The sequence below is a fragment of the Bacteroidota bacterium genome, assembly GCA_018816945.1.
GTDB lineage: Bacteria > Bacteroidota > Bacteroidia > Bacteroidales.
The window spans coordinates 1-115,343 of the sequence record JAHIVC010000010.1 but is presented as its reverse complement, the minus strand read 5'-3'; the positions used below and the strand labels follow the sequence as shown (position 1 = coordinate 115,343).

At 36.1% G+C, this 115,343-nt stretch carries 99 protein-coding genes and 1 tRNA gene (1 of these 100 running past the window's edge); 46 read left to right on the top strand and 54 right to left on the bottom strand.

Going from position 1 to position 115,343, the window contains the following annotated elements:
• Positions 1-1,133, bottom strand: partial view of a HAMP domain-containing histidine kinase gene (locus tag KKG99_01865; protein MBU1011727.1) — the 5' portion only. It extends 187 nt beyond the left edge of the window; 1,133 of the gene's 1,320 nt are visible here — the first part of the coding sequence; it begins with the start codon at positions 1,131-1,133; its stop codon lies off the left edge, out of view.
• Between the two features lie 212 nt (positions 1,134-1,345).
• Between KKG99_01865 and KKG99_01860 the strand changes: the two genes are divergently transcribed.
• The 3 genes from KKG99_01860 (at position 1,346) to KKG99_01850 (ending at position 2,471) form a co-directional block, all read left to right on the top strand.
• On the top strand, positions 1,346-1,573 hold the full coding sequence (locus tag KKG99_01860) for a hypothetical protein (protein ID MBU1011726.1): 228 nt from the start codon (positions 1,346-1,348) through the stop codon (positions 1,571-1,573).
• Positions 1,574-1,678: 105 nt separating this feature from the next.
• On the top strand, positions 1,679-2,086 hold the full coding sequence (locus KKG99_01855; GenBank protein MBU1011725.1) for an OsmC family protein: 408 nt from the start codon (positions 1,679-1,681) through the stop codon (positions 2,084-2,086).
• A 1-nt stretch (position 2,087) separates the two neighbouring features.
• Entirely contained in the window at positions 2,088-2,471 is a 384-nt protein-coding gene (locus KKG99_01850; protein ID MBU1011724.1) for a thioesterase family protein, read from the top strand.
• A gap of 381 nt (positions 2,472-2,852) precedes the next feature.
• On the opposite strand, the gene KKG99_01845 is transcribed toward KKG99_01850, so the two are convergent.
• The 3 genes from KKG99_01845 to dtd all read right to left on the bottom strand — a co-directional run bounded on the left by KKG99_01845 (position 2,853) and on the right by dtd (position 4,260).
• On the bottom strand, positions 2,853-3,338 hold the full coding sequence (locus tag KKG99_01845; protein MBU1011723.1) for a peptide deformylase: 486 nt from the start codon (positions 3,336-3,338) through the stop codon (positions 2,853-2,855).
• The gene (locus KKG99_01840) at positions 3,338-3,745 is read right to left on the bottom strand and encodes a bacteriohemerythrin (GenBank protein MBU1011722.1); all 408 of its coding nucleotides are present in this window, start codon (positions 3,743-3,745) and stop codon (positions 3,338-3,340) included. Before KKG99_01840 ends, KKG99_01845 begins: the two co-directional genes overlap by 1 nt.
• 62 nt (positions 3,746-3,807) lie before the next feature.
• Positions 3,808-4,260 carry a D-tyrosyl-tRNA(Tyr) deacylase gene (gene dtd / locus KKG99_01835; protein ID MBU1011721.1) on the bottom strand — a complete coding sequence of 151 codons (453 nt, stop codon included), beginning with the start codon at positions 4,258-4,260 and terminating at the stop codon, positions 3,808-3,810.
• Between the two features lie 138 nt (positions 4,261-4,398).
• On the opposite strand from dtd, the gene KKG99_01830 reads away from it, so the two are divergent.
• Together KKG99_01830 and KKG99_01825 are read left to right on the top strand one after the other, a co-directional pair.
• A complete protein-coding gene (locus KKG99_01830) occupies positions 4,399-5,121 on the top strand; it encodes a pyridoxine 5'-phosphate synthase (GenBank protein MBU1011720.1) in 723 nt (240 codons plus the stop codon).
• Positions 5,122-5,165: 44 nt separating this feature from the next.
• Positions 5,166-5,942: an alpha/beta fold hydrolase gene (locus KKG99_01825; protein ID MBU1011719.1), complete on the top strand. Its 777-nt coding sequence runs from the start codon at positions 5,166-5,168 to the stop codon at positions 5,940-5,942.
• A gap of 16 nt (positions 5,943-5,958) precedes the next feature.
• Here the strand turns inward: KKG99_01825 and tatC are convergent, their stop codons facing one another.
• The 5 genes from tatC to KKG99_01800 all read right to left on the bottom strand — a co-directional run bounded on the left by tatC (position 5,959) and on the right by KKG99_01800 (position 9,794).
• Positions 5,959-6,750: a twin-arginine translocase subunit TatC gene (gene tatC, locus KKG99_01820; GenBank protein ID MBU1011718.1), complete on the bottom strand. Its 792-nt coding sequence runs from the start codon at positions 6,748-6,750 to the stop codon at positions 5,959-5,961.
• 244 nt (positions 6,751-6,994) lie between these two features.
• Complete coding sequence (locus KKG99_01815; protein MBU1011717.1) at positions 6,995-7,498, bottom strand: DsrE/DsrF/DrsH-like family protein; 504 nt, start codon at positions 7,496-7,498, stop codon at positions 6,995-6,997.
• Between the two features lie 25 nt (positions 7,499-7,523).
• Positions 7,524-7,835: a TusE/DsrC/DsvC family sulfur relay protein gene (locus KKG99_01810; protein ID MBU1011716.1), complete on the bottom strand. Its 312-nt coding sequence runs from the start codon at positions 7,833-7,835 to the stop codon at positions 7,524-7,526.
• A gap of 19 nt (positions 7,836-7,854) precedes the next feature.
• On the bottom strand, positions 7,855-8,523 hold the full coding sequence (locus tag KKG99_01805) for a DUF1641 domain-containing protein (protein MBU1011715.1): 669 nt from the start codon (positions 8,521-8,523) through the stop codon (positions 7,855-7,857).
• A 41-nt stretch (positions 8,524-8,564) separates the two neighbouring features.
• The gene (locus KKG99_01800) at positions 8,565-9,794 is read right to left on the bottom strand and encodes an NAD(P)/FAD-dependent oxidoreductase (GenBank protein ID MBU1011714.1); all 1,230 of its coding nucleotides are present in this window, start codon (positions 9,792-9,794) and stop codon (positions 8,565-8,567) included.
• 170 nt (positions 9,795-9,964) lie between these two features.
• Between KKG99_01800 and KKG99_01795 the strand changes: the two genes are divergently transcribed.
• A complete protein-coding gene (locus tag KKG99_01795) occupies positions 9,965-10,660 on the top strand; it encodes a Crp/Fnr family transcriptional regulator (protein MBU1011713.1) in 696 nt (231 codons plus the stop codon).
• A gap of 64 nt (positions 10,661-10,724) precedes the next feature.
• Here KKG99_01795 and KKG99_01790 read toward each other — a convergent pair whose 3' ends face one another.
• The 5 genes from KKG99_01790 to KKG99_01770 form a co-directional block, all read right to left on the bottom strand.
• Complete coding sequence (locus KKG99_01790) at positions 10,725-11,270, bottom strand: hypothetical protein (protein MBU1011712.1); 546 nt, start codon at positions 11,268-11,270, stop codon at positions 10,725-10,727.
• Entirely contained in the window at positions 11,263-11,865 is a 603-nt protein-coding gene (locus tag KKG99_01785) for a molybdenum cofactor guanylyltransferase (GenBank protein MBU1011711.1), read from the bottom strand. The genes KKG99_01790 and KKG99_01785 overlap by 8 nt, the downstream gene beginning before the upstream one ends.
• A gap of 104 nt (positions 11,866-11,969) precedes the next feature.
• Complete coding sequence (locus KKG99_01780) at positions 11,970-12,668, bottom strand: hypothetical protein (protein ID MBU1011710.1); 699 nt, start codon at positions 12,666-12,668, stop codon at positions 11,970-11,972.
• Between the two features lie 126 nt (positions 12,669-12,794).
• Positions 12,795-14,231: an MATE family efflux transporter gene (locus KKG99_01775; GenBank protein MBU1011709.1), complete on the bottom strand. Its 1,437-nt coding sequence runs from the start codon at positions 14,229-14,231 to the stop codon at positions 12,795-12,797.
• A 325-nt stretch (positions 14,232-14,556) separates the two neighbouring features.
• Positions 14,557-15,783 (bottom strand): S-adenosylmethionine:tRNA ribosyltransferase-isomerase, encoded by a 1,227-nt coding sequence (locus KKG99_01770; GenBank protein MBU1011708.1) that lies wholly within the window; start codon positions 15,781-15,783, stop codon positions 14,557-14,559.
• A 273-nt stretch (positions 15,784-16,056) separates the two neighbouring features.
• Between KKG99_01770 and pssA the strand changes: the two genes are divergently transcribed.
• Complete coding sequence (gene pssA / locus KKG99_01765; GenBank protein MBU1011707.1) at positions 16,057-16,767, top strand: CDP-diacylglycerol--serine O-phosphatidyltransferase; 711 nt, start codon at positions 16,057-16,059, stop codon at positions 16,765-16,767.
• Positions 16,768-16,982: 215 nt separating this feature from the next.
• Here the strand turns inward: pssA and lptB are convergent, their stop codons facing one another.
• The 3 genes from lptB to KKG99_01750 all read right to left on the bottom strand — a co-directional run bounded on the left by lptB (position 16,983) and on the right by KKG99_01750 (position 21,283).
• Positions 16,983-17,708: an LPS export ABC transporter ATP-binding protein gene (gene lptB, locus KKG99_01760; GenBank protein MBU1011706.1), complete on the bottom strand. Its 726-nt coding sequence runs from the start codon at positions 17,706-17,708 to the stop codon at positions 16,983-16,985.
• A gap of 27 nt (positions 17,709-17,735) precedes the next feature.
• Positions 17,736-20,216, bottom strand: coding sequence for a DUF5686 and carboxypeptidase regulatory-like domain-containing protein (locus KKG99_01755; protein MBU1011705.1), 2,481 nt, complete (start codon positions 20,214-20,216; stop codon positions 17,736-17,738).
• A 101-nt stretch (positions 20,217-20,317) separates the two neighbouring features.
• Complete coding sequence (locus KKG99_01750; protein MBU1011704.1) at positions 20,318-21,283, bottom strand: KpsF/GutQ family sugar-phosphate isomerase; 966 nt, start codon at positions 21,281-21,283, stop codon at positions 20,318-20,320.
• A 144-nt stretch (positions 21,284-21,427) separates the two neighbouring features.
• On the opposite strand from KKG99_01750, the gene recQ reads away from it, so the two are divergent.
• Both recQ and KKG99_01740 read left to right on the top strand, forming a co-directional pair.
• The gene (gene recQ / locus KKG99_01745) at positions 21,428-23,629 is read left to right on the top strand and encodes a DNA helicase RecQ (GenBank protein MBU1011703.1); all 2,202 of its coding nucleotides are present in this window, start codon (positions 21,428-21,430) and stop codon (positions 23,627-23,629) included.
• Between the two features lie 35 nt (positions 23,630-23,664).
• Complete coding sequence (locus KKG99_01740; protein ID MBU1011702.1) at positions 23,665-24,012, top strand: DUF4296 domain-containing protein; 348 nt, start codon at positions 23,665-23,667, stop codon at positions 24,010-24,012.
• Between the two features lie 73 nt (positions 24,013-24,085).
• Here KKG99_01740 and KKG99_01735 read toward each other — a convergent pair whose 3' ends face one another.
• On the bottom strand, positions 24,086-24,496 hold the full coding sequence (locus KKG99_01735) for a hypothetical protein (GenBank protein MBU1011701.1): 411 nt from the start codon (positions 24,494-24,496) through the stop codon (positions 24,086-24,088).
• A 132-nt stretch (positions 24,497-24,628) separates the two neighbouring features.
• The gene (deoC, locus tag KKG99_01730) at positions 24,629-25,477 is read right to left on the bottom strand and encodes a deoxyribose-phosphate aldolase (protein ID MBU1011700.1); all 849 of its coding nucleotides are present in this window, start codon (positions 25,475-25,477) and stop codon (positions 24,629-24,631) included.
• A 102-nt stretch (positions 25,478-25,579) separates the two neighbouring features.
• Here deoC and KKG99_01725 point away from each other — a divergent pair, with 102 nt between their 5' ends.
• The gene (locus tag KKG99_01725) at positions 25,580-26,500 is read left to right on the top strand and encodes a glycosyltransferase family 2 protein (GenBank protein ID MBU1011699.1); all 921 of its coding nucleotides are present in this window, start codon (positions 25,580-25,582) and stop codon (positions 26,498-26,500) included.
• Between the two features lie 807 nt (positions 26,501-27,307).
• Here KKG99_01725 and KKG99_01720 read toward each other — a convergent pair.
• Both KKG99_01720 and KKG99_01715 read right to left on the bottom strand, forming a co-directional pair.
• Positions 27,308-28,435 (bottom strand): Fic family protein, encoded by a 1,128-nt coding sequence (locus KKG99_01720; protein MBU1011698.1) that lies wholly within the window; start codon positions 28,433-28,435, stop codon positions 27,308-27,310.
• 315 nt (positions 28,436-28,750) lie between these two features.
• Positions 28,751-28,822, bottom strand: a tRNA-Met gene (locus KKG99_01715).
• 97 nt (positions 28,823-28,919) lie between these two features.
• Between KKG99_01715 and era the strand changes: the two genes are divergently transcribed.
• Genes era through KKG99_01695 form a run of 4 tightly spaced genes read left to right on the top strand, consistent with a single transcriptional unit; the run spans position 28,920 to position 32,559 of the window.
• Complete coding sequence (gene era / locus KKG99_01710) at positions 28,920-29,795, top strand: GTPase Era (GenBank protein MBU1011697.1); 876 nt, start codon at positions 28,920-28,922, stop codon at positions 29,793-29,795.
• A 14-nt stretch (positions 29,796-29,809) separates the two neighbouring features.
• Positions 29,810-31,123, top strand: a complete 1,314-nt coding sequence (gene der / locus KKG99_01705; protein MBU1011696.1) for a ribosome biogenesis GTPase Der — start codon at positions 29,810-29,812, stop codon at positions 31,121-31,123.
• A gap of 2 nt (positions 31,124-31,125) precedes the next feature.
• Positions 31,126-31,506, top strand: a complete 381-nt coding sequence (locus KKG99_01700) for an RNA-binding S4 domain-containing protein (GenBank protein MBU1011695.1) — start codon at positions 31,126-31,128, stop codon at positions 31,504-31,506.
• Between the two features lie 24 nt (positions 31,507-31,530).
• Positions 31,531-32,559: an endonuclease/exonuclease/phosphatase family protein gene (locus KKG99_01695; protein ID MBU1011694.1), complete on the top strand. Its 1,029-nt coding sequence runs from the start codon at positions 31,531-31,533 to the stop codon at positions 32,557-32,559.
• Between the two features lie 253 nt (positions 32,560-32,812).
• On the opposite strand, the gene KKG99_01690 is transcribed toward KKG99_01695, so the two are convergent.
• From KKG99_01690 to mfd, 4 genes are all read right to left on the bottom strand, one after another.
• The gene (locus tag KKG99_01690) at positions 32,813-33,238 is read right to left on the bottom strand and encodes a hypothetical protein (GenBank protein MBU1011693.1); all 426 of its coding nucleotides are present in this window, start codon (positions 33,236-33,238) and stop codon (positions 32,813-32,815) included.
• 1 nt (position 33,239) lies between these two features.
• Positions 33,240-34,586 carry a dihydroorotase gene (locus tag KKG99_01685; protein ID MBU1011692.1) on the bottom strand — a complete coding sequence of 449 codons (1,347 nt, stop codon included), beginning with the start codon at positions 34,584-34,586 and terminating at the stop codon, positions 33,240-33,242.
• A 194-nt stretch (positions 34,587-34,780) separates the two neighbouring features.
• The gene (locus KKG99_01680; GenBank protein ID MBU1011691.1) at positions 34,781-35,518 is read right to left on the bottom strand and encodes a polyprenol monophosphomannose synthase; all 738 of its coding nucleotides are present in this window, start codon (positions 35,516-35,518) and stop codon (positions 34,781-34,783) included.
• A 379-nt stretch (positions 35,519-35,897) separates the two neighbouring features.
• A complete protein-coding gene (gene mfd, locus KKG99_01675) occupies positions 35,898-39,188 on the bottom strand; it encodes a transcription-repair coupling factor (GenBank protein ID MBU1011690.1) in 3,291 nt (1,096 codons plus the stop codon).
• 353 nt (positions 39,189-39,541) lie between these two features.
• On the opposite strand from mfd, the gene KKG99_01670 reads away from it, so the two are divergent.
• Entirely contained in the window at positions 39,542-40,759 is a 1,218-nt protein-coding gene (locus KKG99_01670) for a 6-phosphofructokinase (GenBank protein MBU1011689.1), read from the top strand.
• Here KKG99_01670 and KKG99_01665 read toward each other — a convergent pair whose 3' ends face one another.
• A complete protein-coding gene (locus KKG99_01665; protein MBU1011688.1) occupies positions 40,760-41,683 on the bottom strand; it encodes a hypothetical protein in 924 nt (307 codons plus the stop codon).
• Positions 41,684-41,950: 267 nt separating this feature from the next.
• Here KKG99_01665 and KKG99_01660 point away from each other — a divergent pair, with 267 nt between their 5' ends.
• The 3 genes from KKG99_01660 to KKG99_01650 all read left to right on the top strand — a co-directional run bounded on the left by KKG99_01660 (position 41,951) and on the right by KKG99_01650 (position 46,384).
• Positions 41,951-44,353 carry an MMPL family transporter gene (locus tag KKG99_01660; protein MBU1011687.1) on the top strand — a complete coding sequence of 801 codons (2,403 nt, stop codon included), beginning with the start codon at positions 41,951-41,953 and terminating at the stop codon, positions 44,351-44,353.
• Between the two features lie 177 nt (positions 44,354-44,530).
• The gene (gene rfbA / locus KKG99_01655) at positions 44,531-45,400 is read left to right on the top strand and encodes a glucose-1-phosphate thymidylyltransferase RfbA (protein ID MBU1011686.1); all 870 of its coding nucleotides are present in this window, start codon (positions 44,531-44,533) and stop codon (positions 45,398-45,400) included.
• Between the two features lie 9 nt (positions 45,401-45,409).
• Complete coding sequence (locus KKG99_01650; protein ID MBU1011685.1) at positions 45,410-46,384, top strand: polyprenyl synthetase family protein; 975 nt, start codon at positions 45,410-45,412, stop codon at positions 46,382-46,384.
• On the opposite strand, the gene KKG99_01645 is transcribed toward KKG99_01650, so the two are convergent.
• Positions 46,381-48,333, bottom strand: coding sequence for an ABC-F family ATP-binding cassette domain-containing protein (locus KKG99_01645; GenBank protein ID MBU1011684.1), 1,953 nt, complete (start codon positions 48,331-48,333; stop codon positions 46,381-46,383). The genes KKG99_01650 and KKG99_01645 overlap by 4 nt on opposite strands.
• A 108-nt stretch (positions 48,334-48,441) precedes the next feature.
• Between KKG99_01645 and KKG99_01640 the strand changes: the two genes are divergently transcribed.
• From KKG99_01640 to rsmA, 5 genes are all read left to right on the top strand, one after another.
• Positions 48,442-49,347, top strand: coding sequence for a DMT family transporter (locus KKG99_01640; GenBank protein MBU1011683.1), 906 nt, complete (start codon positions 48,442-48,444; stop codon positions 49,345-49,347).
• A gap of 96 nt (positions 49,348-49,443) precedes the next feature.
• The gene (rplU, locus tag KKG99_01635; GenBank protein MBU1011682.1) at positions 49,444-49,929 is read left to right on the top strand and encodes a 50S ribosomal protein L21; all 486 of its coding nucleotides are present in this window, start codon (positions 49,444-49,446) and stop codon (positions 49,927-49,929) included.
• An 18-nt stretch (positions 49,930-49,947) separates the two neighbouring features.
• Positions 49,948-50,226 (top strand): 50S ribosomal protein L27, encoded by a 279-nt coding sequence (gene rpmA / locus KKG99_01630; GenBank protein MBU1011681.1) that lies wholly within the window; start codon positions 49,948-49,950, stop codon positions 50,224-50,226.
• A gap of 102 nt (positions 50,227-50,328) precedes the next feature.
• A complete protein-coding gene (gene serS, locus KKG99_01625; protein ID MBU1011680.1) occupies positions 50,329-51,600 on the top strand; it encodes a serine--tRNA ligase in 1,272 nt (423 codons plus the stop codon).
• Position 51,601: 1 nt separating this feature from the next.
• Entirely contained in the window at positions 51,602-52,378 is a 777-nt protein-coding gene (rsmA, locus tag KKG99_01620) for a 16S rRNA (adenine(1518)-N(6)/adenine(1519)-N(6))-dimethyltransferase RsmA (GenBank protein MBU1011679.1), read from the top strand.
• A gap of 121 nt (positions 52,379-52,499) precedes the next feature.
• On the opposite strand, the gene KKG99_01615 is transcribed toward rsmA, so the two are convergent.
• The 3 genes from KKG99_01615 to KKG99_01605 form a co-directional block, all read right to left on the bottom strand.
• Positions 52,500-53,264 carry a hypothetical protein gene (locus KKG99_01615; GenBank protein ID MBU1011678.1) on the bottom strand — a complete coding sequence of 255 codons (765 nt, stop codon included), beginning with the start codon at positions 53,262-53,264 and terminating at the stop codon, positions 52,500-52,502.
• A gap of 267 nt (positions 53,265-53,531) precedes the next feature.
• Positions 53,532-56,825 carry a glycosyl hydrolase gene (locus tag KKG99_01610; protein MBU1011677.1) on the bottom strand — a complete coding sequence of 1,098 codons (3,294 nt, stop codon included), beginning with the start codon at positions 56,823-56,825 and terminating at the stop codon, positions 53,532-53,534.
• A 63-nt stretch (positions 56,826-56,888) separates the two neighbouring features.
• Entirely contained in the window at positions 56,889-58,136 is a 1,248-nt protein-coding gene (locus KKG99_01605) for an NAD(P)/FAD-dependent oxidoreductase (GenBank protein ID MBU1011676.1), read from the bottom strand.
• 331 nt (positions 58,137-58,467) lie between these two features.
• Between KKG99_01605 and KKG99_01600 the strand changes: the two genes are divergently transcribed.
• Both KKG99_01600 and KKG99_01595 read left to right on the top strand, forming a co-directional pair.
• A complete protein-coding gene (locus KKG99_01600; protein MBU1011675.1) occupies positions 58,468-59,655 on the top strand; it encodes a hypothetical protein in 1,188 nt (395 codons plus the stop codon).
• A 200-nt stretch (positions 59,656-59,855) separates the two neighbouring features.
• Entirely contained in the window at positions 59,856-60,431 is a 576-nt protein-coding gene (locus KKG99_01595) for a hypothetical protein (GenBank protein ID MBU1011674.1), read from the top strand.
• A gap of 285 nt (positions 60,432-60,716) precedes the next feature.
• On the opposite strand, the gene KKG99_01590 is transcribed toward KKG99_01595, so the two are convergent.
• The 5 genes from KKG99_01590 to KKG99_01570 form a co-directional block, all read right to left on the bottom strand.
• Positions 60,717-62,567, bottom strand: coding sequence for a YgiQ family radical SAM protein (locus tag KKG99_01590; protein MBU1011673.1), 1,851 nt, complete (start codon positions 62,565-62,567; stop codon positions 60,717-60,719).
• 61 nt (positions 62,568-62,628) lie between these two features.
• Positions 62,629-63,675: an S-methyl-5-thioribose-1-phosphate isomerase gene (gene mtnA, locus KKG99_01585; protein ID MBU1011672.1), complete on the bottom strand. Its 1,047-nt coding sequence runs from the start codon at positions 63,673-63,675 to the stop codon at positions 62,629-62,631.
• A 51-nt stretch (positions 63,676-63,726) separates the two neighbouring features.
• On the bottom strand, positions 63,727-64,200 hold the full coding sequence (locus KKG99_01580; protein MBU1011671.1) for a hypothetical protein: 474 nt from the start codon (positions 64,198-64,200) through the stop codon (positions 63,727-63,729).
• Positions 64,201-64,234: 34 nt separating this feature from the next.
• Positions 64,235-65,428 (bottom strand): amidohydrolase, encoded by a 1,194-nt coding sequence (locus KKG99_01575; GenBank protein MBU1011670.1) that lies wholly within the window; start codon positions 65,426-65,428, stop codon positions 64,235-64,237.
• Positions 65,429-65,526: 98 nt separating this feature from the next.
• On the bottom strand, positions 65,527-67,407 hold the full coding sequence (locus KKG99_01570; protein MBU1011669.1) for an ABC transporter ATP-binding protein/permease: 1,881 nt from the start codon (positions 67,405-67,407) through the stop codon (positions 65,527-65,529).
• A gap of 81 nt (positions 67,408-67,488) precedes the next feature.
• Between KKG99_01570 and rbfA the strand changes: the two genes are divergently transcribed.
• Complete coding sequence (rbfA, locus tag KKG99_01565; protein MBU1011668.1) at positions 67,489-67,833, top strand: 30S ribosome-binding factor RbfA; 345 nt, start codon at positions 67,489-67,491, stop codon at positions 67,831-67,833.
• Positions 67,834-67,836: 3 nt separating this feature from the next.
• Positions 67,837-69,069: an FtsX-like permease family protein gene (locus KKG99_01560; protein MBU1011667.1), complete on the top strand. Its 1,233-nt coding sequence runs from the start codon at positions 67,837-67,839 to the stop codon at positions 69,067-69,069.
• Between the two features lie 15 nt (positions 69,070-69,084).
• Here KKG99_01560 and KKG99_01555 read toward each other — a convergent pair whose 3' ends face one another.
• The 3 genes from KKG99_01555 to KKG99_01545 all read right to left on the bottom strand — a co-directional run bounded on the left by KKG99_01555 (position 69,085) and on the right by KKG99_01545 (position 72,510).
• Complete coding sequence (locus KKG99_01555) at positions 69,085-69,999, bottom strand: hypothetical protein (protein MBU1011666.1); 915 nt, start codon at positions 69,997-69,999, stop codon at positions 69,085-69,087.
• A gap of 4 nt (positions 70,000-70,003) precedes the next feature.
• Entirely contained in the window at positions 70,004-71,383 is a 1,380-nt protein-coding gene (nhaA, locus tag KKG99_01550; protein ID MBU1011665.1) for a Na+/H+ antiporter NhaA, read from the bottom strand.
• A gap of 140 nt (positions 71,384-71,523) precedes the next feature.
• Positions 71,524-72,510, bottom strand: a complete 987-nt coding sequence (locus tag KKG99_01545) for a class I mannose-6-phosphate isomerase (GenBank protein MBU1011664.1) — start codon at positions 72,508-72,510, stop codon at positions 71,524-71,526.
• Between the two features lie 43 nt (positions 72,511-72,553).
• On the opposite strand from KKG99_01545, the gene KKG99_01540 reads away from it, so the two are divergent.
• The 7 genes from KKG99_01540 to KKG99_01510 all read left to right on the top strand — a co-directional run bounded on the left by KKG99_01540 (position 72,554) and on the right by KKG99_01510 (position 79,491).
• Positions 72,554-73,144, top strand: a complete 591-nt coding sequence (locus KKG99_01540) for a TIGR00730 family Rossman fold protein (GenBank protein ID MBU1011663.1) — start codon at positions 72,554-72,556, stop codon at positions 73,142-73,144.
• A gap of 158 nt (positions 73,145-73,302) precedes the next feature.
• Positions 73,303-74,316, top strand: coding sequence for an AmmeMemoRadiSam system radical SAM enzyme (gene amrS, locus KKG99_01535; protein ID MBU1011662.1), 1,014 nt, complete (start codon positions 73,303-73,305; stop codon positions 74,314-74,316).
• Positions 74,313-75,143, top strand: a complete 831-nt coding sequence (gene amrB, locus KKG99_01530; protein ID MBU1011661.1) for an AmmeMemoRadiSam system protein B — start codon at positions 74,313-74,315, stop codon at positions 75,141-75,143. The genes amrS and amrB overlap by 4 nt, the downstream gene beginning before the upstream one ends.
• Positions 75,144-75,474: 331 nt before the next feature.
• Complete coding sequence (locus tag KKG99_01525; protein ID MBU1011660.1) at positions 75,475-76,029, top strand: AAA family ATPase; 555 nt, start codon at positions 75,475-75,477, stop codon at positions 76,027-76,029.
• 10 nt (positions 76,030-76,039) lie between these two features.
• Complete coding sequence (locus KKG99_01520) at positions 76,040-76,537, top strand: cytidine/deoxycytidylate deaminase family protein (GenBank protein ID MBU1011659.1); 498 nt, start codon at positions 76,040-76,042, stop codon at positions 76,535-76,537.
• 200 nt (positions 76,538-76,737) lie between these two features.
• The gene (locus tag KKG99_01515) at positions 76,738-78,687 is read left to right on the top strand and encodes a Na+/H+ antiporter NhaC family protein (protein ID MBU1011658.1); all 1,950 of its coding nucleotides are present in this window, start codon (positions 76,738-76,740) and stop codon (positions 78,685-78,687) included.
• A gap of 15 nt (positions 78,688-78,702) precedes the next feature.
• Positions 78,703-79,491: a sulfite exporter TauE/SafE family protein gene (locus tag KKG99_01510; GenBank protein MBU1011657.1), complete on the top strand. Its 789-nt coding sequence runs from the start codon at positions 78,703-78,705 to the stop codon at positions 79,489-79,491.
• Positions 79,492-79,539: 48 nt separating this feature from the next.
• On the opposite strand, the gene dxs is transcribed toward KKG99_01510, so the two are convergent.
• From dxs to sufB, 7 genes are all read right to left on the bottom strand, one after another.
• Positions 79,540-81,438: a 1-deoxy-D-xylulose-5-phosphate synthase gene (dxs, locus tag KKG99_01505; GenBank protein MBU1011656.1), complete on the bottom strand. Its 1,899-nt coding sequence runs from the start codon at positions 81,436-81,438 to the stop codon at positions 79,540-79,542.
• A gap of 64 nt (positions 81,439-81,502) precedes the next feature.
• Positions 81,503-81,826, bottom strand: coding sequence for an SUF system Fe-S cluster assembly protein (locus KKG99_01500; GenBank protein ID MBU1011655.1), 324 nt, complete (start codon positions 81,824-81,826; stop codon positions 81,503-81,505).
• Positions 81,827-81,850: 24 nt separating this feature from the next.
• On the bottom strand, positions 81,851-82,285 hold the full coding sequence (locus KKG99_01495; protein MBU1011654.1) for a SufE family protein: 435 nt from the start codon (positions 82,283-82,285) through the stop codon (positions 81,851-81,853).
• 17 nt (positions 82,286-82,302) lie between these two features.
• Positions 82,303-83,526, bottom strand: a complete 1,224-nt coding sequence (locus KKG99_01490) for a cysteine desulfurase (GenBank protein MBU1011653.1) — start codon at positions 83,524-83,526, stop codon at positions 82,303-82,305.
• A gap of 16 nt (positions 83,527-83,542) precedes the next feature.
• Positions 83,543-84,955, bottom strand: a complete 1,413-nt coding sequence (sufD, locus tag KKG99_01485; GenBank protein ID MBU1011652.1) for a Fe-S cluster assembly protein SufD — start codon at positions 84,953-84,955, stop codon at positions 83,543-83,545.
• A gap of 19 nt (positions 84,956-84,974) precedes the next feature.
• Positions 84,975-85,730, bottom strand: a complete 756-nt coding sequence (gene sufC, locus KKG99_01480) for a Fe-S cluster assembly ATPase SufC (protein MBU1011651.1) — start codon at positions 85,728-85,730, stop codon at positions 84,975-84,977.
• 17 nt (positions 85,731-85,747) lie between these two features.
• Positions 85,748-87,196 (bottom strand): Fe-S cluster assembly protein SufB, encoded by a 1,449-nt coding sequence (gene sufB / locus KKG99_01475; protein MBU1011650.1) that lies wholly within the window; start codon positions 87,194-87,196, stop codon positions 85,748-85,750.
• Between the two features lie 180 nt (positions 87,197-87,376).
• On the opposite strand from sufB, the gene thiL reads away from it, so the two are divergent.
• Both thiL and uvrC read left to right on the top strand, forming a co-directional pair.
• Positions 87,377-88,429, top strand: a complete 1,053-nt coding sequence (gene thiL / locus KKG99_01470; GenBank protein ID MBU1011649.1) for a thiamine-phosphate kinase — start codon at positions 87,377-87,379, stop codon at positions 88,427-88,429.
• 38 nt (positions 88,430-88,467) lie between these two features.
• Entirely contained in the window at positions 88,468-90,264 is a 1,797-nt protein-coding gene (gene uvrC / locus KKG99_01465) for an excinuclease ABC subunit UvrC (GenBank protein ID MBU1011648.1), read from the top strand.
• Positions 90,265-90,318: 54 nt separating this feature from the next.
• Here uvrC and KKG99_01460 read toward each other — a convergent pair whose 3' ends face one another.
• The 5 genes from KKG99_01460 to ruvA all read right to left on the bottom strand — a co-directional run bounded on the left by KKG99_01460 (position 90,319) and on the right by ruvA (position 100,009).
• Positions 90,319-90,999, bottom strand: coding sequence for an energy transducer TonB (locus KKG99_01460; GenBank protein MBU1011647.1), 681 nt, complete (start codon positions 90,997-90,999; stop codon positions 90,319-90,321).
• Positions 91,000-91,069: 70 nt separating this feature from the next.
• Complete coding sequence (locus KKG99_01455; GenBank protein MBU1011646.1) at positions 91,070-91,408, bottom strand: VanZ family protein; 339 nt, start codon at positions 91,406-91,408, stop codon at positions 91,070-91,072.
• A gap of 103 nt (positions 91,409-91,511) precedes the next feature.
• Positions 91,512-91,892, bottom strand: a complete 381-nt coding sequence (gene gcvH / locus KKG99_01450; protein MBU1011645.1) for a glycine cleavage system protein GcvH — start codon at positions 91,890-91,892, stop codon at positions 91,512-91,514.
• A 100-nt stretch (positions 91,893-91,992) separates the two neighbouring features.
• The gene (sprA, locus tag KKG99_01445) at positions 91,993-99,282 is read right to left on the bottom strand and encodes a cell surface protein SprA (protein ID MBU1011644.1); all 7,290 of its coding nucleotides are present in this window, start codon (positions 99,280-99,282) and stop codon (positions 91,993-91,995) included.
• A gap of 142 nt (positions 99,283-99,424) precedes the next feature.
• Positions 99,425-100,009 (bottom strand): Holliday junction branch migration protein RuvA, encoded by a 585-nt coding sequence (gene ruvA / locus KKG99_01440; protein ID MBU1011643.1) that lies wholly within the window; start codon positions 100,007-100,009, stop codon positions 99,425-99,427.
• A 240-nt stretch (positions 100,010-100,249) separates the two neighbouring features.
• Between ruvA and KKG99_01435 the strand changes: the two genes are divergently transcribed.
• From KKG99_01435 to fumC, 10 genes are all read left to right on the top strand, one after another.
• Entirely contained in the window at positions 100,250-102,541 is a 2,292-nt protein-coding gene (locus KKG99_01435) for an NADP-dependent malic enzyme (protein ID MBU1011642.1), read from the top strand.
• Positions 102,542-102,796: 255 nt separating this feature from the next.
• Positions 102,797-103,735 carry a malate dehydrogenase gene (mdh, locus tag KKG99_01430; protein ID MBU1011641.1) on the top strand — a complete coding sequence of 313 codons (939 nt, stop codon included), beginning with the start codon at positions 102,797-102,799 and terminating at the stop codon, positions 103,733-103,735.
• A gap of 101 nt (positions 103,736-103,836) precedes the next feature.
• Positions 103,837-104,523, top strand: coding sequence for an NAD-dependent deacylase (locus tag KKG99_01425; protein MBU1011640.1), 687 nt, complete (start codon positions 103,837-103,839; stop codon positions 104,521-104,523).
• A 5-nt stretch (positions 104,524-104,528) separates the two neighbouring features.
• Positions 104,529-104,963 (top strand): arsenate reductase ArsC, encoded by a 435-nt coding sequence (locus KKG99_01420; GenBank protein ID MBU1011639.1) that lies wholly within the window; start codon positions 104,529-104,531, stop codon positions 104,961-104,963.
• A complete protein-coding gene (locus KKG99_01415) occupies positions 104,956-105,417 on the top strand; it encodes a RecX family transcriptional regulator (GenBank protein MBU1011638.1) in 462 nt (153 codons plus the stop codon). Before KKG99_01420 ends, KKG99_01415 begins: the two co-directional genes overlap by 8 nt.
• 331 nt (positions 105,418-105,748) lie before the next feature.
• Positions 105,749-106,838, top strand: a protein-coding gene (gene prfB, locus KKG99_01410) for a peptide chain release factor 2 (protein ID MBU1011637.1) whose coding sequence is annotated in 2 segments (ribosomal slippage) — positions 105,749-105,811 and positions 105,813-106,838 — 1,089 coding nt in all. Because the reading frame shifts where the segments join, the coding sequence is not laid out codon by codon here.
• An 11-nt stretch (positions 106,839-106,849) separates the two neighbouring features.
• Positions 106,850-107,188 (top strand): arsenate reductase (glutaredoxin), encoded by a 339-nt coding sequence (gene arsC / locus KKG99_01405; protein MBU1011636.1) that lies wholly within the window; start codon positions 106,850-106,852, stop codon positions 107,186-107,188.
• Between the two features lie 28 nt (positions 107,189-107,216).
• Positions 107,217-107,603: a four helix bundle protein gene (locus KKG99_01400; GenBank protein ID MBU1011635.1), complete on the top strand. Its 387-nt coding sequence runs from the start codon at positions 107,217-107,219 to the stop codon at positions 107,601-107,603.
• Positions 107,604-107,732: 129 nt separating this feature from the next.
• Complete coding sequence (locus KKG99_01395; GenBank protein ID MBU1011634.1) at positions 107,733-109,352, top strand: fumarate hydratase; 1,620 nt, start codon at positions 107,733-107,735, stop codon at positions 109,350-109,352.
• 341 nt (positions 109,353-109,693) lie between these two features.
• On the top strand, positions 109,694-111,082 hold the full coding sequence (fumC, locus tag KKG99_01390) for a class II fumarate hydratase (protein MBU1011633.1): 1,389 nt from the start codon (positions 109,694-109,696) through the stop codon (positions 111,080-111,082).
• 550 nt (positions 111,083-111,632) lie between these two features.
• On the opposite strand, the gene KKG99_01385 is transcribed toward fumC, so the two are convergent.
• The 4 genes from KKG99_01385 to KKG99_01370 form a co-directional block, all read right to left on the bottom strand.
• On the bottom strand, positions 111,633-112,457 hold the full coding sequence (locus tag KKG99_01385; GenBank protein ID MBU1011632.1) for a hypothetical protein: 825 nt from the start codon (positions 112,455-112,457) through the stop codon (positions 111,633-111,635).
• A gap of 198 nt (positions 112,458-112,655) precedes the next feature.
• Positions 112,656-113,291 (bottom strand): tetratricopeptide repeat protein, encoded by a 636-nt coding sequence (locus KKG99_01380; protein ID MBU1011631.1) that lies wholly within the window; start codon positions 113,289-113,291, stop codon positions 112,656-112,658.
• Complete coding sequence (locus tag KKG99_01375) at positions 113,279-114,646, bottom strand: hypothetical protein (GenBank protein MBU1011630.1); 1,368 nt, start codon at positions 114,644-114,646, stop codon at positions 113,279-113,281. Before KKG99_01375 ends, KKG99_01380 begins: the two co-directional genes overlap by 13 nt.
• Positions 114,627-115,343 (bottom strand): hypothetical protein (locus KKG99_01370; GenBank protein ID MBU1011629.1); only part of this gene is annotated, 717 nt, incomplete at its 5' end. The genes KKG99_01375 and KKG99_01370, both read right to left, overlap by 20 nt.

Sequence of the window (115,343 nt, the reverse complement as noted above, 5' to 3'; positions counted from 1 at the left end):
TTTTTAAATATCTGTTTTTGGTTTTCGCTACTGATACCGATGCCATTATCCTGAATATCAATCAGTATTCCATCTTTGGCATTTTTTGTAGATATCAATATCTCAGGATTGCGATCTGTGTATTTTTTGGCATTATCGAGCAAATTGGAAATTACGTTTACTATATGAACCCGATCGGCCAAAATAATTGGATTTTTGGCATTTAATTCAATCTTGATTTTCCCATTCCTCTTTTTTAACCCTAATTTGAAATGATCCACAACCTTATTAATAATATGGTGGATGTCAATTTCTTTGGGCCTGATTTTCATATCTCCTTTATCCAGTATTGAAATTTGCAAAACCCTTTCAACTTGATTCTCGAGTCGCGTATTTTCATCAAAAATAATACTGGCATATTTCTGCGTTTTCTCGGCCGACTCATAAACATTGGGTCTTAACAACATTTCACTTGCCAGCGAAATCGTAGAAATTGGCGTCTTAAACTCATGGGTCATATTGTTTACGAAATCCGATTTCATTTCTGAAAGTCTCTTTTGCCTGAACATACTGACTACCGTATACCAAAAACTGATGATGACTATGATGATAAAGAAAGCCGAAAGCATTAGCCATCCAATCATATTAAGCAATATTTGGCTTGTTTGGTGTGGAAAATAAATCCCCAGAAAATACTGATCCGAATCACAGAGACAACTCAATGATACATTATGTTGTGAGTTCATGATTTCCTTTTCATAATTCAAATAAGAACCCATTAAAAAAATCCCGGTCCTACGATCGTAAACGCCATACTCGTAATTGTTATTAATCTGCAAACAATCAAGCTCAGTTTTAACTAGCTTAAAAAGCGTATTTTTATCAATAATATCCGTTAATTTAGTCTTCAGCACTATGCAATTGGGGTTGGCTTTCATCATGACTAAAGTTGAGTCGGTATGGTCATTTAAAAGTTGATTAACGACCGTTTTCATTGCAATGAGTACCCCATTATTAAATTGTTCTTCCTTAAAATCAACTGCTTTTTTCACCCAATATAATTGAGTAAACATAATGCCAACCATCGAAATTGAAGCAATGACAACAATGAACCTGAAAAATTCTTTCTTCAATCGTTCACTAATTTTTGTCATGGCACATCAAATTATTTAAAACTCCGGAATTCTTAAGTCTGTCATTTTGTAGGCGTTAATTCAAAATTAACAACACAAATATACAACGATCAAATCATCCTCAATTTTTAATTAACAATTCATTAACAGTTTTTAACAGCCACTTAACAAAAATGGATCATATTAAAACTAAATTTGTGTAAAGAAATAATTATAACTCTAAAAAGAACTATATGAAAAAAATAATTTTAGGCATAGCAGTTGTTGCTTTTATTGCTATAGGAACTATATCAGTTAATGCACAAGATCCACAAAAGAAGGAAGTTAAAAAAACTACTACAGAAGTTACTACAAAAACAGCAGAAACAAAAGAATGTGATGCTGCTGCCAAAAAAGCATGTTGCGAAACTTCAAAAGCTTGTGATACAACAAAGAAAACCGAAAAAAAGAAAAAGAAATAATACTTTTAAAATAAGTTATGGAAGCCTCAATTTGTTGAGGCTTTTTTTTATCCTTTCTTCATCACAAATTTCTTAATGATTACCTTTGAAATAAAACTTTGATTTATGATAACTACAAAGACAAAATACATTGGAGGATTAAGGACAGAAGCACAGCATCAACAATCCGGTATCAAAATTATTACGGATGCACCCATCGATAATCAGGGAAAAGGGGAAGCTTTTTCGCCGACTGATTTAGTAGCTACTGCACTTGGAAGTTGCATGATAACGATTGTTGGAATTGCTGCCAACAACCATCATTTCAATATTGACGGTACTCAAATAGAAATCACCAAAGTGATGGCTTCTGATCCCAGAAGGATTTCTGAAGTAATTATTGATTTTACTTTTCCACCAAATAACTATACTGAAAAACAGAAAAAAATTATTGAAGTCTCTGCATTGACATGCCCCGTTGCAAAAAGTTTACATCCCGATTTAAAACAAAGCGTAAATTTTAAATATTGCTAGTATGTTTGATGATATAAAAGTTGGATTATCATTTGAAACAGAAAAAATAGTGAGCCTTCAAGATTCGGCTACTAACTATGGTTCGGGGATGGTTGATGTTTTTGCCACACCTGCTATGATTGCCTTAATGGAAAAAACTGCACTCGAATGTGTAAATCATCTTTTGCCTGTAGGATATACAACGGTGGGTACCGAACTTCATATTCAGCATGTAAAAGCAACCCCTATTGGGAAAAAAGTAAACTGTAAGTCAATCGTGACTGAAGTTGACCGTAAAAAAATTATTTTTGAGGTTAGCGCTAACGATGAAAATGGTAAAATTGGATTTGGAATTCATACCCGGTTTATTATCGATCAGGCCGAATTTATGGGGAAATTACAGTAAGTTTCTTTCGGGAAAACCGCTCTCTTATAGAGTTATTTTTAATCGATATTCCTTATTGGCTAGTATTGAGAATACAGTAGACAGTAGTCAGTAGACAGTAGTTTTTGTTTGGGGCGGCTTTTTAAGAGCATGGTATTTAAGTTGATTCATAAAGATTTATATAAAATTTGGGATTGAGATTAAGTATGGCTCAGATTTTTTTATACACGTTAACAATTAAACACAAAAACACTTTTTTTATGATTGACATTCGGTGGATATCAGTCAGTAGACAGTAGACAGAATACAGAAGTCAGTAGACAAAAACATATTAAACAAAACCTTTGATTTTTACCTACGAAATACTAACTACTGTCTACTGTATTCTTAATTCCGGCACATTTAGCTTCCAATCATTTTAAACGACTTATTATCTATAGCTCTTTGTGTAGCTAAAATACCATCAAGGTGGTCGTATTCATGTTGAATAAGCTCCGAAAGATCATCTTCAAGTTGCCAGGTATATTCCTCCCAATTCATATCACGAAAAGTCATCTTTACCTTTTTGGCCCGTTCAACTTTTACAAATAGATTTGGGAATGAAAAACAATCATCCCAAAGAATGATTTTTTCTTCACTAAAATCGAATAAAACCGGATTAATGATCACAATTGGCTTATCAATATTGACATAAATAAACCGTTTCATGACCCCAATCTGCGGAGCTGCGATAGCCCTGCCGGCTTTGTATTTTTCCTTGTATTCCATTAAAGCCCTATGTAGGATGTCAATAGCGTATTTAATTTCATCCAATTCTTCTTTTTTTACAGCTACTGATAGCTCATACAATCTGGGATCCCCTAAAAGTAAAATATTTTTCAAACTCATTATTTTATTCCTGCTTTATTTAACATCATGCCTAATTGCTTATCTGTTCCACTAATGTGGTTAATAAGCCACTCTTTTAAAAATCGCATTAACTCAATGCTGAGCCCAACTTTTTTTGCCTCAAAATCAAGTTTAAATTGTGATACCTTTTCTATCAGTTTACGGTGTTCCAGAAGATGATCTTCAGCTTGAGGATAATTTATCCGAGAAAAATATATTTCTTCATCCCCAAAGTGATAAAGAGTATAATCTATCAATTCATTTAAGGTAGTTTCCAGAACGAGATTTCCTTTGCCGCTCGACATTGCGGAAGCAAGGTTATTTAATAATTCTACCAATTTCTGGTGCTGCGCATCAATCGAATCAACATGCACAGAATATTTATCCATCCAGGGAAATATAAACATTGCTTTATCTTTTTGTTAAATATAAAAAATTAACCCAATTATTTATAATGACTGTTCCGAACTTATTCTTTATTCTTTGAATCTAGAATAATGGTAACAGGGCCATCATTTGTCAAAGTAACTTCCATTTCGGCCCCAAACATACCGGTTTGAATTTTTTTTCCAATTTCTTTTTCAAATTGACTAACAAACTGTTCGTAAAGTGGAACAGCCACATCAGGTTTTGCAGCACAAATATAAGAAGGACGATTGCCTTTTTTGGTGCTGGCATGCAAGGTAAATTGACTCACTACAATTACTTCTCCGCCAATTTCTTTCACATCCAGATTCATCACTCCATTGGCATCATCAAAAATTCGCAATTGCGATATTTTGCGACATAGCCATTCAATATCTTCAAATGAATCTGCATTTTCGATGCCCAGCAAAATCAATAAGCCTTTTTTAATTTCGGCCTTTACCTTTTTATCAATGCTAACCGAAGCCTCCGAAACTCTTTGTATTACAACTCTCATTCTATCGAAATTAAAACCCTAATTTACGATAATTGAATAAAAGTCCGACAATGAAGTATCAATATTCGAGACTCAAGACTCAAGATAGGGGACTCAAGATGAGAATTATTACTAATTTTGTGTAAATACATAATCAAAATGACCAAACTCAGCGTTAATATCAATAAAATTGCCACCATCCGAAATGCCCGAGGTGGCAACTATCCCAATGTTTTAAAAGCGGCAATCGATTGCGAAAGATTCGGTGCTCAGGGAATCACGGTGCATCCGCGCCCCGACGAGCGACATATCCGCTATCAGGATGCAAGGGATATCAAACCTAAAATCGGGGTTGAATTTAACATTGAGGGAAACCCTGTTCCTAAATTTATTGATTTGGTATTGGAAGTAAAACCACATCAAGTTACTTTGGTTCCCGACTCTCCGGATGCAATCACTTCTAATGCCGGATGGGATACGATTAAAAATGAATCCTTCCTGAAAGAAGTGATTTCTGAATTCAAAAGAAATGGAATACGGACTTCCATTTTTATTGAAACAGATGAAAAAATGATCCGGAATGCATTGAAAACAGGTGCCGACAGAATAGAGTTATATACTGAAAGCTATGCCGACCATTTTCATAAAGATAGAGTTGCAGCCATTGCCCCATTTATTGCAGCCGCGAAAGTTGCCAACGAAATTGGTTTGGGTATCAATGCCGGTCACGATTTGGATTTACATAATCTTAGATATTTCGCAGAAAACATTCCCGGTTTATTGGAAGTTTCGATCGGCCACGCACTCATTAGTGATGCCTTGTACCTTGGGTTGGAAAACACGGTACAGTTGTATTTAAGGGAATTGAAAACATGGAAATAACATTTGATTTTAAAAAATCTATTCTCTGGCGTTAATTTTAAAAGATGAAATTATTTTATCGAACATTTGGCGAAGGTCCTGCTGTGATAATTCTTCATGGACTGTTTGGCATTTCCGATAATTGGGTAAGTTTTGGAAAAAACCTGGCAGATCAGGGTTATCAGGTTTACATTCCCGATCAACGAAATCACGGTCAATCGCCTCATAGTCCTGTTTTTAATTATCTGGCACTAACTGACGACCTTAACGAATTTATTGAAGATCAAGAAATAGAAAATCCGGTGATCATAGGCCATTCAATGGGTGGCAAAGTATGTGCCCGTTTTGCCCTTGAAAATTCGGAATTAATTAAAAAGGTGGTAATAGTAGATATCAGCCTTAGAGCTTATCCAAGCCGAAATTCCCATGCCAAAATTATTGATGGGATGCGCCGGATTAATTTCGACATGGTAAATTCGCGCATAGAGGTCGATATGTTGCTTACAGAGCGTATTCCCGATTTTCGGATCCGTCAATTTATTCTGAAAAATTTATACTGGAAAGAAAAAGATAAGCTCGCATGGAGAATTAATTTTGAGGCCATCTGTGAAAATTTAAATGAGCTTTTTGATGGGATCGATACCATTGACCGTTTTAATAAACCTGCCTTATTTATCAGGGGCGGATTATCGGATTATATCCTGCCCGAAGATTATCCAGCAATTAAATATAATTTCCCGAATGCTGAAATTGTAACTATTGAAAATACTTCGCATTGGGTCCATGCCGAAGCACCTGAAAAATTTACCGAATTGGTGTTTGATTTTTTAAAGAAAAACTGATTTATCGGATAGAGAACTAATCCTCCATTTCAATCACCCGCTTTTTATAAACCCTTTTTGAAAGGCTGATACTTAATTCATAAAGCCCATATAAAGGAATAACAACCAGAATTTGGCTAAAGACATCGGGTGGGGTTATAATCGCCGAAATGATCAACAGGATTACCAACATGTACTTCCTGTTTTTTTTCATAAAAGAGGGAGTGATGATACCGATTTTTGTCAGAAAATAAACTAAGATGGGCAACTCAAATACAAGACCAACTGCAAAGGTCACCGAAACCACGGTACTGATATATGAATCTAACGAAATACTGTTTTCAACAACATCACTTACCTGATAGGTGCCAAAAAAGTTAATCGTTAATGGGACTATTATGAAATAGCTGAACAATACGCCCAGTATAAAAAGCAAGGAACTTGCAATCACAGCCCCACCCGAGTATTTTTTTTCTTTCGAATGCAGAGCCGGATTTATAAAACTCCAGATTTGATAAATGACGTATGGGAATGCAGCAACCAAACCAACGATCATCGAAATGTACATATGGGTCATAAACTGTCCCGACATGCTGATATTAATTATTTTTAAGGACATTTCTCCGATACATAGTCCTGAGATTGATAGATAATCAGCAATTTGACAGAGAATACGATTGGTAATAAAGTTTGAATCCTTGGGGGCCAGAATGACCACATCAAATATTATTTCTCGATTTAGAAATGCTATAATGGCAAAAATCACGATAGCAATTACTGACCTGACGATGTGCCAGCGAAGCTCTTCAAGATGCTCCCAGAAACTCATTTCTTTCTCCGGGCTTTTTTCCTTTTTTTTATTCGAATTAACTTCAACCATCAGCTTTTACGATTTTTCAAAATGCTAATACAAAGATGGTAAAAATATTGGGATTTCAAACCGTAAACTAATGAAAAGGGATGGCGTCCCGACTTTGTCGGGACGCCATCCCAAAGCATCACAACCCTGCGAGAGTTTAAAACCCTCGCAGGTTAGTATCAATTCCATTGGAAAATTAAACCTCAGTCAAATTTTAGGTAAAGATTACCTGCGTATTTTCACCACCACACATTCCGTAAAAATCACCAATGGTGATGATATCCTTAACGTTTTCGTTAAAATCTTCCTTTTTAAGTTTGAACATTTCAACAGCTAATTTACATGCATAAATTTCGCCGCCCCCTGCGGTAATCATATCCAAAAATTCGTCAACCGGAGGCATATCCAAAGCTTCCATTTGCTTTTTCATCATTGCTGATACACCGGCTTCTACACCCGGTAACATCCCAAGAATGCTTGGGAAGGGCAAACCACCCGGCATTCGCATTGCAGGATTTCCAAGCGTTGAGGTATGCAATTTTTTCATTTGCTTTTTTGTAATGGCATCAAGGCCGAAAAAAGTAAAGAAAATTTTGGTTTCAATGCCTTCCATTACTGCGCCATTACCCATCACCAAGGTTGCATAAACATCTTCAATACTTCCTTTTGCGCAAATAAGGCATACTTTTTTTAATGGAGTTTCAGTTTTGTTTTCCATGATTTTAGTGCTTTAGTTTTTATGATTAGATACAACTAGCCGGTTTTGGTACGCCCGAAATTTTGGTTGCTTTTTTCAGTGGTGCGCCCGGGAATAATTGGTAAAATTCTTTGATATCAACAATGCCTGATTTCCCAATTCCACGAATAGTTAAGGCTTCGCCACTCATTACTTTGGTTCTGATCCAATTGATTAATTCAAAATGTTTATCGGTTAAATCAATCCCTTCTTCTTTTGCAATTTCTGTAGCTATTTCTTTTGTCCATTGTGATGGATCGTTCATATAACCTTCACCTGATACGTCTACAGATACTCCTGCTATTGTTTTTGTTGCCATAATGCTATGTTTTAAAATGTTATTTATTTTCTTTTACTATATTTTTTAAGAATGTAATCATGAAACCCATTCCTTTTTTCATCTCCGGGGTGTTTATTTCTCTCATAATTTTCCAGAGCGAATATTCGGGAATGTTTTCGGTATTTAAGCTTTTATATACGTTTACCCCATTCGTAAATGCCTGTAACATTTCTGGCTGAGTAAGGCTCTTAACCAGTTCGAGCATCGGTACGATATTGTCTGAAAGTTTTTTAACATCCTCGGCACCAAAATGGGTAACAACATTATCGATCATTCGGCCAAGTTCTGCAATAAACTCAAAATATCCTTTTTGTTCGAGTTCATTCATTTTTTTAATACTGTCAAGCCCAACCTGATGAATGATAGGCGTTACATCCTTGATCAAGTCGTTGGCGCTTTCAAGCATTCCGAATAGTTCGTTAAAGGTATCTATATTTCTTATGAATTTAAATGCCAGTTGTTTCAGGGCCTCCCCGTCAACCTCTATTCCTGCATTGTCGAGTTCAACAACAGTAGCTTTAAATATATCGGTACCAATTAGCGAAACATCAGTCACAAGGTCTTCAACGGTTTGGCGCGATTGCTTTTGAGCAAGAACTTCTTCCAAAACCATGTCAAGTTTCCTGTTTATATCATCGAATTTTGATTGAATTTCTATGTCTGTCATTTTCGTTTTATTTTTTATACAGTCGGTAAAAATGACTTGGTTTATAATTTTTTTCCTGCCATTTGCATCTCCGAATCGATAGGCATTTCTTTTCCTTTTAAAAGGATGTGCCAATAAATCCAACGGAAAATTAATTTGCCATAATGGTTCATCCGCGTAACTTTCAGAAGTCCGAATGGTCCAATTCCCGGAAATGGGAATGATCCTGCAAGCGGTTCAGTATCATAATTAAAATCGATCAAGGTCCCTTTTCCATAACCGGTTTCGATATAACAATTTGCATGCCCGTCGAATTTCGCAGTAAAGGGTCGTCCTTCAATTGCACACAATAAATTTTCCTGAAGGATATCAGCTTCGAAGTGAACTACTGATCCGGCCTTAGAAGTCGGCACATTTGCAGCATCACCGATCACGAATATATTTTCGGCTTTTTGCGATTGCAAGGTATATTTATCGGTAGGAACAAAGTTAAGTTCGTCCCCCATTCCGCTTCGTTCGATCATCGGATCGCCCATATTGGTTGGTACCGAAACTAAACAATCGAAAGGTACCTCAACACCTGCATAGTCAATAATTTTTTTATTTACATTATCAACTTCTGCAATATTAAAATCAGGAATAATGTTGATATTCTTATCCTTTAAAAGTTCACCCAACATTTTGGTAGCCCTTGGCTTAGTAAAGGCACCAGGTAATGGAGTAACATAAGTGATTTCTACTTTGTCACGCAGTCCCCTTTCTGTAAAAAAAGCATCGGCAAAAAATACAAACTCGAGCGGTGCTACAGGGCATTTAAAAGGAAGTTCAGCAATATTTACAACCAATTTGCCGCCTTTCCAAGTTTTAAAATAATCTGCAAGTGCAACAGCTCCTTCAATGGTATAAAAGTCGAAAATATCCTTATACCACAAATCGCCTTTCAAACCGGGAGTTTCTTCAGGAGCTGTTCGCGTTCCTGTGGCAATGATTAAATAATCGTAATTTAAAACTACCCCTTCCTCAAGTAAAACCCTGTTATTTTCCGGCTCGATTTTATCAATCTTGCTGTAAATTACATTCAATCCTATAGGGAAAAAATCACTTTTAGGCTTAATTACATCGTTCTTTTTGTACATTCCAAAAGGAATAAACAAAAATCCCGGTTGATAATAATGCATCTTAAACTGGTCAACAATCGTGATATCCCACTCATCCCTTTCAAGAACTTTTCTCATTTTGTTGGCCATAATAGTTCCACCTGTACCTGCTCCTAAGATTAATAGTTTCTTCATCTGATGTTATATTTTATAATATTTGTATGTTTGTATATAAGTATTTATCTGAATTCAATATAAATTTGTTACAAAATTAACAACGGTCAAGAACCTATACAAGTTTCTAGATATGATATATATCATAGTATTTATATTTATAGATATGTTTATGTAAAATCTTAGTGAATATGCCTGAGATCATCAAATCAAATCACTGTAAGACATGTATTTACAACCGACTGTTATTCGGCGGACTAAATGATAATGAGCTGAATTTACTTAATAGAAATAAAAAGGAAATGTTATTCAAAAAAGGCGAGATCATCAGTACCGAAGGTCAGGATATCGCTTCTTTCCTTTACTTAAAGCAAGGCTTGGTAAAACTTTACAAACAATCTCCTAATAATAAGGATCAAATCATAAGCATCGCAAAACCACGTGATTTTATATCGCTATTAAGCATGTTTTCTCTTTCAACTTACAAATATTCCATTTCCGCGCTTGAAGATAGCGTTGTTTGCTCAGTTGAGATGGATGCTTTAAAAGAGGTGATCAAAAATAACGGAACATTCGCCATCGACATCATGAAAAAAATGAGCAAGATGTATGATGACATTATTGAGAATAGATTTGAAATCAACAAAAAGCATTTAAGGGGGAGAATCGCATATATCCTTATATTTTTCTCTACACACATTTATCAAAGTGATGAATTTGAGCTTCCGGTATCAAGACGTGAGATCGCTGAATTAATTGAAATGACAACCGAAAACGTGATCCGGATTTTATCCGAATTCCGTAAGGATAAAATAATTCAAATTGATGGGAAAAGGATTAAATTGCTGGATCCTGAACGATTAGAAAGTGTCTGTAGGCTTGGATAACCTTTAGAATGTGTTTTAATTCCCAATCAGGGTTCTGTTATTTTTTTACGAATGAAAATTAAACTCAAAGAGCTTCAATGATTGACCATTTATGATTTTCAAATTTGACCCTTGATAAATCAAAACCGTTTTCCTGAAATAATATAAATTGATCAACTTTTGGCTCAAGCACATTTAAATGAGGCTTTATTTCAGGTTGATCTGCAGATCGACAAACCATAAACAATCCAGGTTCAATAAAATGCCTGAGGCCTCCCGATTCGCAAATAACGGCCGTATCATCAAACCAAAATTGTTGAAGCTCCTTCATCACTTCAATCAAGGCAATATCACTTTTGGTCTGCACATAAAACACCCTCGATGCACCTGCTTTCAACATTCTGGAACTATCCTTATTCCCATCTGAATTTAATTCTTCAATTATTTCAAAGTTTTCGGACTTAATAATTGGTTTTTCTGTTGGAGATATTTGATGAAAATGAGGGGAAATCTTCACTCCTATTACTTTATGAGAAATTGAGGTTTGATCAATTAATGCACAAGCGAGGCTTGTTTTACCGACATTGCGGCCCGTTCCGGCTATGAGCAAAAGATTGGGTTGGCTAATCATGATCTGACTTTAATTTTCCTTGTAAAACGAAAAATTCTTCCTGAGAATTAACATTAAAAAAAAGATCTGTTGAATAATAATGGAGGTTTGTATTAATCTCAAATTTTTTGGTTTTCAATCGATCAAAAGCATCGGGAATTTTATAGTTTTTTTGCAAAATAAAAATACGAAATGTCGGTTCCACATTTTTTCGATAAAAGGCACATATGGGTTCGAATTGTTGTTCGCCATGCCATGGTACAACGATATCAAACCCATCTGAATTTTCAATTAAATCTGCTAAAAGCTGAGATTTGATAAATGGCATATCGCAGGAAAGCACCAGATTTTGATCCGTTTTTGAAGCTTTTAAGCAGGAATAAATCCCTCCCATCGGGCCGCTATTCGGAAACTCATCAGTTATTTTTTGATAAGGCAGAAAATCATAAAAATGTGAGTTGGTACTAATTAAAATGGTTTCGCAAATTGGCTCAAGCGCATCAATGGCATACTGAATTAACGGCTTGGAATTTAATTCGATCAAACCCTTTTCATTGCCCATGCGACGGCTTTTGCCACCTGCTAAAACAATTCCGGTAATGCCACTTAAACTCATGATGCAAAAGTAGCAGTTTTCTAATAAAAATAGGTTGCTATATTATTTTAGCATAAAATGTGCTTCTTTTTAGAGATAAAAATGATGATAGCTTTATTCTACTCTTATTTATTCTCAGCCATGGCATTTTTCGTTGTTACTTTGCAAACGCCATAAATACCTTCGATGCCATAGAAAGGCAGTGTTAATCCAATATCCACAATTTCAATTGACTTTATATTTATTGGTTTAACATGTTTTAGTCCCCAAATTCCCTGAATCTTTACCCCATCAACAATATATAAGCCGGAACGACTAACAACGAAAATATTTGGACTCATTTCTTTATCCAATAATTCCTCAAAACTTATATATTTATAAGGGTTTATTTTTCGCCCATTAAAATCCACAGCATCAATCGAATTTTCATATACGATATCTTCGTTATAACCACGTGCGATCAATTCTTTACTCCTGTTTTTTTGATCTTCAGCATAATTATAATCGGAAGCATTGGGGAGTACAAAATCGAGGTTTGGCTCACCGGTATATTTCTTTTCCAAATACCCATTTAAAGTTGTGAGAGCCATCACTTTTTCTGTTGATGCTTCTATTTTCATTTTAAAATGACCCTTTTTATTTGTTCTTTTTGCATGTTTGGAACCAGGAACAATCAGCGTTGCATTTTTTATAGGATGATTGTCTGTATCCATAACAGACCCTTTTAGAGTAACCTTTTTGGTCCTTGTATTATCTTGAGCGAATGATCCCTGCACAATAAAAGCAGAAAACAAGATCAGCCATAAAATTTTCTTTTTCATCATGTCAATTATTTGGAGGTTAAACATTTAATATTATACCAAAACCTTACAATAATTAAGCCAAATTGAGAGAGACAGAATGAGGGGGAGGAAAAAAATACACCCCCCTCACTTAACTAATAAATGGTATTAAACTTTCATCAATTTCCACTTTCCCTGCCTGAAAAAATAAAAGGCCATGAGTGTTAGTATTGTTTCGGAAATTACAATCGATATAAATACGCCGTTTTCTCTTAGATTCAATCCTATTGCCAAAAAATAAGCCAAAGGAATTTCAATGATCCAAAAGGCAATCAGATTGATAAGGGTTGGCGTACGGGTATCTCCTGCTCCGTTAAACGAATTAATCAACACCATTCCCATTGCATAGGCAATAAATCCATAGCTCATAATCCGCAAAGAAATACTTCCTACCTCAACTACTTTTATATCCGAAATAAATACACCTATGAATACTTCAGGCATCACGATAAAAAAGATGCTGATCAGACCCATAACAATCATATTAATTCGGCCTGTTAACCATACGGATCGTTCTGCCCGATCGGGTTGGTTGGCTCCCAAATTTTGCCCTACCAAAGTTGCAGCAGCATTGCTTAAACCCCAGGATGGCATCAAAGTAAAAACCATTACCCGAATGGCAATGGTATAGGCTGCAACAACTTCACTTCCATAAATTGAAACGATGCGCACCAATCCAATCCAGCTTGAAGTTGCAATGATATTTTGACCTATCCCTCCCAATGAGAGTTTGATCAACCGCCAAATAAGATTGATTTCAATTTTAAGGTTATCCATTCCTAATTTTATCCGCCGTTTACCTCTGAACAATATATAAAACTGATAAACAACTGCAGAACCCCTACCAATATTGGTTGCGATAGCAGCACCTGCAATCCCTAATTCCGGAAATGGACCGAGTCCGAAAATCAAGCAGGGATCCAATATAATATTGATAATATTTGCAAACCACAATACACGCATCGAAATGGCCGCATCACCGGCACTTCGAAATACGGCATTAATGATGAAAAGCAACATGATTACAACGTTCCCTCCCAACATTATTCTGGTATATCCTGATAAATTGTAAACCATGTTGTGTGAAGCTCCCATTAGGCGAATGATATCCTCGGCAAAAATATAGCCCGGAATCGCAATCAACAATGAAATGAAAATCCCGGTAATAATAGCCTGAAAGGCTGTAGTGGCGGCTTCTTTTGGTTTATGCTCTCCAATTCGACGGGAGACCATTGCAGTGGTTGCCATGGCCAGGCCGAAACCGATGGCATACACCAAAGTCATTACCGCTTCGGTAATCCCAACGGTGGCAACGGCATCTGCACCCAGTCTTGATACAAAGAAGATGTCGACAACTGCGAATACCGATTCCATGATCATCTCCAGAACCATTGGCACGGAGAGCAGAAAGATAGCACGAGGCAGGCTTCCTTTAGTGAAATCCTGATCTGTACCGGCAATTGCTTCTTTGATGTTATTCCAAATATTGCTTAATTTCAATTTTTTAAAATAAATATAATTTGATTTTATATCGTTAATTCCCATTTTAATCTGTGTTTAACTGGTTTATCTAATGTTTTTTCTTTCATAATTTGTCTGTTTTTATGGCTTATGTTAAGCTCAATTCCGACAATATCCAATACTGGCAGTAAATTTGTTTTCATGATGGTTCCTCCTAAAAATTTGTTTGATTAAATAATAAAATGATAATTGCGTGGTGGTAAACCACAATAATTGAAAGTCCGGGAAATTAACAGATGGTTAATTCAGAACTTAGACTCGGGGATATGTGACCGTGATTTTCATAAGAAGCAAATTTAAAAAGAAAAACAATCCAAAAAAGAAATATTGGGGGAAAATGGAAATCTCCTTATTTTTCACTAAAAAACAAACATGAATCACCGTAGCTCAAAAAGCGAAACTCGTTGTCCATGGCATATTGATAGGCCTTCTTCCAATCTTCCCCAATAAAAGCAGAAACCAGCAAGAGCAAGGTACTTTTGGGTTGATGAAAATTTGTTATGAGAATATCCGCTATCTTGATTTGATATCCCGGCGCGATCATCAACTGAGTTTCTCCGTGCAGTTCACTCAAATCATTTTGATCCATATATTCGACGATCTTTACTAAGACTTCAATTGTAGAATTTTCAAGTTGATACTTTTCCTGATAAGGATCCCATTGGAGAATACGGAATACAGGAGGTTCATTAATCATTAATTTCGCGCCAAACCAATACAAACTTTCCAGGGTACGCAAGGTTGTTGTTCCAACCACAATGATCTTTTCACCTTGCTTTTCAATCAATTTTTTAATGGTTGATTTTTGAATGATGATTTTTTCGGTATGCATTTCGTGTGCTTCAATACTGTCGGTAGATACTGGTTTAAAAGTCCCGGCCCCAACGTGCAAGATCACCTTATCCGAATGAATATTCTTTTCTTTAAGCTTTTCAAAAACCTCATCGGTAAAATGCAAACCTGCGGTTGGAGCAGCCACCGATCCATTATATTGGGCATAAATGGTTTGGTAACGTTCTTTATCCTCCTTTTCAGCCTCTCGGTTTAAATAAGGCGGTAATGGAACCAATCCGGTAGATTCGAGAAGTTGTGAAAAGTTAAAAAGTGAAGGGTTCCAGCTAAATTCAACCAAATAAGTTTCTACTTCTTTTCCAATCTTTTTTGCAAAAAATTCGACTTCCTGCTGATCAATTTTGATCCTTTTTTTTATACTCACTTCCTTCCATCTTTTTGCATTCCCAATTAAGCATTTCCATACAACCGGACTGCTTTGCTGAAAAGCAAGCTGGATTTCGGAAGTAGGCTGTTTTGGCTCCAGACAAAATATTTCGATTTTACCTCCTGATTCTCTCCGGAACTGAAGCCTTGCCTGTATAACTTTGGTTTCATTAAAGAAGACTAAACTATTTTCAGGAAGGTGTTGAGCTATATTGTAAAAAAAATCTTTATGAATTCCCCCAGCGTTATATATCAATAATTTTGATTGATCTCTTTGTGCCATCGGGAATTTAGCAATCCGCTCCTGCGGAAGCAAATAATCAAAATCATGAATTAAAATTGAATTAGGAGTATTCATTTATAAAATAATAAAACATAAATCAGTATTCAAGCGAACAATCATGGTTGATGACCATAAATGATGAAGGCAAATATATTAAATCAATGCAAGACTATTTAAATATAGAGACGATTTAAAATCGAGGTCATCAATGAAGAAATTCAACCATATGATGAAATATCCCATTTGTTTCGTATTTTTGATTTCATTATTTACAAATATGTATTACGGGAGCTTCCTAAAGAATATCATTAACCTTTTCAAAACACTTGGAAGATAGAACTTCATTTCATGAAAAAAAACATCCCCAATTATATCACCTTATTAAACCTGCTTTGTGGTATTTTATCAATTGTATCACTCTATAATGGATCCGTTGAATGGTCGGTATATTTTATTGCATTTGCAGCAATTTTAGATTTTATGGACGGGGCAGTGGCACGTATTTTTAAACTCCAAAGTGAGCTAGGCAAACAATTAGATTCGTTAGCCGACGTAGTTTCGTTTGGATTAGCACCGGGCTTTATCATGCTTTTTCTGTTAAGGATAAGTGAGCCACTGCCTGAAGTGTTTTTTAATGGGAATAATTTAGTGCCATTCATAGGTTTTCTCATTCCACTTTTTTCTGCCTGGCGACTTGCTAAATTCAATATTGATACCCGACAGGAAGAACAATTTATTGGAATCCCAACACCGGCATGCGCTTTAATGATTGTAGCATTAGCGCTGATAAATCAAAACACATTTAGTGCTTCATCATGGATGGCTGAATTGACAGGAAATAGTTATTTTCTTATATCAGCTACCATAATTTTATCCATACTCCTTGTAGCTGAAATTCCTTTACTTTCGCTAAAATTCAAAAATTTTAAATGGAAGGGAAACCAAAAAAGATTTATTCTTATCATTTTATCAATAGCACTCATTGCAGCTTTTCAGGTCAGTGCAATACCAATTATCTTTCTTAGTTATATTATTATTTCGATCATCTTTAAGAAATAATCTTTAATTTATTCGTGAAACTCAGATTTCAAAAACGTAGTGCATTGAAATCTGTAAGATGAACGCCTGCCTGCCTAAACAGCAGTACAGGCAGGAATCCCGATAGCGCAGCGTATCGGGATAAATGAGTTTAATACTCCAATGCTTGCATCGTCAATAAAAAGAATTTCCAAATTGATATCTCGTAAGCTTGCTGCGAAGTAGTTAATTTTGATTTATCTGCGAAGTTCAAAATTCTGACCCAGATAAACTTTTCTGACATGTTCATCGTCGGCTAATTCTTCAGAAGTGCCGTCCTTCAGAATTGATCCTTCAAACAATAAATAGGATCGATCGGTGATACTTAATGTTTCGTGAACATTATGATCGGTAATGAGAACACCAATATTTCTATCTTTCAGTTTTGAGACAATAAGTTGAATGTCTTCAACAGCAATAGGATCAACTCCGGCAAATGGCTCATCGAGCAAAACAAACTTTGGATCAACTGCCAGAGCGCGTGCTATTTCAGTTCTTCTTCGCTCTCCTCCCGACAAGGTGATCCCTAAGCTTTTCCGGATATGGCTGAGTCCAAATTCTGCCAACAATGATTCCAGTCTCTCCTGCTGTTCTTCTTTATTAAAAAGTGAAAACTCCAAAACTGCTTTCAAATTATCTTCCACACTTAAATGTCGGAACACAGATGCTTCCTGTGCCAAATATCCAATCCCAAGTTGCGAACGACGGTACATAGGTTCTTTGGTGATGTCTTTTCCATCCAAAAACACTTTCCCTGATAAGGGTTTGATTAAGCCTACCATCACATAAAATGAGGTAGTTTTCCCGGCTCCATTTGGGCCAAGAAGTCCAACAATTTCGCCTTGTTCAACCTTTATCGAAACGTCATTAACAACAGCTCGTTTTCGATATTTCTTTACAATATTTTCAGTATATAGTATCATAATTCGGGTCAAAAATAAGGATATATTTTAAAAGACGAACTGGAAAGAGAAGAATATTCCAAACTTATTAATATTATCATGATCAAGATGCGATAAACGCCAAATTGCATCGACCCTTATTACCTTAAAAATATTTTCAATTCCCAAACCTGCTTCCCAATAAGGTTCCTCAAGTGTGTTGGTTGTTGCCGGGAATGTAGAGTAGGTTTTATTGTTCTGGCTCAGGTTTCCCGTTACCCCTTTTATAAAAGCAACTTCCCTCCACTTTAGTTTTCGCATAAGCGGAATACGGTTTAAAAATAACCCATCAAAATGATGAATATAATTAACACTGATGTATTGATCGCTCACAAATTCATAATAATTCATCAAGTTGTAGGATAATTCATCGTAAAAATAGGTCTCGTTTCCTTCTTGAATTTTCAATAATGGATATGGAAGTTTCCCCCAAATCCGACCTGCCTCTACAATATATTTTGACCAACCCAAAGTACCAACATTAAACCATTGCTTCAAATTCAGTTGAACTCTATGGTATGAATAATCACTGTTGAACAGATTAGGAATTCCGTAACTATAAGTTGCTTCAAAAACCGGATAGGTTGTACCCAAACTCACCCTTTCAAATTCACCCATCAAAAACTTTTCATTATACGCGAATCTCATATTGAGGCTTATTTCACTTGTTCTTATTGAAGGTATTTCTATTTCTGAATCATCCTCATGTATTATAAAATTTTCTCCTGAAATGGGAAACACTTCCCTATGGGTAAACACTAATGAATTTGAGAATCCACCAAACCATTCGTGTTCATAAAAGGACTTATACTCCTTCACCATCGAGAGTTTATTAATTGCATTTTTACTAAGAAAAGAATTAAAGAAATTATCTTCGCTGTATGCATTCTTGCTTTGGCCCAATTGTTCAGTGTCAATTTTATAATTCATCCCATAAGTTCGCCTTGGATTTTTTGAATTAATCTTTAAAAAGCCCCCTCCGTACTTAAATTTTTCATCTGTTTGTCCATATGCAAAATAAGCATCAAACATCCACTTTGTGCTAAACTTATTACTGGTTCTTCCACCAAATCTGAAACGGGCACCTTCCCGTTCGTTGAAGCTCAGCATTTTATAATAGGGCCCTATTTCAAACATTCCATCAATATAATAGCCATTTGTGATGGTATAAATCACATCTACGTATGTTTTGAAAATCGGCACATTTTTAACGGAATCAATCATCGAGTAAATGGCTTTTTCTTTTACTGTCAGTGTATCGTGCCGGAAATCTTTCCACCTTTCATCCGCATACTGTATGGCACTATCTTTAAGAATTATGTTAGCGGGGTATCCGTATATTTCCTTTTCAGCTTGTTGATTAAACACAAACTTATTGTAAGAAGTAGAACGATGTCCATAAAAGCCTAATGTCTTCTTTGCATCATCAATAACATTGAAATCGGCAATCATATAATCTTTGGTTAACATCCAGTATTTGCCTTCTAATAACTGATAAACCTGTCGAATATCCATAGCATTAATAAAATTGATATTTGCATCATCAATGATACGCATGTCCACTTTTTTAATTGCATAAGTGGTGTCATTGATCCAAATATTCCCGGTAAAGGTTAACTCTTGTTTTCGCCTTGGTTTAAACATGATTTGGTAACACCATTGGTTATCGATATATGAACTGTCGACTAAATAATATTTATAATAAGCGAACCCAAAATTTGCAACAGGGCTTACAAAATTCTTTTCAAATAATACAATATGGTTATCATAAATATTCGCGGTTTGGTAAATATCACCCATGATCTGTGAAAAACTTTCATTCTCAAACCCAGAAACTTTTGAAGCCTTAATCACCTCTTTTTTCGTACGTGGATTTTTTCTATAATAAACGTCGGATAAGGTTTCTGTTAAAAATACCGGAAGAAATGCTTTTCCGTTAACGGTAGAAGTATCGATATGATTAAAAATAAAGCTGAAAGGCTGTAAGATTTTTCTGGTCTTAAATTTTTCGGAAAAGTTATTGGCATCAAACTGGATTTTATTGTACATCTCATACTGATAAAAGTCAAAATTCTTATTGCTGTTCTGATCTTTAGCAGCTATTACTTTGCGTAATAATATATCCGCAGGATTTTCACCGGCAACAATTACAACCTCGTTCAAAGTATAACTATTGGGTGATAATTCGAAATCGACCGTTTGAAAACGATTTTTAAAAATCACTTTTACTTGTGGGTTATACCCAATTGATGAGGCAGTAAGTGAATCGCCTGCATGCATCGTTTCAAGTGCATATTCACCGTTAAAATCCGAAATCGAACCAATACTGGTTCCCTTAAAATAAATACTTACAAAAGGAACCGGTTCTTTGGTTTCCGAATCGATTACCTTCCCCATTATCTTCGTTAGCTGCGCTTTTGCAGAATAAACGCTAAAAATTATCAGAAATACGACAAGCACGATACTGCTAATCCTTTGTTTTGTTATCATCCCGGAAAATTAAATCCTTTGTTAGACATGAAATACCAACTCAAAGTTACACTCCAATTGTTTTGTATAAATTTAGATGAGACTTAAATAATGTTAAATTATTACAAGATCCCCTCCCTGAGAATATCATGTAAATGAATTATTCCTTTGTAAACCTGATTTTCACTTACAACCAGTTGCGTAATATTGTTCTTCCTCATCAAATCAAGGGCATCAATAACCAGCATATCTTCGTTGATTTGCCGTGGGTTTACCGACATTACATCTTTAGCTTTTAGGTTCGTTATATCGCTGGTTTGATGTAACATCCTTCGTAAATCACCATCGGTAATAATACCCAAAAGTTTCCCATTTTCGACTACTGCAGTGGTTCCAAGCCTTTTTGAAGAGATTTCCAAAATTACTTCATTAATGCCAGTTTCGGGCGAAACCTGTGGCTTTTCATTATTGATATAAAGATTTGCAACTCTTAAATACAGTTTTTTACCTAAGGCTCCCCCAGGATGATATTTGGCGAAATCATTCGCAGTAAATCCTTTACACTCCAGCAAGCAAACAGCCAACGCATCACCCATCACAAGCTGTGCAGTTGTACTGGCAGTTGGGGCCAAATTATTCGGACAAGCTTCTTTTTTAACAGCGGTACATAGTATCATATCTGCCTGCTTCGCCAAATACGAATCTGTGTTTCCCACCATGGCAATCAAAGTATTTCCCATATTTTTTAATAATGGTGCCAAAATCTTTATTTCCGGGGTTTCTCCACTCTTTGAAATACAAATTACCACATCATCATTACGAATAATTCCCAAATCACCATGTATTGCATCAGCAGCATGCATAAATATCGAAGGTGTTCCTGTTGAATTTAAGGTAGATACAATCTTTGCTGCAATATGTGCACTCTTCCCTATCCCCGTAATAATTACCCTTCCCTTTGATTTGTGAATTAGGTTTATACAATGAATAAAGTCCTCATCGATGAAGTTCTTTAAATTATTAATTGCTTGCGATTCAATTAAAATAGTCTCAATGGCTATTTGCTTGATTTCTTCCTTTGTCTTCAATACTGCGAAATTTAATTATTATCACACAAAAAATTTATTTTTATGTTATATTTGTAATAGACACGTTATCAATTAAAAAACTTAACACTCAAATACTAACAATATTTTTACAAATATAATGTAATCTTAGGATGCTGAAAGACCATGACTGATATTGATGATAAAAAATTATATGAGTTCTTAAAGAAATACTTTGGCTTTACCAGTTTTAAAGGTAACCAAAAGGAAATCATCAGAAGCGTATTATCAGGTCGGGACACATTCGTGATCATGCCAACCGGTGGTGGCAAATCAATGTGTTATCAGTTTCCGGCATTGGTAAGCGAAGGCACTGCTATTATCGTTTCTCCCCTGATTGCATTAATGAAAAACCAGGTTGATGCCATCCGAAATTATGGATCGGAAGACGGTATTGCTCACTTCTTAAACTCTTCATTATCAAAAATTGAAATTAATAAAGTAAAAGAAGATTTGCTGAGCAAAAAAACCAAGCTATTGTATGTAGCTCCCGAATCATTAACAAAAGCAGAGAATATTGAACTTTTAAAATTGATCAATATATCATTTTATGCCATTGATGAGGCTCATTGTATCTCAGAATGGGGCCATGATTTCAGACCGGAATACAGAAGATTAAGGCCAATTATACAAGAAATTGGAAAAGAAGTCCCCGTAATTGCACTTACAGCTACAGCTACTCCAAAAGTGCAGCAAGACATCATGAAAAACCTTGGGATGATGTCATCAAATATCTTTAAGTCCTCATTTAACCGACCCAATTTATATTATGAGGTCAGGCCAAAAGATAAAAACATAAAGCGGGAGATTATCAGATATGTTAAGAATAACACCGGAAAGTCTGGAATTATTTATTGTTTAAGCCGCAAAATGGTTGAAGAAATTGCTGAAACCCTTCAGGTGAACGGTATAAAGGCGCTACCCTATCATGCAGGTTTGGATGCATCAACCCGAAGGCAAAATCAGGATAAATTCTTGATGGAAGAGTCGGATGTGATCGTTGCTACGATTGCGTTTGGTATGGGAATCGATAAACCAGACGTCCGTTACGTTATCCATCATGACATCCCCAAAAGCTTAGAAGGCTATTATCAGGAAACAGGTCGTGGCGGACGTGACGACGGCGAGGGAAGATGTATCACTTTTTATAGTTACGACGACATCCAAAAGCTGGAAAAATTTGTAAAGGGCAAACCTGTTGCAGAACAAGAAATAGCCAAACAATTGCTATTCGAAACTGTAGCTTATGCCGAATCTTCAGTTTGCCGCAGAAAACAATTATTGCATTATTTTGGAGAAGTATACGAAGAAGACAATTGTGGTAATTGTGATAATTGTTTGAATCCAAAAACCAGTTTTGAAGGCACGGAATATGTTCAAATGGTTATTGAGACAGTATTAGCTGTAAAGCAGCTCTTTAAAGCCAATCATATTATCAACATTCTTGTCGGTAAAAATACCGCAACTGTTAAACAATCCAAACATCATAAGTTAGAAATGTTTGGAAAAGGCGAAGAAAAAGGGGAGAAATTCTGGAATGCGGTAATCCGTCAAAGTTTAATTGCCCGCTTACTTCTCAAGGATATTGAAAATTATGGGCTATTGAAGGTAGGTGCTGATGGTCTGAAATATTTGGATCATCCATACTCGATCATGCTGACCATGGATCATGATTACGACAATCCTGAAGATGATGAATTCCTTACTGCCAATTCACCTAAAATAAGCACTACCGATAAAGAATTATTTTCTTTATTAAAAGATTTGCGTAAAGAGATTTCGAAAAAGGAGAAACTTCCTCCTTTTGTAATTTTTCAGGATCCTTCACTCGAAGATATGGCGATTCAATATCCCATTACGATGGATGAACTACAGCAAATTACTGGCGTTGGGGCAGGAAAAGCAAGTAAGTACGGTCAACCATTTCTTGACTTTATTAAAGCTTATGTTGAAGAAAATGAAATTATGCGCCCCAATGATTTGGTAGTAAAATCGGTGGTGAATAAATCTGGTTTAAAAGTTTATATTATTCACAATATTGATCGTAAATTGCCGCTCGAAGATATTGCATCGGCCAAAAGCCTTACTTTACCTGAATTACTTACTGAAATTGAACACATTGTAGCCTCAGGCACAAAGATTGACATCAATTATTATATTGATGAGACTATTGATGAATATCATCAGGAAGAAATCTTTGACTATTTTAGGGAAGATGCCTCGTCAGATTCAATCGAAGATGCTATTAAGGAACTTGGTGAAGATGAATATACTGAAGAAGAAATTAGAATGATGAGAATTAAATTTATGTCAGAAATAGGCAATTAACACAAAAAGAGCATATCCAGTAAACGTAAACAAGAATGAAAATCAGCTATTTAATTATCCCCCTTTTTTTACTTATTTCCTGCACCCAAAATCAAAAAAAAGATGCGAAATTGGTTATTTCGGAAGAAAAAATGATTGATATATTATTTGATGTGCAACTCTCTGAAGCTTATCTGGCTAATAATCGTGATTTAGGTGAAGGTGAAAATAAATCTTTGTCTGCCAAATATTATAAGGACATTTTTGAGAAACATCAAATTTCGAGACAACAATTTGATGAAAGCCTCAAATTTTATCAAAATAATCTCCCAAAATTGAGAATTCTTTACGATAGTGTGGCAAAAAGGATAGAATATCTGAAGGAACAAAATAAATCGAATTAACTATCTGGCACGCGAACGGGAATATCACAAATTAAACTTGTTTTTTCTTTAAATTCATGAGCAAATTATTGGCTTACCGGATATATTCAGAGGTACAGCTAAAATTATTCCCCGCAATAATTAGTGAATAGCTCCAGAGAATAGTACGTGCATCTTGTAAAGTACCTGTTCCATTCACTTTCCATCCATCACCTATAGTTTGAGTGGAAATATAAATCTTGTTTCCGGCAACAATACCTACGGCAGGACTATAATTTGATCCCGGATTTCCAAAATTAGCCAACAGTACCTGAGCTGAGTTAGACGGATCAATCGTAATCTTAACGGTATAATTTGCTTTAAAACACGACTCACTGACACTCCAGGTGCTTACGAATTTATCTCTATCATCGCCGGGATCAATAATATCTTCTTCTAAATTACAGGATAAAAACCCAAGGATTATTAGTAATATCAATCCTTTTACATTTCTTAATTTTTGCATATCGACGGAATAATTGGAGGAACGCATTCAATAGTAATTAACTACAAAATTACAAATAACACAGCACGAAGGAAAGAAGTTGAATTATATTTATTGGTTGAATAAGGAAAATGTAGTTTTAATCAATGTTCATTAATCTTTAATTATGTCCAAAATTTTTGAAGCCAATCTGCTTGCTCCGAATCTGAAAAGTTGAGGATTCAGCCATTCTTCACCTAAAACATCCTTAACTAATAAATAATATTGAATCGCCTGTTCAGGTTCCGAAATACCTCCTGCCGGTTTGATTCCTATTTTTTTGTTCGTTTTTTGATAATGCTCTTTTATCGCATCCAACATAACAAGAAATGCCTCGGTGGTTGCAGCTGGTTGTATTTTTCCGGTTGAAGTTTTAATAAAATCGGCTCCGGCAGAAATCGCAATTACACTTGCTCTTTTAATATTTTTGAGGGTTTCCAATTCACCGGTTTCAAGAATCACTTTTAGATGAACATCCTTGCAAACCTCACTGATTGCTGCAATTTCATCATAAACAGTTTGATAATCGCCTTCTAAAAATTTACCACGGGAAATAACCATATCAATTTCGTCTGCACCTTGCTCAATCGCATAAGAAATCTCCGCCAGTTTAACTTTTATTGGAGATTGACCGCTTGGAAATGCACCTGCTACAGACGCAATCTGAATGTTTGAACCGCTTAACCGACTTTTTGCCAATGCAACAAAAGGAGGGTAAACACAAATTGCTGCAACATCCGGAATATTTTTGCCTGCTAAATGAAAACTTTGGGCCATTTCACATAGCTTGGTTATTTTTTTATTAGTGTCAGAGCCCTCAAGTGCTGTCAAATCAATCATCCCGAGAATTTGGCGATAGATTTCCAACTTTTCATCTGAACTATTCTTTTGATTCAGGATTTTATTAAGTCGGCTTTTAATTTCGTCCTCATTAATATGATATGATTTATTAAAATAGTTCATGATATTTTTCTTTCAAAATTAAGAATAAATGAGAATCAATGATTTTAAACTATATCAAATTCATTTATCTTTTTATATTTGCTTTTATCTAATACATCGATAATGGCCGATTACCCACTCGTATCAATTATTGCAATCAATTTCAACCAATTACGGGTTACCATTGAATTTCTTCAATCAGTAAGCAAAATCTCCTATCCTAATTATGAGGTAATCATTGTTGATAATGCTTCGAAGGAAGATACAAGTGCAGTTTTAAAACAACAATTTCCTGAATTTATTTTTATCAGAAGTGAAGTAAACCTTGGATTTGCAGGTGGCAATAATTTAGGAATCCGGAATGCCAAAGGCGAATACTTTATGTTGCTTAATAATGATACAGAAGTTGAAGCCGGGTTTTTAGAGCCATTGGTTGAAGCGATGCAAGCCAATCAAAAAATAGGGATGGTGGGTTCGAAAGTTCGGTTTTATGATAGCCCTGAAACCATTCAGTTTGCAGGAGCAACTCCCATGACAAAATATACCGCAACCAGTCATTTCATAGGACATAACCAAAAAGATGTGGGACAGTATGATCAGCAAACCATTACTCCATTCGCCTCAGGAGCCGCCATGATGACTTCACGTTCAGTTTGTAAAAAAGTAGGTTTGATGGCTGAATTCTTCTTTTTATATTATGAAGAGCTCGACTGGCAGGAAAGAATCCGAAAAGCGGGTTACGAAATTCATTATATCCCCCAATCGCTTGTTTATCATAAGGAGAGCATTTCAGTTGGTAAAAATAGCCCCTTACAAGCTTACTGGAAATCACGAAATCGGCTGCTTTTAATCCGACGGAATTATACTCAATTTAATATCTTTATCAGTTTTCTGTTTCTTACTTTTGTTTCATATCCTTATCATTTGTTAAAATATATTGCACGAAGGGACCTGGTTTCTATTAAGGTTCACAGCATTGCACTTGGCTGGCATTATTTCAATGCTTTTAATATGAAACGTATCCATCAAAACGATTACCTTTAATACTATCCGATAACGTAAATACCCTCCGCTTTCGTAAATATTTAAAAAACACTTAATTGTCTGTAAATACAATTATTCCAGGGCATTTCAAGTATCTGCTTTAAATCAAGTTTAGGTTTCCATTTTTTTGATTTTTTGATCATTGCTTATAACACTCTGTAATTCTGCTTAATACAACATTTGGCACAGCTATTGCATACTTAAAATCAAAAATCAATATAATACTTTTACAATGAAATTCGGGTTAAAATTAAAGAGCACAAAAAAAACTCCTAAGTATCACAAATATTATAAATGCGATAGATGCGGGTATATTTCAATGGTTAAAAACTCCATTTGCCCTATATGCGAAAAGGATGGCTATAAGCTAAAACTTAAATAATATTTTTTGAAACTTAAATCGACATGAGTGAGTTTTTGAATGAAATCAATTATTAGTAAGGTCTGGTAAGGGATTGTCAGAGCAAAAATCATGTTAAAAAACCAATAAATAGCGTTCATTTTTCTTGATATAGAAGACGATCCGCCTAATTTTGAGTTAAACAGAAATTAAAAACCTTCTCGATTGAGGAGGTTTTTGCTTTTAGGGCTTCTTCAAAAAAAACAGAAAAAAAAAGCCCGGACATCGTCCAGGCATTCGTAGTAGACAAAAGGATTCGAATAATCATTCAAAAAAAATAATTAATCTTTAAGAATTGATCTAACACAAAAACCTAAAATAAAAAATTATTAATTTTATTTAAACAGGTGAGATTATGTTTATTATTTCTTTGAAAAAGATTATTGAAGGCCGCCATAAACCTTATTTTACCTTTGGAATAACCCCAAATACTCATGCAATTCATATAAGCGATTCCTTGAAAATCCGGTTCGCTCTATTAACATTCCCGTTTTTTCCATTTCTTTTAATAAACGGTTTGCCGTGGCAGGAGTTATTTTCAATACCTGTTCAACATCCCGGGGGCTGATTATGGGATTGGAATAAAGGTGTTGTAATAATTGATTCGCCAGTTTAGCCCGTTTTCCTAATTGTAGCACGGATTTTTGGTATTTTTCCCTTAATTTGCCAATACTCACAAAAGTCTCTTTTCCTTCTTTGGCAGTTTGGATAATTCCGGTCATAAAAAACCGGAGCCACTGGCCTATATTGTTTGAAGTTGAAACGTGCAGCAAAGAGTCCGAATATTCCCCTCTATGTTGTTCAAAAAAGGCAGATAAATAAAGTACCGGTTTAGTCAGCAATCCATAATGCAGAAGTTGCAGGGTAATTAATAGTCGTCCAATTCTGCCATTTCCATCTAAAAAAGGGTGGATTGTTTCAAATTGATAATGACCAATCGCAATACGGATCAGATGGGGCAGCGTAATTTTTTCATCATGCCAAAATAGTTCTAAATTGCCCAAAAGTTCAGGCAGTTCACTTGGATGTGGGGGAACAAAAACAGCACTGTCAATTGATGCTCCACCAATCCAATTCTGGCTTGCCCTTATTTCACCGGGCGTTTTATGCTCACCTCTTACCCCTGAAAGTAAGATAGCATGAATTTCTTTAAGCAGTCGAATAGAAAGAGGAAACTTATCCAAGCGGTCAATGGCATAATTTAAAGCTTCAATGTAATTTCTTACTTCTTGCCAGTCATCTCTTTTTTCAGGGGCAATGTTTGTTTTTTTCAGGACAGCTTCTCCAATATTTGTTCGTGTCCCCTCAATACGTGTAGAATTTGTTGCTTCCTTAACTTTATGCATTTCGATAAAGAAATTGACATCAGGAACTAACTCGGAATACACATTAAGTTCCCCGAGCATGGTATTAGCTTCTGATAACAATTTTATTACTACATCATTTTCCCATTCAAAAGGAAATTCGAGCAAGGATGGCTTAAACCCCTTGTATCCGTATCGTTTTGTAAATATTCCAGCCTTAAATTTTTTCATGACGAGTTAAAATATAAAAATCCATATTTTAAGTTTAGCATCAAAGTTAAAATAAAACACATTATATTTCAAGAAAAGATGAATTTTTAATTACTGTTAAAATCGTTTATTTTTATCCATTACCAATAGCGAATTCACTAATTTGTTGTAACTATGTTATACCCACAATAAAAATCCGACCTACTCAGATCGGAGTTCCCATGGTACTCTTAGTAGGGGGACTGTATTAATTTTATTAATCCGGGAATGTGGTGCATTATTAAAAAATCTTTATAAAAACACAAAACCTCACACAATTGTGTGAGGTTTTCTTAGTAGCGGGGACCGGATTCGAACCGATGACCTTTGGGTTATGAGCCCAACGAGCTACCACTGCTCCACCCCGCAATATATTTTTATGTTTTGTATATCGCTAAAATAGGAGTGCAAAGATATATTTTGTTTCTTTGTTATCCAAATAATAAAAAACTAATTGGAGAAAAAAATTCATAAATCAGGCTTCGTAAACATCATCGGAAACCCCAATGTTGGCAAATCAACTTTGTTAAATGCATTGGTTGGCGAAAAGCTTGCCATCATCACTTCGAAGGCCCAAACAACCCGTCATCGCTTGATGGGGATCGTGAATGGAGAAGATTTTCAAATCGTTTATTCCGATACGCCAGGCATTGTCGACCCTCATTATAAGCTTCATGAATACATGATGAAGTTTATCGATTCGGCTTTGATCGATGCCGATATTTTTCTGCTTGTGATTGAGGTAAACGACAAGTTTAACCATCCGGAGGTACTGGATAAGATAAAAAACTCCGGTTTACCGATCATTCTTTTGATCAATAAAATCGATTTAAGCGATCAGGAAACCGTTGTTCAACAAATAAGTGAGTGGCAAATCAAGTTGCCAACGGCAGAGATAATTCCTATTTCAGCTTTAAATCATTTCAACCTTGAGCAGGTTTTTAATACCTTATTGGAGAAACTACCCGAAAATCCACCTTATTTCCCGAAAGATGAGCTTACGGATAAATCAGAGCGGTTTTTTGTGTCAGAAATCATTCGTGAAAAAATACTTTTATTCTATAAAAAAGAGATTCCGTATAGCGTTGAAGTTGTGGTTGAATCATTTAAAGAATCAGATAAAATTATTAAGATATTTGCGCTTATCTTTGTAGCCCGTGAATCACAAAAAGCAATTATTATTGGTCATGGGGGTTTAGCCTTAAAAAAAGTAGGTACCGAAGCACGAAAAGACATCGAAGATTTCGTTGGAAAACAAGTGTTTTTGGAGCTTACTGTTAAGGTAAATAAAGATTGGAGAGATAAGGACCTCCAGCTTAAGAGGTTTGGATATCAACAATAATTAAACAAAAAATCATGGGCAATATACTGGGAATAGTAGGCAGACCTAATGTAGGCAAGTCGACCTTGTTCAACAGACTTACTGAATCGAGAGAAGCAATTGTTGAAGAAACAAGCGGCGTTACACGTGATCGCCATTACGGGCAATCGAATTGGAACGGCGTTAAATTTTCAGTTATCGATACAGGCGGATATGTTATCGGATCAGATGATATTTTTGAAGAAGAAATACGCAAACAGGTTGATCTGGCCATTAATGAATCGGATGTTATTGTCTTTTTGGTTGATATCATGGATGGGGTAATGCCCATGGATGAAGATGTGGCCAATTTATTGCGCAAATCAAAGAAAAAAGTAATCTTAGTTGCCAACAAAGTAGATAATCATCAAAGAGCTCAACAAGCTCACGACTTTTATCAGTTAGGATTGGGTGAGGTATTTTGTATTTCATCGATCAATGGAAGTGGAACGGGGGACCTATTAGATGCCATCGTTTCGGCATTTCCTGAAAAAACAACGGAAGATGAAATTGAGCATGAAATCCCCTGGTATGCAGTTATCGGGCGACCGAATGTTGGGAAATCCTCATTTATTAATGCTCTTATTGGTGTTGATCGAAATATTGTCACCCCTATTGCAGGTACTACGCGCGATACAATTAATACACGATACAGCAGTTTTGGATTCGACTTTATGTTTGTAGATACTGCAGGACTCCGTAAAAAAGCGAAAGTAACCGAGAACATTGAGTTTTACTCGGTGATGCGTTCTATCCGCGCCATTGAAAAAAGTGATGTTTGTTTATTGATGCTGGATGCAAAAGAAGGCATAGAGGGTCAGGATCTGAATATTTTTCATCTAGCCGAAAAAAATCACAAAGGCATTGTAATCATTGTGAATAAATGGGATTTAGTAGAAAAGGAATCGAATACACATCTTGAGTTTGAAAAGAAAATCCGTGAGAAAATTGCTCCCTTTAATGATGTTCCAATCATTTTCACTTCGGTGCTGAGTAAACAACGAATTTTTAAAGCCCTTGAACTAGCTCACAAAGTTTATAAAAACAAATCGACAAAGATTACGACTTCAAAACTGAACGATTTATTTTTACCCCTCATTGAGGCTACCCCTCCTCCAACGGGCTCGAGAGGAAAATATATCAAGTTTAAATACGTAACCCAATTACCTACTAACTTCCCGGCATTTGCGTTTTTCTGCAATTTCCCGTCTGAGGTAAAAGAATCGTATCGAAGGTTTTTAGAAAATAAACTCCGTGAAAATTTTGATTTCAAAGGAGTGCCAATTGAAGTTTATTTTAGACAGAAATAAAATTGGATTCGATCAGGATTGACAAATGGCTATGGACAGTGCGGATTTTTAAAAGCCGCACTATGGCATCCGATGCATGCAAAGGATCGAAAATTCGCATTGCCAGTCAAATAGTGAAACCTTCACGAGAAGTAAAAGTTGGAGAAATCGTTACCATTCAACAAAATCCAATTATAAAAACAGTTAAAGTAAAACAAATTCTTAAAAACCGTGTTTCTGCTACCCTAGCAGCAGAAGCAATGGAAGACCTCACCCCTGCCGAAGAATACGAAAAATTAAAATTTAACCGTGAGCTTAATCACGAGTGGCGGGATCATGGCGTTGGAAGACCGACCAAAAAAGATCGAAGAGATATCGATCGATTAAAAGATGTTGATTTATAAAAAACGATTATTAAAACTAATCTGATGAAAAAGCTTTTTCCCTTTCTATTTCTCGCATTAATAATTCTGAGTGCTTGTAATGTTAAAAAATCGGACAAGCCTGAAATGGCACAAATTGCTTTCTACAATGTTGAAAATTTGTTTGATACCGTTGATGATCCAAATGTGAATGATGAAGAATTTACCCCTGAAGGTCGTCAAAACTGGAACAGTGAAAAATACGCTACAAAACTTGACCATATTTCACAGGTATTTCTTTCAATGGATAGCACGCAAGCAACTGCCCTTATTGGGATGGCAGAAGTTGAGAACAGACAGGTTTTAACGGATTTGATCCGGAAATCGCACCTCAACGATTTTAAGTATGAAATTATTCATCAGGAAAGTCCTGATTTCAGAGGGATTGACGTAGCCTTAATTTACAAACCCGATATTTATTCCCCTATTATTAATCAATGGTATGCGATACATTTTCCTTTTGATTCTGCTTATACTACCCGTGATATTCTTTATTCGAAAGGAAATATTTTTGGAGACAAAGTTTTGCACATTTTTGTAAATCACTGGACCTCACGTTCCGGCGGACAAGAAATAACCGATGCGAAACGAATTTTTATAGCCTCTTTTCTTAAAACAAAAACAGATTCAATTTTAAGTGTTGAACCGGATGCAAATATCATTATTATGGGTGATTTGAACGACAATCCCACAGATGTCAGTATCACCGAATCGCTGAATGCTCTTCCGGTTTCCGAACAAGTTTCAAAAAACAATCTTTACAACTTATCGCTCAATAAATTTCAAAATGGTGAAGGAACACTTTATTATAATTCCTGGGATTTGTTTGATCAGATTATTGTTTCAGGAAGTCTTTTAATTGGGAATTCTTCAATAATTACCGACCCGTCAAGTTTTGAAATTTATAAACCCGACTGGATTGTTTTTGAGGATAATAAAGGAATTAAACGTCCAAACAGAACTGCTTCAGGAAATAGATATTACGGTGGATACAGTGATCATTTACCGGTTTATATCACCATTAAAAAGAATTAATTTTACATCAATTGAACCTGAATATATTGCCTGAAAAACATTTCAACACGTCTAATATTTAGCAGTTTAAGCAAGTAAGACAATAGATACCAGATGTTAGATCAAAAACAAAATCCTTCTTGAATCTTGTGTCTTGAATCTTGAATCCCTGCCTGCGGCCGGCAGGTCGTGTCTAATGCCTAACGTTTAAACTCTAGCGCTTTTATCTTTATTTATAAAAACGCAAAATAATAGCATAATATGAAAACAATTATTAGTCGTAATTAACCTCTTTTATGAGTTCTCCATTTTCATGATAGAAATACCAAATGCCTGTACGTAAGCCTTCTTTGTAATTTCCCTTAAAGTCAAGCTTTCCATTTGGGTGAAAGCTTTCATGAAAACCATCCATTTTACCTTTTATAAAATCGCCCTTGCTCCATATTATCCCATTTTCATAATAATAAATCCATTTGCCATGTTTTTCACCCTTTTCAAAAAGCCCTTCAATTCTGAGTTGATGATTAGCATAATAGACTTCCTGTTTATAAAGCACATTGGGTTCATTTTTCAAATAATAACTCACAACTTTGGGGCTACCATCTTCATATACCTGTTCAACTTTCTTTATTAAGGCCGGGGTACAATAGGTGAACAGGTGGAGGATACAAAAAATTGATATAATTTTAAATGTTCGCATTTTATCTGTTAAAACTTAACCGTTTTCCCTTTATTTTTTCATTGAATTGCCCATTCTCATAAACGAGATTTCCACCCACAAAAGTATGTGTTACCTTGGCATTGAATCGTTTTCCTTCAAGAGGTGACCAGTTACATTTGTATAATAAATTCTCTTTACTCACGATCCAAGGACTATTTGTATTTACAATTACCAAATCAGCATGATAATTTTCCCTGATAAAACCTCTTTTTTCAATTTGAAAACAAATGGCCGGTGCATGGCACATTTTTTCCACAACTTTTTCAAGGCTAATTTTTTTATCCTGAACAAATTCGAGCATGATATTTAACGAATGTTGGACCAATGGCCCTCCGGATGGTGCTTTTAAATAGGGATTGTTTTTTTCATTAAGCGTATGAGGTGCATGATCTGTAGCTATAACATCCAGTCTGTTGTCGATCAAAGCATGGAAAAGGGTTTCCTGATCATCCCTGCTTTTAATGGAAGGATTCCATTTGATCAGAGTCCCAAGTCTTTCATAATCCGATTCATTAAAGTACAAATGATGAACACAAACTTCAGCCGTAATCCTTTTCTTTTCCAAGGGAGTTTTATAATCAAACAACTTCATCTCACTAGCTGTGGATAAATGCAAAATATGCAAACGGGTATTGTGTTTTTTTGCAAGTTCTACAGCGTAGGCAGAAGATTTAAAACAGGATTCGGTACTCCTGATGATCGGATGATATATAATTGGAATGTTCTCCCCATATTTAGCAGTATATTCAGCTAAATTATGCTGAATGATGTTTTCATCTTCACAATGAACGGCCACCAATAATTTTGAATGTTGAAAAATATCATTTAGTGCCTTGGGATTATCAACCAGCATATTCCCTGTTGAAGCCCCCATAAAAACTTTTATTCCACACACCGTTTTAGGATCTGTTTTTAAAATCTCATCCAAATTATTGTTGGAAGCACCCATATAGAATGAGTAATTTGCCAGAGATACTTCTGCGGCATGTTTATACTTCTGTTCCAACAAATCTTGTGTCAACGTATTCGGAATGGTATTGGGCATATCCATGTAGGAAGTCACTCCACCTGCTACAGCGGCTTTACTTTCGGTATAAATGTCAGCTTTATTTGTCATTCCGGGATCACGAAAATGGACCTGATCATCAATCACTCCGGGGATTAAATAATTTCCCTCAGCATCAATGATTTGATAACCTTGAAATGACTCAATTTCGCACAAATCACTTTCGATCACCCGTGAAATAATCCCACCGTCAATTAAAACACTTCCTGAGAAAATTCTTCCTTCATTTACGATTCGAGCATTAATTATCTGGTATTTCATCCATTTAGGTTTTAGATTCAACCTGCCTGCCGCAGGCAGGATATCAAGATTTATCAAATATAAGTATTGAATTAGAGATTTTTCAAATTATGTTACTTTATTTATCCCATTAAGTTCTGATATGCTGAGTTCGGACATTAAAAAAGGTACAGGGAAAAACCTATACCTTAGCAATATACGAAATAATTTATGACTTAACTAACCCTTTTTATGCGATTAAACATCCCACGAATCCGTAAGTCGATTACGCCAAAGATTGCTTCCTTAAAAATGCTGGAATTCATCTTAGAAGTTCCTTCAACACGATCAGTAAAGATAATGGGAACTTCAACTACGTTAAACCCAAGTTTCCAACTCACATATTTCATTTCAATCTGAAAAGCATAACCCAAGAACTTAATTTTATCTAAATCGATGGCTTGTAAAACCTCCTTTCGATAACACTTAAATCCTGCGGTTGTATCCCTTATTTTCATTCGGGTAATGAGGCGAACATAAGCTGATGCATAATACGACATCAATACACGGCCAATTGGCCAATTAACCACATTTACACCTGTAACATAACGCGATCCAATGGCAACATCGCCACCTTCATTTGCACAGGCATGACGTAAACGTATTAAATCTTCGGGATTATGTGAAAAATCAGCATCCATCTCAAAGGTATAATCGTAACCATGTTTCAGGCTCCATCTAAAACCATGAATATAAGCCGTTCCTAAACCCAGTTTTCCTTTTCGTTCTTCAATATGAAGCCGACCGGGGAATTCTTTCATCAGCTTTTTTACGATATCCGCGGTACCATCGGGTGAATTATCCTCAATAATAAGGATATGAAAATCTACTTCAAGCGAAAAAACCTTACGAATAATATTCTCAATATTTTCTTTTTCGTTATAGGTTGGAATAATTACTAAACTATCTGCCACTTTTTTAATTTTTAGATGACGAAAATACGCCAATGTTTTTTAAGAAAAAAATTATTTACTCAAGTTTCGCGGTTAAACCTACTTAGTGAAAATCAGATAATTAATTTTTATTAAATATAAATACCATTAATAAACAGTAAATTACAGATTACATTCCTATTCAAAATTCTCTTCGTGTATCTCTGTGACTTCTTTGAGCAGCTCTGTGTAACAATTTATTAGCTATGCCACTAAGAACCACAAAGAAGCCACAAAGTGACACAAAGGTTAAAATTAAATTATATTTCATTGACTATCAAATATAAGGGCTTGGAAAATTAAATGCAAAACCTGAGTTAGTTAAGATTAATTAACTTCATTTTATTGATTTAAAACTTACCTATTCTGACTGATTATCAACTACATTTGTCATTTCTTGTAAAGTCAGGAGTGCCATATTAACTTTTGAAATATTTTCAAAAGTCAGGGTCAGTTTACCATTTTTTTCACGCATTTTGCATTTCTCCGAATGGTTTTGAACAAATTTCAACACATTACTGAAAATTTTTGATTGATAGAACACCGATTCTTCGTTCCCAATAAAATAACCTGTCATGCGTTTATTTTTCAGGATCAATCTTTCAAATCCTATTTTTTTTGCCAACCATCGTAACTGAACAGCATTGATCAATTCCTGTGTTTGTTTAGGTAAAGGCCCAAATCGGTCAATTAATTTTTCGCAGAAATCGTTTAAGGTCTTTTCATCCTTTGCATTATCAAGCTCTTTGTATAAACTCAAACGTTCGGTGATATTGCTGATATACCGATCAGGGATCAGGATTTCCATGTCGGTTTCAATCTGACAATCCTTTACAAATTCTTTTTCTTCCAAATCGGTTTTGAAAATATCTTTAAACTCATTTTCTTTCAATTCCAAAATAGCCTCGTCCAAAATCTGATTATACATTTCAAATCCAATTTCCGAAATAAATCCGCTTTGTTCTCCCCCCAACATATTACCTGTTCCACGAATATCCATATCGCGCATGGCGATATTGAATCCACTACCCAAATCTGCAAAATCTTCAATTGCTTTTAGCCTCTTTCGGGCTTCATCGGTAAGAACCGAAAGTGGCGGAGCCAATAAATAACAGAATGCTTTTTTGTTGCTACGACCAACCCTCCCGCGCAATTGATGCAAATCACTTAATCCATAATTCTGGGCATCATTAATAAAAATGGTATTTACGTTTGGAATATCAAGCCCAGATTCGATAATGGTTGTAGCCAACAATACATCATAATCGCCATTAATAAATTCAAGCATCCTTCTTTCGAGGGTTTTCCCGTCCATTTGGCCATGAACCACTCCTACGCTCACACCGGGGCAAAACCGTTCGATCATAACTTTAACATCCTGAATATTTTGCACACGATTATTCACAAAAAACACTTGTCCTCCCCTCGAAACTTCATATAAAATCCCATCGCGAATAATCTCCTCCGAAAAAAGCCGGATTTCAGTTTGAACCGGATAACGGTTAGGGGGAGGTGTATTGATGATGGAAAGATCGCGAGCGCCCATTAATGAAAACTGGAGCGTTCTTGGTATCGGGGTAGCGGTTAATGTCAAGGTATCAACATTAATTTTTAGTTGTTTGAGTTTTTCTTTGGCAGCAACCCCAAATTTTTGTTCTTCATCAATGATTAACAAACCCAAATCCTTAAAATCGATGTCTTTTCCGGCCAGACGATGAGTGCCAATTAAAATATCAATTTTCCCGGCTTTTAAATCTTTCAAAATTTCCTTTTGCTGTTTTATACTTTTAAAGCGATTGATGTATTCGACTTTACATGGGAAATCTTTTAAGCGGTCGCTAAAAGTTTTATAATGTTGCAAGGCCAGAATGGTGGTTGGAACAAGTATAGCTACCTGTTTACTATCTGTCACAACTTTGAATGCTGCTCGAATGGCAATTTCTGTTTTACCGAATCCAACATCACCGCAAACCAAGCGGTCCATCGGGTGCGGTTGTTCCAAATCTCTTTTTACATCAATCGTAGCTTTAAGCTGATCGGGCGTATCTTCATAAATAAAAGATGCCTCCAGCTCATGTTGCAAATAAGTATCGGACATAAATTGGTAACCTTCAGCCGATTTACGTTCGGCATACAATTTAATCAAATCCTTCGCAATGTCTTTTACCCTTTGCTTTGTGCGGTTTTTAAGCGTATTCCAGGCATTAGTGCCTAGTTTATTCAATACCGGTTGACTTCCATCCTTACCAACAAATTTAGAAATGCGGTGAAGGGAATGAATGCTGATATAAAGCAAATCGTTGTTTTTATAACTGATACGGATGGCTTCTTGCTCAATGCCATTGTTTTCAATTTTTTCGAGCCCTTCAAATCGTCCGATTCCATGGTCAACGTGGGTCACGAAATCGCCTGGGGTTAAATCATAAAGCTCTTTAAGTGTGATGGCATCCTTGCTCTTGTATCCGCTTTTTAAATGAAACCTATGATAGCGGTCAAAAAGCTGATGGTCGGTATAACAGGCAATTTTCAGATCATCATCAATAAAGCCTTCATGAAGGGCAAGCACGATGGTGTCAATCTTAACCTTACCTTCATCCTCTAAGTTAAACTGCATGTCCTCAAAAATGGAATAGAGGCGGTCAATTTGCTTCGGATTATCCGATAAAATGATATTTTCGAAACCCTTACGACTATTTTCTTTTAGATCAGAAATGAGTAGATCAAATTTTTTATTGAAGGATGGTTGGGGTCGGGTATTGAACTTTAACGAAAAATCGGCGTGTTTTGCATTACCGTTAAATTCAATAACCGTAAATTGATTTAAAGACTGATTAAAATCAGATTTCTGGATGAAGAGTTCTTCGGGTTTTAAACGCTTAATTAAGCTTTCCAACTTATCAAAACTCTCATTCGCTTTTTTGTATTCCTGCTCGATTTTATCGGCAGTAAACTCGATGTTTTCAATCCAGAGGATTGAATTTTTATGCAAATAATCCAGAAACGACTCTCGTGATTCGTTAATCATTCGATCCTGCACATTAGGGACGATGGTAATTCTGCTCAACTTATCTTTTGAAAGCTGGTCAATGGGATCAAAAGTTCTGATCGATTCAATTTCTTCACCTGAAAATTCGATGCGATACGGGAAATCATCAGCAAAAGAGAACACGTCGATGATTCCTCCACGAACTGAAAACTGGCCGGGTTCAACTACAAAATCAGATCGTTCAAACCCATATTCCATTAAAATATCGATCATAAAATCAATCGATACCTGTTCATCAATTTTTAATTTCAGGGTGTTTTTCGCCAGATAATTTTTACTTACTACTTTTTCGGCAAGTGCTTCAGGATAAGTTACAATGGCCGATTTTCGGGTAGAATTACTTAGTCGTTCAAGCACCTCCGTTCTTAACTGCAAATTGACATTATCCGTAGCTTCGATCTCGTAAGTATGCTTGTAAGAAGTCGGGAAAAATAAAATTTTCTTTTTGGTAAAAGTGGAGAATTTTTCTTCAAAAATACCTTCCAGGTCGTTTGCAAAATATGCAGCTGACTCCTTATCAGGCAATACAAAAACATGAATATCTGCAAGCTCAGAAATACTGTTTGCCGCAAATAATGGCAAAGACGACCCTACCAATCCTTTCAGGTTGATTTTGCAATTTTCAGTCTTTAAATGATCCTTGAACTGCTGAAAATGGGGACTTTTTTTATAAGTGACTAATAGGTTTTTTAAATTCAAGATGTTCTATCAAATTATTGAATCAGATGCAAAACTACAAAAATAAATGCCTGAAAACTGCCTCGGCTTTAAATTGAATGTTACACCATTTTGTTTATATTTGTTTCATTATTATTGACAGTAGACAGTAGTAAGTAGTAAGTAGTAAATAATCGCTGTCTGCGGTAACCAAAATTAGTCTTGATACTTAAGTCTTGAATCTTGAGTCTTAATACCCTGCCTGCGGAAGGCAGGTTGAATCTTAAATCTAATTTCAAACAATGAAAAAAGCAATTGCAATTTTATGTGGAGGAGGCCCTGCACCGGGGATAAATTCGGTAATCAGTTCCGTTTCAAAAGTGTTTTTAAAAGATGGATACCGGGTAATTGGACTTAATAAAGGCTATCAAAGCTTGTTCACAGAAAATCCACTGATGGTTGAGATTGGATTTAAATACGCTGATGATATTTTAAAAACTGGTGGATCGGCCTTACAAATGAGCCGGCACAAGCCAAAGGATGAAGAATTTACGACCGATTTTTTTACAAAAAACAATGTGAAGCTTTTGGTTACCATTGGCGGAGATGACACTGCATCAACTGCCAACCGTATTTCAAAATACATGGCCGAACATGGGGTGAGTATTCAAAATATTCACGTACCGAAAACCATTGATAATGATCTTCCATTACCTGAAGGAAGTCCAACATTTGGTTATCAATCGGCCAAAGAAGAAGGTGTTAGAATAGCTTCGACAGTTTATGAAGATGCACGTACCAGCGGTAATTGGTTTTTGGTTTCGGCCATGGGCCGCGAAGCCGGACATTTGGCTTTTGGAATTGGTGGGGCCTGCCATTATCCTATGATTGTGATTCCTGAAATGTTTAATAAAACCAAGGTAACTTTTGAGAAAATAATCAAGCTATTAGTTTCGTCTATTGTTAAGCGCAAAATTTTAGGTGTCGATTATGGTGTTGCGATTATCAGTGAAGGCGTTTTTCATTTCATGATCGATGAAGAAATAAAATCAACCGACATCAATTTTACCTATGATGACCATGGACATCCTGAACTGGGCAATGTGAGCAAAGCTCATATTTTCAACATGCTCCTGGCAAGAAAACTTAAAGAGTTGAATATTAAAGTAAAAAGCAGGCCTGTTGAGCTTGGTTACGAAATTCGCTGTGTAAAACCTACCGCCTTTGATCTGATGTATTGCAATTTATTAGGAATGGGTGTGAAGTATTTATTTGATCAGGGGATTACCGGTTGCATGGTCACTTCCGATCCGAAGGGTGATATTGCGCCACTTTATTTGAAGGATGTTGAGGATAAAAACGGGAAAATAAAACCCCGCATGGTGAACATGAACTCTCAAAAAGCAAAATTGGTTTTCAACCATAGTTTGCAGTATTTGGAAGAAGCCGATTATGATGCAGCAAAAGCCTATTTAATCAATCCTGAAGAATATGATTTCAGGAAGATTTTGGAATGGTAACTACAGGATAGCCTTTATCTTCTCAAACAAAACCGTCGCCAGTTTATAATAGGATTCATCGGTCCATCCGGCAACGTGGGGAGTAAAGACTACATTTTTTGCAGTACTTAAATATTGGAAATCCTCCGGTAGGTCTTCCAGCTTTTCGAAAGCATGTTTTTCATATTCCAACACATCCAAACCTGCAGCCAGTACTTTTCCTGTTTTTAAATGTTTTACCAAATCAGCAGTTCTTACCACTTCGCCCCGTGAAGTGTTCAGTAAAAAAATATTTTTTTTAAAGCTTCGCAGAAAAACATCATCAACCATATAATGTGTTTCTTCAGTAATTGGAACATGTAAGCTTAAGATATCAGCTCTTTCAAAAACGGTTTTTAAGTCTGTTTCCGTCACAAACCGATCGGAATAATTAAATTTATATTTATCGTAAGCAATAACCTCGGCATTAAATCCACTGATTTTTTGGGCAAAACTGCTGCCCATATTTCCATACCCAATAATGCCGATTGTTTTACCCTTGATTTCTGTACCCCAATTTCCGTTTCGGTTCCAAATCCCCTTTCTTACCTCTGCATCGGCCGAAACAATTTTATTCAGTACAGCCAATAACAAAGCTACTGTATGCTCACCAACAGCATCGCGACTACCTTCGGGAGCATTAAAACATTTTATCCCTCTTTGTTCGGCAAAATCAACATCAATATTTTCCATTCCTGCACCAACCCTTCCTATAAACTTAAGGCTGGTAGCTTGCAGCATCACATTTCTATCTATTTTTTTACTCCTGACAATAATCCCCAAATAAGTACTTAAATCATCCCCTCTTTTTAATATTGCCGGATTATAATCACACAGATATCCAAGTTTTTCAAAACTTTCGATCAAAACAGGATGGGTTTCATCAACAAACAGAATTTTTTTCATTATCCCCTTTCTATTATTGCAAAGATATAAAATGAATGACGTTATTTGGCTTAGATATTTCTTTATCGACAAAAGTAACTTACCTATGTAACTGACCTGATCTCCCACAAGTTTATACTAAAATCAATATTTAACAAAGATCAATTCCCTTTAATTTTTCTATTCCAGATAATTTTGCTAATTTCGGCGTCCCTGAAAATCAGATTTAAAAAACAGCAAGCAAATAAGGGTCAGCGGATTAAATCAATTATTTGAGAATTTAAAAGCATGTGGAAATATATTGTTAGAATTATTCTTCGAAATCGATTGGCAAATCTGATCATAATTGGGTTGATCACCGTTTTTATGGGTTATCAGGCCACTAAAGTTCAACTTACCTATGAAATGGCAAAAATGCTTCCTGCTTCAGATTCGGCAAGTGTTGATTATGAAAATTTCAGGGCGAAATTTGGAGAAGACGGAAGTGTTTTTTTCGTTGGTGTTCAAGATGAAAAACTTTTTCAACTGGAGGAGTTCAACGATTGGTATGATTTAACTCATAAATTAAAAGAAATAGATGGCGTTGAAGAAGTCGTTTCTTTGGCTAAACTTTATCAATTAACCAGAAATGATGAATTAAAGAAATTTGATTTTACACCTGTTTTTAAATCCAAACCTAAAACTCAATCAGAGCTTGACAGCTTAAGGGACGTGATTTATTCCCTTCCTTTTTATGATGGCCTTCTTTATAATAAAGAAAGTAATGTCACCATGATGATGATCACCCTCGACAAAGAAAAATTAAATACCAAAAGCAGGGTCGGACTCATTTACGACATAAAAGAAACAGTTGAAACTTTTAGTTTAAAGCATCATATCCCAATCCAATACTCAGGTCTACCATATATACGTACTGTCACTTCAAAAATGGTAGAGGACGAATTAAATTTTTTCATTTATGGGGCGCTCATTATTGCTTCTATCCTATTATTATTATTTTTCCGATCGATCAAAGTCGTTTTTTTTACCATCCTAATTGTAGTCATCAATGTGGTTTGGGTATTGGGAAGCATTTCTTTATTGGGATATAAAATCACAATACTTACCGGCATATTGCCTCCGCTTCTCATTGTAATCGTGGTTGAAAATTGCATCTTTCTGCTCAATAAATACCACAATGAGTATCTTAATCATGGCAATAAAGTCAAAGCATTATCCAGGGTTGTTCAGCGCATCGGAAATGCAAATTTGCTTACCAATGCAACTACAGCAGCCGGTTTCGCGGCTTTCATCGTTACAGGTAACAAAATATTGGTTGAATTTGGGATCGTAGCATCAATTAACATTTTATTTGCTTTCGTTCTTACCTTATTCTTAATTCCGATATTTTTCAGTTATTTGCCTCCGCCTTCTAAACGTCATACCAAACATTTGGATGAAAGTATTGTTAGTAAATTAATTGAATGGGTTATAAGGATTGTATTGCATCGACGTTTGGTTGTTTACATCTTAACAGTTGTTGTCCTGATATTTGGATTTATCGGGATTACTATGCTAAAAACGACGGGTAATATTGTGGATGATATATCAAAAAAAGATCAACTTTATAAAGACTTGATATTTTTTGAAAAACATTTTAAGGGTGTAATGCCACTTGAAATTACCATAGATACACGAACAAAAAAGGGAGTCATGCGTTTATCAAATATTGAAAAAATTGATGAACTTCAACAAGTGCTGGCCAAATATCCTGAATTATCAAAACCTTTGTCGATCGCCGAAGTCGTGAAATTTGCAAAACAAGCATTTTATAAAGGCAATAACAAAATGTATGCATTGCCCAATAGTCAGGAAAAAAACTTTATCCTCTCCTATGTCCCTGATATTGAAAGCGACAAAAAGACCATTCTTAATTCATTTGTAGACTCCGATTTACAGACAACAAGAGTAAGTGTTCAGATGGCAAATATTGGAACAAAAGAGATCAAGATCCTTATGGATAAATTGCTTCCGGAGATTGACAAGATTTTTCCTCCCGATAAGTATGATGTTAAGGTCACAGGAACAAGTGTAGTCTTTCTGAAAGGAACTAACTATTTGGTGAAAAACTTAATGGCAAGCTTATTATTGGCACTCGTAATTATTTCAGCACTCATGGCTTTATTGTTTACTTCAGCGCGAATGATTGGGATTTCATTAATCCCGAATTTAATTCCTCAATTAATGACTGCAGGAATGATGGGGGTTTTTGCAATTTCAATTAAACCATCGACCATACTTATTTTTAGTATCGCGCTTGGAATATCAGTTGATAATGCCATCCACTTTTTATCAAGGTATCGGTTACAATTAAAGATTAATAACTGGGATATAAAAGAATCAGTAATTGCGGCTCTTCGCGAAACAGGGTATAGTATGGTTTATTCGTCGGTAGTTCTGTTTTTTGGGTTTGCAATCTTTACATTATCAAGTTTTGGCGGTACTGAGGCTTTAGGTTATTTAATATCGTTCACTTTGATCGTGGCTTTGCTTTCAAATTTATTTATTCTGCCTTCACTTTTATTATCTTTAGATAGGTTTATCACAACGAAAAAGTTCAAAGAACCTTTATTGATCATATTCGACGAAGAAGATGATATTGAAATTGACAGTTTGGAAATCGAAGATCTTGATACCAGAGGATCTGCGTAAAACCAGATTATAGATATTAGAATTTAGATTATCTTAAAGTATACAATTAATGGTATAAATTATTAGTCAAAACATAACATACAATATCAAGAAGAGCAAATAAAAAATTGGACAAAGGATTTCAGATTAACTTAATATATATCTAATATCTAAGTTCTAACATCTAACATCTAAAACATGAAAGGAATTATTTTAGCAGGAGGATCCGGAACCCGTTTACATCCGCTTACATTAGCCGTCAGTAAACAGCTTATGCCTATTTACGACAAACCTATGATCTATTATCCGCTATCCATTCTGATGATGGCAAACATCAATGAAATCCTAATTATTTCTACTCCTGAAGATTTGCCAAATTTCAGAAAATTGTTGGGCGATGGTTCACAATTAGGATGTAAATTCTCATATGTTGAACAAAAAATTCCAAATGGTTTGGCTCAGGCCTTTGTGCTGGGTGAAGAATTTATTGGAAAAGATAGTGTTTCGCTCATCTTGGGGGATAATATCTTTTATGGCAGCGGAATGCAAAATCTGTTATGGGAAAGTGCAAAAGATCCTGATGGAGGTGTTGTTTTTGCTTATCATGTAAATGATCCTGAAAGGTATGGAGTTATTGAGTTTGATGAAAATTTTAAGGCCCTTTCAATAGAAGAAAAACCAAAAAATCCTAAATCAAATTATGCAGTACCTGGTTTATATTTCTATGATAACTCTGTTGTTGAAGTTGCCAAAAACCTGAAGCCAAGTGCCCGAGGCGAATATGAAATTACAGATGTGAACAAACATTATTTGAATGCCGGAAAACTTAAAGTTGGAATTATTAGCCGTGGAACGGCATGGCTTGATACGGGTACATTCACTTCTTTGCTGCAGGCCAGTCAATATGTTGAAGTAATTGAAAGCCGACAGGGATTAAAGGTTGGCTGTATTGAAGAGGTGGCATACCGCAGAAAATTTATTGATGCTGTTCAATTGGAAAAACTTGCCCAACCATTGCTTAAAAGCGGTTACGGAGATTATTTAATGAATTTGCTTAAAGGGAAATAGGAAGAAGAGATGCAGAAATATGAATACCATTATCAAAAATTCAATGAATTCATAAAATATCAGAATTTTAATTTCGAGCCACATGAGTTGTATGACCCAATAGCTTATACTTTAGCCTTGGGAGGTAAACGAATCAGACCGGTCATTGCTTTATTGGCTTGTAATATTTTTAGCGGGAAGTTTGAGAACATCATCAGCCCTGCTATGGGAATTGAAGTCTTTCATAATTTTACTTTGCTACACGATGATATCATGGACGATGCTCCAATCAGGCGTGGAAAAGAAACTGTATATCGCAAATGGAATCAGAATATCGCTATCTTATCGGGCGATACCATGTTTGCATTGGCTTATAAATACATCACCAAAACGGACCCAAAGTATTTACCGGACATTTTAGAAGTTTTCAATAAAACAGCCATTGAAGTTTGTGAGGGACAACAACTGGACATGAACTATGAAGAACAGCCCCAGATTACCATTCAGGACTATTTGAACATGATCAGGCTAAAAACCGCAGTTTTTATTGGAGCAAGTTTAAAAATTGGAGCCATTATCGGTGATACTACTCAGGAAAACATTGATAATATTTATAGTTTCGGTGAACATTTGGGGATGGCGTTTCAATTACAAGATGACTTGCTGGATGTATTCGGCGACGAAAAAAAATTCGGCAAGCAAATAGGTGGAGATATTATTACCAACAAAAAAACTTTTCTTTACATAAAAGCTTTTGAGCTTGCTTCAGGAGCATCACTGGCATCGTTAAAACAGCATTTCATCACTAACCATCCCGATCATCAACTAAAAGTTCAACAAATTAAAAAGGTTTATTCAGATTTAAAAGTTGATAAATATGTACGGGATGAAATATACAGATACTATAACCAGTCATTAATTTATTTGGAGAAGATTCAGGTTGAAGAAGAAGGCAGGAATGAATTAAAAATGCTGGCCGAAAGATTGATTAAGCGGGATTATTAAGTTGATTCAAGGTTCGATTGGACAACTTCCAATTCATACTGAAGTTCTTCCCATCTCTTCATTTCCTGGTTCAGCTTTTTCTTAAGTATATCATAATTTTTATACAATTCACCCGAATTGATTTCCTCCTGATACTGATCGGGAGATGCCAACTTTTGATCCATCGTTTCTATTTCTTTTTCAATCAATTCAATGCTTGATTCACTTTTGGTGATCTGGGTGTTTATCTTCCTTATTTCACGTTCAAATTCTTTCTTCTGTTCATACTTAAGCTTATTGTCGGAGAGTGTTTTTTCTTTCAATTGTGTATTTTTTGAAGCTTCATTCAGCTGCGACAAATCCTCTAGTTTTTTCTTCTCCAAAAAATAATAGATATCTCCCAAATACTCTTTGATGGTTTTATTCTTGAATTCGATCACACGAGTTGTCAATCCCTGCAAAAAATCCCGGTCATGCGACACGATGATCAACGCGCCCTCATACATCAACAACGCATTTTTAAGGATGTCCTTTGATCGCATATCCAGATGATTGGTTGGCTCATCCAATATCAACAAATTAACCGGGGATAAAAGCAGTTTAGCTAACGACAATCTCGATTTTTCGCCCCCTGATAAAACTTTTACTTTTTTGTCAATCGCTTCGCCACTAAATAAAAAACTACCGAGCAAGGTTCTTAAACGGGCTCTGATATCGCCAATGGCCACCTCATCTACCGTTTCAAAAACGGTAAGCTCAGGATTAAGCATTTCCCATTGATTCTGGGCATAATAGCCCATTGTAACATTATAACCTGCTTTAAGCTCTCCTTCGTAATCAAGGGTATTACCAATAATTTTTGCAAAAGTGGTCTTCCCTTCCCCGTTTTTTCCGACAAAGGCAATTTTTTCCCCGCTTAATGCCATGAAATTGATTTTATCAAGCACCATTTTTGAGCCATAATGTTTTGATAAATTCCTTGCTTCAACTACAATTTTTCCTGCAGCAGGGGCCGGAGGAAATCGAAAATGGATGGAAGACTTATCAATTTCTTCAATCTCGATTTTATCCATTTTATCCAAAGACTTAATCCTCGACTGAACCTGTTTGGATTTGGTACTTTTATATCGAAAGCGCTCGATAAACTTTTCAACTTCCTTAATTTGCTTTTGCTGGTTATTATAGGTTGATGTTTGCTGATCCAAACGCTCCTCTCTCAATCTCACATAATCAGAATAGGAAGCTTTATAATCGTAAATTTTACCTTGATTAATTTCGATGGTACGCTTTGTTACATTATCCAAAAATGCCCGATCGTGCGACACCAGCATCAAAGCTCCGGGATAATTTATCAAATAATCTTCAAGCCATTGAATAGATTCAATATCCAAATGATTGGTAGGCTCATCGAGCAACAGGCATGCAGGTTGGCGCAATAAAATTTTTGCCAATTCAACCCTCATTTGCCAGCCATTGCTAAACTCTGTAATTGATCGGGTTAAATCATTCTGACTAAATCCCAACCCTTTAAGCACCTTTTCAACATCGGCCTGTGCCGAAGAACCACCATGGATTTGATAATTTTCATTCTCATGCGCTAAATTATCAATGAGCTCAAGATATTTGGGGCTATCAAAATCGGTACGATTTTCAATTTGTGAAGTCAGGTTTTTAATATTTTTTTCGATCTGTCGGATCTCACTAAAAGTGGTAAGCGTTTCATCCAGAATTGAACGGGAACTAACGATCTTCATTTCCTGAGGCAAATAGCCGTATGCCATTCCTGAGGGTGTTACAATCTCTCCTGAATTCGCGGCCAATTTGCCGGCAATAATTTTTAAAATTGTAGTTTTACCGGCACCATTCTTACCAACCAATCCGATGCGATCGCTTATATTGATCAAAAAACTAATATTCTCAAACAATACATTACCCGAAAAACTCAATCCTATATTATTAACCGAAATCATTGTTCTTTTCTTTGAGGTGCAAAGATATCAAATTGATTTTAGTAGAAAAAAATATAGTAAGCCAAGAGAATAATTAAATTATATCTTTGTGGATTCTGCAAAATAACGATGAAAATAGCTAAAACAACTATAGTATCCTGGCTCATACTACTTTCTCTAATGCTGACTTGGGGCAGTTCCTTTATCTTAATCAAAAAAGGATTGACCGTTTTCTCAAGTTCACAAATTGGATGCCTGAGGTTAGGAATCACCTTTTTGATATTATTGCCTTTTGCATTTAAACGTTTAAAAAAACTTAACCGTAAACATTGGATAGCTTTGCTTTTTATTGGGATTGGAAGTTCCGCACCCGCTTTTCTTTTCCCGATGGCTCAAAAAGGGATAGATAGTGCCACTGCAGGAGTATTGAACTCTCTGTCACCCTTATTCACTTTGCTTCTTGGATTGGCTTTTTTTAAAATAAAAGTTAAGTGGATTAATGTACTTGGGGTATTGATTGGCTTAACTGGTGCGATTGGCTTAATTTCTGTTTCTGGTAATGCCAGTTTTGAATTTAATTTTGGATATGCCGCATACATCATATTAGCAACTATTTTTTATGCGCTTAATGCCAACATGATCAAATCTTTTTTACAGGATCTTGATTCATTTACGGTGACCATTTTTTCTTTTTTCATTTTCGGATTACCGGCATTAATCTATTTGTTTGTTTCAACTCCATTCATAAACCAACTGAATCAGGATCCGAATTTTTGGCTCGGGCTGGCCTATGTTTCAACTCTGGCAATAGTCGGAACCGCAGTCGCCTTGATTTTCTTCAATTACCTGATCAAAATAAATACCGCAATTTTTGCCTCCTCGGTTACTTATTTAATTCCAATTGTTGCCTTACTTTGGGGGGTTTTTGATGGAGAGCATTTCAGCGTGGTTTATATCCTATGGATTTTGATGATTTTAGTTGGGGTCTTCCTTGTTAATGCCAAGCACTTGAAAGTCTTTGATTTTAAAAAGTGAATTCGTTTAAAAAATTATCATTAAATGCTTTGTGCATAAAATAATTTTACTAATTTTGCACTTCCAAAAAATAACGGAATTTTAAAAAAAATTGAGATGTACGCAATTGTTGATATAGCCGGACAGCAGTTTAAGGTGGAAAAAGATCAAGAGATTTTTGTTCATCGCCTGGAAGGAGAAGAAGGTTCAGAAGTGAAATTTAGCGATGTAATGTTGTTAGATGTTGATGGCAAAGTAAGTGTTGGTACTCCTTTTGTAAAAGGTGCCAGTATTTCTGCTAAAATTCTTTCTCATGAAAAAGGTGACAAAGTTACTGTATTCCACAAAAAAAGAAGAAAAGGTTATCAGAAAGCCAATGGCCACCGCCAGTATTTTAGCAAAATTCAAATTGAGTTAATTGCTGAAAATGAAGCTGCCGCCAAAAAAGAAACTGCAAAAGCCGCTGTAAAAACTGTAGAACCAAAAGCAGAAGCCGTTGTTGAGAAAATCGAAACTGTAAAAAAAGCTGCTGCCCCAAAAGCAAAAAAAGAAGCTACAGCTCCTAAAGCAAAAGTTGCAAAAAAGAAAACTGATAAAGAATAACATTAAAAATATACAATTATGGCTCATAAAAAAGGTGCCGGTAGTTCAAATAACGGTCGTGAATCACTTAGTAAACGTTTAGGTGTGAAAATTTATGGTGGTCAGTTTGCACAAGCTGGTAATATCATCATCCGTCAAAGAGGAACTGTTCACAATGCAGGTGAAAATGTAGGTATGGGAAAAGACCACACCCTATTCGCTTTAAAAACAGGAACTGTTGAATTCAGGAAGAAAAAAAATAACAAATCATACGTTTCAGTAGTACCTTTTGAGGAAGTTACCGTCGCTGCAAACTAATAAATATTAAAATATTAAAAAAATCCTCTCGTTTATGACGAGAGGATTTTTTTTGTTCAATTATCTTTTTAAACCCTTACTTTTGTATAAAATTTTACCAAAATGTTGCAAATCAGTTTTATTAGAGAAAACACAGAAGAAGCGATTCGCCTTTTATCCATTAAAAATTTCAATGCATCCGAGCTTATTGAGGAGGTTATTCAGCTCGATGATAAACGAAAAGCTACCCAAAAATTATTAGATGATCAATTATCAGAATCAAATAAATTGGCGAAACTAATTGGCGATTTATATAAAAGCGGAGAAACTGCGAAGGCAAATGAGTTTAAGCAGAAAACGGCCGATTTAAAACTATCTTCAAAAGTATTAGCTGATGACCTGGCACTTATTTCAAAAAATCTCTCTGATAAACTGATTGAATTTCCTAATATTCCGCATTCAAGTGTCCCTGCCGGGAAATCGGCTGAGGATAACGAAATCATTTTTGAAGAAGGCGAATTCCCAAATTTGTACGATGGAGCAAAACCTCATTGGGAACTGATCAAGCAATATGATATCATCGATTTTGATCTTGGCAATAAAGTTACAGGAGCCGGATTTCCATTTTATAAAGCTGCCGGTGCCCGTTTACAACGTGCATTAATCAACTTTTTTTTGGATGAAGCCATCAAATCAGGTTATACCGAATTTCAGCCACCTTTATTTGTAAACGAAGATTCTGCCTATGGTACCGGACAATTGCCCGACAAGGAAGGTCAGATGTATTTTATTGGTGAAGACAATTTTTACCTGATCCCAACCGCTGAAGTTCCGATTACCAATATTTACCGAAATGTTATTTTAAAAGAAGATGATTTCCCGGTTAAGAACGTAGCTTATTCAAACTGCTTCCGTCGTGAAGCCGGTTCGTATGGGAAAGATGTTCGGGGCTTAAACCGCTTGCATCAATTTGATAAAGTGGAGATCGTTCAGATTCAACATCCCGATAAATCATACGAAACCATAGAAGCAATGAAAGATTATGTTGCCTCTTTACTTCGAAAACTTGAACTTCCGTTCCGCATTTTACGACTTTGTGGTGGAGATATGAGCTTCACCTCAGCCTTGACTTATGATTTCGAGGTTTTTTCGGCCGCACAAAAAATGTGGCTGGAAGTAAGTTCGGTTTCAAACTTTGGAAGTTTTCAGGCCAATCGCTTGAAATTAAGGTTTAAAGACAAAGACGGCAAAATAAATCTGGCTCATACTTTAAACGGAAGTGCTTTGGCATTGCCCCGTATTGTTGCTGCTTTACTCGAAAACAACCAAACGCAGGAAGGAATTAAAATCCCAAAAGCATTACAATCTTACACCGGATTTGATTTAATCAGTTAAAATGGTACGACCCAAAAAATCACTCGGTCAGCATTTTTTAACAGATTTGCATATTGCTCAAAAAATTGTAAGCAGTATCAGCGACGACGCTGTGAACGTTGTTGAAATTGGCCCGGGAAAAGGAGTTCTGAGCCAGTATTTTCTTCAGAATAAAAAACTCAATATGCGCTATATTGAAACCGACAGAGAATCGGTTGAATATCTAAACATAAAATTTCCTGAAATTACGCCCAATCTGATTCTTGCCGATTTTTTAAAATATGATTTAAAAGCACTTTTTGGGGAGGAAAAATTTTGCATCGTAGGCAATTTCCCTTACAACATTTCTTCTCAGATATTTTTCAAAACACTCGATAATAAAAACCAGGTTCACGAAGTGGTTGGGATGGTTCAAAAAGAAGTGGCAGAGCGGATTGCAGCTCCTCCGGGAAGTAAAACTTATGGTATTTTAAGTGTATTGCTTCAAGCTTATTATACCATCGAATATTTATTTACAGTTAAAGAGGGCGTCTTTTTTCCACCACCTAAAGTAAAATCGGCAATTATCCGTTTAAAAAGAAATGAAGTAAGCTCATTGGAATGCAGTGACAGTGATTTTAAAGCCATTGTAAAAACAGCCTTTAATCAGCGGCGCAAAACGTTAAGGAATGCCCTTAGCACCTTTTCATTTGATATGACAGAGGAAATCGCCCACTTACTTACAAAGCGTGCTGAGCAGCTCTCAGTTGCCGAATTTGTGATTCTTACCAAAGCAACAGGCTATCATTTATCTGAATAAAATAATGAAGGTTTTTGATAAATAATCTCTAAGATTATGAACTAACTTGCAAAAAATGACTAGTCAAAAAATTAAAGCTTTCAGATTAAAAAGTGAGTTTTATTTTACTTGTTTACACACATTATTCCTCAAGAGATTTAGCCAACATTATGCCCCAATCTCCTCCTGCCTTCTTCATCATAATTTTCATCAATTCTATCTTCGAAGTAGATTCCAATTGAATACATTCATCTAGACTTTGATCTTGAATATATGCATTGTTTTTAGGATTCCTAATAAAATCCTGAACAATGACTTTCCCGATTTTCTGAAATTCGTGATAATAACAATAATTAAAGCCAAAATTAATTCGAAATGATCCTATAAAATGAACTGTTCCAGATGGCACTATTGAAGAAATATTTGTATTCAAACAGCTTTTACATTCTACTGGATTAGTAAAAAATGTTTCCTCTTTCCGTGTTTGTAATTTGGTAATTTTAAAAAATCCGGCAGGAACATTTGTAAATGCAATAATGTATCCATCATTGTGCCCAATTATTTGCATTTTAACATTTTCATCTGCACCTGATTTAGGAGTTGTATACTCAAAAAATGCTCCCAAAATTTCCACAAAATCTTCTCGTAAAACATATGAACTATCCTGACCAACGAAATATTTTTTGACCCCATTTTTATCCATAACATTAACAATGCAGTATCCTTTCTCCTTTTTTTTATTAAGATCAATAATCCTTCCGTAAAGTTCAACATAACAAAATACTATCGATCTGGAATCATCTGTTTTAGTAATCTTCAAAGCAGTTTGACCATGAATACTCTGAATGAATAACAGATTAAGAATTATAAAAAAGACCAAGTTGAAAATTAAAAAATGCCTTTTCATGTTGTATGATATTTCTCTGTTTTGACAAACTAACCATACGCAATTATACAAATATAATCAAACTTTTATCAGATTCAAGTTATCATAAGAATATAATAAAGATAATTGTTAATGCCCTAATAATAAACAAACTAACGTTAACCACTGTAATAATTAGAAACATCATTGTACGTCTTTTTTTCCCTTAAGTTAATTGTATATTTTGTTCGATAAAAAAGAGATGATCCCAACCGGAACCATCTCTTTAAAATTGTTACTGAACAATTATTATTTCACCCAAGCAGGCAAGCGACCCGGTGTAAATGGAACACCATATTTGTCTAACTCAGCTTCGAGTTTTAAGATATCAACTTCCAATATCACTTTAATTCTGTCGTAAACAGGTTTCAAAGCTTCTTTTGCAAGTTGCATTTGTTCTTTCATGGTTTGCGTAGGACCGGTAGTCGATCTGAATGTACCATAAGCTGCTACACCTAAATATTCATTTATTGAAGGAGGTGCAGGCCAGTTTTCTTCCTGACTGGCTTTCGCTTGCTGACCATTAAATTTCCATATTATATCATTCAGTTCTTTTTCTAAAACCGATGCTTTGGACATCAATTCATAAGGAACATTTGGCATATTGTTAACTGCTTGCTTCACATATTGAACCCTGGTCATTAATTCGTTGGTTATAGATTGTGTTCCATTAGCCAAATTTGACAATTGTGCTACCTCATTTTGGAAGGCCAATAATTCAGCAGGATCACCGGAAATGGTCACATTATTTAACCTCTTTGTATTGAATGAAACAGGATTAACCAATGAAGTGGTTTTCCCGTCAAAAATCATATCCAAAGACACGGTGTATACAGCCGGCATTACAAGGGCTCCTCCTCCGCCTCCAAATCGTGATCGGCCATCACCACCGGCAACAGGTGTGAATTTATTTCCCGTCAATCTGATGGCTCCGGGTGAAGCGTATCTCAGGTCCCAATTAATCCGATTAATTCCTTTGCCCGGACGTTGGTTTATGGTTCTAACAATGTTGCCTTTTGCATCTCTAACGGTGAATACCAGATAAGGAGCAATTTGATGTTCCTCAGCTCTTAAATCATCCATTGTAGGAGTTGGAATTGGCTTTTTATCTTTGAAAAGTTTTTTCTCCTCATCAGCCCGTTTTTGTTTCAAAGTTTGTGGAACATCCTTTAAATAATAAGTAAACGTAGCACCGTATGAAGGATTTGGAGCAACATAAACATTTGATCCCTGACCAACGTTTTTATTACTTGTTTGAAGATACATTAACGCATCTTTAATTGGGAAAACATGGGCGTTTTTCTTTAAAAGTTCAGGATTTAACTCTCTTAATGGAGAATAATCATCTAAAATGTAGAAACCACGACCGAAAGTTGCCAAAACAAGATCGTTCTCCCTTTCTTGGATCGCGATATCCCTTACCGAAATTGAAGGCAAACCTGAAGCCAGTTTTGTCCAGCTTTCACCACCATTGATGGTAAAATAACAACTGAATTCCGTTCCTACAAAAAGTAGGTCTGGATTAACGAAATCCTGCTCAATTGAATGAACGGTTTCGTTCTCAGGCAAATTGCCGGCAATTGATTTCCAAGTTCTTCCTTTATCTGTGCTTTTTTGAACATAAGGTTTGAAATCATCCCTTAAAATATTGTCAAAAGTGGCAAATACGATGTTAGCATCAAATTTTGAAGGCATGATATCACTAACGTATGTATATTCAGGTACACCAGGAAAACTCTTTACCTGGAACCATTCTTTTCCATCTTGTTCGGATACAGAGATTACTCCATCATCCGTACCAACATAAATCAGGTTTTCCTGCACTTTTGATTCAGCCAAAGAAACACCCATACCAAACAAAGAGGTGGACAAATCTTTTGCAACAGCATCAATGCTCCAGTATTGATCCATTACCGGCCAGGTATTGCGATCAGTTTTTGAGGTAATATCGTCACTTATTACTTTCCATGTATTTCCGCGATCATCACTTCTGAAAACTTTATTGGCAGTCATGTATAAACGGGTAGGAGAATGATGACTGATAAAGAACGGGGCATTCCAGTTCCATTTATAAGTATCTTCCCCTTTTTTTGGAGCAGGTCTTACACTAATTGATTCACCACTCTTTTTATCAAATCGGCCGATATTGCCGTATTGTGATTCAGAATAGACAATATCCGGGTTCCCTGGTTCAATCGCTTGCCAGAAACCATCGCCACCTTGTGTAACAACCCATTCGTCTTGGGTAACTCCCTGTCGGCTGGTATTTTGAGTAGGTCCTCCAAAACTATTGTTATCCTGAGTTCCTCCAAATACCCAATAGAAAGGATAGGTATTATCTGTAGCTACTCTATAAAACTGTGTAACCGGGAGATTAGATTTAAAGATCCATGTAGCGGCATCATCAAAAGTTTCATAAATACCACCATCGCCACCAATCATATAATGCTTGGTATCATTTGGATCAATCCATATGGCATGATCATCCACATGCCGTCCACCATTATTCGATACGGTAGTCCATGTTTTACCCCCATCGAGTGTGACCTTTGTACGGGTCTCAACAGAATAAACTTTATCAACATCTACCGGGTCGCAAAAAATTTCATTATAATATTGCCCACTTGAATGATAAGCGCTCATTTTACTCCATGATTCGCCCCTATTGGTTGAACGGAAGAACCCGCCGGATTCTCCTTCGGCTTCAATAATCGCATAAATCACATCAGGGTTAACCGGGGAAATGGCAAGGCCCATTCCACCCATGTCACCACGCGGTAATCCTGAAGTAAGCTTGCGCCAGGTTTCGCCACCATCGGTTGATTTGTATATTGCCGTTTCGGGGCCACCACCAACTTTGGTATGAACATGACGTCTGCGTTGTTCGGAGCTTGCATACAAGGTATTTGGATCACGAGGATCCATGATCACATTGTTTATCCCGGTATTTACAGAGACATCAATCACTTTTTTCCAGGTTTGTCCACCATCCGTTGTTTTGTATAAACCACGGTCACCGCCCGGTCCCCAGACTGATCCTTCAGCTGCTACAAAAACGATGTCGGAATTTTTTGGATTGATCACGATTCCGCCGATCTGACGCGAATCTTTCAGTCCCATATTTTTCCAGCTTTTCCCACCATCCAATGATTTATAAACCCCGTCGCCATATCCAAGCGCACGTTGATGGTTATTTTCACCGGTACCTACCCAAATTACATTCGAGTTGTTCGGATCCATTACGACCACTCCTATTGAGTATGATCTTTCACTATCAAAAACAGGTGTAAAGGTTGTCCCGTTATTTTCTGTTTTCCAGACATGGCCGCTTGAAACCGCTACATAGTATTCACTATGATTGGCAGGGTTTACGGCAAAGTCAGAAATACGGCCTGAGGTAAATGCAGGGCCAATGCTTCTGAACTTTAATCCGGAAACAGTACTTGATTTTATTTCATCTTTAGAAGCCGGAGGAGTTTCCCCTTTTTTCTTTTGAGCCATCATCGGCCCCGATAAAAGCAGTCCTATCATTATAAATATCATAGGAATTGCTTTGAAATTGATAAAGTTTGATTTTTTCATTTTGTTTGTTTTAATTATTTTGATTTATTGTTTTAATATTTCCTGAGCCATTAAATGGCCATGGGCAGTAGCATATATAATCGAACGGGTATAACCTGAGCAATCACCGATAAACTTCAGATGAGGGAAGAGCTCATTATTTAATGTATTTGAATAAAACTTAATTTCGGGTGCATAAACCAGATTATCTGCATTTGAAATTCCCGGTACAACTTCATTCAAATTCTCGATAAAATCAATAATACTTTCAATTACCCTCCTCGGATACGCAAGGTTAATATCTCCCAAAATAAAATTGTTAGGATTTAAGGTTGGTTGTACCCGATATAAATTTTTTGTTCTTTTTGAATCGACAAAATGACTATAGGTTTGCAGGATTACTTTATTGCCTGCCAAAAGATTCGTTAACTTGGCAATATGTGAACCATAACCGATTGGATCGTTAAAGGGTTCTGTCAATTGAACAGTAGTCAGGATAGCAAAATTGGTATTTTTGCTTTTTTCCTTAAGTTTTGAATGCCCGTTAACGGTTTTGAAATCCCCATAATTTTCGGTTACCACATAACCTGACGGATTATTGCAGAAAGTCCTGACCATATAACCGGTACGGCTCTTAATCTTTACTTTAAATTCATACATCTCACGATTCAGGTCTTCCACAATATGGTTGGGAAGCTCGAAACGAATACCTAAATCCACTTTCGTGTCATCAACTACCAATTCCGGATTTGTTGAAATTATTTGTTTGATCAGTTTATGCCCGCTTCTTCCCACGGAAACAACAACCTTTTCAAATTCATATTCCTGATTGATAATTACCGTATTTGGCTGAATTTTTAAGGATTTTACTTCATAATTAAAATGAAAATGAATGTTTTTAGCTGCGGTATACTCTTCGAAAATATTATACAAAACTTCTTTTAACTGATCCGTTCCCAAATGATAAAAATCGGAATGAATGGGGAGAAATCCTTTGCTATAAAAGGCTTTATAATATTCTGGATCGGAAAAGGATTTACCTGTTTCAACCCCGTTGTTTTTTGTTTTACTGATCCAGAAATCGACCAATTGCTTTTGAAGGTGAGCATCTACATCAAGTTCTCCTCCCATCTCCTTCGAAACGAACAATTTTCCATCCGCTCTGATTCCTGAAATACTGGAGGAATAAATGTCTTTGCTTTTTTCAAACACATGAATTTCGATATCATGCGTTTTCATCTGTTCGATAAAACCGATTGCAGCTGCTCCAAAACCGATAATGGCTATTTTCACTTTGGTATTATGTTTTATCCAAAGTTATTAAAAATAGCTTCAAGTTATCCAATCCCTAAATCAAATCGACATTCGATTAAAATCTTAATACCAATGCCTGATTGTTAATATTTTTTACAATTAATTACAAAAAGAATTTGGTATTATTTCAAAGTGGTTATATTTTAAATTTTCACATGCTTTACAAAAGCATGCAAGTTGTTTTCTCCTAGGATTTATTCGATTTTTAAAAAAATTATCCAAAGAGGGTTACCTTTTCTTCTTTTCTGCAATTAATCAATAACCCCCCACATAATAATTTATTTATTTATTAACCTAAACATTTAAAATTATGAGAAAAAAATGGAAGTTAATGATTGGTGCTATAATAATTACAATCATTATGTGTAACTGCAAGAAAAACGGTACAGATTATTTAAATAATGATAACATTCTACTTGAAGGGATTATTTTATTCACTCAAAATGAATTGCAAAAAGCACAATTAAATAGGGGAGAGAGAGAAATGAGTCTGGGTTCTTTTGATTTTGAAAATTTGCATCTAATCGATGATAATATCATCATTTTAAATATTAAAGAAGATGGATTTAAAAATACATTAAATGAAAACAAAAAAGTAATTTATTACATAAAAGAAGGAATTATTATTGGTGGTAGTATAGTTAATTTTAAATCAAATCATTCTATAGAATATATTGAAACTATATTGAGTGATATTATTTCTGTCAAATTAATGGAGTTTCTTTATAATGACAAGAAAGATCACACTCTTGATATTAGGAAGGAATTTTCATTTAGAAAAAGCAATTATTCTGGGGAAATAATTTTTACGAAGTTAAATAACAAATTACAACTTGCACTCGAATTAAAAACTGGTGATATTCTATCATCAAAATCACGACAAGGAATAAAAAAATTCAAATCTAATAATTTGAAAGATATTCCGGGTGGACTTCTTCCTGGAGAATGTATTGATTGGTATTTAGTTACAACTTATCATTATGCCGATGGTTCATCGAGAACAACAGAATGGTATTTATATAGTGAGTGTTTCGGTGACGAGAATGAAAGTGGCAACGGTAGTAGTGCAACGAGTAATTTTTTTGATGACGTAAAAGATAAAATAAATATTAATGGTCCTAATGTCTTTAAAGAAATAGTATGTCTAATTAGAAATTTAAGAGAAAGTGGTCAAAAACAATTTGTTACAGATTTGGTGGAAGGTTATTCTGGAAGCTTAAGTTCATATAACATTGCCCAGGTGGAGACATCATATAATAATCATAATGTCGAAATCACTGTTGTTTATGATGACAATCATTTAACAAACCAAATTGGGATACATACGGAAACTCATCTGGGTCAAGTCATGTATCATGAAATTTCAGTTACTGCTGGTATGGATTACACTGGATCTAAACCAAACTTAATATTATTACGATTTGAACCTGAAGATGATGATTTTGCTATGTCTGTATGGCATCATATTACTGGGTTAATATCATTATGGAGTTGTTAGAGGTCAAAATAAAACAAAAGAAAATATATTATATCTAGACTCTTAAATTAATTTAATTAAATTGATTTTTAGCCCTTACAGATATGTTTGATATTAATTAATATTACATTGCTAAAATCTTTACATTAATCTTATTTTTGCTATAGGTTAAATTTCAATCTTTATATGCGAGTGGATTCCATGTCAAAATCTATGCTATCATGAAAAAAATTAGTATTATAATAATTTCAATATTTCTAATCTTTTCCTGTCAAAATATTGATAGTAAAGCTAATGAAAGTAGGATCATCCAATTCGAAAAATTCTTAGGTAATAATAAAGCAAACGCGTTGACTCTAAAAGTAGTTGATTTTGAAAAGTTTTTGCAAACAAATTTATCTGGGATATCAATTGAGAAATCATATGCAAAATATCTTGAAATTATAAAAAGTGGTGAATACGATGAATATAGTTGGAATTACAATGCAACGGAAAAAAAACAAATTAACAAATTATTCGAAAGCAGTGGCTTAAAACAGGAGATTTGGAATTATAATTCTTCATTAACTAATGAAGAATTCCCATTAAAGACATTTAATAAATTCGGGAAATATTTGAAAGGACTGGAGTTGATTCAAGAATCGGATTCAACCATTATAAATTATATTAAAATAAAAAAGGCTATTGGTGATGTCTCAAAGAACATTTTGGCAGACGGACTTCTGAAAAGTAATGCTGATTTTTCAGATTATTTTATTAAGAGAATTATTGTGGTAGAATTTTACCCTGCAAACTAGATATTTAATCCACTGTCACTCTTGCAAATTAGCAATTAGAATTCTTGGGGGTGATACCCTAATGGCATATACGTTCAACGAATCGTAAAAAAATTTAAGTTTATAGAATTCTATTAATTCTTATGGGGTGATACCCTAAGGGTATCACCCCATAAGAACAGCCTTTTGGTCATTGAGAAATTACTTCAAAATTATTTTTTATTCGACTAAAGCTTGGTCGCTAAATCGGGTTGGTTCAATTTATCAAATTAGGGGTGACACCCTAAGGGTGTCACCCCTAATAATTTATTTTTTATTCGATAAAAGCTTAGTAGCCAAATCGGGTCGGTTCAATTTGTCCAAGGTATTTCGAATCCACTGCCAATTCTCACGTTTGTACCAAAAGAAGAATTTCTTTTGGTTCAATTTTTCATCTTTGGTGCGCGCCGTATATACCTCTTTCATGGTATAAGGATCGATCCCCGAATAGTAAATTACGGTTGCAAGAGTCATAGGGGTTGGGGTAAAATCCTGCACCTGCTCCAGTTGGAACCCCAGTTCTTTGGTGTCGACAGCCAATTCGGCCATTTCAACGTTTGTGCTTGCAGGGTGGCTCGATATAAAATAAGGAATCAATTGCTGCTTTAATCCCGCTTTCGCATTTGCCTGATCAAATATTTTTTTGAACGAATGAAAATGGGTAAATGATGGTTTCCGCATTTGTTTTAAAACCGGCTCGGAAGTATGTTCGGGTGCTACTTTCAATCGGCCCGAAACATGATTTTTCACTACCTGATCGATGTATTCGTTATAGCCGTTCTTTTTGGTCTCTTCTGCAGGGCGATCAACCAGCATATCATATCGGATACCACTTCCAACAAAGGCTTTTTTAACTTTCGGATGAGCGGCTGCCTTTCGGTAAATATCGTTCATGGGATGATGATCCGTATCCAGATTCGGACAGATTTTGGGGAAAATACAACTGGGCCGCAAACAACTATCACAAATCCCCTGATGAATCCCCTTCATCTTGTACATGTTTGCCGAAGGCCCACCCATATCGCTGATATAGCCTTTAAAATCGGGCATTTGCGTAACAGCTTCCACTTCTTTCAAGATCGATTTTTCGGATCGGCTGGCCACAAATTTTCCCTGATGGGCCGAAATGGTACAAAAGCTACAACCGCCAAAACATCCCCGATGTGTATTGATCGAATGCCTGATCATTTCGTAAGCCGGAATCGGACCTCGTTTTTTGTATTTTGGGTGGGGCAAACGGGTATAAGGCAAGTCAAAAGACGCATCAATCTCTATTTCAGTCATCACAGGAAAGGGAGGATTTACAACCAGCATTTGCTTTCCAACTTTCTGAACAATACGACGCGCTTGCACTTTGTTAGATTCCTGCTCAATAATTTTAAAATTACTTGCGTAAGCTTTCTTGTCTTTTAAACAATCTTTATGCGAATTAATTTCCACAGTTGCACAATCCGAAATCGGCAATTCCATTGTTTCATCCTGCAAAAAAGCAGTCTGACGAATGTCTTTAAGTTTCTGAATTGAATGGTTGTTACTTAGTCGGACAAGTATTTCTTTTAAAGCCTGTTCGCCCATTCCGTAGACAAGCAAATCAGCTTTGCTCTCTTCCAAAATGGAAGGTTTTAACTGATCCGACCAATAATCGTAATGGGTAACCCTGCGCAATGAAGCCTCTACCCCACCAATAACAACAGGGATATCCGGATAAATTTTCTTTAAAATATTTGAATAAACAACGGTAGCATAATCAGGCCTAAATCCGGCTTTACCATCCGGTGTATAGGCATCGTTCGAACGGAGCCGTTTGTTGGCAGTATAATGATTAACCATCGAATCCATACATCCGGCAGTTACACCAAAAAATAATCTGGGTTTGCCAAGTTTTTTAAAATCGCGCAAATCATCCTGCCAGTTGGGTTGGGGAACAATGGCAATTTTAAATCCGGCCTGCTCAATAATACGGCTAATTACGGCATGACCAAATGAAGGATGATCCACATAAGCATCACCTGAGAAAAGGATTACATCCAACTGATCCCAACCCCTTCTTTTAACCTCTTCGAGTGTGGTTGGAAGCCAATCAGTAATGCTGTATTTTGAAATAGGTTGCTCCGTCATAATCGGTCAAAATTACAAATTATTTAGAAGCATTCTATCTTTAGACGGAAAATCCTTGAAACTAGCTTTTACAAACCTTTTTAATAGACTGAACACAGGGCTTGATAATGCCTTTTTCGGTAATAATTCCCGTGATGTATTTGGCAGGGGTAACATCAAAAGCAGGGTTTTCGGCAGGTGAGCCCATGGCTGCAACCCTGATCCGGCTAACATTTCCATTGGCATCCATCCCGGTTTGGAATAATACCTCTTCCTCACTTCTATTTTCGATTTTGATATTTTGTCCACTTTTGCATTCAAGGTCGAACGTAGAAGTAGGTGCCGCTACATAAAAGGGGATATCATATTCTTTTGCAATAATGGCTTTTTCCAAGGTGCCAATTTTATTGGCCACATCTCCATTAGAGGCAATTCGATCGGCTCCAACAATAACCATGTCCACTTTTTTCTGGGACATGAAGTGTGCAGCGGCATTGTCGGGAATGATCACATGCTCGATTTTTTCATTTTTGAGTTCCCAGGCAGTCAGTTTTGCTCCCTGGTTCCGTGGACGGGTTTCATCCACATAAACAAAAATTTTTTTTCCTTCTTTATTTGCATAATATATTGGCGAAAGTGCTGTTCCATAGTTTACAAATGCCAGCCAACCTGCATTACAATGAGTTAAAACCCTTGTTTCATCACCAAATAATTCGGCACCAAACTTACCAATCATCCTTGAATCACGTGCATCTTCTTCGGCAATGAGTTGGGCTTCTTTTACTGCATTTTCTGCTGAATTCTTCCCTGCCTTGAACACCCTGTCCACTGCGTAAAATAAGTTTCTGGCAGTGGGGCGCGTATCTTCAATTTCTTCTCTGGCCTGAACAATAAAATCCCAATAACCATTCACAGGGGCATGCATGAATGCCTGGGCCATGGCAAAACCGGCGGCAGCCCCCAAGGCCCCTGCTCCGCGAACGGTCATTGTGGTAATAGCAAAGCAAGTTTCAAAGTAAGAACTTGATTCATGAATTTTAAATTCGAATGGAAGTAAATTCTGCTCGATCATAAAGACCGTAGTTCCTTCCATCCAAATGGTGCGGTATTCCTGACCGTCAACTTTCATTTTATTTCTATGATTTATTTTTCAGAGATTAGTTCAGGTGATCAGATAATTTTAAAACACATATCTAATTGAAAAAGCTCCGGAATCAACCCAAACTCCTGTGTATCCAATTAAGTTAAAAGCTGGTTTCCAATCAAGTGAAATACTTAGAGGGAACTCCGGAAAAGTATACTCAATCCCCAAAACTGCATCCACTCCAACAATCGGAGAACTTACATCCCCTTCAACCCACCATGAAGCATGTTTTGGCGTATTCCATATACCCACATGTCCTCCGGCACCATAATACCAATTCAACCCTTCGGTATTGAATTCATTGTCAAACTCATAAAGTGCGGTAATGATCATTCCGCCCCATCTGGCCGCAATTATTCCTTCAATGGCACTAGATGAACTTACATAGTGCTTAATGGTTAACCCATTGGACAAACCACCCCTGAAACCAATACCGGTATTATAATTTTGGGCATCCACCGAAACCGAAAAGGCTATTAATAGCATCAGTCCAAAGACAAATTTTCTCATTTTTTAAATTTATTTTATTACAGAATTTTTCAAATTAATGCATCAGCTCGCTTATTGCAAACCAGGCCATCAGGCCCATTCCTACTTCCAGGCTTGATTCATCAACATTGAAAGTTGAAGTATGCAAACCGGAATTTATTCCTTTTGCATCATTTTTCACTCCCAGACGATAGAAACAACTTGGCACTGCCCGAGCAAAATAAGCAAAGTCTTCAGCAGTCATTCTTAAATCCAGCTCAACAACATTTTCTTCTCCCAAATATTCTTTGGCGTAATTAAAACTTCTGCCTGTCAAAGCCTCATCATTTACCAAAAAAGGATATCCTTTGTCGATAAATACTTCACAATCTCCCCCATAGGCCTGAGCGATAGATTTGGCCATAGTTTCTATTTTTTGATGTGCCAATGCACGCCAATCTTCATCAAAGGTTCTGAAAGTACCTTTAAGTGTTACTTCATTAGGGATCACATTATAAGCTCCATCGGCAATAAAGCGCCCAAAAGATAAAACTGTTGGAACATTAAAATGTGCATTTCTGCTTACGATTTGTTGCATCGCTACAACAATTTGAGAGGCGATAAGTACCGGATCGATCAAAGCATAAGGGATAGCTCCATGACCACCTTTGCCTTTAACCGTAATATTAATTTCATCGGCCGAGGCCATATATTTACCAGCTCTGATTCCTATTTTACCTGCTTCTAAATCGGGGTAAACATGCTGCCCAAACATAAACTCTGGTCGGGGATTTTTTAGGACTCCAGCTTCAATCATCGGCTTAGCCCCACCCGGAATTTTTTCTTCGGCAGGTTGGAAAATTAGTTTAACCGTACCTTCAAATTCACCTTTTAAATCATTTAAAATTTTAGCTGTTCCAATTAATGAAGAAGAATGAACATCATGCCCACAAGCATGCATCACTCCGGGGTTTAAAGATTTATAAGGAAGATCATTTTTTTCGTGAATAGGCAATGCATCAATATCGGCACGCAGGGCAATCACTTTTTTGTACGGGTTTTTGCCTTTAATAATCGCAACCAGGCCTGTATTAAAAATTCCTGTCTGAACCTCTATTCCTAAATTTCTAAGCTTATCTGCAATATATTCAGCTGTTTTATACTCTTGATTTGATAATTCAGGATTGGCATGTAAATGCCTCCTGATTTTTATTAATTCATCCTTATAATCAGATGCGATCTTTTTTATTTTCTCTTTTAATAATTCCATATAATAAAATATGAGGTGGTAAAATTACATAATTTGCACATTCCTAAACAAATTTGCGTTTGTACACTTATAAACAATTGAAGATTAAACCAGATTAATCAGGCAAAAGATTGCAGGTCGAACAACCTTTTGTAAACTCCACCTAGCGCCAATAATTCGGCATGTTTTCCTCTTTCAACAATCTCCCCTTTACTGATCACAACAATTTCATCGGCAAATTGAATGGTAGACAGACGATGCGCAATAACGATGGAAGTACGGTTTTGCATGAGTTTCAAGAGCGCATCCTGAACCAAACGTTCAGATTCTGTGTCAAGTGCCGAGGTGGCTTCATCCAAAATAAGAATTGGTGGATTCTTCAAAACGGCCCTCGCAATGCTAATTCGCTGTCGCTGACCCCCGGAGAGTTTTACACCCCGATCACCAATATTTGTATGGTATCCATTCTCCATTTTTGAAATGAATTCATGCGCATTGGCTACTTTTGCAGCAGCAATCACATCATCTTCATTTACATTTTCGATACCCATGGTAATATTTCCCATCACCGTATCATTGAAAAGGATGGTCTCCTGCGAAACTATTCCCATGAGTCCTCTGACATCGTCGATTTTAAATTCTTTTAAACAGGTGCCGTCAATTAATATTTCACCTGAGACACAATCGTAAAAGCGGGGCAATAAATCAACAAATGTAGATTTTCCACCGCCTGAAGGTCCAACCAGCGCAATGGTTTTTCCTTTTTCAAGTTTTAAAGAAATATTTTTAAGAACGACAGTTTTGTCGTAAGAAAAACTGACATCTTTATATTCAACTGCCGATTTAAATTCACTGATTGTTTTTGGATTTTCGATTTCCACGATGACTTCTTCGGCATCTAATACTTCATGGATCCGCTCCACGGAAGCTCCCCCTTTCTGAATATTATAAATAGCTGTAGTCATTGATTTGGCAGGAGGCATTAGTTGAGAAAAAATGATCAAATAAGTCATGAACATAGCCGCATCGAGCTCGGTTTCAGGACTGAGAACCAGTCGGCCTCCATACCATAATACGATGACCATCACGATAGAGGATAAAAACTCACTTATTGGTGAAGCCAAATCACGTTTACGGTATAAACGTATCATTGTTCGGGTATAATACTGATCGGAAGTTTTAAAATTATTATCACTGAGATTGATGGCATTAAATGCTTTGATGATCCTTAAACCTGAAATGGTTTCTTCGATGATCGACAGGAGTACTCCTAACTGTTTCTGCCCCTTCACAGATGATCTTTTCAGACTTTTGCCAATCCTGCCAATAATAAAACCACTGATTGGAAATAAAACCAACACAAATAAGGTAAGTGGCGCATTGATTACCATTAGGGCAATTAAATAAACGATGATATTGATCGGATCACGAAACATCATCTCCAATGAACTCATAATTGATACTTCAACTTCCTGAACATCAGCTGTCATACGAGAAATAATATCTCCCTTTCTTTGCTCGCTATAGTATGAGAGTGGAAGAATCAATATTTTGCGATACAATTTATTTCTGATATCCCTTACAACATTACTACGTATTGGGGCTAAATAAAACAAAGCGAGGTAACGGAACAGATTTCTGAGAAAGAAAAGCACTACTATCAAGATACAAATATAGAGCAACACCTGCATCTCTCCCTGCTTCACGATTAACATTTCTATCTGATAGTAAAGATATTCCTTAACCGAATTAAAATACTCCTTCAGTGAATTGAAATTATAACTAACGATTTCAATAATTTCAACTGGAACTTTATCTTCAGCAATTTCAGCACCTTTTTCAGAAAGATCGGCTGTTTTAAAAAGAATATTTAAAACCGGAATAAATAAAGTGAACGAAGCTAAAGAAAACAGAATGGCTAAAATATTGAATCCTATATTTAGCAAGGCTTTACCCCAATAAGGAATTATATATCTTAATATTTTGATTAGATTCTTCATTAAATGCAAATATAATTAAAATGCCATATAGGCGTTCTTTCTACTTTGTTTATCTTTACTGAAATGTAGTATTTTTGCATTATGGAATCAAAACGACAGAATCGAATTTCGAAATTGCTTCAGAAGGATCTGGGGGAAATTTTACAATATGACAGTAAGGCACATTACTCCGGAGCAATGATCACCGTTACGAAAGTTACGGTTAGTCCCGATCTTTCATTTGCCAAAACATTTGTGAGTATTTTTTCGCCGGGGGCTGATAACTCGGAAATATTGGAGAAAATAAAAGAACATAAAAAAGAAACGCGGCACAAACTGGCAGGACGAATCAAAAATCAATTGCGAGTAGTACCTGAATTGCAGTTTCATATCGACGATTCGCTCGATTATATCGAGAACATCGAAAATTTACTAAAAACCCCTTAATTTTTGAATTTTTCGTTTTACATAGCTAAACGTTATTTAGTCTCAAAGAAATCGCATAATATCATCAATATTATTTCCGGGATTTCTGTTGCAGGGATTACCATTGGCACCATGGCCCTCATCATTATTTTGTCGGTCTTTAATGGCTTTGAAGGTCTTGTGATTTCACTCTTTAATAATTTCAATCCCGATTTGGTGATCACCCCTAGCGAAGGAAAAACCATCAAACTTTCGCAATTCCCATCCGCCGAAATTAAGATCCTTGATGGGGTAGATTTTTTTATGGAAGTAATTGAAGAAAATGTTTTAATTCAAAGTGGAGATAAGCAACATTTTGCAAATATCAAGGGAGTTCCCGAACATTATACGGATATGTCGGGTTTGGATTCCTGTATGGTTGACGGGGAATTTAAACTTAAGCAGGGAGGATTAAATTATGCTATTATCGGATCCGGGGTGGCTTATTTTCTGGATTTTAGAATAAAACTGGAAGAAGAGGCCATCAGTATTCTAGCACCCCGAAAAAGCAAAGGATTTAACCTCAATCCCGAACAGGATTTTAGTCGCCAAAACATTCTGGTTTCGGGCGTATTTATGGTTGAACAGAATTTTGATTCAAAATATATTTTTGCCCCGTTCACATTTGTGAAAGAAATTTTGGAATATGATGATGAGATCAGTTATCTTGAAATCGGGCTTGGTGAAGGAGCAAATTCAGATCAAGTTCAATCCAAGATTAAAAGCCTTTTAGGCCCCGATTTTAAGGTAAAAAATCGTTTCGAACAGCAGGAATTGCTTTATAAAATCATGAAATCGGAAAAGTGGGCCATTTTTCTGATTTTGACTTTCATTCTGCTCATCGCCACTTTTAATGTAATCGGGTCATTGAGCATGCTCATCCTCGACAAGAAAAAAGACATTGCCGTGCTGCAAAGTATGGGTGCGAACAATCAATTGATCCGAAGAATTTTTTTATTTGAAGGAAGTTTAATTTCAATGATAGGTGCCCTCAGTGGATTGATTTTAGGCACCCTCATTTGTGTGATGCAAATGCAATTCGGGCTTGTTGGTTTGGGAGATGCCAATGGAGCATTCATCGTGAATTCCTATCCCGTGATTTTGCAATGGACAGATTTTGTTTACGTGTTTTTTACCGTATTTATCATTGGCATACTTGCTACATGGATTCCAACCCGTCGAATTTCACAACAATACCTAAATATCAAATTAGGTTAAGAAAAACGAGCTTAACTACTCAAGTTTCCCATCCAGCCAATGAATGATATTTAATAATAGTTGGTGATTTTCAGGAGCCATATCGCCATTCATTCCAACTCTTATTTTTTGTGGTCCTGCGAGTTGAGCAGAAAACATGGCGGCTTCGCCAAATGCCACAACTTTTCCTTTTCCATACTTTTTAAAGGCTCCCTGTGCAAGTCCTTTGGCATTAATCCTGGGGGTCTTCGCTTCAAATACCCATGCAGAATCAGGAATCATGTTCACATATTTCTCATTAAAAATTAAAATGGGGACAGCATCACCGGGCATTTTGAAACCCTGGCCGGTAAACGTTGCAATCTGTTCTACACGTTCCTCATGATTCCTGCCTTTGGTAATAATGCTTTCAAAAAGGGTCCCTTCTTTCAGATTAAAAAAAGCCGGACCGGGAGATAAGGTATCCATTACAAATCCGTTTGAAAATTCAAACCCGAATGCTACAGCTAAGTCGGTTGCCGCACCACCAAAAGGCATGTGGTCGGCAATTAAAAATAAACTTCCACCTTCACTAATCCAATTTTTAACTGTTTCTATTTCTGTCTTTGTAAATGCCGAAGGGGTCGGTACATACCAATTCTGTTCATTAATTTGGTTGATCGCGTTTGAAATAACAAGGATTTTTCCTTTCAATAATTCATTCTCATTAAACTCACCCATATATTCCGTTACTACATAGCCATCCTTTTCCACAAAGTTCGCGAAGGATTTATATCTGCCTTCTTTTGTATGGAAATTATAATGACCCTCGTCGATAAATATGATCGGTCCTTTTCCTATTTCATAAACAGGGTTTAGGATATTAGGATGATAGTTTGTATCTGTAATCTGCTGTGCAATTGTCCAATTTGCTATGAAAAAGACAAAAACAATTAGACATAATTTCTTCATGTGATTATCCTTTATTTTTTTGGCTACACGGAATGCCAAGATAATCGTCCTCGCTCTGTATTGCACTGTTTTTATTAGCATTTCTGAATGATTTTTTGCCAGTGGTTCTTAAAATAATATACCCAATTATTGCTGAAATTAATGACCCGATAAGAATCCCAATTTTAGCTGAATCGATATATATTGGGTTGCTTTCAAAGGCCAAACTTGCAATAAATATGGCCATCGTAAACCCAATACCAGCCAAAAAAGAAACGCCAATAATATGCCGGTGCGTTATTTCTTCCGGAATCTCAACTAATCTGATTTTTTTAGTAATCAAAATAACTGATGAAATACCTATACTTTTACCCAAAACCAAACATAAAATTATAGTCCATATTAAGTTTTCATCAATTTCAACTCCCCTACTGATGAACACTCCTGCATTAGCGAGTGCAAAAACGGGAATAATAAAATAGGCAACCCAATCGTGCAATTTATGCTCTAAATGTTGCAGAGGAGATTGATATCTGTTGGTCCAGTCTTCCAGATCATCAATTTGTTCTATTTGTTCCTTACATAAAATTGGTTTTTTCGAAACAGCGGCTTTTTTAATATTATTGGTTATTGTCACCAATTTATCAATAAAGGTTGGTGTATCAATTTTTTGCCTGACAGGAACTGAGAAGGCTAATAAGATCCCGGCAATTGTTGGATGAATGCCTGATTTTAAGAATAGTACCCAAATTGCGATCCCAAAAATAATAATCAGGAATTTTGAATAATATCCTTTAAGAGATAAAAAGTATAAAATCCCCAATAATACCATCGCCACGAAAAGTAAAGCAATGCTAACGTTTCCGCTATAAAAAACTGCAATAACCAAAACAGCTCCAATATCGTCCACTATGGCAAATGCGGTCAGAAATAATTTAAGGCTGAGTGGAACCCTATCACCTAAAACTTTCAGAACCGCCAGTGAAAAAGCAATATCTGTAGCCATCGGAATTCCCCATCCTACGCTTGTTTCAACCTTATTATTTAGCACAAAAAACATTAAAACCGGAAACAACATTCCTCCAAGTGCCCCAAAGAGAGGGAAAGCAACCTTTTTAACCGAGTTTAATTCTCCAATTAAAAATTCCCTTTTTATTTCCAGGCCAATTAAGAAAAAGAAAATGGCCATCAATCCATCATTTACCCAAAGCAATAATGGTTTACTTAGTTCGAAGTTTTGGGTAGAAAATCCAATTTTATATTGCCAAAGCGATTGATATGATTCGCCGAAAGGCGAGTTTGCCCAAAGCATTGCAATGATAGTAGCAATCAATAACAATATACCACTAAAACTTTCAATCTTAACAAATTTTTGAAAAGGCGATAATATAATCTTTTGAATCATTTATGTCTGTTTTGGAATGTTATCAGTATTCAAATATATGCTAATCCTATTATTTCATTTAAAGATTTTTTAATAAAATCGATTCTAATTATACGAAAAAAGAAATAATTAAAGACCGATTAACAAGTCCAAAAATTATGTCATGCGATATAGACCTCCAAAATCTTTGCTTTTGGGGCCGGAATTATTTTAACCTCATTCATGATAGCCGGAATCAGTATCGTTTCCCCTTTTCGCGCAGTAAGTCTTTCGTCTCCAAACAATAATACATAACTGCCTTCAACGCACAAATAAATGACAAACGAATCAAGTACGCTGTAATCCTTGCTTAACGGAACATCCATATCTATCAAATTTGTAGTGAAGTACTTACTCTTCACTACTTTTGAAGTCTTGTTTTTTTCTACTGAATATTCGGTTTTATAATTCTTTTGAACTTTAAAATCGATGGCATCCAGGGCTTCATCAATGTGCAATTCCCGCATGAGGCCATCCACACCAATTCGATCCCAATCATAAATGCGGTAAGTGGTATCGGAGGTTTGTTGAATTTCTGCTAAAAGGATACCCGGGCCAATAGCATGTACCCTGCCTGCAGGCACATAAAAAACATCCCCGGCTTTCACTTTTTCAGCATTTAATACCGATTTTAATTTTTTATCATTGAGCAGTTCCTGATAATCATTCTTTTTGATTTCCTTATTAAAGCCCAAAATAATTTCGGCATTTTTTTCGGCATCCAATAAATACCACATTTCTGTCTTCCCCCTATCCAGGCCTCTTTTTATGGCCAACTCATCATCGGGATGCACCTGAATGGAGAGCCAGTCGTTTGAATCGATGATTTTAACCAGGATCGGAAACTGATCGCCAAACTCTTCATAATTCTTTTCACCAACCAATTCACCCATGTAAATTTCAACCAGTTCATTGAGCTCGTTCTCGGCTAAAAATCCGTTAACAACCACACTTTGATCCCCTTCTACACCAGATAATACCCAGGCTTCCCCACAGTTAATAAGGGGTGAAAAATCCATTCCCATCACTGTTTTAATCTTCTGACCTCCCCAAATTTTATCTTTATAAATTGAATTAAATTTTAGCGGGTATAACGATTTCGTATTCATTTTGCTAACTTTGGTTTAATTAACAAAAATAAGAAAATTGTCGATGAAAAGTGTGAGCGTATTTTGTGGTTCATCAATGGGGAATCGGGAAGTTTTTAAAGAAGAAGCCAAAAAACTGGCACTGTATTTTTGTGCCAATGATATTGAGCTTACCTATGGTGGGTCAAACGTTGGGATTATGAGTATTTTGGCTGATACCATGCTTGCAAATGGTGGAAGGGTAGTTGGTGTGATCCCTCAATTTTTAATCGATATCGAGGTTGGGCATACCAAGCTGAGCAAGCTTCATGTGGTTAATTCGATGCAGGAAAGAAAAATATTATTGGCTGAAATTTCGGATGCATTTATAGCATTTCCGGGAGGAGTAGGAACTTTGGACGAATTATTTGAGATGATGGTAATGACTCAATTACGCGTTCACGATAAACCCATTGGAATTTTAAATGTGGATGGGTTCTTCGATCATCTGTTAAAATTTCTTGATCATGCAGTCGACCGGGGATTTATTCGTGCCGAACACCGCAATAATTTAATGGTGAGTGATCAAATTGACTCTCTCATGGAAAAGCTGAAAGGATTTGAACCGGTTAAAATGACACACTGGATCAGTGAAATAAAAGAGGAAAGCGCTTAGATTGATTATTTTTGATCTTTATGACATTATCAATTCTTGTGTCTTGATACTGGTTTCTGGTTGCTGGTTACTAGTTTATTAAAAATGAATTATTAAATCTTGACTAACGAATCGCAAACAAGTCTTGTGTCTTGTGTCTGGCATCTAAAATCTGACTCATGAAAAAAGCAGTTTTCTTCGAAAAGTTGGGGCAAAAGAATGTAAGATGTAATCTCTGCCCCCATCATTGCCTGATCGACGATGGTAAATCAGGAATCTGTTTGGTGCGTAAAAATATTGGAGGGGATTTATTTTCCGAAAACTATGAAAAGCTCAGTGCAATCTCTACGGATCCCATCGAAAAAAAACCCCTTTATCATTTTTACCCCGGCAAAAAAATCCTTTCGATTGGTAGCGTTGGTTGCAATTTGAAATGTAAATTCTGTCAGAATTATGAAATTTCACAGGTTACGGTTGATGAATTTGCTTTTTTAAAAAATTATACTTCTGAAGAAATAGTGCAAATGGCAATTGAAAACCCTGAAAATATTGGATTGGCCTATACCTATAACGAGCCCATTATTTGGTACGAATTTGTGCTTGAAACTTCACGATTGGCTCATCAAAATGGATTAAAAAATGTATTTGTTAGTAATGGATTTATTAACCCTGATCCACTAAGCAAGCTGATTGGGTTTGTGGATGCTTTTAGTATCGACCTAAAAGGATTTACCGAAGAATTTTATAAAAATCTCACTTCCTCCAGGTTAGCTCCTGTTTTAAAAAGCATTAAACAAATTAAAGATGCAGGTAAGCATATTGAGTTGACCAACTTGGTCATCCCGGGATTAAACGATGATGAAGAAAAGTTTAAAGAAATGGTTGATTGGATTGCGGAGGAAATTGGTGAGGATACCGTGCTTCATATCTCACGTTATTTCCCGATGTTCAAAATTAAAAATCTTCCTACTCCTGAATTAAAACTTGAAACGCTTTATGAAATTGCCCGTCGTAAACTTCAATATGTTTATCTTGGTAACATGAAAACTTTAGAAGGACAAAATACCCTTTGCCCTAATTGTAATGCTCCGCTAATTTCCCGCTCAGGTTATATCACAAAGATTGAACACCTTGATAAATCAGGAAATTGTGCGCATTGCGGTCAACAAATCCTTAAATATTATTCGTCATGAAAATCAGGAAAGCTGCACACTCAGGCAGGTTTTATCCTGCCACTCAACAAGAAATAATTAACTTGTACAAAAAGATCCTCGCTGCTGAAGAAAAAAACATCGACTATGCACTAGCAAAAGCAAATCCAATCGGGGCCATTGTTCCTCATGCAGGGTTTATTTATTCAGGTTACCAGGCTATTCATGTATTTGAAATATTAAGAAACCTGCCATCCAAACCGGATACTTTTTTTATCATCAACCCAAATCATAGGGGATTTGGACCGCCAATTGCAGTCGATGAAAATGAAGTCTGGGAAACTCCTTTTGGCAATGTAAATCTTGATTTGGATTTAATGGATTCTTTAGGATTCCCGAAGTCGGAAGCAGCACATTTGTACGAGCATGCTGCCGAAGTGATGCTGCCATTTTTGAAATATGTGTTGGGTTATGATTTTAAGATAGTCCCCATCACCATGTCGGTACAAAATTTATCAAATGCCAAACTGATTGCCTCAGCCATTTTTAAATCAGTTAAACAAAGTGGCAAAAATGTTTTCTTTATTGCCTCTTCTGATTTTTCGCATTTTCTAAGTCCCGAGAGAGGAAAGGAGATGGATGATTACGTATTAAAAGAAATTTACAAGCTCAATTCAAAAGGGGTTGAAGCGCAGGTAAATTCGAAAAACATTTCAGTTTGTGGTTTTGGCCCTATTTTGAGCCTAATCGAATATGCTAAACTGACTTTAGAAAATCCAAAACTCACTTTGTTAAAGCGAGGACATTCGGGGGAGGTTCATTCTTCTGATGAAGTTGTGAACTATGTTTCGATACTGTTCCATTACTAACGTGTTTGTGTGTTAACGTGTTTAAGTGTTAATGTGTTTCATTGTTAAAATTTCCTATTCACAATCGTATTACCATGTATTTCAACCTATGACTATTGTATGTCTACTGAATGTCAATTTACTGAAAGATGTGTATGGGTGTTCGCGTGATTATGTGTTAACGTGTCTCATTGTTCGATTGTTTCATTGTTAAAAGCTACCTCAACAATCGTATTACTATGTATTACAACGTATGACTATTGTATGTCCACTGAATGTCAAACGAATAATGTCTGAATAATAATTTCTACGTATGTCACATCTTCAGATTTCTTTTCACTAAATTTACCACATGATCATAATCGGCATAACAGGCACTTTAGGTGCAGGAAAAGGAACTATCGTAGATTATCTGGAAAACGAAAAAGGATTTAGCCATTATTCGGTTCGTGGTTTTTTAATTGAAGAAATCAAACGTCGAAAGTTGGAAATTAACCGCGATTCGATGACCAGTGTTGCCAACGAGTTGAGAGCTGCCAATTCTCCATCCTATGTCATTGATCAGTTATACAATCAGGCTATTGAAATAGGCGCTAATTGTATTATTGAAAGCATCCGTACCGAAGGTGAAATTACCTCTTTAAGAAAAAAGAAAAACTTCTATTTATTGGCAATTGATGCAGAAAGCAAGATTCGATTTGATCGCATCAAACTCAGAAAATCGGAAACCGATCACATTTCATATGAAACTTTTCTTCAAAATGAAAAAAGAGAATTTGAATCGGATGATCCGAACAAACAAAACCTAAAACGCTGTATTGAGTTGGCTGATTTTGTACTGACTAATGATAGGGACATCACTCAATTGTATGAGCAAGTAGATCAAATCATGTTGAACATTCTATAATTAAAGGAATATGAGCAAACCGAATAATACGCATAAACGACCCAGCTGGGATGAATATTTTATCGGGATGGCCGATGCAGTTTCGAAACGCGCAACCTGCGACCGAGGAAGAAGCGGCTGTGTAATAGTTCGCAACCGACAAATGCTCGTGACCGGTTATGTAGGTTCGCCAAGAGGCCTGCATCATTGTGATGAAGTCGGCCATTTATTTAAAAAACTTCATCATGAAGACGGGACAGTGACCCAACATTGCGTTCGTACCGTTCATGCTGAACAAAATGCAATTTGTCAGGCTGCTAAATTGGGCATCGCACTCGAAGGCTCGACCCTCTATTGCCGAATGACCCCTTGCCGTACCTGTGCCATGCTCATTATCAATTGTGGCATCGTAAGGGTGGTTTGTGAAAAAAGATATCACTCCGCTACCGAATCGGAAGAAATGTTTAAAGAAGTTGGAATTAAACTGGATTATTTTAGTGAGGATATTGAAAAATACGATGGGCAATAAGATAATTTGAAAATTTGAAAGTGTGGCAATTTGAAAATTGAATATCTTTCAATTGTAGTACAATGTATTTCTATTGTATTACTTTATATGATCAACAAAAACAAAATTTCACCTGAGTATATCTATTACTTCCAACTCTTCATCTATTTCATTTTGTGCTTTGGATTAAATCCTTATTTTTACGGCAAAAAAATATATCTGTGCTAAAAAAAAATCTTCTCTTCGTCTTTTTCGTTTTATTTGTAAAATTGTCGTTTTCTCAAATAGCAGCCGATTATCAATTCAAAGAAACTGATTTTAAGGTAAACTTTCCATCGATCATCGTTCAGAATGTTAATATTGAAATTGAGATTATTCCCTCTCCCGAAATACAGGGATTAATGCAAAATGATGATTTCCCCAAAATCTTATTGAATGGAAAATCGGTTGAAGCAGCATTAAAAGATGGAGTGATCCATATCCCCTACAAATACATCAAAAAGGAAACAACCTATATTCAGATTGGAAGTTTTGATTATTCGAAAACCAATTCGCCCATTCCACTTTGGATGTCAATATTTCCGCCTTTAATCGCCATTTTGATGGCCTTATGGATCCGTGAAGTTTATTCATCTTTATTCATTGGAATACTTTTTGGAACAACCATCATCTATTTTTATCAGGGCAGTAATTTGTTTATTGCCATTTTTCAAGGCATTTTTTCTTTCATCGACACTTATCTTATTACAACGCTTAGTGATCGTGGGCATTTATCAATCATCATTTTCTCATTGCTGATTGGCGGTATGGTAAATCTGATTACCAAAAACGGAGGAATGAAAGGGGTTGTAAATATTTTATCAAGATATGCCAGGAGTCCCCGATCAGGTCAACTGGTTACATGGATTATGGGTGTTGCCATTTTTTTTGACGATTATGCCAATACGCTTGTAGTGGGGAATACCATGCGTCCGGTTACGGATAAGCTCAGGGTTTCAAGAGAAAAGCTGGCATATATTGTCGACTCAACCGCGGCCCCTGTTGCGGCCATTGCTTTTATTACCACCTGGATCGGTGCAGAAATAAGTTATATCCAAAATGGGATCGATACGCTCAATCTGGACGAAAGTGCTTATAATGTATTCCTTAATTCATTGACCTATTCATTTTATCCTATTTTTACCTTAATTTTTATTTTAATACTGATCTACCGAAAGGTAGATTACGGCCCGATGCTCAAAGCTGAGCGACGAGCAAGAACAGTAGGTATCACAGAACAAAAATTAAATCAGGAATTTTCTAATGACCTAGAGATTTCAGATGCCATAAAAGCACGATGGTACAATGCAGTTATCCCTGTTTTAGTGATCATTTTCGGAACCTTTGCAGGACTCGCCTATACGGGTTGGGATGAAGCCGTTTGGAATGATACAACTATTGGTTTAACCAAAAAAATATCTACCATTATTGGCAATGCCGATTCTTATCAGGCTTTATTATGGGCATCAATTTCAAGTGTTTTGGTTGCTTTTGCGCTCACACTTGGGCAGCGGATTCTCAGTTTAAAAGACAGTATCGATAGCCTGATTAATGGATTTCGCACCATGTTGACTGCAGTTGTTATTTTGGTTTTGGCCTGGTCAATTGCGATGGTGACCGAACATTTACATACTGCTGATTTTATTTCTCAAAGCATGTTGGCAATGTCTATTTCACCCTATTTGATTCCTGCAATAACATTTATACTTGCAGCGCTTGTATCCTTCTCAACCGGATCTTCATGGGGAACCATGGCCATTTTATATCCTTTATTATTACCGGCTTCCTGGCTTCTAGCCGGTGAATACGGATTAAGCTATGATGTGAGTATGTCGATATTCCACAATGTAGTATCTGCAGTACTGGCAGGATCTGTTTTAGGTGATCACTGCTCTCCCATTTCAGATACTACCATACTTAGCTCCTTGGCCAGTAATTGTAATCATATCGATCATGTTAGAACCCAATTACCTTATGCATTATCGGTTGGTTTGGTTTCGGTATTAATTGGCACGTTACCTGCTGCCTTTGGAATATCTTTATGGTTGCTATTTCCTGCAGGAATTTTAGCATTGTATATTGTGATCCGCATTTTTGGGAAAAAAGTAAGTATCGCAAAAGTTTATCAATAATTGAGTTAAGTTCAGATGAACACGTATGAAATCATGATCCTGATCGTTGCAGGAGTTTTTGTAGGATTTATCAATACCCTCGCGGGAGGCGGATCCATTATTTCCCTTCCTCTGTTAATGCTGATGGGTTTGCCGGCTAATGTTGCGAACGGAACGAACCGGATCGGAATTCTGGCACAAAATATTGCTTCGGTTGCAAGTTTCAAAAGGCAAAAAGTGCTCGAAACCAAAAAAGGTTTGCTCTTAGGTATTCCTGCTGTAATTGGATCATTGATAGGTGCATGGATTGCAGTGGATATCAACGAAGAAATATTCGAAAGAGCCATTGCCGTGATCATGTTGATGATGATGGTATTTATGCTAATCGATCCAAAAAAGTTTCTTCATGGAAGAAAAGAACTTACTGAAAAAAAAATAAGCATCTGGCAAATAATAATTTTCTTTGGGATTGGATTGTACGGAGGATTTATCCAAATTGGAGTTGGCTATCTTTTAATCGCAGGGGTGGTTTTAGGAGTTGGGTACGATTTGGTGAAAACCAATGCCATTAAGGTATTAATAGTTCTTCTTTATACTCCCTTTACACTGGTCATTTTTATCATGAACGATCAGGTAAACTGGGCCTATGGCCTAATGTTGACCATTGGCTCTTTTATTGGGGCCCTGCTTGCTTCAAAACTAGCCGTGAAAAAAGGAGTGAATTTTGTAAGATGGGTGATCATATTCGTCATAATCCTGACTTCTCTGCATTTATTTGATATTATTAATCTGCAGGAATTTTTCAAGAACTTTATCAAATCGTAATGATTCAGAGATATTCACAAAAAATTATAAGTAAAGCAAGTAGTTTCACTACATCCGTTTAACTTCCTGATAAATCCCTTCTGCATCAAATCCGCATTCTTTGCTTAGTTCTGCAATGCTTCCCTGCTCAATAAACCTATCTGGGATTCCCAATCGTTTAACAGGTGCCTGATAATGATGATCGGACATAAATTCGACTACTGCACTACCCAACCCACCAATAATGGTCCCGTCTTCGACCGTAATAATTTTTTGATAATTTTTTAAAATATGGTGAAGCATTTCTTCATCAATCGGTTTTAAAAACCGCATATCAAAATGTCCGATCCGGATATTTTCTTCTAACAGTTTTTCACATGCTTTTATTACCGTATTGCCGATGTGCCCGATCGAAATAATAACTATTTTTTCACCTTCAGAAATGATTCGTCCTTTACCGATTTCAATTTCTTTAAATGCTGTTTTCCATTCAGGCATTACCCCTCTTCCTCTCGGATATCGTATCGAAAATGCCCCATGATTTTTTAGCTGTGCCGTAAACATTAAATTTCTTAACTCTTCCTCATTCATCGGAGCTGAAACAATCATTTCCGGAACAGACCTCAAATAGGCCAAATCAAATGCCCCATGATGAGTGGCTCCATCTTCACCTACCAAGCCTCCACGATCCAGGCATAATACAACAGGCAATTTTTGCAGAGCCACATCATGAATGAGTTGGTCGTAAGCTCTTTGCATAAAGGTAGAATAGATATTACAAAAAGGGATCATTCCCTGGGCAGCCAATCCGGCTGAAAACGTAACGGCATGCTGCTCTGCAATTCCAACATCAAAAACCCTTTCAGGCATTTTTTCCATCATTAAATTTAATGAGCAGCCCGTTGGCATTGCAGGTGTGACACCAACAATTTTTTCATTTTTCTCGGCCAATTCCAAAATGGTCCTACCAAATACGGTCTGGTATTTAGGAGCTTGTTTTTCTGCACACTTGGTTTGAACAATTTGACCTGTTTTTCGATCAAACGCTCCGGGCGCGTGATAAAGGGTTTGATCCTTTTCTGCCGATTTTAATCCCTTGCCTTTCTTTGTAATAATATGAAGAAGCTTCGGTCCGGGTATATTTTGCAAGTCAACAAACAGACGTGCCAGTCTTTTTACATCATGCCCGTCAACCGGTCCAAAATAACGAAATCCAAAGGATTCAAATAAATTACTTCTTCTGAGGATAGATCCTTTGATGGCATTCTCAATTTGTTGGGCAATTCGCTGGTGATTAGGCCCATATTTAATGGTGACCTTGCCTAATAATTTCCAAATGAAATTTTTAAGTCGATTATAAACAGGCGATGTCGCAATATCAACCAGATAATCTTTCAGTGCTCCAACATTTTTATCAATAGCAATACCGTTATCATTCAAAATAACAAGCAAATTTGTTCCGGAAACTCCCGCATTATTCAGGGCTTCCATCGCCATTCCACCCGTCATTGATCCATCACCGATTACGGCAATATGCTGACGATTATTGTCTTTTTTTAGATTAGATGCAATGGCCATACCCAACGCTGCCGAAATTGAAGTTGATGAATGCCCAACCCCAAAAGCATCAAATTCGCTTTCGCTCATTTTCGGGAATCCGCTGATGCCCTTGAACTTTCGGTTCAAGTGAAAAAGGTCTTTACGTCCGGTTAATATTTTATGGGCGTAGGCCTGATGACCCACATCCCAAATCAAGCGATCGTAAGGGGTATTATAGGCGTAATGAAGTGCAACCGTGAGATCAACTACCCCTAAACTTGCACCCAGATGACCCGGATTTGTTGAAGTAGCTTCAATGATAAACTCCCTTATCTCATCACAAAGCTGAGGAAGCTTTTCTTCGCTCAACTCACGTAAATCGGAAGGATTTTCAATATGTTTTAATAGCTCACCAGTATATTCTACCATAGTCAGTAACTTCTCGTACAAAATTACAGGAATTAAATGAATAATAGGGGATGGATAACAATTATTATAATAAGCCCAAATCAAGTTTTGCTTCTTCCGACATCATATCCTGATCCCAGGATGGCTCAAAAGTTAACACCACGTCAACCTCATTAACGCCTTCAAGCGCTTTTACCGTTTCTTCAACCTCAACTGGCAAACTTTCGGCGACAGGGCAATTGGGGGCAGTCAGAGTCATGACTATTTTAACATTTTTTTGATCATCCACATTAACCTCATAAATCAATCCTAGTTCATAAATATTAACGGGGACCTCAGGATCAAAAACGGTTTTTAATGCTTCTATTATCTTTTGTTCGAGCTCAGAATTTGCAACAATATTAGCCATAGTATTATTTTCAAAATGAAGAAATCATTTAGATACTTTAGTTTGAAATGCCAGAGCGTAAAGCTTCATTTGCTTAATCATTGAAACCAATCCGTTTGAACGATTGGGTGATAAATGCTCTTTCAATCCTAATTTCTTCACAAAAAAGAAATCAGAATTCAGGATATCTTCCGGCGTTTGCTTGTTCATTACACGGATCAATAAACTAGCAAGCCCACGTGTAATTACCGCCTCGCTATCGGCACTAAAAAGAACTCGTCCGTCTTTATATTCAGCATGTAACCAAACCTTCGACTGACACCCGGATATTAAATTATTATCAGTTTTAAGATCAGGATCGATTTTAGGAACATCCTTTCCCATTTCAATAATGTAATTGTATTTGTCCATCCAATCTTCAAAATGGGTAAATTCTTCAATAATCTGATCTTCTATGATACGAATGCTTTCTACCTCCATAGCTTAGATTTTTTTAGTTATTCAAACATTTTTTTAACTTGTTTGACAGCATTAATTAGTAGGTCAATTTCATCAAAATTATTATACATTGCAAAAGAGGCCCGGATGGTGCCGGGTATTTTAAAATGATCGATAATTGGTTGGGCACAATGATGCCCGGTACGAATAGCGATTCCAAAATGATCAATAATAGTTCCTGCATCGTACGGATGGATTTCCCCAATCAAGAATGATACTACCCCTGCTTTTTGATCGGCTTCACCAATGATTCGGATTCCTTCAATCTTTTTCAACTCTCGTGTAGCATATTTCAATAACACATTTTCATGCCGTGAAATTTGTTCAATACCTATACTTTTTATATAATTGATCGCTGCACTCAAACCCAACACGGCTTCCACATTCGGCGTTCCGGCTTCAAATTTAAAGGGAAGACTATTGTAGGTTGTATGCTGATAACTCACTTGGTCAACCATCTCGCCTCCCATTTGATAAGGTGGCATTTCCTCTAAAAATTGCTCTTTGCCATATAAAACCCCTACTCCCATTGGCGCGTACAATTTATGGCCCGAAAAAGCATAAAAATCACAATCCAATTCCTTAACATCAACGGCTGAATGAACGATGCCTTGGGCACCGTCAATCATCACCGGAATATTTCGTTCATGAGCTTTTTGGATGATTTTTTTTATAGGATTGATGCTCCCCAGCGCATTCGAGATATGAGCAACGGCCACTAATTTAGTTTTGGAATTCAAAAGCTTTTCAAATTCCTCAAAAACAAATTCCCCCTTATCATTAACCGGAACAATCTGTAATTTGGCTTGTTTTCGCTGACATAAAATCTGCCATGGAACTAAGTTGGAATGGTGCTCGAGTGCGGATATAATGATTTCATCGCCTGCATGGATAAATTTTTCGCCAAACGAATAAGCCAATAAATTAATGGCATCAGTGGTTCCTTTCGTAAAAATTATCTCGTACTTTTCTTTGGCGTTAATATAAACTCTAATGTTTTCCCTTGCATCTTCATAGGCGGATGTTGCAATTTGGCTCAAATAATGAACTCCACGATGTATATTGGAATTGTTCCAAGTATAATAATCAACAATTGTATCAATTACAACTTGGGGTTTTTGGGCAGTAGCTGCATTATCTAAATACACCAATTTCTTACCGTACACTTCTCTGTTGAGAATTGGGAAGTCAGCCCTAATCTTTTGAATATCAAATGGATTCATCTTAAGCACAAAATTACTAAATTTTGCTTAAATCAATATCAAAATGGATTTCTTTTTCCGGACTTCCGCAATGCAATACGCAAGTTTCACATACAGAAAGCTCACCGCGCAAACGCTTTTTAACCATATCGTCAATTCTGCTACGCAAAGCCTCAATTGAAATCTTATCAATTACCTCTGCAGCAAAAGCATACATTAACAGCATTCTTGCATTATCTTCACTTATTCCGCGCGATCGCATATAGAACATTGCTTCCGTATCCAATTGTCCAATGGTGGCGCCATGACTACATTTTACATCATCGGCATAAATCTCCAAAAATGGTTTTGTGTCGATTGTGGCTGTATCTTTCAGTAAAATATTTTTATTGTTTTGGAAGGCATTGGTACGTTGTGCATCTCTTTGAACTAAAATATGCCCATTAAATACGCCACTCGCTTCATCATCCAATATTCCTTTAAACAATTCAGTACTTGTACAATCCGAAACTTTATGATCAACAAAAACGTAATTATCGATGTGCTGCTTTTTGTCCATCAAGTATACACCGTAAACATTGGCATTTGCACCTTTTCCATTTAAGGCCACAAAAATATTGTTTCGGATCAAACCACCATTCAACGAAATGGCGTTGCTTGAAATGTTGGCATTCGAAGCAAGTTTGATAAATGTTGAATTGATGAGGGTCGAATTATTGTTCAGATTTTGGAGTTTATAGTGATCGAGATTTGCATTTTCTCCAACAAAAACTTCAGTTACCGAATTATTAAAACTTGGTAATTTGTTGGTCGAATCATCACAGTGAACCAGAGTTAAACTGCTGTTTTTCCCTAAAACCACTATATTCCTGTTTTGCACGATCAGGTTTTCATTATGGTTGATGATACTAATCATTTGGATAGGTTTTTCTACCCGAATCCCATCCGGAATAAAAATAAACGCTCCATCTTGTGCAAGTGCCGTATTTAAAGAGGTTATTGAATGATCATTTATATGCTCACTTTTATTATAATATTTTTCAATTAGTCCGGGATAAATTTTCATTGCTTCGGACAAGCTTCCAATGATAACTCCATTTGGTAAAGTCTTAAGCTCCCGAAATCCATTTACAACCCAACCATTTAACAGCGAAAGGATTTCGGTATCAAAATCATGAACATCACAAACAAATAGTTTGCTTAAATCAACACCCTCCTCTTTAGGTTTAAGAAATTGATGATAATCCTGAGACAAAACTTTTGATAAGTCGGTTGACCGCCATAACTCTTCTGAAACCACCGGAAAGCCCTTTTCTTTGAAATGCTTAATGGCCTCTGTTCTGCATGCTGAAACTGTTTTTATATCATTGGTAAAAGCAGTCTCTTTATTTTCTTCATAAAGATCAACTAATTTTTTTTCCAGTAATATTTGTTCGTCACGTTTATTCATTATCCTTCGTGTCTAAATTTTAGCGTTCAACTTCCTGCTTAATCCAGTCGTATCCTTTTTCTTCAAGTTCTAATGCCAATCCTTTTCCGCCCGATTTAACAATTCGTCCATCAAACAAAACATGAACAAAATCGGGTTCGATATAATCGAGTAATCGCTGATAATGGGTGATAATCATAAAGGCATTCTGCGGGGTCTTGAGCAAATTAACACCATTCGCTACAATCCGCAGTGCATCAATATCAAGACCTGAGTCAGTTTCATCTAAAATTGAAAAAGTAGGCTCAAGCATGGCCATTTGAAAAATTTCGTTTTTCTTTTTTTCGCCACCAGAAAAACCTTCGTTTACTGAACGCTTGGTGAGTTTTGAATTGATCTCGACCATTTTCTTTTTTTCATCCATCATTTTAAGGAATTCTCCTGCAGGCATGGGTTCTTTTCCCTGATATTCCCTGTGTGAGTTTATAGCAGTGCGCATGAAATTGGTCATGCTAACTCCCGGAATCTCAACCGGATATTGAAAACTTAAAAAGATCCCTTCTTTGGCTCTATCTTCCGGGGCCATTTCCAAAATACTTTTCCCTTGATAAATAATCTCTCCCTTGGTAATTTCATAACCCTCACGACCGGTAATGGCAGCAGCCAGGGTACTTTTTCCGGTACCGTTGGGTCCCATAATCGCGTGAGTTTCACCGTAATTGATTCCGAGATTTAAGCCTTTAATAATTTCTTTACCGTTTATCGAAACATGTAAATCTTTAATACTCAATAACATTTTTATCTATTTTATGATTATCCTACACTCCCTTCAAGGGTAATTTGTAATAATTTTTGTGCCTCTACGGCAAATTCCATCGGAAGTTGATTTAAAACCTCTTTAGCGTATCCATTTACAATCAATCCAATGGCACTTTCAGTTCCAATACCTCGCTGATTACAATAAAATAATTGATCATCAGATATTTTCGAGGTCGTTGCTTCGTGTTCAACGATTGAAGATTTATTATCGGTTTTAATGTAAGGGAAAGTATGCGCCCCACATTTATCTCCTAAAAGCAATGAATCGCATTGTGAAAAATTTCTTGCGTTTTCTGCTCTCTTGGTAACTTTTACCAATCCCCGATAACTGTTATTACTGTGCCCTGCCGAAATTCCTTTTGAAATGATGGTACTACGAGTATTTTTACCGATATGCATCATTTTACTCCCTGTGTCTGCTTGCTGATAATTATTGGTAACCGCTACCGAATAGAACTCACCAACTGAATTATCGCCTAATAATATGCAGGAAGGATATTTCCAGGTAATGGCTGAACCTGTTTCAACTTGTGTCCAGGCTATTTTTGAATTTGCTCCTTTGCACATTCCCCGCTTGGTCACAAAATTATAGATCCCCCCAACACCTTCTTTATTACCGGGGTACCAGTTTTGTACGGTTGAGTATTTCACTTCCGCATTTTCCATTGCAACGATCTCTACGATAGCAGCATGAAGTTGGTTTTCATCTCGCATCGGCGCTGTGCAACCTTCCATATAACTCACGTATGAATTGTCCTCGGCAACAATCAATGTTCGTTCAAATTGTCCCGTATTAGCAGCATTAATCCTGAAATAGGTGGAAAGCTCAATCGGGCATCTTACACCTTTTGGAATGAAGCAAAAAGAACCATCGCTAAATACGGCAGAATTTAAAGCAGCAAAATAATTATCGGTGTAAGGAACTACAGAGCCCATGTATTTTTTTACCAGATCAGGATGATTTTGAACAGCTTCGCTAAATGAGCAAAAAATGATCCCGTGTTTTGATAGGGTATCCTGAAAAGTAGTTTTAACGGAAACACTATCGATAACAGCATCAACGGCAACTCCCGACAAATGTTTTTGTTCATCCAATGAAATTCCTAATTTATTGAAAGTATCGATCAATTCAGGGTCAACCTGATCCAAGCTTTCTAAACTCGCTTTCTTTTTAGGCGCAGCATAATAAATAATATCTTGGTAATTAATGGGTGGATACTTCAAATGCGCCCAATCCGGTTCTTTCATTTTTTGCCAATGTCGGAATGCTTTCAACCTTTGCTCAAGCATAAATTCCGGTTCATTTTTTTTATTGGAAATAAACCTGATGGTATCTTCGGTTAACCCTTTAATGGCGGTTTCTGTTTCAATATCAGTTACAAAACCGTACTTGTATTCACCTTGGGTAACCTCATCCAATATATTGTTTTTCTCCTTGCTCATTTCTTATAAATGTTTCATCTTATTTGTATTAAGTTTAAATAAGAATAGGCCTGCAAAGATAAATAAAATAAGCCAGAATAATAAAAAATGGTGCTGATTAAATTTATAATTTTGCTGCCCGTTTTAAAAATGTTAATTTTATAAAAATCTACTGAAATCAAACAATCAAAAGTATAAAACATGATTGATCAAAATACCAGCCGTACCGAATTATCAGAGCTTGGTGAATTTGGACTTATTGAACATTTAACCAAGAATATTATACTAAAGAACAAAAGCACCATTAAGGGAGTGGGTGATGATGCAGCGGTAATAAAAGCTGGGGATACACATCTGTTAATTTCAACTGATTTGCTCACCGAAGGGGTTCATTTCGACTTAACTTATTCTCCATTAAAGCATCTTGGATATAAGGCAGCAGTAGTTAATTTCTCGGATATTGCTGCAATGAATGGTTTGCCAACACAAATAACCGTTGGAATTTCTGCTTCAAATCGTTTTTCGGTTGAAGCACTCGAAGAGCTGTATTCAGGAATTTACATGGCCTGCGAAAAATACGGCGTTGACTTGATTGGCGGAGATACGACCTCCAGTGCCGGTAATTTATTTATAGCTATCACTGTAATCGGAGAAGTAGAATTTGAAGACATCACTTATCGAAACACAGCAAATCAAAATGATTTGATTTGTGTGAGTGGTGATTTGGGTGGAGCCTATATGGGATTGCTTTTACTTGAAAGAGAAAAACAAGCCTTTATAGCAGATCCGAATATGCAACCGGAGCTAGAAGGTTACGATTATATTTTAGAACGACAATTAAAACCTGAGGCTAGAATTGATATTGTAAAATCGCTTAAAGCCCTTGGTGTTAAGCCAACTTCAATGATCGATATTTCGGATGGATTGGCTTCTGAAATAAAACACATTTGCAAGAATTCTAAGTTAGGATGTCAGATTTACGAGGAAAAAATTCCTATCGACATTACTACTATCAGCATGGCAGAAGAATTTAAAATGGATCCAACAATAGCAGCTTTAAGTGGTGGGGAAGATTATGAATTACTCTTTACGATCAAACAAGCTGATTATGATAAAATTAAGTCGTTAACCGATATTAGTGTGATTGGCCATATGACCGAATTAAATGAAGGTGAATACCTGATCAGTCGCTCCGGAACAGCCATAGAACTAAAAGCGCAAGGTTGGGATGCCATGAAAAAAAATGAGAATTAATTTTTACATTTTATCTGTTGAAATACGCCAATCCACATATTGATCTATTAAAAGAAATCATAAAATCACTACCCGGGAAAGCGGGGGTTTATCAGTATTTCAACAAGGATGGGAAAATCATTTATGTAGGAAAAGCAAAGAACCTGAAAAAAAGGGTTTCATCTTATTTTAACAAAGACCAGACTGCAAATGGTAAAGTTAGAATATTAGTTAAAAACATCGCCGACATCAAATTCATTGTGGTCGAAACTGAATTTGACGCCCTTCTTTTAGAGAATAATTTTATCAAGAAGTATCAACCACGTTACAATGTTTTGCTTAAGGATGACAAAACCTTCCCCTGGATTTGCATTAAAAATGAGAATTTTCCACGAATTATTTCGACAAGGCATCTGATAAAGGATGGTTCGGTTTATTTTGGTCCTTATGCCTCAGTTCGGATGATGAATACTTTGTTGGATTTAACGAAACAACTTTATCCTTTACGAAACTGCAACCACAATCTCTCAGAATCCAATATTATTCAGAACAAATTCAAAGTATGCCTTGAATATCATTTAGGGAACTGCATGGGTCCTTGTGTAGGTAAGGAATCAAAAGAAGATTACAGTCAAAAAATTGATAACATTACTGATATCATCAAAGGAAATATCAGTACCGTTGCAAACCAGCTCAAGAAATTGATGGGTTCTTACGCTCAGGCGGAGGCCTTCGAAAAAGCGCAAATTGTTAAGGAGAAACTCGAACTATTAGATCGTTATAAAAGCAAATCAACCGTTGTTAACCCTAAAATAAATAATGTCGATGTTTTTTCAATTATTACGGATGAACATAACGCATTTGCTAATTTTTTAAAAGTTGTTGATGGGGCAATTATTCAGGCACATTCAATCGAAATCAAAAAGAAACTTAATGAAAGCCCTGAAGAGCTTTTAGCAATCGCAGTAGCTGAATTACATCAGCGATTTCAAAGTAATGCCAAAGAAATTATTTTATCTCACGACATTAAACTGGAGTTTCCGGGAATAAAATTTACCATTCCTAAACAAGGTGATAAAAAGAAATTACTTGAACTTTCAGAACGCAATGCCAAGTATTATAAGCTCGACAAGTTGAAACAAAAATCGTTGGTTGATCCTGAACGACATTCAAAACGCATTCTCAATCAACTGATGGAAGATTTAAGGTTAAAGGAGTTACCTGTTCGCATCGAATGTTTCGACAATTCAAATATGCAGGGAGATTATCCTGTTGCTGCAATGGTTTCATTTAAAAATGCCAAACCAGATAAAAATGAATACCGACATTACAATATCAAAACCGTTGAAGGCCCCAATGATTTTGCATCAATGGAAGAAATTATTTATAGAAGGTATAAACGTTTGACTGAAGAAAATAAAGAACTTCCACAACTTATCGTGGTTGATGGTGGGAAGGGCCAACTAAGTGCAGCAATAAAAAGTCTTGAAAAGCTAAATTTAAGAGGAAAGATCGCAATCATCGGTATCGCAAAGAAGTTAGAGGAAATTTATTTTCCTGACGATTCGGTCCCACTTTATATCAATAAAAAATCTGAAAGTTTAAAATTAATTCAACAACTCAGGGATGAAGCTCACCGCTTTGGAATCACACACCATCGCAATAAGATGGAAAAAGGAACCATTAAATCAGTGTTGACCGAAATAGAGGGTATTGGTTATTCAACTGCCCAAAAATTACTCTGGAAATTTAAATCAGTCAAAAACATACAGGAGGCAAATTTAGAAGAGATTACAAAAGTAATTGGGAATGCAAAAGCCAATATTATTTTAGAATATTTTAATAAGATCACATAAAAAAATCCCATTGCTTAAGGCTATGGGATTTCTATTATTTAAATAAAAGTCTTTTTATTGCAATGTAAACTTAATAGGGAGGTTAAACTGAACACGAACAGGTTTGTTTCTTTGTTTACCAGGAATCCACTTAGGCATTAATTTTACAACCCTAACGGCTTCCTCATCGCATCCACCACCGATACCTCGGGTAATCTGAACGTCCGTAACAGATCCATCTCTTTCAACAACAAAAGTTACATGCACCCTCCCTTGTATTCCACTCTCTCGAGCCATGGTGGGGTACTTAATATTTTTGTTAAGAAATTCCATTCTAGCTTTCTCACCACCCGGATATTCAGCATCAGCCTCAACTATGGTAAATATGTGATCCTCCTTAATTTCAGCTTCTTCCTCCATTTTGATTGGAACATATTCTGCAATTTCTGTTTTCTCATTAGCTTGAGCGTCAATCTCGATTTCAGTCTCAATCTCAACTTCATCTTCAACAATATTAATTACAGTTGTTACAGTTGGAGGGGGTGGTGGGGGTGGTTGCACCTTTTGTTCCGTAATCGGAATAATTTCTTCAACAATATCAACAGCCTCACGCGTTCCTATATCTATTTTTCTTTTTTCATAGCTTTTGTACTCGAAAGCAACAAACACTAGAAAAAGGGCTATCACTAAGCCAAATTGAACAAAAAGCATTCTTTTTGATTCGAGGTCGGCTTTTGGGGTCTTTTTTGCATCCATGATATTAGTTTTATACTTGATCTGTAATTATTTAAAATCGTTTGCTAAAATATTAAAAAAACTTATTGTTTTATAATTTAATATGCTTTTTTTTTGATGTCACTAAATAGATAGTTAATCCAGCCAAACACCCTATCATATTCGCAATAAAATCATATAAACTTCCATCTCTGTTTATAAATATTTTAGCTTGTAATATTTCTGTTAAAGCTGCAAATATTATGCCAATAGTTAGCAAAATTATGAGTCGTTTAATTCCCAGAACAGCTGTGTTTAGATGCTTTGCCACACTATTTAATAAAAGGTAAAAAAACACCCCATATAAAAAAATGTGCATAATTTTATCCGGTCTTAGCCAACTCCAAAAGTTTTCAACCTTTGGAATCATGTTTCCAGGAACTCCTGACAAGATCAAAATTATTATGGACCATAAAAAAACCGGCCAGAAGTTTTTTAACATCATTTATAAGTATAACAGTGTAATGGGAACATTCCTTTACCTGCAATATAAATTAAGCTTCAATCAAATCTTTGTACTGTTTGGCAGTAAGCAAAGAATCCAGCTCTTGTATATTTGTAATTTTTATTTTAATAATCCAACCCTTTCCGTATGCATCTTTATTTACATTCTCAGGAGCTACTTCTAAGTCTTCATTAAAAGCAATTACTTCCCCGCCTACCGGCATAAACATATCAGAAACGGTTTTAACTGCTTCAATTGTACCAAAAGCCTCTTCGGCTTCTAATATTTCGCCAACTGTTTCAACTTCAATAAAAACAATATCTCCCAACTCTTTTTGTGCAAAATCAGTTATCCCAATTGTTGCTTCGTTGCCTTCAACCAATATCCATTCATGGTCTTTGGTATACTTTAAATTTCCAGGTACATTCATTGCTAATTAATTAAAATTATTATGGGTCAAAAGTACAATATTTTGATCAAGAAAAATGAAAGAATTAATTTAAAAACACTCTAAATTAGCCACGAAATAACTAATTGAGTATAAATCTTAAACTTATACCTCCATTTGTTGTTGAATTCGGGTACTGATTACTAACAAAAGGATTATTGATAACTTTATCAAAGAAGAAACGAATATTAAATTTTTGATTTACCATATAATCAGCCGATGTTATAATTGAAATGACTTTTTGACCCGATGAAATCTGATTAATTCCCTCATCAATGCGCCTGAGGGTAGTTTTATTGGTACGCATAGAGAAGTCCGCTTTTAAATTTAAATCACTGCTCAAACGCCTTGACGAATTACCCCCACCACTTGATTTCATTGAAAATGAAACATCTTTAAGTCTATATCCAATCCCAACTACAATTTCATCACTTTTTACTTCAATCATTTGATTGTTGGTAAAACTAAATGCAAGATTACGTGACTTTTTGATTTCAGCTTTTGCAGATAAGCTGTTTTGTAAAATTACATCAATGCTTATGAGCGGTGCAAATTGCTCGCTAATTGAAACCTGTGAAATGTCATATTCCGGAATATAATTTTCCCTGTCAACATTTAATGTTGCTGGATAACCGTTAACCATCTGCCGCCCAACGCTTGAAACAAAATTTCCAACATTGTAAGAAGCACGGTAAGCATGCATAATGGTGATATTTCTGAAGAATTTTTGCAAGGCTTTAATTTTTGATAAACCTGTAAATGTTATCCGCCAATTAGGAAGTGGAATTCGAGGGAATTTTGTCAAAGACATTTTTTTTGCATCTTTCCCTGTATAGGCCGCCAACAAAGAATACAATAATACATCCTGAGAGGCAGGGCCATAACCAACAGGGTAACGCGATGTAATCCCGTTGATGGTATCCGTGTTAAATGTTTGGCCCGAATAGTTCGGGTTTTCTCCAGCGAGCCTAAAAGCGATTATTTCACGATTGTTTTTAAATTTCTCGAAATTCTCAGACATGTTATCAGCCAATTCCTTTTTAAAGGCAGAGGACCAAGCGATGGTCGACATACTAAAACTTCCATTATCAATCGGTGAATAGGAGTGGAATTCACCATTGGCATCAGCCCTAAAATATTCTGTATGATTCATGGAATATGCACGATCTGCATTCAATTCAATTTTAATTCCGGGAAATGGTTCAATTGAGGCCCTTAAAGTCAAATTAGTTGTTTTCTTAGTTGCATATGGCTGATTTAAAAGGGTATCGGTAGATAACCAACCATAGCGAACCGCGTCATTTCTGATATCCCTCTGATCCCCAAAAACAAACCCAATTCCCGGTGCAAGTTTGGATGGGGCGTCATTATGAATATCAGAATTGGGACTATATTTCCATGAATTTCCGAAAGAGGTTGGTTCGGGATAAAAACCCGGAATATAAGTGCCACTAATTTCAGAATAATTAAAAGAAGCACGTTTAACTCCCATTAAAAATTTTAAAAAATTGTCTGCAACAACTTTAAGATAATTGACTCTATTTAACAATTCAACTTCCTCCTGGCCTCTCATCACTTCTTTCTGAACATTTTGTCCTATTGCTGTTTGGGTTCTGTTTTGAACTCTTCTTGTTGGCTGATTTAGCGATTTAAAATATGGGATTTTATCGTACAGCCGTGTCAAGTTGAAATCACCCGTGAACTGAATTTGAGCTGAATTTTCAATCTGATTTCCAAATCGTTCCTGTAACGATCGTGGTGAAGCTCCCCAATTATATGTACCTTGATAATTAAACTGAGAACTCATCCAGTCGATAATTGGAATTTTCTGCAACGGTAAAGTATAATTCAGCTGTAATATCTGATTATATCTGTTTATTGTACCTAAGCTGCCAATTTCTTTATAAATCTCCCTTCGATAACCAGAATAATCAGCATCTCCTTTTTCAGGATTACCTTGTGGCTCATCAATATAAGCCGTAGCATTGGCTCTAAAATCAAGTTTTAAAGATTGTGATAAATCGAATTTAATATTATAGTTCCTGTTCCAATCCCATTTTTTCACATAGGATGTTTCCATCGGAACATCTCCCCTGCTTTTATTTCTGAGGGTTCGCATATCATGTTCACGGAACATATCAGTCCGAAACGAAATCTGCTTTGGCGCAAGATAAAAATTAAAGTCCTGGATTAGTTTTAAATAGGGAGATTGAGCCAGAAATTTTGATTTCCCAAAAGGTTTATAGATCTTGGGATTATTATTAAAATTATATCCGAAACCACCACGATAAGCCTTTTTCATATCATATTCAACATCAATATTGCGCGAAAAAATTTCGGAATATGCATAGGATAAATTTAGATTTTCAACATCATAAACTTTACTTTTGGTATTGTTAACCTTATCTTTTCTCACATTCATAAAATTGATGTTCTTCCGTTGAACATAATCAACAACAATTCTTTTCAGTGAATCACGTTCCAGCTTAGTTTCAAATGATTCTAACTCATCATTGAGTTTTACGTCAGGATCCAGAGGATTGTACTGTGGCGTACTTTGAGCTTCTGAATAATCAAAATGGAAAGGAATTCGAATACCTGATTTTTCAGTGAAAAATTTACCTAATTCCATATCCATACTAAAATCAAAAGAAGTAATGGCCTCTCTGAATGTTTCATTGACCCTTTGTTCAATACTTCCAAACCCGGCAGTATTGTGGCTGCCTGTAAAAGTCATCCGGCCAAGATCTGCCAAATTTGCTGAAATACGCCCTGTTGCAGCCCAACCTCCTTTATTACTGAAATCAGTCAATCGCATTTCATTTACCCATATTTCGGCACTTTTGGGCAATCCATCATCTCCGGCAGCCGAATTTATCTGCTTCGGATTTCTGATTCCAATTAAAACCGCCTTTACATCGCTTATACTGGGCATCCCGATAACAGTAACTTTGGCATTTCCGTCATAAACAACGTAAGGGATAGAATTGCTTAAATGAGAGTTAGGATCGCGCATAGCGATATTGCGTTGCTGCTTAATTTGCACAAGTTTTTCGAGGTCGATATTAAAACTATTATCTTCAGGCCAAATGGCCTCCGGATCAGAAACGTTTGTTCCCCAAGGTGTAAAATTCAGAGGGATTTCATATTCGTAATAGTTTTCTGTAAAATCAGCGCCAAATCGCATAAAAACACTCAATTCCCCTTTTTGAAGTTCTTGCGATTCATTCATTTTTTCGGCATGAACGAACATGCGAAGGTTTTTGTACTGACGAAAATCGAAATCAGTGGTTTTGTATACGCCCCGTGCATCTCCATCTTCAAGATTATCAACTTTTAAAACCATAGATTGCTCGTTCCTTCTTATGATATCAGTAGTGGCTATATTTATTTCCCTTTCAATTCCGGGAGGCACAACATAAGGAACAGGGTAACGTTTTCCGTTTTCTTCGATATTTACTGCCGACACATCAAAAGTAGTTTGGCTTTGCAAATCAATTGGGTCTGAGATCTCATCCGGAAGCAAAGAATTTTTATATCTTCTCCATTCTCCCCGAACCAGTTCTAATGTTGCAAATCTGAGCACAACCGGACGTTGAAAACCATTCATAAACATTCGTAAAAAACGAATGGATTTAAAATCCTGAATATTGCCAACGGCTTGATCAGGCTGACTTATGGGAATCTTAAACTGATACCATTTTGTGATTTTGAAGTTTCCATTGGGAAGTTGATGTGTAGTAGCTTCATAAATATCGGTAATATAATTTTCACCAATATTCATTTTTACTTTATCCAGATCTATTTCATATTGGAAATAGCGTTCGGCTTCGCTTAAAGTATTGTCATAATTAATATCCTCGATATTAGGTAATGAGGTGGCAGCAGTTGGATAACTTTCAATGTTTTGGTCGCTTGACGGTGAGTTTCCTTCAGGGTTATTAAAATTCTTATATCGTTCCAAAATACTCGCAAATTTGTTATCGTCATCATATGCACTGGATCTGAAATAATGATAATTATCAGATGACGGATCCTCTATGGCTTTTAGATAAGCATTTGAATTTGGGCCAAAAATTTGTTGAATTTTATTCAAATAGTCGTGTTTACCGTTAGTGCTGTCAAAAAACGATCTTTCATCATCATCACTTAAACCATCATAACCTACATCCTGATATTTTCTGGTTCCGGGCTGATTAGAGAATGATTCGACCAGTGATTGCAAAGTCGGGACACGGCCCCAAATTGTGGTATCTACATTAACAACTTCAGGTCCTGTAGGAAGTCCGTTCTCAAAACTTTTTCGTGAGTCCCTTAAAATATCTTCTGAAATATCGCCAAGATTGAAGAACAGTTTTCCATTATTGGTCGCATCTTCGGAGAATGGATCCATCAACCAAAACTCAATATATTCAACATTAGTTGCCTCAAAATCGGTTGATTCAATTTTACGCATTATTCCACCCCACCTTGATTCGGGGTTATTCAATTCACCCTGTTGATTGATACCTGCAGTTAGATTTCCAACCGGATCAGCATCATAATTATAAGGACCTTTTTCCTTCGGATAAAAAGCCATATTTAAAATCGGGATATTGGTAGGAATTCCATTAGGAATATCTTTATTCGGAAAAATTTCAGTCTCAAGAACCTGCCTCACACTATTTTTCGATAACTCATTATTATCAATATTTGGCGGTTTTAAATTTGATTTTCTATCATAAAACAACGGATCGATGATATACCAGGCGAATTTTGCCCTGTTTTTTCCGTAATTGATTCCTTCATTTGGTGCCGCTTCCGGAAACATTTCAAATTGACCCTGAGGAGTACTAGCCATTAACCATGCTCCAAAATTTTTCAAATCAAGGGTTGATTTGCTTCCTTCAAAATCGTCGATATAAGAAGTTCCTGTTTTTCCAATTGCTCTTGAATGACCGGGAATAAAATGCGCAAATTCACCATCAATATTAATAATTGATTTTTCCTTAGTACTTATAAAAGGCAATTTATCGACTAATTTGGTCAGTAATCTTGATTCCTCCTCGAAATTAAAATTAATACCCCAAATGGTATTTGAAATTGGGTCATCGCCATAATTTGTTTTTTGGGTAAGCGGCCTTTCGTTCAAATTGATAATGGTAGCTCCGATATTGGTATTTTCTTTCAGCGCATAATTGATATGTGTGCCCATCAACCGCTTTGTTTGCAAATTGAACATTGAGTTGCTTTCGAGCGATACCCTGATCGGAGTCCCTGAGTTTAAGATCCCTTCATTGATAATCCTTACTCTTCCAAGCGTATAATCAACCGTATAATCAATGTTTTCGGAAAGGGGGATGCCGCCTGCCGAAACAACTACCGAACCTTGAGGAACATTTAAGGCATTTAGCGATATTTCATTACTTGAGGATGATTTATAAATTCCTTCCAGCAAAAATTTATTTTTATCAGGATATTGCTCTGCACCTGTTTTGGTCAAAGTATAGAGAGAATCGTAGGAATATTTATTGGCTAGTTCCGGATCGGTGAACAGCTTTTTTAAATCTTTACCAAAGGGTTCCAATAGAGGGAAAAAGATTCGTCCATTAGCTGCTTCAATCGTTCCACCGTTCCTAGCTGCACCATCAATAAAATCGAATATTCCATCGGGAGGAGGATTTAATTGAGGGTTCAGGTTATCCATATTTAATAACCTAATCAACGGAACTCCCTTTATATTTTCATCCCCTTCAGTTAGATAAGCCGTAGGAATTCCATTTTTATTTCCGGAATAAAAAATATTAAAAATAAAATCTTCCGGATTCACCTGGTAAGCCCTGATCGAATACACATTTTTCATCATCAAATCCCACATCTTATTATGGGTATTTACAGAAGTACTTTTTAGCAATTTTACTATCAACACTTCGGGGGCATCAACCCCTTGGTCCGTAAATTCACCTACCTGATAAACCCGATCGTTACCAATTACAGTGTACTGATAAGCAACTGCCAGGGTTTGATCGGCATTCAGTGTTGTATTTAGCGAAATAAAACCAAGCTTACTATTATAAGTATATTCTGAAGGTCTTAATTTTCGTGCACTTTCAATTTTTTCAAAATCCTCCCCTGCTACAAAATATCCTGATTGTCCAATATTTAAAGGATCGTACTTTAGATAATTAGATACGGTATTGATGTTTCGCAACTGGGTTGTATCCAGGTTATTCATTAAGTTATTGGAAAAATTTGAAGGCAAATTACCCCCTGATAGCGGATTGATATATCTGTTGTTTGGATGATATTCTCCCAAATCAGCTAAGGCAATGATATTTCTGTTATCGGATACAGCCGGACCGATGTTGGTTACCCACACTTCCATCCGTGTAATATTGACATTTGATGCTATAACCGGAAGGTTTCTTAATGCTTCATTATATCGGTTACTAGGTTTCCCATCTTGGCCGATGACATCCTCTCTAAAATATTGTCCAACAAAAAAGTGACGGTTTTCTTCATAATCAACCGCTGTTAAACTGAACTTGTTGGTTTGAGCACCTCCTTGTACAGTGATAGATGAGGTTTGGCTTTTTTGCTGCGAGAAAACACTGGTAATCGTAGCTTTTCCAAACTGTAATTTTGTTTTGATCCCAAACAAACTTTGGCTACCGGTAATGAGTGTTGTAGGCAGTGGTAAGGTAACATCACCGGCCTCAATAAGCTTAACAATTTCGTCTTCCTTGCCCTCATATTTAAGTGCCAGTTTATTTTCAAAATCGAAAGTTGATTCGGTATTATAATTTGTTTTGAATTGGATTTTATCGCCAATATTAGCCAAAACACTCATTTGGATTTTTTCATTAAAATCGAAATTTGTTGTACGTCTTCGCCTTACGTCGAGTGTTTCATCTTTTCGGTTATTGGATAATACCCCAAATGTTAATTCGGCTGAGCCCTGAGGTCTGATGTCTATTTTGTTTCCTCCAAAAATCTGATCGAACACCTCACCCCCGATATGGATCGCAGGAATAATACCGGCTCTGCTATCATTTCCCGATGCATTGATCCGCTCTTTCCAATAATCACTTTCCGATTTTTTTAATGCATAGTCCTGATATTCGTTAAAGCCCATGCTGAAAGGAGAACGGTAGTTCAGATTCCCCATCCGACTAAAAAAAAGATATTCTTTATTTCGAGGATCATAAATAATCTGAGATTTAATATTTGAAGGGGTTCTTAAAAATAGGGGACTAAAAAATTTATAATTAAAAGGTTCAAAAAATCGACTTGTAAAAGGGTACTGCAATTTCATCCCACTTATGGTATCCTGCGTCAGGAAAGGGTTGTATTTTGGTTTATTCAGTTCATTTTCGTCTGCAATGGCTTTCATACTTATAGAAGTAAGAACAAAAATGAATATCAGAATCCATCCATTTGAAAAGATATATTTGATTGGAGATATCAAAGAATGAATACGATTATTAAAACATAAAATGAAACGATCATGATTTTAAATCCAAAAAAAGCAAAGGTTAAAATGATTTTAATACATTTTTGATCAATTCCTCAACACTAAGGTCGCTACCTTTAGCTTCAAGAACTTTATCAATGGCTTTTGATGCAAGGTTTTTATTAAAACCAAGAACCACCAATCCAGATAACGCCTCTTCCTTTTTTGTATTGTGTGCAAACTGAATATTATCAACCATCCCATCTCCTTTTTCCAATTTATCTTTTAAATCAATAATAATCCTTTGGGCAGTTTTGCCACCAATCCCCTTAACCGATTGCATTGCGGCAATATTGCTGCTTAATATGTTTGCAACAATTTCATTTGGGCTCATCGACGATAAAATTAAGCGAGCGATATTGGCTCCAACACCTGATACAGAAATCAATTGAACAAATAATTTTCGCTCATTGATGGAATGGAAACCATATAAAAGTTGAGCATCTTCTCTTACAACAAAGTGGGTATGTAATCTGCATCGTTTTAATCCTTCAATTTGGGCATAAGTATGAAGAGAAATATGAATCTGATATCCAATACCGTTCACATCAATTACCACATAGGTAGGTGTTTTTTCAACTAAATTTCCTTCGATATATGAATACATCTATTCGGATTTTGGGTTATTATTTCAAAACAGTTGCTACTTTGCGAGCGAGTAAAAGTACAAATTTAATTTTATGATAAAAATTTGACTACGCTAAAATAGAACCGTTTTCATTGCAAATGACTATGTTTCAAAGAATAATTTTTAATCAGTATATATAAGGGATTTCAATCATACGTAAGATAGATATTATTAAATTTGTATCTCATTTGTTTAGATATTCACAATAAACTTAAAGTAATGGATAATTTATTTAGAAAAGATGCCTTAATCTATCATTCTGAAGGAAGACCCGGCAAAATAGAAGTGGTTCCAACCAAGCCATATTCTACACAAAGAGATTTATCTTTGGCTTATACTCCAGGGGTTGCTGATCCCTGTTTGAAAATTAAAGATAATCCCGAAGATGTTTACAAATATACTGCGAAAGGAAATTTGGTAGCAGTAATTTCAAACGGAACAGCAGTTCTAGGATTGGGCGACATTGGCCCGGAAGCAGGAAAACCAGTAATGGAAGGTAAGGGGCTCCTTTTTAAAATTTTTGCTGATCTTGATGTTTTTGATATTGAAGTCGATACCAAAGACATAGACAAATTTGTTGAAACAGTAATTAACATTGCTCCAACATTCGGTGGGATAAACCTTGAGGACATCAAAGCTCCCGAATGTTTTGAAATTGAAGAAAGGATCAAAGCAAAACTAAATATCCCGGTTATGCACGATGATCAGCATGGAACAGCTATTATTACTGCTGCCGGTCTTCTTAATGCGCTTAAAATCAATAAGAAGAAAATAGAAAAAATTAAGATAGTTGTAAATGGAGCTGGTGCTGCTGCTATCTCATGCACCAAACTTTACGTTGCGCTCGGGGTAAAACGTGAAAATGTAATCATGCTCGATTCGAAAGGTGTATTACATATTTCGCGTACCGACCTGAATGAATCAAAGAAACAATTTACCACAAGCAGAAACGTTCACACTCTTGCTGAAGCTATTGTTGATGCAGATATGTTTTTGGGACTCTCCGTAGCTGGAGTCTTCTCAAAGGACATGTTACGCTCTATGGCGAAAAATCCAATCGTTTTTGCATGCGCAAACCCGGTTCCCGAAATCATGTACGACGAAGCTGTCTCTGTTAGAGAAGACCTTATTATGGGTACAGGAAGATCCGATTATCCAAATCAGGTTAATAATGTGTTGGGATTCCCCTTTATATTTAGAGGTGCTATGGATGTCCGTGCAACATGTATCAATGATGAAATGAAATTGGCCGCATCCTATGCATTGGCAAAATTAGCACAAGAACCAGTTCCTGAGCAAGTCAACATTGCCTATCATGCAACTAATTTAAAATTTGGAAAAGATTATATTATACCAAAACCTATTGATCCACGCCTCATCGAACATGTAGCTCCTGCAGTTGCAAAAGCAGCAATGGATTCTGGTGTGGCCCTGAAGCCAATAACCGATTGGGATGCCTATCGTGATGAACTTCGTAAGCGACTTGGGGTAAGTAATCCAATTGTCAGACAAATTAAAGCAAGGGCAAAAAGAGATCCAAAACGAGTAGTATTTGCTGAAGCTGAAAATTATAAAATGTTAAAGGCAGCCGAAATTGTACTCAATGAACAGATAGCAACTCCCATTCTGCTAGGAAATGTTGAAGTCATCAAGAATTTAATTGCCACCAATAACTTAGAATTAAGTGGAGTTGATATTATAGATCCAAAATCAGATGAGGAAAAAACCCGTCGTCGTGGATTTGCAGAAATCCTTTATACAAAACGTCAAAGAAGAGGTGTCACCTTAACTGCTGCTAAAGATTTGATGCAACATCGTAATTATTATGGCCCGATGCTGGTTGAAACAGGATATGCAGATGCAATGATATCAGGCTTAACACGAAATTACCCCGATACCTTGAAACCAGCTTTACAAATTATTGGGATGAAACCAAATGCCAATATTGTATCCGGGATGTATATCATCAACTCGAAAATGGGCCCAATTTTCTTTGCCGATTGCACTGTTAATAAAAATCCGGATGTTGATACGCTGGTTGAAATAACATTACAAACAACTTATGCAATTGAACAATTTAAGATTAAGCCCAGAGTAGCATTCTTATCTTATTCAAACTTTGGGTCAAACGATGGTGAAATTCCAAAAAAACAACGAATTGCCGTAGCTAAACTGCACAAAGAATATCCAGACATGATTGTGGATGGTGAAATGCAGGCCAACGTTGCTTTAAATGCAGAAATGCTCAATGAAAATTTCCCATTTTCAAAGCTTGCAGGAGCACCTGCTAACGCTTTAATATTCCCTTATTTAACCGCAGCTAATGTGGCTTATAAATTGATGCAGGAAATGGGGCATTATGAAGTAATTGGGCCTGTTATTAATGGGATGAATAAATCAGTTCATGTATTGAACATGGGAAGTAGCGTTAATGATATCGTAAACATGGTAATGATCTCTGTTGTTGATGCCCAATGTACTGCCAAAAGAGATAAAGGTGAGAATTGTTAATACAGGAGTTTTGAAAATTTGACAATTTAATCTCTAAAACTAATAATCAAATTATAAAAAGGTCATCTTCCGGGTGACCTTTTTTATGCGGATTAATGAAGATTTACTTTTAAATCTTAAACGCCAAATTTTATTCAAAAAATATCCTCAATTTATAAACTCATATAAATAAGCATTGTTATTGTTTTAACAATCAGATATTTATATATTTGTGAAAAATGTCACTACCAAATTAAAAACTAAAAACACACAAATATGAATAAAATAACTGTTGTTGGAGCTGGTAATGTTGGCGCGACTTGTGCTAATGTGATTGCACATAAAGATTTGGCCCGGGAAGTGGTACTGGTTGATATCAAAGAAGGTGTTGCTGAAGGCAAAGCGCTGGATATTTGGCAAACCTCTTCTATTAATAATTTTAATACTAGGGTAACAGGGGTAACAAATGATTATTTAAAAACCAAAGGCTCGGGAGTTGTTGTTATTACTTCAGGAATACCTCGCAAGCCAGGGATGACAAGAGACGACCTGATCAAGACTAATGCCAGTATTGTTAAAGATGTAACTGAAAAGGTAGTGAAATACTCGCCTGAAGCAATAATAATTGTTGTTTCAAATCCTTTAGACGTTATGACTTACGCAGCATATTTAGCCGCAAACAAACCTTCAAATAAAGTATTTGGGATGGCAGGAATTTTAGATACCGGAAGGTATCGGGCATTTATTGCTGAAGCCCTGAACGTTTCTCCAAAAGATATCTTATCATTATCCCTGGGAGGGCATGGAGACTCCATGGTTCCTTTGCCTCGCTATACCTCTGTAAATGGCATTCCAATTACCGAATTACTTGGTAAAGATGAAATTGATAAAATTGTAACCCGTACCCGTATGGGGGGTGGCGAATTAGTTAACCTCATGGGTACTTCCGCATGGTATGCACCGGGTGCTGCCGCAGCTCAGATGGTTGAAGCTATCGTTGATGATCAAAAACGAATATTCCCTTGTTGTGCATGGCTACAAGGCGAATATGGTTTAAAAGACATCTATATGGGAGTTCCTGTAAAGCTTGGCAGCAAAGGGGTTGAAACCATTTTCGAACTTAAGCTCAACGAAGAAGAAACTAAATTATTACAGGATTCAGCAAAAGATTTAAAAAAGGTAATGAAGGTATTGGATGATATGAAATTATTTTAAAATCAATGCATAATATTGAATTTAAAGGCATCCTATTGATTAGGGTGCTTTTTTTGTTTAAATTTAACCTGTAAAACAAATCATCCGGTTAACTTAATTGCATGAAAAAAATAATAGTACTAACCGGCGCAGGTATGAGTGCTGAAAGCGGACTTAAAACTTTCAGGGATCAGGATGGATTATGGAATAATTACAAAATAGAGGAAGTAGCCAGTCCTAATGCATGGCAGCGAGAACCCCAAGTGGTACTCGATTTTTATAACCAAAGACGAAAACAACTGCTTGAAGTAGAACCAAACATTGCACATCATGCACTGGTTAAATTAGAAGACAAATTCGATGTTCAGATCATTACTCAAAATGTTGATGATTTGCATGAAAGGGCAGGATCAGCAAAGGTATTACATCTGCATGGTGAATTGAAAAAAGTAAGAAGCACCATGGATGAAGGCTTGGTTTATCAGATGGTAGGTTGGGAGTTAAAGCTGGGGGATTTTTGCGAAAAAGGTTCACAATTACGGCCTCATATTGTTTGGTTTGGCGAAAGTGTTCCTAATTTCTCAAAGGCAAGTGAAATTGTTGCTAAAGCAGATATTTTAATCGTGATAGGAACATCTTTAACAGTCTATCCTGCAGCATTGCTGGTAAATGAAGCCCCAAACGAGAGTGTTAAATATTTAATTGATCCGAATGCTCCGAACAATATTAACATGAGAAATTTAACGGTTCACCGCAAAACAGCCGTTGAAGGATTACCGAAGCTTGTTAAACAATTACTTCAGAATTAAACCAAATGAAAGCAAAGATATTGATCATATGCACAGGCAATACATGTCGAAGCCAGATGGCCGAACATATATTAAGATCCTTCGATCCGGAACTTGACATTTTTTCTGCCGGAACAGAACCCGGAAAGATCATAAATCCCCGAACAGTTAAAGTAATGGCTGAAATGGGCATTGATGTTAGTAAATCAAGACCCCGAAAACTTGATTGCTTTGTCACTTCCCCTTTCGATTATGTAATAACAGTTTGCGATGATGCACGTGAAAAGTGTCCCGTATTTCAAGGCATGGTCAAAAATAGGTTGCACATTGGGTTCGACGATCCGGCTATGGCAACCGGGACCGAAGCTCAGGTTATGGATTTTTATCGTACCATACGCGATCAGATTAAAGCTAAATTTCTTGAATTTTATTACCACATAAAAAATAACACCCATGACTGAGCATCACCAGTATTTATTGGCAAAATGTCAAAAATATTGCAGCTATCAGGAGCGATCGATTTATGAAGTGCAAACAAAACTTATTGAGTGGAAAAGCCAACCTAAGGTGGCTGAAAAAATAATGGCCCAACTCGTTGCCGATAATTATTTAAACGAAGAACGTTTTGCCCAATCCTATGCAGTTGGAAAATTTCGAAATAAAAAATGGGGCAAAAACAAAATCATTTATGAATTAAAGAAAAAACAAATCCCTGAACTTATTATCCAAATTGGGCTAAGTGAAATTGACGAGGATGAATACTTCAAAACACTGAAAGAAATCCTCTCAAAAAAAGCCATTGAAATAAAAGAGCCAAATCTGCTCAAGAAAAAATACAAATTGGCATCCTACGCTATTAACAAGGGTTTTCATTCAGGTTATGTTTGGGACATCTTAAATAAGGAACTTCCTTAAATTTATGCTGTTTCATCCTTATTTTCAGCATACAGATTGATCCTTTTATCGTGAAATGAAACTACTCAGCAAGCTGACAAGCTATCTCAATCGAAATTTGATTCTTCATAGCGCATCAAGATGTGGGGATTAAAACCCATGAAATTCCTCGACTATCGCTCGGGATCCCAGCCTGCGTCTGGCAGGAGTTCGGCTAAATGATTTTGAGAATCAATATCATAGTCTCACAGATTTAAGCCTTTAATTTCTATTCTGCATAAAACAAAAACATGAGGAAATGATAGGATAATATTTTGTAAATTTGTTTTTAAACACTAAATTATTTTAATAAATGGCCACGTTGGAAGAAATTAAAATTCTAAAGAAAAGATTGGATGCTTTAAGGAGGTTTCTTTGACATCGATCGTAAATTAGAACTTATTGCTGAAGAAGAAAAGATGACTTCAGCCCCGGCATTCTGGAATGACTCCAAAAAAGCTGAAATGGTGTTGAAATCAATCAATGAAAAAAAAAGGTGGACCAATGTTTTTCAAAATGCATTAAATAGTTACGACGATCTGGTGGTAATCCATGAATTTTATAATGCCGGTGAAGGTAGTTTAGATGAATGGCAAAAACAATATAATGCAACTCTAACGATCATTGAGGATTTGGAATTTAAAAATATGCTTTCGGGAGAGGAAGATCGCTTAAGCGCAATTGTGAATATCAATCCGGGAGCCGGTGGAACAGAAAGTCAGGATTGGGCTGAGATGTTGATGCGGATGTATATCATGTGGGGTGAAAAAAATAATTATAAGGTTAATCAATTGGATTATCACGAAGGGGATGGAGCCGGCATCAAGTCTGTTTCACTTGAGTTTGAAGGCGATTTTGCATTTGGATACTTAAAAGGAGAAAATGGAGTACACAGGCTGGTGCGGTTGTCGCCATTTGACTCTGCCAATCGTCGTCATACTTCATTTGCTTCGGTTTATGTTTACCCTGTGGTGGATGATGACATTAATATAGAGATCAATGTTTCCGACATCAGTTGGGATACTTTTCGTGCAGGTGGACCCGGCGGACAAAATGTAAATAAAGTAGAAACCGCAGTACGGTTACGTCATGAGCCAAGTGGAATAATTATAGAATGTCAGGAAACACGATCACAAGGACAGAATCGGGAAAAAGCATTGCGAATGTTGAAATCTCAATTATACGAGATCGAAATCAGAAAGAAAAAAGAAGCTCAGGCAGCTATTGAAGGGAACAAGAAAAAAATTGAATGGGGTTCACAAATTCGTTCGTATGTGATGCATCCGTACAAAATGGTAAAAGATTTGAGAACAAGTTATGAAACCTCGAATGTTCAGGCAGTGATGGATGGTGAAATCAATGATTTTATAAAAGCATACTTAATGGAATTCGGGAATAACTAAATCTAAATAAGATGTTTACAATTTATCACAATCCCCGTTGTAGCAAATCAAGAGCAGGCCTTGCTTATCTTGAATCAAAAAAGGTGGAATTTCAAGTGGTCGACTACATCAAAAACCCTTTATCTAAAAAAGAATTAAAAGAACTTTTGATGAAGATGAATTTAAAACCAATCGAAATTATTCGAACTCAGGAAGATTTGTATAAATCAGTTTTAAAAGGGAAAAAATTTACGGATGATGAGTGGGTTCGCATTCTGATTGAAAACCCTAAATTAATGCAACGCCCCATCGTGGCAAAAAAGCATAAAGCCATTTTAGCTCAACCACCTGAAAAAATAGCAGAATTATAAAAAATTGATCACATAAAATTAATTAAGGATGAAAAACAAACTAGCCTATACCAATTTATCAGTTTGGCAAGATAGCCTGGATCTGGTAAAAAGCATTTATGTGTTAACCAGTTTATTTCCTGAAGAAGAGGCAAAAACGCTGACTGATCAATTAAAAACTGGAGTAATCGAGATACCACTCGGTATTTCAAAAGCCATGACAACTAAAGATTTTAGAGATAGAAGAAATTACTTAATGGCTTCTTACCAAAAACTGACAGAACTTGAAACTTTGCTTATCATTGCCAACAAGCTTAATTTCATTTCAGATGCGGATGTTGATAAATTTATGACTTTGAGCCAGGATATTGGGATGCACCTTAATGGGCTCATCATGAAATTCAAACCGGCGGATAATCAAAAAAATGAATTATAAAGCTTAGCAACTTTATAAATAAAATCAAGAAATCTGTATTAGATTTAGAATTGCAAAAAAGAGTTATGATTAAATTTAAATAATTAAATTTCACCTATTCATTTAACCCAATCAAAAAATTATTTTATTATGCCAACCCCCGAATTTAAGTACCAGGAACCTTTTCCTTTAGGAAAGGATAGCACAGATTATTATTTGCTCACTAAAGATCACGTATCTGTTTCTGAGTTTGAAGGAAAATCAATCGTTAAGGTTGAAGCTGAAGGATTGACTAAATTGGCCAATGCTGCATTGCGTGATACATCCTTTTTGCTCCGACCCGAACATGTAAAAAAAGTGGCAGCAATTCTTACAGATGCTGAAGCAAGTGAAAACGACAAATATGTTGGATTGACAATGCTTCGAAATGCTGAAGTATCAGCAAAAGGAGAACTTCCTTTTTGTCAGGATACAGGTACAGCAACGATTGTGGCCAAAAAAGGCCAGCAAATCTGGACCGATGGAAACGACGAAGAAGCCTTATCAAAAGGAGTTTACAAGACCTATACCGAGGAAAACTTGAGGTATTCTCAAACCATCCCACTGGATATGTATAAAGAAGTAAATTCAGGAACAAATTTACCTGCACAAATTGATATTCTTGCCACCGGTGGAAATGAATATAAATTTTTATTTGTAGCCAAAGGAGGCGGATCGGCTAACAAAACGACCCTTTACCAGCAAACAAAGGCATTGTTAAATCCTGAAAGCCTTGAAATTTTTTTAATCGATAAATTAAAATCGTTGGGAACTGCCGCCTGCCCACCATATCATGTAGCCTTTGTGATTGGAGGAACTTCTGCCGAAACTACTTTAAAAACCGTAAAACTTGCTTCTGCAAAATATTATGATAATTTACCCACTAAAGGGAACGAAGGCGGACAAGCCTTTCGCGATATTGAATTAGAAGACAAAATATTAAAAGCCGCTTATAATTTGGGAATTGGCGCCCAGTTTGGCGGAAAATACTTTGCTTTGGATATCCGGATTATTCGATTACCCCGACATGGGGCAAGTTGCCCTGTTGGTATGGGCGTTTCTTGTTCGGCCGATCGGAATATTAAAGCCAAAATCAATAAAGACGGAATTTGGATTGAGAAAATGGAAGATAATCCCGGGAAATATATTCCGGAAGAATTAAGAAATGCAGATGAAAGTGGTGCCGTTAACATCGATCTTAATCAACCGATGAAAACAATACTTTCATTACTTGCAAAACATCCTGTAGGAACAAGACTTTCGCTTAACGGAACCATCATTGTTGGCCGGGACATCGCTCATGCAAAACTCAAAGAACGAATAGATAGTGGCGAAGGCTTGCCACAATACATAAAGGATCATCCAATTTATTATGCCGGTCCCGCTAAAACCCCAAAAGGAATGCCTTCAGGATCTTTTGGCCCAACTACAGCCGGACGAATGGATTCGTATGTTGATTTGTTCCAAAGCAAGGGTGGAAGCATGATTATGATCGCCAAAGGAAACCGCAGTCAACAAGTAACCGATGCCTGTAAAAAACATGGCGGTTTTTATCTAGGTAGCATTGGTGGCCCTGCAGCCATACTTGCCCAGGACAATATTACCAAAGTTGAATTGCTGGAATATCCTGAACTTGGTATGGAAGCTATTTATCGTATCGAAGTGAAAAATTTCCCCGCCTTTATTTTGGTTGATGATAAGGGGAATGATTTTTATAGTATGAAGAAGTAGACAGTAGACGGAATAAAAACAAGCTCATCCTGTATTCTGACTACTAACTTCCGTCATTTTTGGGGTGTCGCCCTGCAGGGCGACACCCCTTTTTTGATCTTTAATCCAAATTACGAGACAAGATTTTAGCTGTTAAAATGAAAAATGTTGCAATACATGCCTTCCAACAGGCAGGGATATAGAATGATGACACTTGTTTCAAAATGACATCAAATTAAAAGAAAACTAAAAACATACTCATACTGAATACCAACTACTAACTACTGTATTCTGTATTCTTTGTCAATCAGTTTCTTTCCAAAAATATTTAGGCTATTTTTGTCTGTACATAAACATTGAATATCATGTACCGAACAGAATATGATACCTTGGGGGCCGTTAATGTTCCAGCCGATAAATATTGGGGAGCTCAAACACAACGATCAAAAGATAATTTTAAGATTGGCGGCCAGTTGATGCCAAAAGAAATCATCGAAGCATTCGCTTATTTAAAAAAAGCCGCAGCACAAACTAATTACGAACTGGGAGTTTTACCCCAGGAAAAAGCTGATTTGATCGCTCAGGTTTGTGATGAAATTTTGGAAGGGAAACTGGATGATCATTTTCCGTTGGTGGTTTGGCAAACCGGATCGGGAACGCAATCGAACATGAATGTGAACGAAGTAATTTCAAACAGGGCTCATGTATTGAATGGTGGAAAACTGGGCGAAGGAAGAAGTTTAATACATCCCAATGACGATGTAAACAAATCACAATCATCCAATGATACTTTTCCAACAGCCATGCATATTACAGCCTATAAAATGATTGTTGAAACTACAATCCCCGGGATTGAATTACTGCGAAACACGCTCGATACAAAAGCAAAAGTATTCGGTCATATTGTAAAAATCGGTCGCACCCATTTGATGGATGCAACGCCGCTCACATTGGGGCAGGAATTTTCGGGTTATGTTTCACAATTGGATCATGGATTGAAGGGCTTGAAAAACACGCTACCTCATTTGAGTGAACTTGCACTTGGTGGAACTGCTGTTGGAACGGGAATCAATACCCCAAAAGGCTATGCTGAATCGGTTGCTAAAAAGATAGCCGAATTAACAGATTTCCCCTTTGTGACTGCCGAAAATAAATTTGAATCGCTTTCTGCCCATGATGCCATTGTGGAAACTTCCGGCGCTTTAAAAACTTTGGCTGTAAGCTTGATGCATATCGGTCAAAATACCCGTTTATTGGCTTCCGGCCCGCGATGTGGAATTGGTGAAATTAATTTTCCGGCCAACGAACCGGGGTCATCCATTATGCCCGGAAAAGTAAACCCAACCCAAGCCGAAGCTTTAACGATGGTTTGCGCGCAGGTTGTTGGCAATGATGCAGCAATTACGGTTGGTGGCATGAACGGACATTTTCAACTCAACGTTTTTAAACCCATGATGATTTTCAACCTGCTGATGTCAGCCCGATTGATTGGGGATGCTTGTGTTTCGTTCAACGATAATTGCGCTGTTGGGATTGAACCCAATGTCCAGAACATCGAAAAAAACCTGGAGAATTCACTCATGTTGGTTACTGCTTTAAATACACATATCGGTTACGAAAACGCCGCAAAAATCGCCAAAAAAGCCCATGAAGAAGGTAGTACTTTGCGTGAAGCAGCAATCTCACTAGGTTTGGTAAGCGATGAACAATTTACGGAATGGGTTGATCCGAAGAAGATGATTGGGAGCTAAAATTCCAACCCTACGAGGGTTTTAACCAGACTAGCGCGGGTCTGCCGCAGGTAAGCGTTTCGTACGTGCTTTGGTTATAATTATTATAAGAAGTCAAAATTGGCAACATTATAAGTGAAGTTTGGGGTGTCATCCTGCAGGGTGACACCCCTTAATATATGGATTACATCAAAACAACTTGTGTAAAGAGAGAATGAGACTTCTCTATAGTGCAAACGGGACTTCTCAAAACTATAAATGAGAGAAGTCAAAATTGAGAACGGGAGAAGTCAAAAATAAAATAAGACTTGAGTTATTTTTTCTGCACCCTGAGTGCGAAGCAGATTGAAGGGTGTAAGCAAGGACGTTTCGATACATTCCCGATTTCATCGGGAACACTCAACGTCCACCAAGGGCTGCACCCTGAGTATCCCGCCTTTTTTGCGGGACACTCAGGGTGCAATGACGTTTCATCCATGCTTTGCTTATTGTTAGCTGAAAAGACACGGCAGACAGGTCAGTGCCAGCGGGTAAACTTATTTATTAACAGCCCCTCCATTTTTTGAAAGAATTATAAATCAATGATTGTTGTTATATCTCCTATGGTCAAAGTAGCCTGATTATCACATTCTCCATTGCCATAATTGATAATTTCAGTAATTCCGCCTTCGGTCACAATTTCCACAATTCCACTAACCGGGAAAAAACAACCATTATTGTATATTAACGCACTTGTAATGGTTACTGTAAAATTTTGTCCTTCCACATTTGTCCCTGTTCCCGAACCAGTTACCGACCATACATCATCAGCGAAAATGAAACTATTACCCCCTTCAATCAACTCACTATTCCTTATACAATCCCACTTTACTGAAGTTCCATCAAGATAAGTAATTGAAGCATCTTCGACCCTTTTGGTAAAGGTTAGGTTTCCGTTAGCGTTAAGTCCGGTATTTGTAATTGTTTTGGTTCCTTCAAGCTTATTATCATTAAAATAATAATTATCAAATGTAATTTGACGAACTGATCCTTCGTTTCTCCACCAGTCAGAAATGTTGATATTGATGATCCCTCTTCTATTATTCCCTAAAAAATCTTCACAATTTTCGGTACCATAATCAAGAACTTTGTTTAAGGGCCAATATTGGCCGTTTTCATTCCTAATAATTGTATTTTTCAAACATGATAGAAGGTTCGTTGATTTCAGATGATCATCTTCCATTGTTATTTCTTCAACATCCTGTAGGGCAAACATTGATGCTGCCTGAAGATAATTAGAATATGCTGTCGAATCAATTTCTTCAACATTTTTATCAGCCTCTTTTTTACAAGAATTTAATGAAAGCATTGCAATTCCTATTGTACTGATTGCAAGAATAATTTTCAGTTTTTTCATAATTAGTTATTTAAGTTTAGAAATGTTATTTTATTATTATTTAGACATCTATATTATTATATACTTGCTGAAATAAGTGTACAAGATTTTATGAAAAGGTTATACTTTTCGATGATGAATAATGGAATTTTAAAAAGTTTGAATAATTAGGCAGCTAAGATCCCTGCCTATTTATCTTTTGAATTGAGTTAGAAAAGCTTATTTTATTAAACTCAGTCCTTCAAGTGCGGATTTATCGTTTGGTTTTAAATACAATGATTTATTGAATAAAACTTTTGCTTCCCTATATTTACCAAGTTGTAGATTAGTCCAACCGAATAGAACAAGCGTATCATAATCAAAAGGATAGAGGTCTAATACTTTTTGTAAGTATTTGGATGCAGTTTGATAATCTTTTCTGCCATAATAAATTAACCCGATACGATAATTGGCAATTGTATTCTGTGGGTCTATTTCTAAGATATGATTATAGTAAGTATTTAGCTGATCAAAATTTCCTAATGCTGCAGTTGGATATACTATTCCAAAATATGCTTCAATAGACATTGGCTTCAATTGTATGCAGCGGTTATAATATGCAATTGATTCATTAAATATGCCGGATAAATAACTTAACCAACCCAAACGCAGATTAACCTCATACGAATTTTCATCATAAACTTTCTTCATGGTATTTAAGGCATCCTGAAATTTTCCATCCTTTTCTTGTGCAATACTAATTTCAAAAGCTGTTTGGATTTCTTTGTAATTTTGTGCATTTATATTTAAAGACAATATTACAAATGATATAAATGGCAGAATTTGTTTTGCGTTAATTGTTTTTAAAATTTCCATGATAATCCTCCAATTAAATTATTTGTGAAATAGGTGTAGTTAAAAGTATTATAATTATCAGTGTTTGAAATATCAGAGTAAACCAAAAAGTTGTTTGTACGTTGCTGAATTTGATACCGTACCGAAAAACCTAAATTTTTACTTATAGTAAGAATTAAATTTATATCGGCTTTTAATTTGATATTATCAATTAAATTATAAACGACAAAAGCATTGCTCTCGTTTGTGTTTTGTAAATCTCCGTAAGTGATTGAGGTTTCACCCCATAGTTTTGGACTAATTTTAAATCCAATTAATTGATTAAAAATCAATCTACTGTTTTCATTGCTTTCTGAAAATAATTTCACTCCGGTTTTTGAATAAAAATTCAGATTTCCGAATGGGAAGTAATATAAATTTGCCCCAAATTGTAACTGGTTTGCATAATTTAGGTTTGAATAGGAAGCATAAATATCATAATTGAAATACGAAAAATTTCCGGATAATAACAAAGAGCCAACGTATTGTTTCAATGAAATTGGAGTGGTCGAAATTAAGTAATCATCAAAAGAAGCATTCAGTTCGAAATAGGGAAGATTATAATTTACCTTAATAAAGTGAAAAGCAGGAATAATTTTTAAGGCTTTACCCTGAACAGTTCCTGTTAAGTAAAATTCATTTTGATGGATTGAATAATCTTGTTTGTTTTCGTGGGTTGTCATTCCCTGATCAAAACTGAATTCTGCCCGTTTTGTTTTATTTATTAAAAGAGAACTCCCACCTAAGTATAATTTAAATACCGATGAAGGATTTAAACCCATCCCCAGATGGTAATATTGTAGATTGTCAAGTTGTTCTTCCTGACCGTAAAACCCATTTTGACCCAGTAGATTTTTTGTTTCCAGTTTATGTAATAAATATCCGGATTCAAGATTAATAGATGATATGAATGTATTTTCAATCGGAAGTTTTGATCTTATTTCTTCAGGGTAAGATTTTGCAACAAGATCGGCTTCTGCCTTTCTATTCATAAAATTGCGGGAATAATAAATATACTCTTTAAGGATTGGGTCTTCACCATAGAGTGACTCTGCTTTTTCAAAATGAATAAGTGCCTTGATATAATTGTGTTTCATATAATAAGCTATTCCCAGTCGGTATCTTAAGTAATAAAAATCCACTCCATTCTCTAAAGCTTTATTTCCATCAATGATCAGTACATCCCAATTTTTATCCAAATAATATTGATATGTTTTAATATCAACTAATTCAATTTCTTTAGAAACTTGGCTAAAAGCAACATTATTATACCAGGAAAACCCAAGTATTATAATTAGTAAGGTGTAAATCCTCAAATTATTTTTCGTTCTTCTCATTTTTTAGTTTAGCGATAATTGTTTTATCAAGAGTTTCAATGGTGAAGGTCCTGATTTGTTGATTTTCAATGGTAGTTTTAAACTTATATTCTTTAATGATATTTTTGGCAATTGATAATTTAGCATTAGATAACAATTCGATAGAACTATTTAGAATGTCCTCTTTCAATCGAATATATTTAATGCTGTATTTTGCTTTGATGAATAAATAAAAGGGTGCAATAAAATCCTGAATAATGGTTATAAAACTCCGTTTAAGAATTGACAAGGGATAGTCATCAACTATTTCCATATCTTTATAAAACCCGGTCACAACTTTGTTTAATCCCAGATAAAAATAATAGAGAAGCGAATCCTTATTTCCCAAGAAGTGTGTAAAGTAAAATACCTTGCTCCCTTCGGTGAAATAAGCTTTCGACTTGGATAACGGACAGAATATTACAGAATTATTATAGATGTCAGTCTGGATTTCCCAAATGATATTTCTTTTCTCATTGAGCCCGGAAACCGTGACTTCAAAGTTCAAAGTTTGTCCAGGAATAAAATGAAAAGCTTTGGCTAATTGATCATTTTTTTCAATGTTCGAAACAATCTCTTCCTTTTTAGGAATACAATAAGATTTAAATTCAAAACTGTTTTTCCTAATTTTAATGTAATTTTCGATTGGATGATATATGGTCTCGGAACCCACAAAAGG

Excerpts from the sequence above, each read along its gene's own strand:
- KKG99_01860 (MBU1011726.1), top strand. The coding sequence starts at position 1,346 with ATGAAAAAAATAATTTTAGGCATAGCAGTTGTTGCTTTTATTGCTATA.
- KKG99_01855 (MBU1011725.1), top strand. The coding sequence starts at position 1,679 with ATGATAACTACAAAGACAAAATACATTGGAGGATTAAGGACAGAAGCA.
- KKG99_01850 (MBU1011724.1), top strand. The coding sequence starts at position 2,088 with ATGTTTGATGATATAAAAGTTGGATTATCATTTGAAACAGAAAAAATA.
- KKG99_01845 (MBU1011723.1), bottom strand. The coding sequence starts at position 3,338 with ATGAGTTTGAAAAATATTTTACTTTTAGGGGATCCCAGATTGTATGAG.
- KKG99_01840 (MBU1011722.1), bottom strand. The coding sequence starts at position 3,745 with ATGTTTATATTTCCCTGGATGGATAAATATTCTGTGCATGTTGATTCG.
- dtd (MBU1011721.1), bottom strand. The coding sequence starts at position 4,260 with ATGAGAGTTGTAATACAAAGAGTTTCGGAGGCTTCGGTTAGCATTGAT.
- KKG99_01830 (MBU1011720.1), top strand. The coding sequence starts at position 4,399 with ATGACCAAACTCAGCGTTAATATCAATAAAATTGCCACCATCCGAAAT.
- KKG99_01825 (MBU1011719.1), top strand. The coding sequence starts at position 5,166 with ATGAAATTATTTTATCGAACATTTGGCGAAGGTCCTGCTGTGATAATT.
- tatC (MBU1011718.1), bottom strand. The coding sequence starts at position 6,750 with ATGAGTTTCTGGGAGCATCTTGAAGAGCTTCGCTGGCACATCGTCAGG.
- KKG99_01815 (MBU1011717.1), bottom strand. The coding sequence starts at position 7,498 with ATGGAAAACAAAACTGAAACTCCATTAAAAAAAGTATGCCTTATTTGC.
- KKG99_01810 (MBU1011716.1), bottom strand. The coding sequence starts at position 7,835 with ATGGCAACAAAAACAATAGCAGGAGTATCTGTAGACGTATCAGGTGAA.
- KKG99_01805 (MBU1011715.1), bottom strand. The coding sequence starts at position 8,523 with ATGACAGACATAGAAATTCAATCAAAATTCGATGATATAAACAGGAAA.
- KKG99_01800 (MBU1011714.1), bottom strand. The coding sequence starts at position 9,794 with ATGAAGAAACTATTAATCTTAGGAGCAGGTACAGGTGGAACTATTATG.
- KKG99_01795 (MBU1011713.1), top strand. The coding sequence starts at position 9,965 with ATGCCTGAGATCATCAAATCAAATCACTGTAAGACATGTATTTACAAC.
- KKG99_01790 (MBU1011712.1), bottom strand. The coding sequence starts at position 11,270 with ATGATTAGCCAACCCAATCTTTTGCTCATAGCCGGAACGGGCCGCAAT.
- KKG99_01785 (MBU1011711.1), bottom strand. The coding sequence starts at position 11,865 with ATGAGTTTAAGTGGCATTACCGGAATTGTTTTAGCAGGTGGCAAAAGC.
- KKG99_01780 (MBU1011710.1), bottom strand. The coding sequence starts at position 12,668 with ATGATGAAAAAGAAAATTTTATGGCTGATCTTGTTTTCTGCTTTTATT.
- KKG99_01775 (MBU1011709.1), bottom strand. The coding sequence starts at position 14,231 with ATGGGAATTAACGATATAAAATCAAATTATATTTATTTTAAAAAATTG.
- KKG99_01770 (MBU1011708.1), bottom strand. The coding sequence starts at position 15,783 with ATGAATACTCCTAATTCAATTTTAATTCATGATTTTGATTATTTGCTT.
- pssA (MBU1011707.1), top strand. The coding sequence starts at position 16,057 with ATGAAAAAAAACATCCCCAATTATATCACCTTATTAAACCTGCTTTGT.
- lptB (MBU1011706.1), bottom strand. The coding sequence starts at position 17,708 with ATGATACTATATACTGAAAATATTGTAAAGAAATATCGAAAACGAGCT.
- KKG99_01755 (MBU1011705.1), bottom strand. The coding sequence starts at position 20,216 with ATGATAACAAAACAAAGGATTAGCAGTATCGTGCTTGTCGTATTTCTG.
- recQ (MBU1011703.1), top strand. The coding sequence starts at position 21,428 with ATGACTGATATTGATGATAAAAAATTATATGAGTTCTTAAAGAAATAC.
- KKG99_01740 (MBU1011702.1), top strand. The coding sequence starts at position 23,665 with ATGAAAATCAGCTATTTAATTATCCCCCTTTTTTTACTTATTTCCTGC.
- KKG99_01735 (MBU1011701.1), bottom strand. The coding sequence starts at position 24,496 with ATGCAAAAATTAAGAAATGTAAAAGGATTGATATTACTAATAATCCTT.
- deoC (MBU1011700.1), bottom strand. The coding sequence starts at position 25,477 with ATGAACTATTTTAATAAATCATATCATATTAATGAGGACGAAATTAAA.
- KKG99_01725 (MBU1011699.1), top strand. The coding sequence starts at position 25,580 with ATGGCCGATTACCCACTCGTATCAATTATTGCAATCAATTTCAACCAA.
- KKG99_01720 (MBU1011698.1), bottom strand. The coding sequence starts at position 28,435 with ATGAAAAAATTTAAGGCTGGAATATTTACAAAACGATACGGATACAAG.
- der (MBU1011696.1), top strand. The coding sequence starts at position 29,810 with ATGGGCAATATACTGGGAATAGTAGGCAGACCTAATGTAGGCAAGTCG.
- KKG99_01695 (MBU1011694.1), top strand. The coding sequence starts at position 31,531 with ATGAAAAAGCTTTTTCCCTTTCTATTTCTCGCATTAATAATTCTGAGT.
- KKG99_01690 (MBU1011693.1), bottom strand. The coding sequence starts at position 33,238 with ATGCGAACATTTAAAATTATATCAATTTTTTGTATCCTCCACCTGTTC.
- KKG99_01685 (MBU1011692.1), bottom strand. The coding sequence starts at position 34,586 with ATGAAATACCAGATAATTAATGCTCGAATCGTAAATGAAGGAAGAATT.
- KKG99_01670 (MBU1011689.1), top strand. The coding sequence starts at position 39,542 with ATGAAAAAAGCAATTGCAATTTTATGTGGAGGAGGCCCTGCACCGGGG.
- KKG99_01665 (MBU1011688.1), bottom strand. The coding sequence starts at position 41,683 with ATGAAAAAAATTCTGTTTGTTGATGAAACCCATCCTGTTTTGATCGAA.
- KKG99_01660 (MBU1011687.1), top strand. The coding sequence starts at position 41,951 with ATGTGGAAATATATTGTTAGAATTATTCTTCGAAATCGATTGGCAAAT.
- rfbA (MBU1011686.1), top strand. The coding sequence starts at position 44,531 with ATGAAAGGAATTATTTTAGCAGGAGGATCCGGAACCCGTTTACATCCG.
- KKG99_01650 (MBU1011685.1), top strand. The coding sequence starts at position 45,410 with ATGCAGAAATATGAATACCATTATCAAAAATTCAATGAATTCATAAAA.
- KKG99_01645 (MBU1011684.1), bottom strand. The coding sequence starts at position 48,333 with ATGATTTCGGTTAATAATATAGGATTGAGTTTTTCGGGTAATGTATTG.
- KKG99_01640 (MBU1011683.1), top strand. The coding sequence starts at position 48,442 with ATGAAAATAGCTAAAACAACTATAGTATCCTGGCTCATACTACTTTCT.
- rplU (MBU1011682.1), top strand. The coding sequence starts at position 49,444 with ATGTACGCAATTGTTGATATAGCCGGACAGCAGTTTAAGGTGGAAAAA.
- rpmA (MBU1011681.1), top strand. The coding sequence starts at position 49,948 with ATGGCTCATAAAAAAGGTGCCGGTAGTTCAAATAACGGTCGTGAATCA.
- serS (MBU1011680.1), top strand. The coding sequence starts at position 50,329 with ATGTTGCAAATCAGTTTTATTAGAGAAAACACAGAAGAAGCGATTCGC.
- rsmA (MBU1011679.1), top strand. The coding sequence starts at position 51,602 with ATGGTACGACCCAAAAAATCACTCGGTCAGCATTTTTTAACAGATTTG.
- KKG99_01615 (MBU1011678.1), bottom strand. The coding sequence starts at position 53,264 with ATGAAAAGGCATTTTTTAATTTTCAACTTGGTCTTTTTTATAATTCTT.
- KKG99_01610 (MBU1011677.1), bottom strand. The coding sequence starts at position 56,825 with ATGATATTTATAATGATAGGACTGCTTTTATCGGGGCCGATGATGGCT.
- KKG99_01600 (MBU1011675.1), top strand. The coding sequence starts at position 58,468 with ATGAGAAAAAAATGGAAGTTAATGATTGGTGCTATAATAATTACAATC.
- KKG99_01595 (MBU1011674.1), top strand. The coding sequence starts at position 59,856 with ATGAAAAAAATTAGTATTATAATAATTTCAATATTTCTAATCTTTTCC.
- KKG99_01590 (MBU1011673.1), bottom strand. The coding sequence starts at position 62,567 with ATGACGGAGCAACCTATTTCAAAATACAGCATTACTGATTGGCTTCCA.
- mtnA (MBU1011672.1), bottom strand. The coding sequence starts at position 63,675 with ATGAAAGTTGACGGTCAGGAATACCGCACCATTTGGATGGAAGGAACT.
- KKG99_01580 (MBU1011671.1), bottom strand. The coding sequence starts at position 64,200 with ATGAGAAAATTTGTCTTTGGACTGATGCTATTAATAGCCTTTTCGGTT.
- KKG99_01575 (MBU1011670.1), bottom strand. The coding sequence starts at position 65,428 with ATGGAATTATTAAAAGAGAAAATAAAAAAGATCGCATCTGATTATAAG.
- KKG99_01570 (MBU1011669.1), bottom strand. The coding sequence starts at position 67,407 with ATGAAGAATCTAATCAAAATATTAAGATATATAATTCCTTATTGGGGT.
- rbfA (MBU1011668.1), top strand. The coding sequence starts at position 67,489 with ATGGAATCAAAACGACAGAATCGAATTTCGAAATTGCTTCAGAAGGAT.
- KKG99_01555 (MBU1011666.1), bottom strand. The coding sequence starts at position 69,999 with ATGAAGAAATTATGTCTAATTGTTTTTGTCTTTTTCATAGCAAATTGG.
- nhaA (MBU1011665.1), bottom strand. The coding sequence starts at position 71,383 with ATGATTCAAAAGATTATATTATCGCCTTTTCAAAAATTTGTTAAGATT.
- KKG99_01545 (MBU1011664.1), bottom strand. The coding sequence starts at position 72,510 with ATGAATACGAAATCGTTATACCCGCTAAAATTTAATTCAATTTATAAA.
- KKG99_01540 (MBU1011663.1), top strand. The coding sequence starts at position 72,554 with ATGAAAAGTGTGAGCGTATTTTGTGGTTCATCAATGGGGAATCGGGAA.
- amrS (MBU1011662.1), top strand. The coding sequence starts at position 73,303 with ATGAAAAAAGCAGTTTTCTTCGAAAAGTTGGGGCAAAAGAATGTAAGA.
- amrB (MBU1011661.1), top strand. The coding sequence starts at position 74,313 with ATGAAAATCAGGAAAGCTGCACACTCAGGCAGGTTTTATCCTGCCACT.
- KKG99_01525 (MBU1011660.1), top strand. The coding sequence starts at position 75,475 with ATGATCATAATCGGCATAACAGGCACTTTAGGTGCAGGAAAAGGAACT.
- KKG99_01520 (MBU1011659.1), top strand. The coding sequence starts at position 76,040 with ATGAGCAAACCGAATAATACGCATAAACGACCCAGCTGGGATGAATAT.
- KKG99_01510 (MBU1011657.1), top strand. The coding sequence starts at position 78,703 with ATGAACACGTATGAAATCATGATCCTGATCGTTGCAGGAGTTTTTGTA.
- dxs (MBU1011656.1), bottom strand. The coding sequence starts at position 81,438 with ATGGTAGAATATACTGGTGAGCTATTAAAACATATTGAAAATCCTTCC.
- KKG99_01500 (MBU1011655.1), bottom strand. The coding sequence starts at position 81,826 with ATGGCTAATATTGTTGCAAATTCTGAGCTCGAACAAAAGATAATAGAA.
- KKG99_01495 (MBU1011654.1), bottom strand. The coding sequence starts at position 82,285 with ATGGAGGTAGAAAGCATTCGTATCATAGAAGATCAGATTATTGAAGAA.
- KKG99_01490 (MBU1011653.1), bottom strand. The coding sequence starts at position 83,526 with ATGAATCCATTTGATATTCAAAAGATTAGGGCTGACTTCCCAATTCTC.
- sufD (MBU1011652.1), bottom strand. The coding sequence starts at position 84,955 with ATGAATAAACGTGACGAACAAATATTACTGGAAAAAAAATTAGTTGAT.
- sufC (MBU1011651.1), bottom strand. The coding sequence starts at position 85,730 with ATGTTATTGAGTATTAAAGATTTACATGTTTCGATAAACGGTAAAGAA.
- sufB (MBU1011650.1), bottom strand. The coding sequence starts at position 87,196 with ATGAGCAAGGAGAAAAACAATATATTGGATGAGGTTACCCAAGGTGAA.
- thiL (MBU1011649.1), top strand. The coding sequence starts at position 87,377 with ATGATTGATCAAAATACCAGCCGTACCGAATTATCAGAGCTTGGTGAA.
- KKG99_01460 (MBU1011647.1), bottom strand. The coding sequence starts at position 90,999 with ATGGATGCAAAAAAGACCCCAAAAGCCGACCTCGAATCAAAAAGAATG.
- gcvH (MBU1011645.1), bottom strand. The coding sequence starts at position 91,892 with ATGAATGTACCTGGAAATTTAAAGTATACCAAAGACCATGAATGGATA.
- sprA (MBU1011644.1), bottom strand. The coding sequence starts at position 99,282 with ATGAAAGCCATTGCAGACGAAAATGAACTGAATAAACCAAAATACAAC.
- ruvA (MBU1011643.1), bottom strand. The coding sequence starts at position 100,009 with ATGTATTCATATATCGAAGGAAATTTAGTTGAAAAAACACCTACCTAT.
- KKG99_01435 (MBU1011642.1), top strand. The coding sequence starts at position 100,250 with ATGGATAATTTATTTAGAAAAGATGCCTTAATCTATCATTCTGAAGGA.
- mdh (MBU1011641.1), top strand. The coding sequence starts at position 102,797 with ATGAATAAAATAACTGTTGTTGGAGCTGGTAATGTTGGCGCGACTTGT.
- KKG99_01425 (MBU1011640.1), top strand. The coding sequence starts at position 103,837 with ATGAAAAAAATAATAGTACTAACCGGCGCAGGTATGAGTGCTGAAAGC.
- KKG99_01420 (MBU1011639.1), top strand. The coding sequence starts at position 104,529 with ATGAAAGCAAAGATATTGATCATATGCACAGGCAATACATGTCGAAGC.
- KKG99_01415 (MBU1011638.1), top strand. The coding sequence starts at position 104,956 with ATGACTGAGCATCACCAGTATTTATTGGCAAAATGTCAAAAATATTGC.
- arsC (MBU1011636.1), top strand. The coding sequence starts at position 106,850 with ATGTTTACAATTTATCACAATCCCCGTTGTAGCAAATCAAGAGCAGGC.
- KKG99_01400 (MBU1011635.1), top strand. The coding sequence starts at position 107,217 with ATGAAAAACAAACTAGCCTATACCAATTTATCAGTTTGGCAAGATAGC.
- KKG99_01395 (MBU1011634.1), top strand. The coding sequence starts at position 107,733 with ATGCCAACCCCCGAATTTAAGTACCAGGAACCTTTTCCTTTAGGAAAG.
- KKG99_01385 (MBU1011632.1), bottom strand. The coding sequence starts at position 112,457 with ATGAAAAAACTGAAAATTATTCTTGCAATCAGTACAATAGGAATTGCA.
- KKG99_01380 (MBU1011631.1), bottom strand. The coding sequence starts at position 113,291 with ATGGAAATTTTAAAAACAATTAACGCAAAACAAATTCTGCCATTTATA.
- KKG99_01375 (MBU1011630.1), bottom strand. The coding sequence starts at position 114,646 with ATGAGAAGAACGAAAAATAATTTGAGGATTTACACCTTACTAATTATA.